General features: G+C 48.9%; 109 protein-coding genes (1 of these 109 running past the window's edge). 28 read left to right on the plus strand and 81 right to left on the minus strand.

Translation table 11 applies throughout. The annotated features are described in order from the left end of the window. Nucleotides 1-154: 154 nt before the first annotated feature. The 10 genes from ACJJI1_RS01840 to ACJJI1_RS01885 form a co-directional block, all read right to left on the minus strand. Nucleotides 155-1,387 carry an aspartate kinase gene (locus ACJJI1_RS01840; RefSeq protein WP_413662880.1) on the minus strand — a complete coding sequence of 411 codons (1,233 nt, stop codon included), beginning with the start codon at nucleotides 1,385-1,387 and terminating at the stop codon, nucleotides 155-157. 132 nt (nucleotides 1,388-1,519) lie between these two features. Next, nucleotides 1,520-4,129: an alanine--tRNA ligase gene (gene alaS / locus ACJJI1_RS01845; RefSeq protein WP_444958373.1), complete on the minus strand. Its 2,610-nt coding sequence runs from the start codon at nucleotides 4,127-4,129 to the stop codon at nucleotides 1,520-1,522. Nucleotides 4,130-4,201: 72 nt separating this feature from the next. Further along, the gene (locus tag ACJJI1_RS01850; RefSeq protein ID WP_413662882.1) at nucleotides 4,202-4,549 is read right to left on the minus strand and encodes a histidine triad nucleotide-binding protein; all 348 of its coding nucleotides are present in this window, start codon (nucleotides 4,547-4,549) and stop codon (nucleotides 4,202-4,204) included. 4 nt (nucleotides 4,550-4,553) lie between these two features. Next, nucleotides 4,554-4,739: a Trm112 family protein gene (locus ACJJI1_RS01855; protein ID WP_108734085.1), complete on the minus strand. Its 186-nt coding sequence runs from the start codon at nucleotides 4,737-4,739 to the stop codon at nucleotides 4,554-4,556. A 139-nt stretch (nucleotides 4,740-4,878) separates the two neighbouring features. After that, on the minus strand, nucleotides 4,879-5,712 hold the full coding sequence (locus tag ACJJI1_RS01860) for an alpha/beta hydrolase (protein WP_444917871.1): 834 nt from the start codon (nucleotides 5,710-5,712) through the stop codon (nucleotides 4,879-4,881). A 39-nt stretch (nucleotides 5,713-5,751) separates the two neighbouring features. Then, nucleotides 5,752-6,762 (minus strand): class I fructose-bisphosphate aldolase, encoded by a 1,011-nt coding sequence (locus ACJJI1_RS01865; RefSeq protein WP_444958374.1) that lies wholly within the window; start codon nucleotides 6,760-6,762, stop codon nucleotides 5,752-5,754. 48 nt (nucleotides 6,763-6,810) lie between these two features. Beyond that, nucleotides 6,811-8,289 carry a glycerol kinase GlpK gene (glpK, locus tag ACJJI1_RS01870; protein WP_444958375.1) on the minus strand — a complete coding sequence of 493 codons (1,479 nt, stop codon included), beginning with the start codon at nucleotides 8,287-8,289 and terminating at the stop codon, nucleotides 6,811-6,813. Between the two features lie 99 nt (nucleotides 8,290-8,388). Continuing rightward, entirely contained in the window at nucleotides 8,389-8,874 is a 486-nt protein-coding gene (locus tag ACJJI1_RS01875; protein WP_444958376.1) for a regulatory protein RecX, read from the minus strand. Further along, nucleotides 8,875-9,909, minus strand: coding sequence for a recombinase RecA (recA, locus tag ACJJI1_RS01880; protein ID WP_282933754.1), 1,035 nt, complete (start codon nucleotides 9,907-9,909; stop codon nucleotides 8,875-8,877). It abuts the gene before it with no gap. A 174-nt stretch (nucleotides 9,910-10,083) separates the two neighbouring features. Then, nucleotides 10,084-10,596 carry a CinA family protein gene (locus ACJJI1_RS01885; protein ID WP_444911309.1) on the minus strand — a complete coding sequence of 171 codons (513 nt, stop codon included), beginning with the start codon at nucleotides 10,594-10,596 and terminating at the stop codon, nucleotides 10,084-10,086. A 709-nt stretch (nucleotides 10,597-11,305) separates the two neighbouring features. Here ACJJI1_RS01885 and ACJJI1_RS01890 point away from each other — a divergent pair. Further along, a complete protein-coding gene (locus ACJJI1_RS01890; protein ID WP_444958377.1) occupies nucleotides 11,306-13,339 on the plus strand; it encodes a glycoside hydrolase family 16 protein in 2,034 nt (677 codons plus the stop codon). Between the two features lie 517 nt (nucleotides 13,340-13,856). After that, a complete protein-coding gene (locus ACJJI1_RS01895) occupies nucleotides 13,857-16,589 on the plus strand; it encodes a discoidin domain-containing protein (protein WP_444958378.1) in 2,733 nt (910 codons plus the stop codon). A gap of 162 nt (nucleotides 16,590-16,751) precedes the next feature. Here the strand turns inward: ACJJI1_RS01895 and ACJJI1_RS01900 are convergent, their stop codons facing one another. Beyond that, nucleotides 16,752-17,186 (minus strand): GNAT family N-acetyltransferase, encoded by a 435-nt coding sequence (locus ACJJI1_RS01900; protein ID WP_444958379.1) that lies wholly within the window; start codon nucleotides 17,184-17,186, stop codon nucleotides 16,752-16,754. Between the two features lie 31 nt (nucleotides 17,187-17,217). Here ACJJI1_RS01900 and ACJJI1_RS01905 point away from each other — a divergent pair, with 31 nt between their 5' ends. Beyond that, nucleotides 17,218-17,823 (plus strand): tRNA-uridine aminocarboxypropyltransferase, encoded by a 606-nt coding sequence (locus tag ACJJI1_RS01905; protein WP_444958380.1) that lies wholly within the window; start codon nucleotides 17,218-17,220, stop codon nucleotides 17,821-17,823. 42 nt (nucleotides 17,824-17,865) lie between these two features. Here ACJJI1_RS01905 and ACJJI1_RS01910 read toward each other — a convergent pair whose 3' ends face one another. Further along, a complete protein-coding gene (locus ACJJI1_RS01910; RefSeq protein ID WP_444958381.1) occupies nucleotides 17,866-18,636 on the minus strand; it encodes a sulfite exporter TauE/SafE family protein in 771 nt (256 codons plus the stop codon). Between the two features lie 3 nt (nucleotides 18,637-18,639). Continuing rightward, on the minus strand, nucleotides 18,640-19,428 hold the full coding sequence (locus tag ACJJI1_RS01915; RefSeq protein WP_282933761.1) for a TauD/TfdA family dioxygenase: 789 nt from the start codon (nucleotides 19,426-19,428) through the stop codon (nucleotides 18,640-18,642). Nucleotides 19,429-19,978: 550 nt separating this feature from the next. On the opposite strand from ACJJI1_RS01915, the gene ACJJI1_RS01920 reads away from it, so the two are divergent. Further along, nucleotides 19,979-20,647, plus strand: a complete 669-nt coding sequence (locus ACJJI1_RS01920) for a FecR family protein (protein WP_444958382.1) — start codon at nucleotides 19,979-19,981, stop codon at nucleotides 20,645-20,647. A 270-nt stretch (nucleotides 20,648-20,917) separates the two neighbouring features. Here ACJJI1_RS01920 and ACJJI1_RS01925 read toward each other — a convergent pair whose 3' ends face one another. The 12 genes from ACJJI1_RS01925 to ACJJI1_RS01980 form a co-directional block, all read right to left on the minus strand. Further along, the gene (locus ACJJI1_RS01925; RefSeq protein WP_444933892.1) at nucleotides 20,918-22,858 is read right to left on the minus strand and encodes a hypothetical protein; all 1,941 of its coding nucleotides are present in this window, start codon (nucleotides 22,856-22,858) and stop codon (nucleotides 20,918-20,920) included. 225 nt (nucleotides 22,859-23,083) lie between these two features. Next, nucleotides 23,084-23,464 carry a macro domain-containing protein gene (locus ACJJI1_RS01930; RefSeq protein ID WP_444959355.1) on the minus strand — a complete coding sequence of 127 codons (381 nt, stop codon included), beginning with the start codon at nucleotides 23,462-23,464 and terminating at the stop codon, nucleotides 23,084-23,086. 192 nt (nucleotides 23,465-23,656) lie between these two features. After that, on the minus strand, nucleotides 23,657-24,496 hold the full coding sequence (locus tag ACJJI1_RS01935; protein WP_444958383.1) for a GH12 family glycosyl hydrolase domain-containing protein: 840 nt from the start codon (nucleotides 24,494-24,496) through the stop codon (nucleotides 23,657-23,659). Nucleotides 24,497-25,472: 976 nt separating this feature from the next. After that, the gene (locus ACJJI1_RS01940; protein WP_444958384.1) at nucleotides 25,473-26,060 is read right to left on the minus strand and encodes a hypothetical protein; all 588 of its coding nucleotides are present in this window, start codon (nucleotides 26,058-26,060) and stop codon (nucleotides 25,473-25,475) included. A 144-nt stretch (nucleotides 26,061-26,204) separates the two neighbouring features. Next, on the minus strand, nucleotides 26,205-26,600 hold the full coding sequence (locus ACJJI1_RS01945; protein WP_444958385.1) for a hypothetical protein: 396 nt from the start codon (nucleotides 26,598-26,600) through the stop codon (nucleotides 26,205-26,207). 97 nt (nucleotides 26,601-26,697) lie between these two features. Continuing rightward, a complete protein-coding gene (locus tag ACJJI1_RS01950) occupies nucleotides 26,698-26,967 on the minus strand; it encodes a hypothetical protein (RefSeq protein WP_444958386.1) in 270 nt (89 codons plus the stop codon). 117 nt (nucleotides 26,968-27,084) lie between these two features. Beyond that, nucleotides 27,085-27,441 (minus strand): hypothetical protein, encoded by a 357-nt coding sequence (locus ACJJI1_RS01955; RefSeq protein ID WP_444958387.1) that lies wholly within the window; start codon nucleotides 27,439-27,441, stop codon nucleotides 27,085-27,087. 124 nt (nucleotides 27,442-27,565) lie between these two features. After that, nucleotides 27,566-28,102 (minus strand): hypothetical protein, encoded by a 537-nt coding sequence (locus ACJJI1_RS01960; RefSeq protein ID WP_444958388.1) that lies wholly within the window; start codon nucleotides 28,100-28,102, stop codon nucleotides 27,566-27,568. A gap of 129 nt (nucleotides 28,103-28,231) precedes the next feature. Next, complete coding sequence (locus tag ACJJI1_RS01965; protein WP_444958389.1) at nucleotides 28,232-28,774, minus strand: hypothetical protein; 543 nt, start codon at nucleotides 28,772-28,774, stop codon at nucleotides 28,232-28,234. Next, nucleotides 28,758-29,267, minus strand: a complete 510-nt coding sequence (locus tag ACJJI1_RS01970) for a hypothetical protein (protein ID WP_444896920.1) — start codon at nucleotides 29,265-29,267, stop codon at nucleotides 28,758-28,760. Before ACJJI1_RS01970 ends, ACJJI1_RS01965 begins: the two co-directional genes overlap by 17 nt. A gap of 37 nt (nucleotides 29,268-29,304) precedes the next feature. Then, nucleotides 29,305-30,597, minus strand: a complete 1,293-nt coding sequence (ltrA, locus tag ACJJI1_RS01975; RefSeq protein WP_444942540.1) for a group II intron reverse transcriptase/maturase — start codon at nucleotides 30,595-30,597, stop codon at nucleotides 29,305-29,307. Between the two features lie 220 nt (nucleotides 30,598-30,817). Further along, nucleotides 30,818-31,039 carry a hypothetical protein gene (locus tag ACJJI1_RS01980; protein ID WP_444941031.1) on the minus strand — a complete coding sequence of 74 codons (222 nt, stop codon included), beginning with the start codon at nucleotides 31,037-31,039 and terminating at the stop codon, nucleotides 30,818-30,820. 725 nt (nucleotides 31,040-31,764) lie between these two features. Here ACJJI1_RS01980 and ltrA (ACJJI1_RS01985) point away from each other — a divergent pair. Further along, a complete protein-coding gene (ltrA, locus tag ACJJI1_RS01985) occupies nucleotides 31,765-33,036 on the plus strand; it encodes a group II intron reverse transcriptase/maturase (protein ID WP_444958390.1) in 1,272 nt (423 codons plus the stop codon). A gap of 72 nt (nucleotides 33,037-33,108) precedes the next feature. Here the strand turns inward: ltrA (ACJJI1_RS01985) and ACJJI1_RS01990 are convergent, their stop codons facing one another. The 17 genes from ACJJI1_RS01990 to ACJJI1_RS02070 form a co-directional block, all read right to left on the minus strand. Next, nucleotides 33,109-33,360: a hypothetical protein gene (locus tag ACJJI1_RS01990; RefSeq protein WP_444958391.1), complete on the minus strand. Its 252-nt coding sequence runs from the start codon at nucleotides 33,358-33,360 to the stop codon at nucleotides 33,109-33,111. A 157-nt stretch (nucleotides 33,361-33,517) separates the two neighbouring features. Next, nucleotides 33,518-33,949 carry a hypothetical protein gene (locus ACJJI1_RS01995; protein WP_444958392.1) on the minus strand — a complete coding sequence of 144 codons (432 nt, stop codon included), beginning with the start codon at nucleotides 33,947-33,949 and terminating at the stop codon, nucleotides 33,518-33,520. A gap of 140 nt (nucleotides 33,950-34,089) precedes the next feature. Then, nucleotides 34,090-34,407, minus strand: a complete 318-nt coding sequence (locus tag ACJJI1_RS02000) for a DUF4288 domain-containing protein (RefSeq protein WP_444958393.1) — start codon at nucleotides 34,405-34,407, stop codon at nucleotides 34,090-34,092. Nucleotides 34,408-34,518: 111 nt separating this feature from the next. Continuing rightward, a complete protein-coding gene (locus ACJJI1_RS02005; protein WP_444958394.1) occupies nucleotides 34,519-35,277 on the minus strand; it encodes a tetratricopeptide repeat protein in 759 nt (252 codons plus the stop codon). Between the two features lie 107 nt (nucleotides 35,278-35,384). Then, a complete protein-coding gene (locus ACJJI1_RS02010) occupies nucleotides 35,385-35,891 on the minus strand; it encodes a hypothetical protein (protein ID WP_444958395.1) in 507 nt (168 codons plus the stop codon). 107 nt (nucleotides 35,892-35,998) lie between these two features. Further along, nucleotides 35,999-36,268, minus strand: coding sequence for a hypothetical protein (locus tag ACJJI1_RS02015; RefSeq protein WP_444958396.1), 270 nt, complete (start codon nucleotides 36,266-36,268; stop codon nucleotides 35,999-36,001). A 96-nt stretch (nucleotides 36,269-36,364) separates the two neighbouring features. Next, entirely contained in the window at nucleotides 36,365-36,703 is a 339-nt protein-coding gene (locus tag ACJJI1_RS02020) for a hypothetical protein (RefSeq protein ID WP_444958397.1), read from the minus strand. 445 nt (nucleotides 36,704-37,148) lie between these two features. Continuing rightward, complete coding sequence (locus ACJJI1_RS02025; RefSeq protein WP_444958398.1) at nucleotides 37,149-37,484, minus strand: hypothetical protein; 336 nt, start codon at nucleotides 37,482-37,484, stop codon at nucleotides 37,149-37,151. A gap of 145 nt (nucleotides 37,485-37,629) precedes the next feature. Further along, on the minus strand, nucleotides 37,630-37,986 hold the full coding sequence (locus tag ACJJI1_RS02030; RefSeq protein WP_444958399.1) for a hypothetical protein: 357 nt from the start codon (nucleotides 37,984-37,986) through the stop codon (nucleotides 37,630-37,632). A 116-nt stretch (nucleotides 37,987-38,102) separates the two neighbouring features. Beyond that, nucleotides 38,103-38,465: a hypothetical protein gene (locus ACJJI1_RS02035; protein ID WP_444958400.1), complete on the minus strand. Its 363-nt coding sequence runs from the start codon at nucleotides 38,463-38,465 to the stop codon at nucleotides 38,103-38,105. 18 nt (nucleotides 38,466-38,483) lie between these two features. Continuing rightward, nucleotides 38,484-39,329, minus strand: a complete 846-nt coding sequence (locus ACJJI1_RS02040; RefSeq protein WP_444957380.1) for an IS3 family transposase — start codon at nucleotides 39,327-39,329, stop codon at nucleotides 38,484-38,486. 8 nt (nucleotides 39,330-39,337) lie between these two features. After that, the gene (locus ACJJI1_RS02045; RefSeq protein WP_444895975.1) at nucleotides 39,338-39,646 is read right to left on the minus strand and encodes a transposase; all 309 of its coding nucleotides are present in this window, start codon (nucleotides 39,644-39,646) and stop codon (nucleotides 39,338-39,340) included. A 162-nt stretch (nucleotides 39,647-39,808) separates the two neighbouring features. Next, entirely contained in the window at nucleotides 39,809-40,060 is a 252-nt protein-coding gene (locus tag ACJJI1_RS02050) for a hypothetical protein (RefSeq protein WP_444958401.1), read from the minus strand. A 106-nt stretch (nucleotides 40,061-40,166) separates the two neighbouring features. Continuing rightward, nucleotides 40,167-40,427 (minus strand): hypothetical protein, encoded by a 261-nt coding sequence (locus ACJJI1_RS02055; protein ID WP_444958402.1) that lies wholly within the window; start codon nucleotides 40,425-40,427, stop codon nucleotides 40,167-40,169. Between the two features lie 129 nt (nucleotides 40,428-40,556). After that, entirely contained in the window at nucleotides 40,557-40,763 is a 207-nt protein-coding gene (locus ACJJI1_RS02060) for a hypothetical protein (RefSeq protein ID WP_444958403.1), read from the minus strand. Nucleotides 40,764-41,321: 558 nt separating this feature from the next. Further along, a complete protein-coding gene (locus tag ACJJI1_RS02065; protein WP_444958404.1) occupies nucleotides 41,322-41,711 on the minus strand; it encodes a hypothetical protein in 390 nt (129 codons plus the stop codon). Between the two features lie 68 nt (nucleotides 41,712-41,779). Beyond that, complete coding sequence (locus tag ACJJI1_RS02070; protein ID WP_444958405.1) at nucleotides 41,780-42,088, minus strand: hypothetical protein; 309 nt, start codon at nucleotides 42,086-42,088, stop codon at nucleotides 41,780-41,782. A gap of 321 nt (nucleotides 42,089-42,409) precedes the next feature. Here ACJJI1_RS02070 and ACJJI1_RS02075 point away from each other — a divergent pair, with 321 nt between their 5' ends. After that, a complete protein-coding gene (locus ACJJI1_RS02075) occupies nucleotides 42,410-43,489 on the plus strand; it encodes an integron integrase (protein ID WP_444958406.1) in 1,080 nt (359 codons plus the stop codon). Between the two features lie 59 nt (nucleotides 43,490-43,548). Here the strand turns inward: ACJJI1_RS02075 and aroC are convergent, their stop codons facing one another. Both aroC and prmB read right to left on the minus strand, forming a co-directional pair. Beyond that, nucleotides 43,549-44,625 (minus strand): chorismate synthase, encoded by a 1,077-nt coding sequence (aroC, locus tag ACJJI1_RS02080; protein ID WP_108734111.1) that lies wholly within the window; start codon nucleotides 44,623-44,625, stop codon nucleotides 43,549-43,551. 173 nt (nucleotides 44,626-44,798) lie between these two features. After that, nucleotides 44,799-45,722, minus strand: coding sequence for a 50S ribosomal protein L3 N(5)-glutamine methyltransferase (gene prmB / locus ACJJI1_RS02085; RefSeq protein WP_444958407.1), 924 nt, complete (start codon nucleotides 45,720-45,722; stop codon nucleotides 44,799-44,801). A gap of 342 nt (nucleotides 45,723-46,064) precedes the next feature. On the opposite strand from prmB, the gene folE reads away from it, so the two are divergent. Both folE and ACJJI1_RS02095 read left to right on the plus strand, forming a co-directional pair. Further along, nucleotides 46,065-46,607 (plus strand): GTP cyclohydrolase I FolE, encoded by a 543-nt coding sequence (gene folE / locus ACJJI1_RS02090; RefSeq protein WP_282933775.1) that lies wholly within the window; start codon nucleotides 46,065-46,067, stop codon nucleotides 46,605-46,607. 54 nt (nucleotides 46,608-46,661) lie between these two features. After that, the gene (locus tag ACJJI1_RS02095) at nucleotides 46,662-47,006 is read left to right on the plus strand and encodes a 5-carboxymethyl-2-hydroxymuconate Delta-isomerase (protein WP_282933776.1); all 345 of its coding nucleotides are present in this window, start codon (nucleotides 46,662-46,664) and stop codon (nucleotides 47,004-47,006) included. Here ACJJI1_RS02095 and ACJJI1_RS02100 read toward each other — a convergent pair. The 7 genes from ACJJI1_RS02100 to ACJJI1_RS02130 form a co-directional block, all read right to left on the minus strand. Then, nucleotides 47,003-47,881, minus strand: coding sequence for an alpha/beta fold hydrolase (locus ACJJI1_RS02100; RefSeq protein WP_444907555.1), 879 nt, complete (start codon nucleotides 47,879-47,881; stop codon nucleotides 47,003-47,005). The two genes, ACJJI1_RS02095 and ACJJI1_RS02100, sit on opposite strands and share 4 nt — an antisense overlap. A 121-nt stretch (nucleotides 47,882-48,002) precedes the next feature. After that, nucleotides 48,003-48,455, minus strand: coding sequence for a phosphohistidine phosphatase SixA (sixA, locus tag ACJJI1_RS02105; protein WP_444958408.1), 453 nt, complete (start codon nucleotides 48,453-48,455; stop codon nucleotides 48,003-48,005). Between the two features lie 125 nt (nucleotides 48,456-48,580). After that, the gene (locus ACJJI1_RS02110) at nucleotides 48,581-49,063 is read right to left on the minus strand and encodes a DUF4389 domain-containing protein (protein ID WP_444893086.1); all 483 of its coding nucleotides are present in this window, start codon (nucleotides 49,061-49,063) and stop codon (nucleotides 48,581-48,583) included. A gap of 13 nt (nucleotides 49,064-49,076) precedes the next feature. Then, the gene (locus ACJJI1_RS02115) at nucleotides 49,077-50,108 is read right to left on the minus strand and encodes an NAD(P)H-dependent glycerol-3-phosphate dehydrogenase (RefSeq protein WP_444958409.1); all 1,032 of its coding nucleotides are present in this window, start codon (nucleotides 50,106-50,108) and stop codon (nucleotides 49,077-49,079) included. Nucleotides 50,109-50,354: 246 nt separating this feature from the next. After that, nucleotides 50,355-52,274, minus strand: a complete 1,920-nt coding sequence (gene htpG, locus ACJJI1_RS02120) for a molecular chaperone HtpG (RefSeq protein WP_444958410.1) — start codon at nucleotides 52,272-52,274, stop codon at nucleotides 50,355-50,357. A gap of 101 nt (nucleotides 52,275-52,375) precedes the next feature. Beyond that, nucleotides 52,376-53,578: a serine hydrolase domain-containing protein gene (locus ACJJI1_RS02125; RefSeq protein WP_444958411.1), complete on the minus strand. Its 1,203-nt coding sequence runs from the start codon at nucleotides 53,576-53,578 to the stop codon at nucleotides 52,376-52,378. A 241-nt stretch (nucleotides 53,579-53,819) separates the two neighbouring features. Further along, a complete protein-coding gene (locus ACJJI1_RS02130; RefSeq protein ID WP_143730920.1) occupies nucleotides 53,820-54,422 on the minus strand; it encodes a peroxiredoxin in 603 nt (200 codons plus the stop codon). 314 nt (nucleotides 54,423-54,736) lie between these two features. Between ACJJI1_RS02130 and ACJJI1_RS02135 the strand changes: the two genes are divergently transcribed. Together ACJJI1_RS02135 and bfr are read left to right on the plus strand one after the other, a co-directional pair. Further along, nucleotides 54,737-54,967 (plus strand): bacterioferritin-associated ferredoxin, encoded by a 231-nt coding sequence (locus ACJJI1_RS02135; RefSeq protein WP_413662956.1) that lies wholly within the window; start codon nucleotides 54,737-54,739, stop codon nucleotides 54,965-54,967. A 1,148-nt stretch (nucleotides 54,968-56,115) separates the two neighbouring features. Next, entirely contained in the window at nucleotides 56,116-56,607 is a 492-nt protein-coding gene (gene bfr, locus ACJJI1_RS02140) for a bacterioferritin (protein WP_020412720.1), read from the plus strand. Between the two features lie 110 nt (nucleotides 56,608-56,717). On the opposite strand, the gene grxD is transcribed toward bfr, so the two are convergent. Then, nucleotides 56,718-57,050, minus strand: coding sequence for a Grx4 family monothiol glutaredoxin (gene grxD, locus ACJJI1_RS02145; protein WP_282933784.1), 333 nt, complete (start codon nucleotides 57,048-57,050; stop codon nucleotides 56,718-56,720). Between the two features lie 317 nt (nucleotides 57,051-57,367). Between grxD and ACJJI1_RS02150 the strand changes: the two genes are divergently transcribed. The 5 genes from ACJJI1_RS02150 (at nucleotide 57,368) to ACJJI1_RS02170 (ending at nucleotide 64,891) form a co-directional block, all read left to right on the plus strand. Further along, complete coding sequence (locus ACJJI1_RS02150; protein WP_444958412.1) at nucleotides 57,368-58,552, plus strand: acetylornithine transaminase; 1,185 nt, start codon at nucleotides 57,368-57,370, stop codon at nucleotides 58,550-58,552. Nucleotides 58,553-58,574: 22 nt separating this feature from the next. Further along, on the plus strand, nucleotides 58,575-59,489 hold the full coding sequence (argF, locus tag ACJJI1_RS02155) for an ornithine carbamoyltransferase (RefSeq protein ID WP_444958413.1): 915 nt from the start codon (nucleotides 58,575-58,577) through the stop codon (nucleotides 59,487-59,489). Between the two features lie 805 nt (nucleotides 59,490-60,294). Further along, a complete protein-coding gene (locus ACJJI1_RS02160; protein WP_444893081.1) occupies nucleotides 60,295-63,234 on the plus strand; it encodes a ribonucleoside-diphosphate reductase subunit alpha in 2,940 nt (979 codons plus the stop codon). A gap of 203 nt (nucleotides 63,235-63,437) precedes the next feature. Continuing rightward, complete coding sequence (locus ACJJI1_RS02165) at nucleotides 63,438-63,572, plus strand: hypothetical protein (RefSeq protein ID WP_444958414.1); 135 nt, start codon at nucleotides 63,438-63,440, stop codon at nucleotides 63,570-63,572. A gap of 74 nt (nucleotides 63,573-63,646) precedes the next feature. Beyond that, complete coding sequence (locus tag ACJJI1_RS02170; RefSeq protein WP_444958415.1) at nucleotides 63,647-64,891, plus strand: ribonucleotide-diphosphate reductase subunit beta; 1,245 nt, start codon at nucleotides 63,647-63,649, stop codon at nucleotides 64,889-64,891. Between the two features lie 155 nt (nucleotides 64,892-65,046). Here ACJJI1_RS02170 and ACJJI1_RS02175 read toward each other — a convergent pair whose 3' ends face one another. The 3 genes from ACJJI1_RS02175 to ACJJI1_RS02185 are packed head-to-tail and all read right to left on the minus strand — an operon-like array spanning nucleotide 65,047 to nucleotide 67,557. Further along, nucleotides 65,047-65,793: a LytR/AlgR family response regulator transcription factor gene (locus ACJJI1_RS02175; RefSeq protein ID WP_444958416.1), complete on the minus strand. Its 747-nt coding sequence runs from the start codon at nucleotides 65,791-65,793 to the stop codon at nucleotides 65,047-65,049. Nucleotides 65,794-65,805: 12 nt separating this feature from the next. After that, nucleotides 65,806-66,819: a sensor histidine kinase gene (locus tag ACJJI1_RS02180; protein WP_444958417.1), complete on the minus strand. Its 1,014-nt coding sequence runs from the start codon at nucleotides 66,817-66,819 to the stop codon at nucleotides 65,806-65,808. Between the two features lie 21 nt (nucleotides 66,820-66,840). Beyond that, nucleotides 66,841-67,557 carry a hypothetical protein gene (locus ACJJI1_RS02185; protein WP_444958418.1) on the minus strand — a complete coding sequence of 239 codons (717 nt, stop codon included), beginning with the start codon at nucleotides 67,555-67,557 and terminating at the stop codon, nucleotides 66,841-66,843. Nucleotides 67,558-67,994: 437 nt separating this feature from the next. On the opposite strand from ACJJI1_RS02185, the gene ACJJI1_RS02190 reads away from it, so the two are divergent. Then, nucleotides 67,995-68,381, plus strand: coding sequence for a DUF2750 domain-containing protein (locus ACJJI1_RS02190; protein ID WP_444958419.1), 387 nt, complete (start codon nucleotides 67,995-67,997; stop codon nucleotides 68,379-68,381). Nucleotides 68,382-68,533: 152 nt separating this feature from the next. Here ACJJI1_RS02190 and ACJJI1_RS02195 read toward each other — a convergent pair whose 3' ends face one another. Together ACJJI1_RS02195 and ACJJI1_RS02200 are read right to left on the minus strand one after the other, a co-directional pair. Beyond that, nucleotides 68,534-68,977 (minus strand): hypothetical protein, encoded by a 444-nt coding sequence (locus ACJJI1_RS02195; protein WP_444896442.1) that lies wholly within the window; start codon nucleotides 68,975-68,977, stop codon nucleotides 68,534-68,536. A gap of 93 nt (nucleotides 68,978-69,070) precedes the next feature. Beyond that, complete coding sequence (locus ACJJI1_RS02200) at nucleotides 69,071-69,601, minus strand: redoxin domain-containing protein (RefSeq protein WP_444958420.1); 531 nt, start codon at nucleotides 69,599-69,601, stop codon at nucleotides 69,071-69,073. Nucleotides 69,602-69,673: 72 nt separating this feature from the next. Between ACJJI1_RS02200 and ACJJI1_RS02205 the strand changes: the two genes are divergently transcribed. After that, a complete protein-coding gene (locus tag ACJJI1_RS02205; protein WP_444914450.1) occupies nucleotides 69,674-70,588 on the plus strand; it encodes an alpha/beta hydrolase in 915 nt (304 codons plus the stop codon). Between the two features lie 86 nt (nucleotides 70,589-70,674). Here ACJJI1_RS02205 and ACJJI1_RS02210 read toward each other — a convergent pair whose 3' ends face one another. Beyond that, entirely contained in the window at nucleotides 70,675-71,892 is a 1,218-nt protein-coding gene (locus ACJJI1_RS02210; protein WP_444958421.1) for a hypothetical protein, read from the minus strand. A 637-nt stretch (nucleotides 71,893-72,529) separates the two neighbouring features. Between ACJJI1_RS02210 and ACJJI1_RS02215 the strand changes: the two genes are divergently transcribed. After that, nucleotides 72,530-73,138, plus strand: coding sequence for a class I SAM-dependent methyltransferase (locus ACJJI1_RS02215; protein WP_444958422.1), 609 nt, complete (start codon nucleotides 72,530-72,532; stop codon nucleotides 73,136-73,138). Nucleotides 73,139-73,266: 128 nt separating this feature from the next. On the opposite strand, the gene ACJJI1_RS02220 is transcribed toward ACJJI1_RS02215, so the two are convergent. Beyond that, nucleotides 73,267-75,465 carry a hypothetical protein gene (locus tag ACJJI1_RS02220; RefSeq protein ID WP_444958423.1) on the minus strand — a complete coding sequence of 733 codons (2,199 nt, stop codon included), beginning with the start codon at nucleotides 75,463-75,465 and terminating at the stop codon, nucleotides 73,267-73,269. 373 nt (nucleotides 75,466-75,838) lie between these two features. Between ACJJI1_RS02220 and ACJJI1_RS02225 the strand changes: the two genes are divergently transcribed. After that, nucleotides 75,839-76,627: an SIMPL domain-containing protein gene (locus ACJJI1_RS02225; RefSeq protein WP_444958424.1), complete on the plus strand. Its 789-nt coding sequence runs from the start codon at nucleotides 75,839-75,841 to the stop codon at nucleotides 76,625-76,627. Nucleotides 76,628-76,718: 91 nt separating this feature from the next. Here the strand turns inward: ACJJI1_RS02225 and ACJJI1_RS02230 are convergent, their stop codons facing one another. The 3 genes from ACJJI1_RS02230 to ACJJI1_RS02240 form a co-directional block, all read right to left on the minus strand. Beyond that, nucleotides 76,719-77,387, minus strand: coding sequence for a DNA-3-methyladenine glycosylase I (locus tag ACJJI1_RS02230; RefSeq protein ID WP_444958425.1), 669 nt, complete (start codon nucleotides 77,385-77,387; stop codon nucleotides 76,719-76,721). A 305-nt stretch (nucleotides 77,388-77,692) separates the two neighbouring features. After that, nucleotides 77,693-79,876, minus strand: a complete 2,184-nt coding sequence (locus ACJJI1_RS02235) for a S9 family peptidase (protein ID WP_444958426.1) — start codon at nucleotides 79,874-79,876, stop codon at nucleotides 77,693-77,695. A gap of 160 nt (nucleotides 79,877-80,036) precedes the next feature. Beyond that, entirely contained in the window at nucleotides 80,037-81,416 is a 1,380-nt protein-coding gene (locus tag ACJJI1_RS02240) for an SLC13 family permease (RefSeq protein WP_413662969.1), read from the minus strand. Between the two features lie 365 nt (nucleotides 81,417-81,781). On the opposite strand from ACJJI1_RS02240, the gene ACJJI1_RS02245 reads away from it, so the two are divergent. The 3 genes from ACJJI1_RS02245 to ACJJI1_RS02255 all read left to right on the plus strand — a co-directional run bounded on the left by ACJJI1_RS02245 (nucleotide 81,782) and on the right by ACJJI1_RS02255 (nucleotide 83,829). Continuing rightward, nucleotides 81,782-82,477, plus strand: coding sequence for an outer membrane beta-barrel protein (locus ACJJI1_RS02245; RefSeq protein ID WP_444933935.1), 696 nt, complete (start codon nucleotides 81,782-81,784; stop codon nucleotides 82,475-82,477). 180 nt (nucleotides 82,478-82,657) lie between these two features. Continuing rightward, nucleotides 82,658-83,254, plus strand: a complete 597-nt coding sequence (locus ACJJI1_RS02250) for an SLATT domain-containing protein (RefSeq protein WP_413662971.1) — start codon at nucleotides 82,658-82,660, stop codon at nucleotides 83,252-83,254. A 38-nt stretch (nucleotides 83,255-83,292) separates the two neighbouring features. Next, nucleotides 83,293-83,829 carry a TrmH family RNA methyltransferase gene (locus ACJJI1_RS02255; RefSeq protein ID WP_444958427.1) on the plus strand — a complete coding sequence of 179 codons (537 nt, stop codon included), beginning with the start codon at nucleotides 83,293-83,295 and terminating at the stop codon, nucleotides 83,827-83,829. Here the strand turns inward: ACJJI1_RS02255 and ACJJI1_RS02260 are convergent. The 3 genes from ACJJI1_RS02260 to purL form a co-directional block, all read right to left on the minus strand. Beyond that, entirely contained in the window at nucleotides 83,826-84,710 is an 885-nt protein-coding gene (locus ACJJI1_RS02260; protein WP_444917952.1) for an aldo/keto reductase, read from the minus strand. The two genes, ACJJI1_RS02255 and ACJJI1_RS02260, sit on opposite strands and share 4 nt — an antisense overlap. 203 nt (nucleotides 84,711-84,913) lie before the next feature. Then, a complete protein-coding gene (locus ACJJI1_RS02265) occupies nucleotides 84,914-85,237 on the minus strand; it encodes a TfoX/Sxy family protein (protein ID WP_282933807.1) in 324 nt (107 codons plus the stop codon). 394 nt (nucleotides 85,238-85,631) lie between these two features. Beyond that, on the minus strand, nucleotides 85,632-89,498 hold the full coding sequence (gene purL, locus ACJJI1_RS02270; RefSeq protein ID WP_444958428.1) for a phosphoribosylformylglycinamidine synthase: 3,867 nt from the start codon (nucleotides 89,496-89,498) through the stop codon (nucleotides 85,632-85,634). Between the two features lie 413 nt (nucleotides 89,499-89,911). Here purL and mltF point away from each other — a divergent pair, with 413 nt between their 5' ends. Both mltF and ACJJI1_RS02280 read left to right on the plus strand, forming a co-directional pair. Beyond that, entirely contained in the window at nucleotides 89,912-91,390 is a 1,479-nt protein-coding gene (mltF, locus tag ACJJI1_RS02275; RefSeq protein ID WP_413662975.1) for a membrane-bound lytic murein transglycosylase MltF, read from the plus strand. Between the two features lie 94 nt (nucleotides 91,391-91,484). After that, nucleotides 91,485-91,889: a hypothetical protein gene (locus ACJJI1_RS02280; RefSeq protein ID WP_444958429.1), complete on the plus strand. Its 405-nt coding sequence runs from the start codon at nucleotides 91,485-91,487 to the stop codon at nucleotides 91,887-91,889. Nucleotides 91,890-91,914: 25 nt separating this feature from the next. On the opposite strand, the gene ACJJI1_RS02285 is transcribed toward ACJJI1_RS02280, so the two are convergent. From ACJJI1_RS02285 to sdhC, 16 genes are all read right to left on the minus strand, one after another. Then, the gene (locus ACJJI1_RS02285; protein WP_444958430.1) at nucleotides 91,915-92,568 is read right to left on the minus strand and encodes a TIGR04282 family arsenosugar biosynthesis glycosyltransferase; all 654 of its coding nucleotides are present in this window, start codon (nucleotides 92,566-92,568) and stop codon (nucleotides 91,915-91,917) included. Next, complete coding sequence (locus tag ACJJI1_RS02290) at nucleotides 92,561-93,235, minus strand: TIGR04283 family arsenosugar biosynthesis glycosyltransferase (RefSeq protein ID WP_444958431.1); 675 nt, start codon at nucleotides 93,233-93,235, stop codon at nucleotides 92,561-92,563. The genes ACJJI1_RS02285 and ACJJI1_RS02290 overlap by 8 nt, the downstream gene beginning before the upstream one ends. Further along, nucleotides 93,235-94,710 carry a dihydrolipoyl dehydrogenase family protein gene (locus tag ACJJI1_RS02295; protein ID WP_444958432.1) on the minus strand — a complete coding sequence of 492 codons (1,476 nt, stop codon included), beginning with the start codon at nucleotides 94,708-94,710 and terminating at the stop codon, nucleotides 93,235-93,237. Before ACJJI1_RS02295 ends, ACJJI1_RS02290 begins: the two co-directional genes overlap by 1 nt. Nucleotides 94,711-94,717: 7 nt before the next feature. Beyond that, complete coding sequence (locus tag ACJJI1_RS02300; protein WP_444958433.1) at nucleotides 94,718-95,401, minus strand: TVP38/TMEM64 family protein; 684 nt, start codon at nucleotides 95,399-95,401, stop codon at nucleotides 94,718-94,720. Between the two features lie 32 nt (nucleotides 95,402-95,433). Continuing rightward, entirely contained in the window at nucleotides 95,434-96,381 is a 948-nt protein-coding gene (gene arsS / locus ACJJI1_RS02305) for an arsenosugar biosynthesis radical SAM (seleno)protein ArsS (protein ID WP_444958434.1), read from the minus strand. 5 nt (nucleotides 96,382-96,386) lie between these two features. After that, a complete protein-coding gene (gene mtnP, locus ACJJI1_RS02310) occupies nucleotides 96,387-97,286 on the minus strand; it encodes an S-methyl-5'-thioadenosine phosphorylase (protein ID WP_444958435.1) in 900 nt (299 codons plus the stop codon). Between the two features lie 436 nt (nucleotides 97,287-97,722). Beyond that, nucleotides 97,723-98,442 (minus strand): M12 family metallopeptidase, encoded by a 720-nt coding sequence (locus tag ACJJI1_RS02315; RefSeq protein ID WP_444917962.1) that lies wholly within the window; start codon nucleotides 98,440-98,442, stop codon nucleotides 97,723-97,725. Between the two features lie 479 nt (nucleotides 98,443-98,921). Then, a complete protein-coding gene (gene sucD / locus ACJJI1_RS02320) occupies nucleotides 98,922-99,794 on the minus strand; it encodes a succinate--CoA ligase subunit alpha (protein ID WP_108734154.1) in 873 nt (290 codons plus the stop codon). 2 nt (nucleotides 99,795-99,796) lie between these two features. Beyond that, nucleotides 99,797-100,963, minus strand: a complete 1,167-nt coding sequence (gene sucC / locus ACJJI1_RS02325) for an ADP-forming succinate--CoA ligase subunit beta (RefSeq protein ID WP_282933818.1) — start codon at nucleotides 100,961-100,963, stop codon at nucleotides 99,797-99,799. A gap of 161 nt (nucleotides 100,964-101,124) precedes the next feature. After that, the gene (gene lpdA / locus ACJJI1_RS02330; protein WP_444958436.1) at nucleotides 101,125-102,567 is read right to left on the minus strand and encodes a dihydrolipoyl dehydrogenase; all 1,443 of its coding nucleotides are present in this window, start codon (nucleotides 102,565-102,567) and stop codon (nucleotides 101,125-101,127) included. 65 nt (nucleotides 102,568-102,632) lie between these two features. Beyond that, nucleotides 102,633-103,832 (minus strand): 2-oxoglutarate dehydrogenase complex dihydrolipoyllysine-residue succinyltransferase, encoded by a 1,200-nt coding sequence (odhB, locus tag ACJJI1_RS02335; protein ID WP_282933820.1) that lies wholly within the window; start codon nucleotides 103,830-103,832, stop codon nucleotides 102,633-102,635. Between the two features lie 46 nt (nucleotides 103,833-103,878). Next, entirely contained in the window at nucleotides 103,879-106,710 is a 2,832-nt protein-coding gene (locus tag ACJJI1_RS02340) for a 2-oxoglutarate dehydrogenase E1 component (protein ID WP_444958437.1), read from the minus strand. Nucleotides 106,711-106,921: 211 nt separating this feature from the next. After that, a complete protein-coding gene (locus ACJJI1_RS02345) occupies nucleotides 106,922-107,626 on the minus strand; it encodes a succinate dehydrogenase iron-sulfur subunit (protein ID WP_282933822.1) in 705 nt (234 codons plus the stop codon). A 19-nt stretch (nucleotides 107,627-107,645) separates the two neighbouring features. Further along, nucleotides 107,646-109,418 carry a succinate dehydrogenase flavoprotein subunit gene (gene sdhA, locus ACJJI1_RS02350; protein WP_282933823.1) on the minus strand — a complete coding sequence of 591 codons (1,773 nt, stop codon included), beginning with the start codon at nucleotides 109,416-109,418 and terminating at the stop codon, nucleotides 107,646-107,648. A gap of 3 nt (nucleotides 109,419-109,421) precedes the next feature. Beyond that, a complete protein-coding gene (gene sdhD, locus ACJJI1_RS02355) occupies nucleotides 109,422-109,790 on the minus strand; it encodes a succinate dehydrogenase, hydrophobic membrane anchor protein (RefSeq protein WP_282933824.1) in 369 nt (122 codons plus the stop codon). Then, entirely contained in the window at nucleotides 109,784-110,158 is a 375-nt protein-coding gene (gene sdhC / locus ACJJI1_RS02360; RefSeq protein WP_282933825.1) for a succinate dehydrogenase, cytochrome b556 subunit, read from the minus strand. The genes sdhD and sdhC overlap by 7 nt, the downstream gene beginning before the upstream one ends. A 439-nt stretch (nucleotides 110,159-110,597) precedes the next feature. Here sdhC and gltA point away from each other — a divergent pair, with 439 nt between their 5' ends. The 4 genes from gltA to ACJJI1_RS02380 all read left to right on the plus strand — a co-directional run. Then, a complete protein-coding gene (gltA, locus tag ACJJI1_RS02365; protein WP_413662987.1) occupies nucleotides 110,598-111,887 on the plus strand; it encodes a citrate synthase in 1,290 nt (429 codons plus the stop codon). Nucleotides 111,888-112,203: 316 nt separating this feature from the next. Then, the gene (locus ACJJI1_RS02370; RefSeq protein WP_413662988.1) at nucleotides 112,204-112,740 is read left to right on the plus strand and encodes a hemerythrin domain-containing protein; all 537 of its coding nucleotides are present in this window, start codon (nucleotides 112,204-112,206) and stop codon (nucleotides 112,738-112,740) included. Nucleotides 112,741-113,229: 489 nt separating this feature from the next. Next, nucleotides 113,230-115,257, plus strand: a complete 2,028-nt coding sequence (locus ACJJI1_RS02375; RefSeq protein WP_444958438.1) for an FAD-dependent oxidoreductase — start codon at nucleotides 113,230-113,232, stop codon at nucleotides 115,255-115,257. Further along, nucleotides 115,258-115,343: the 5' end (the start) of a cytochrome c3 family protein gene (locus tag ACJJI1_RS02380; protein WP_444958439.1), read on the plus strand. Its footprint extends 1,267 nt past the window's final position; 86 of the gene's 1,353 nt are visible here — the first part of the coding sequence; its start codon is at nucleotides 115,258-115,260; its stop codon lies beyond the right edge, outside the window.

Genomic DNA, 115,343 nt, shown 5'->3' on the forward strand with positions numbered 1-115,343 from the left:
TAACCGGATGGCGGTGCACAAAAGGCTAAAAACTAACCTTCACACTCTTCAGTATTGACCAGTCGAACAAAATCTCAACAGGTTGCATGCTACGTCGAGCCACTGAATTGCAATTGGTTGTTTTTTCCGCCTGCAGGCCGGCTATAAAATCTCGTTACCTTTCTTTGTCTGAAAGCTCAAATTCGCTATGCAGCGCCCGAACAGCCAACTCTAAATAACGCTCGTCAATAATCACTGAGATCTTAATTTCAGAAGTAGTGATCATTTGGATATTGATATTGTCTTCACCCAGGGCACTAAACATACGACTTGCCACATTTGCATGTGAACGCATACCTACGCCAACAATAGAAACCTTGGCGATCTTGTCGTCTGTGATCACCTCTCGCGCACCAAGTTCCGCAGAAACTCGCTCTAAAACATCACGAGCCTTACCTAAATCATTGCGGTGAACAGTGAAGGTGAAATCAGTCGTGCCATCGACAGCACTGATATTTTGAACAATAACGTCGACTTCGATATTTTCAGCGCCGACCGGTGCCAGGATTCGGCATGCAACCCCAGGGGTATCCGGCACTCCACGAATTGTCAGTTTTGCTTCATCGCGATTAAACGCGATACCGGATACAACTGGCTGTTCCATATCGTTATCTTCCTCATCCAGGCTAATCAGGGTTCCGTTACCCTCTTCAAAAGTTGAGAGTACGCGCAGGGGAACCTTGTATTTACCGGCGAACTCTACGGCGCGGATCTGCAGAACCTTGGAGCCAAGACTGGCCATTTCCAACATTTCTTCAAATGTGATTCGATCGAGTCTGCGTGCACTGTCGACCACTCGAGGGTCAGTGGTATAGACCCCGTCCACGTCGGTATAAATCTGGCACTCGGTAGCATCTAACGCCGCAGCTAACGCCACACCCGTCGTGTCAGACCCGCCGCGCCCAAGTGTGGTGATATTGCCGTCGTCATCCACCCCCTGAAAACCAGCCACAACTATGACTTTGCCTTCATCGAGATCGGTGCGCATTCGCTCCACATCGATACTTTGAATGCGAGCTTTGGTATGAGCATTATCCGTAAGAATTTTTACCTGCCCACCCGTGTAGGAACAGGCGTCATAACCACGCTTCTTCAGAGCCATGCTCAAAAGGGCAATTGTGACCTGCTCTCCTGTGGAAACCAGAACATCCAATTCTCTGGGATCTGGTTTTTCCTGGATTTGATAAGCGAGATCAATCAGGCGATTAGTTTCACCACTCATGGCAGACAAAACGACAACCATGTCATGTCCCTGAGCGCGAAACGCGGCGACTTTATCGGCCACAGCTTCAATTCGCTCAATTGAGCCAACTGAAGTCCCGCCATACTTCTGCACGAACAAACTCATAACTTACTGTGTTTCCTTAGCTCCACAATAAGTACGCTTCCTGCCCAACTCGTGCAGGCGCGCACTTAATCACCAAACCTCTGCGAAATCAACTCAACTACGAATTCAGACCACGAATTTGACAAAACTTAACTAGTTTAAGGATTGCTCAATCCAATTTGGCACTTCTTTCAGCATATTAGGGAGCGCGGACACATCGGTTCCACCACCCTGGGCCATGTCTTTTCGACCGCCACCCTTGCCGCCCAGTTTCCCGGCAGCAAAGCGCATAAGGTCACCCGCAGAAAGACGATCTGTCAGGTCTTGGGTCACTGCGGCAACCAAAGCCACCTTTTCGTCTCCCGGAGCCGCCAGCAGCACCACGCCACTGCCCAGCTTATTCTTCATTTGATCCGCCAGATCTCTCAGTGATTTGGGGTCAGCTCCATCAATAGAGGTTGCCAGCAACTTAAAGCCCGCCAACTCAATGGCCTGAGCGGAAAGGTCTCCGCCAGCACCACTGGCCAACTTGGTTTTTAACTGGGCAATCTCTTTTTCCAGTTTTCGATTGTTAAGCAGCAACTGTTCAACTTTGTCAGCCAAGGAGTCCGGACGCGCCTTAAGCAGAGTCGCTACATGCTCCAGACGCTGCTGCGCCTGATCAAACAAAGACATTGCGTGAGCGCCAGTAACCGCTTCGATTCGGCGCTGGCCGGAAGCAATACCGCTTTCCCCAACAATGCGAATCAAACCAATATCACCGGTGCGCTTCACGTGAGTACCGCCACACAACTCAACGGAAAAAGCCTTGTCATCGGTTTTGCCCATGGAAAGTACACGCACAGTATCGCCGTACTTTTCGCCAAACAGAGCCATAGCGCCCATCGCTTTTGCAGACTCAATATCGGTTTCGTGAGTTTCAACTGGGGTATTTGCGCGAATTTGACTATTAACCAGGAATTCAATCGCGTGCAGCTGCTTTGCCGTTACAGCTTCGGGGTGGGAGAAGTCAAAGCGCAGGCGCTCCGAGTCCACCAGGGAGCCCTTCTGGGTGACATGCTCGCCCAGCACTTTGCGCAAGGCGGCATGTAATAGATGGGTTGCAGAGTGATTCAGGGCGGTGGATTGACGAACATCTGCAGATACGACTGCCTCAAGGGTTTCGCCCACAGCGATGCCCCCCTTCAACACCTTACCAGTATGCAAATGGTGCGCGCTCTGCTTGGTGCAATCACGCACTTCAAAGCGGGCATCACCGGAACTCAAATAGCCACTATCACCTACTTGACCACCGGACTCTGCGTAGAAGGGGGTCCTATCCAGAACAATTGCACCCTCTTCACCGTCTTCCAGGCGCTCAACCTGCTCACCACCTTTGACGATGGCCAACACTTTGCCTGTTGCCTCGGTCGCGTTGTAACCGAGAAACTCTGTAGCCCCTTCCAGTTCGAGGACGTCGGTATAGTCCTGTTTAAATTTACCGGCAGCGCGAGCTCTCTGGCGCTGGGCTTCCATAGCAGCTTCATACCCATCCATATCCAGGGATAGATCGCGCTCACGGGCAATATCCTGGGTTAAGTCTGTCGGGAAGCCGTAAGTATCATGCAGAGTAAATACCAACTCACCGGGGATCTCACTGCTTTCGAGGGAAGCCAGGGCATCCTCTAGCAGCGCCATTCCCTTATCCAGAGTCTTCGCAAACTGCTCTTCCTCTTTGCGCAGCGCATTCTCAATCAGCTGCTGCTTTTCACGCAGCTCCGGGTATGCGTCACCCATCTGCTCGGCAAGCGCTTCTACCAGCTTGTAGAAGAAGATATCTTTGTGCCCAAGTTTGTGGCCATGGCGCACTGCGCGGCGAATAATGCGGCGAAGTACAAATCCACGGCCTTCGTTGGAAGGCATTACGCCATCGGCAATCAGGAATGAACAAGAGCGAATATGGTCGGCGATCACTCGCAGGGATTTCTCTTCCAGGTCGCTGCAGCCAACCACTTCTCCCGCCGCTTTCAGCAGCGCTTGGAACAAGTCAATTTCATAATTGGAGTGTACTCCCTGCATTACGGCGGCAATACGCTCCAGCCCCATGCCGGTATCCACTGAGGGCTTGGGCAGTGGGTGCAGTTCACCATCAGCGGTGCGCTCATACTGCATAAATACCAGGTTCCAGATCTCGATATAGCGATCGAGGTCGTCATTATCGGAACCGGGAGGGCCGCCGGGCACATCGGCACCGTGATCGTAGAAAATCTCAGAACTTGGACCGCAGGGACCAGTGTCACCCATCTGCCAGAAGTTATCCTCGTCGAGACGGGAGAAGCGCTCGGCACTCACTCCCATTTCCTTCAGCCAAATATCAGCGGCTTCATCATCGCTGATATGTACGGTTACCCAGAGACGCTCTTCCGGCAAGTTCAATACTTTGGTCAGGAACTCCCAGGCAAAGCGAATCGCTTCGCGCTTGAAGTAGTCGCCGAAGCTAAAGTTACCGAGCATTTCAAAAAACGTGTGGTGCCGTGCGGTGTAACCGACATTTTCAAGGTCGTTATGCTTGCCTCCTGCACGTACACAGCGCTGTGAACTGGTGGCGCGATTGTAGGAACGCTTTTCCTGCCCCAGGAAGGTGTCCTTAAACTGCACCATGCCGGCATTGGTGAATAACAGCGTCGGGTCATTGCCCGGAACCAGGGAGCTGGAGGGCACAATGGCATGGCCCTGCTCAGCAAAATAATTCAGAAAGGCGTCGCGAATCTGTGCGCTTTTCATCCGGCGTAATTCCACTTCGTTAGTTGAGTTTTATTTGATTGGCGTCAGTGACACGGTGTCACTTCTGTTCCACTACTGTGCCAGCCCCTGTTCGGGCATTCTTTTTTGGGCAAGCAGGTGAACATGCAGGTGAAAAACGGTTTGACCTGCGCTTCGACCGTTATTAACTACCAGTCGATAGCCCTCGAGCCCCAGCTTGCGCCCCAGTTCTGCCGCCAGCCACATAAGGTGGCCGAGCAGGGATTTATCTTCAGCCTGAGCAGCGGATAAATTCACTAGGGGTTTGCGTGGGATAATGAGGAGATGGGTCGGCGCTTGTGGCGCGCGATCCTCAATAACGACACATTGGTCGTCCTCGTAGATCATCTCAGCAGGGATATCTCCCGAGATAATTTGACTGAAAACGCTGGGTTCACCCATTGGTTTACTTTTCCAGCTTTTCCTCGGCTGTCAGCTGCCGCGCTTCAGATTCCAGCATTACCGGTATACCGTCCCGCACCGGATAGGCTAGACCGCTGGCCTTGCAGACCAACTCCTGAGTGTCCTCCCGGTATTCAAGCGGCGCTTTACTCACCGGACATACCAACAGGCTCAGCAACTTTTTATCCATGTTCCACCCCACTATTTTCCCTCGGTAATACTTCCGAGGGGCAAAAATGACCGCGTATCATACAATGCTTCATACGCTTTTACACGGTATTCGCCATAGCTTCTGCTGCGCCACCTGTTAGCTTTGCGCTTTTTTACCCTTATATGACAGAAGCAGTCTCTACTGAAACAGAATTGAGATGGCTAAGTAGCAGCTCCCGAGCTAAACGTCCCTCCTCTATTTCATTAAATACCTCGTGGTAAGACCTTGAGAAACAGTGCAACTGCTTGTTTTTTGACCCCACCTGACCAAACCACTTGCGACTGAGTTCCACATCGACAATATGGTCTGATTCCGGCAATAACAGAAGGCAAGGCATGGATATCCCATCCAACCGGCCAGATAAAAACTCCCGCTCCTGCAAAAAAGTCTTAAACCAGCGCAGAGAGATACTGTGATGTACAAGTTCATCACTGACATACTGCTTGACCACATCTGGACTACGAGATATCCACTGACTATTTATCTGGCTGGAAAGAGCCAACCCCGGAAGCCAGCGAGCCAAAAATAGCGCGAGCCATAGCAGAAGGCCTTTCGGCTCACTTTTACCGCGAAAACCCGGTGCGGAAAGATTTAAACTGTCGACAGATTTATATCGAATAGCACAGCCACAAGCGATAACAGCTCCCATACTGTGGCCAAGAAGGTGCATCCCAAGTCCGGGGTTTCCACTTTTTACCAAAGAGATAAATTCATTTAGATCCTCACTATAAAGTGCAAAATCCTCAATATCCCCGCGCTTCCCATCCGACAATCCATGGCCATAATGATCTAGGGCATAGACACTGTACCCTGCTCGATTGAGATCTTCTGCCAGCTCAATGTAACGCCCACTGTGCTCTCCCAACCCGTGGGATATAACCACCACACCCACAGCTTCTTCTACCCACCAGCGCCGGTAATACAGCGTCACTCCCCTGGTGACAAACTCCATTGCAATCTCCTTATTGATTATTATTTTGCTAGCTATTTGCTATTCCAGGGTTTCGCGGTACCTGCCCAGCATGGCCAAATGATTCATACGGGACCGTTTAAGTAGCGCTTCCTGGGCTGCTTCAACATTCTCCGGGCGCCCTTGCCAAGCAGCGAGTGCTGGCTCTTGAAGTGCGCGCCCATAGGAAAAGCTCAGCTGCCAGGGGCCACCACCTTGCTGATTCATTGCATTAAGATTGGCTGTGGCCTCTTCTGCCCCCTGCCCCCCGGAAAGAAAGTTAATTCCCGGCACTGCTGCGGGGACCGTTCGCCGCAAGCTGCGCAGGGTATATTCGGCCACCTGCTCAGGATCAGCCGTTTCCGCCTCCGCACCAGGGGTTACCATACTGGGCTTGAGCAACATCAGTTCCAGTATTACCCCGTGCTGGTGGAGAGCGTGGAACACAGAGTGCCAAACCCGCTCATTTACCGCCGCACTGCGCTCTATATCGTGCTCACCGTCCATCAGAACCTCTGGCTCGACAATAGGAACCACCCCTTCGGCCTGGCATACCGCTGCATAGCGGGCCAACATCTCAGCATTTGCGGTAAGCCCCAGGCCCGTGGGGTTGTGATGGCCTATAGGATAGATTTCACGCCACTTGGCGAAGCGAGCTCCTTGCTTTTTATATTGCTGCAATCGCTCAGATAATCCGTCCAGCCCGTAGGTGATCATATCCCCAGGCGCTCCAGGCAGAGGGCCCTTGCCCTTATCCACCTTAATGCCCGGCACTATCCCCTGTGACGCAGCGACTTGGGGCAAGGGCTGGCCCTCAGTATCTTTTTGCCCCAGAGTTTCCTCGAACAAAATAACGCCACTGATACATTCACCCAACCCCTTACAGGACAGCAGCGCAGCACGGTAGTCGCGCCGGTTTTTCTCAGTGGAATCCACTCCAATCGTGGCAAAGCGCTTGGCAATAGTGCCGCCACTCTCATCGGCAGCCAGGATGCCTCTTTGACCATCGACCAAAGTTGCTACAGTTTCCTCCAGCATATCGATATGTGACATCTCTACCCCTCCCTTAGGTTATTACGCTAAGAGGATAGGCGGTCCAGCCTAAAAAGCTTTACAGGCTTTTACCGCCCTCCGCCAACCAGTCAACAACTGCTCCCTCTCCGCCTGAGTCATTGCCGGCATAAAGTCCCGTTCAATTTCCTGCAAACACTCCGGTAATTCCTTTGGTCGCCAGGTTCCACTTCCAATACCAGCCAGCAACGCAGCACCAATAGCTGTGGACTCAATCTGCCGGGGCCGTTCAACACGCAAAGAGGAAACATCCGCCTGGAATTGCATTAGGAAATTATTCGCGCAAGCACCCCCATCCACACGCATATGGGTAATCGGCAAGCCCAAGGCCTGCTCCATCAAACGAGCCAGCTCATCACTCTGGTAAGCTATAGATTCCAAAGTGGCACGCACCACCTCAGCTCGACCAGCCCCCCGACTCAAGCCGCAAATAGTCCCCCGTGCCGATGGGTCCCAGTGCGGCGCACCCAGTCCACTAAATGCAGGCACAAGATAAACGCCGCGGGTATGAGGAATACTCTGGGCGATGATTTCGGTATCCACCGCCTGCTGGATCATTCCCATCTCGTCCCGCAGCCACTGTATAGCGGAGCCCGCTGTGAAAACTGAACCCTCTACGGCATAGGCCGGATTACCCTGGGCATTACAGGCCACTGTAGCCAGCAACCCCTGGGGTAGCTCCGGGCGATCCTCGCCGGCAAAAGCCAGCATAAAGCAACCAGTTCCGTAGGTGTTTTTTATACTACCGGGCTCGGTACAACCCTGGCCAAACAGTGCTGCCTGCTGATCCCCGGCAACACCACAAATCGGAGCCGATGTGCCGAGAAAAGCGTGGGGGTCTGTATCGGTAAAGTGGCCAGCCGACGGTAAAATTCTGGGGAGAATAGATTCCGGGCACTGGAAAAAATTCAGCAGCTCACTATCCCAGGCTTTATCTTTTATGTTGTACAGGAGGGTACGGCTGGCATTGGTGTGATCGGTGAGATGGGCTTTGCCACCGCTCATTTTCCAGATCAACCAGCTATCTACGGTGCCGAAACACAAGTCGCCATTTTGAGCTCGGGTTAGTAGATCCGGGTTGCGGCGGAACAGCCAGGTCAACTTGCTCGCGGAAAAGTAGGCATCCAGCAATAGGCCACTGCGCTCTCGCAACCAATCAGATCTGCCGAGTTCCCCCAACTCCCGGCATACCTCTGCCGAGCGCCGGCACTGCCACACAATCGCAGGAAAAACCGGCTCGCCGGTATACCTATCCCAGACGATCGTGGTCTCGCGCTGGTTGGTAATTCCCACTGCGGTGATATCCGACGCGCGAACACCAGCGCGCTGGAGTGCTGCGGCACAAACCCGGAGAGTTACCGACCAAATCTCTTCCGCATCCTGCTCAACCCAGCCAGGCTGGGGATAACGATTGGGAATTTCCGAGTAACTGCGACCAATCAGGTGGCCTTTACTATCGAAGATAAAGGCCGTGGTACCAGTGGTGCCCTGGTCAATAGACAGGATCATAGGGTTCTCGCGCTTATTCTTTTAGTCTCTTTCTGTACCTGAAAAATGGCCGAAACCTATCGACCAGTCATTCAGGTAGTAGTCAGAGTATAAGCCCGATCAATTGCCGTCCAGCGCCCAGCTAATCGCATCTGTGGGGAAGCCCCGGTAAGCCAGGTATCGCTGGCGCCGCGCTCGCTCCTTCATCCACTGATCCCGTGGAAGCTCTGCGCTCATAGGGGCCCGGTATTTTCTCTGAAGCATTTCCGCAGCTAACTCAAACCAATCCACTTCCAACTGGTCCAGCGCCTGGGCAATTAGTTCACCGCGCACGCCACGCTGCTGTAGCTCCTGGCGAATACGCATCGGCCCCTGACCGCGCTGGACACGGGAGCAGGCAAAAACTTCGGCAAAGCGTTGATCGGATTGATAGTTGAGTTCGTGTAGTCGCTCAAAAAGCGTGTCGAAATCGGCGCTGGGGAATTTTGCCGCGAGCTTTTGCCTCAATTCATGGCGGGAGTGCTCGCGGCGGGTCAACAGCTCAAGCGCCGCGCTGAAAAGCGCTTGAGCTGGATCAACGGAAAAATCCGCTTTTGAGTACGGCATTTACTCTTCCGGTAATTCCGCAGCCTCTTCAGGGGTCGCAGGCACTAAATCACCGAGCAGCTGCGCACGCAACTGGCCTTCAATCTCGTTGCGAATATCGGGGTTATCGCGCAGGAACTTGGTAGCGTTCGCCTTGCCCTGGCCAATTTTGTCACCCTTGTAGCTGTACCAGGCTCCGGCTTTATCCACCAGCCCCATTTTCACGCCGTAATCGACGACCTCACCAATCATGTTAATGCCTTCGCCATACATGATCTGGAACTCGGTCTGCTTAAACGGAGGAGCGACCTTGTTCTTAACCACCTTCACTCGGGTTTCGTTACCCACCACCTCATCGCCATCTTTAACGGAACCGATACGACGGATATCCAAACGCACAGAAGAGTAGAACTTGAGGGCATTACCACCAGTAGTGGTTTCAGGGCTGCCGAACATAACACCGATCTTCATGCGAATCTGGTTAATGAAGATCGCCAGGGTGTTGGTGTTCTTGATATTACCAGTGAGCTTACGCAGAGCCTGGGACATCAAACGAGCCTGCAAGCCCACGTGGGAATCACCCATCTCACCTTCGATCTCAGCGCGCGGGGTCAGGGCCGCAACGGAGTCTACTACCAGCACATCAACGGCACCGGAGCGCACTAGCATATCGGCAACTTCCAGCGCCTGCTCACCGGTATCCGGCTGGGATACGATCAGCTCATCGACGTTAACACCCAGTTTTTCAGCGTAGATAGGGTCGAGGGCGTGCTCTGCATCCACGAAAGCACAAGTGCCACCCTTGCGCTGGGCCTCGGCAATCACCTGCAAGGTGAGGGTGGTCTTACCGGAAGATTCTGGTCCATAGATTTCAACGATACGGCCACGCGGCAAGCCGCCTATACCCAGGGCCACATCCAAGCCGAGGGAGCCGGTGGAGATCGCAGGAATACGCTCGCGCTCCTTGTCTCCCATACGCATCACAGTGCCTTTACCGAACTGACGTTCAATCTGAGATAGCGCCGCCTTTAATGCCTTGTCTTTATTGGAATCCATGACCATTCCCGTATTTCTGAGCTGAATTGAGTGGTGGCAAGCTTAACGAAGGATTACTGTATAGGCAACCAGTAATTCCATATACTGAGTACCAGCTTCAGACTGAGTGAGCCTCACTTCAAAAAGAAGTCTGAAGCCGGGGCAAACGAACAAAGATTGACCCAGCGGACAAGTTCAAACCGGGTGCTCACGAACAATCCTTAACATTCCCTTCATCGCCTCAACGACCGTCTGCGATTGCACCTCTGCCCGGTTACCACTGAACAGAAAACACTTCGCATCAATCTGCACTGGCTCTTGCCCCTCCGCATGGGCCCAGGCAATCCAAACCGTACCTACCGGCTTCTCGGCAGTGCCACCATCAGGCCCCGCGATACCACTGACCGCAACGGCGAGATTGGCATCCATCATCGCCAGAACCCCACAAGCCATCTGCCGGGCGACCGGTTCACTCACTGCCCCAAACTGCTTGAGATCATCGTTGTCGACACCCAGAACACCGTTCTTGATGCGATTCGCATAGCTCACGATCGATCCATCAAACCAATTCGAAGCACCTGCTATAGAGGTAATAGCCGCCGCAATCGCACCACCGGTGCAAGATTCTGCCGACGTCACACGCCAATCTCTCTTTTCCAGCTCCCCGCCCAACTCTCCGGCAAGCTCAGTTATCTCTCTGTATTCCACCGTTTCTTCCTATTCAACCGCTCCAGGGCCACAACCGAATATTACAGCACAGAAGCGGGCTCTTATTCTGGGTGCCGACCTGCGGCAATCTTGCAAATTCCATTCTAAGTAAGCTGCCCCATACCGAATATACAACCGCCCCTCAGTGGTGAAGCCGCAACCCCTTTAAAAACTCAATCCACGCCGGCTGCACACCGGCGCCGACACCAAAAGATAAACCTCACGCTGTCGAAGCGCTCGCAAGCGGCGGCAGCACTCTAGAAAATAAAACTACCTATGGGAGCCAAATTGCCAATTCTAATTTCCGCCGCCGGCCCACCTTCAAATTAGAATTTAAATTTTAAAAGGGGTCTTAAATCAGCAAATAATTTCAAGCGGGCAACCCAATAAGCAACAACAAATTTAAAAATAAAAACGTAAACAATGTAAAAACACATTAATACGCACTGGCTGATTCTAATTTTAAAGCAGAAAAATTTTGTATATGCGATAAGCTGGACCAGTCTCACGATAAAGGGCCCGGGCTTTCCCTATGCAACAATCGGCTTTTTGTTAGTCTGTTACTGCTGTACTGAATATATAAATATCACAATAAAAAAGCAGATAAATCCCCAAGCCCAACAAGCATTAATCATCGTGGCAGATCACCGCCATTATAAAAATACAATGAAGTTGGCACCCCCATAGATAATTAAAGAAAGACAAAATCATGAATTTAAAAAAATCAGCGATCGCGGCTGCTATTGTAGGCGCCTGTGTGTCCTCACTTGCCAATTCAAAAACTTTGGTCTGGGAAGATAATTTCGACGGCGACAGTATTGATAAGTCCGTTTGGACTTACGATGTGGGCAACTCAGGCTGGGGTAACAATGAGCTTCAAACCTACACCGATGATAGCGCCAATGCCTATGTTGAAGATGGCAACCTTATTATTCAAGCACTGCAAAACGACGACGGCAGTTTTACTTCCGCCCGCCTGAAATCCCTGGGTCGTATGACTTATAAATATGGCACCATTGAAGCCCGCATTAAATTACCTGACCTGGATGCCGGATTGTGGCCTGCCTTCTGGCAGCTGGGTGGCGACTACGGCCAAGTGGGCTGGCCCGCTTGCGGCGAACTGGATATTCTCGAGGCGGGCATGGCCGACGCTCTCAGTGCCGGCACGGTCAACTCAGAAGTTTCCGGCGCTTTCCATTGGTGGCATGAATCCGATGACTACACCGGCCAGGCGGACTACGGTCAATCGAAAAACCTTGTTGATGACTTTGGCTCCAGCACTGACCTCACTGAGGACTACCATATTTTCGGTATGACCTGGACACCGGACAGCATCGTCATGTGGGTCGACGACGAAGCCAATGAAATTATTAGCATCGGCAGTGAAGACCCCGCATTTGACGAGTTCCGTCAACACCACTTCCTGATCCTGAACTTAGCGGTAGGTGGCGTCTTCCCAGAGATTTACGCTAACAGTGAAATCACCGCACCGATGCCCGCCAAAATGTATGTGGACTATGTTCGCATCTACGATAACGACGACAGCAGCTACAGCACAGAAATCTCCCTGGCAGAAGACACTGCCAAAACAGGTGATATCGGCGTATTTTCCGAGGGCAGTAACCTCTCCGAATCCCTGGAGCTCGGCACCGATACCGAGCTGTATGTCTGGAACCAGAACAGCATGTCAGCTACTGTCAGCGCCGAAGCTGCCGAGGGTGATGAAGCCCTCGAGTTTGATATTACCGCTGGTGAATGGTTCGGTATGGGTTTCTGGATGCATTATGACCTAAACCTAATGAACTACGAAAACGGTCATCTCAATTTCAAAATGAAAACCACCAGCAGCCAAACTATCGGTATTGGTATTTCCAGTACTGGTGGCGGAGATGCCTGGGTAGACCTGGTGGATGGTGATGGTACCTACGGCCTGGAGCGCGATGGCGAATGGCATCAGGTAAGTATCCCCCTGAGTAAATTGGGAGTGGACTTCAACACTATCAGTCAGGCATTTATGATTCGAGGTGATGCCGCCTCTGAAGATTTTGTCCTATCCATTGACGATATCTACTTTAGCGAAAGTGTGGAAAAAACAGCCCCAACCGGTGTCTTTTCTCTCTACACCGAAACTACAGAGGCCAATTCAACTTTCATACTGGGAACTGATGGCAACCTGTATATTTGGGGCGATACCCTGCTGGAGGCCACTCAAACCCCATTCGAAGGTGAAGAATCCCTCTCCTATTACTCCTCCGGGGCCGGCTGGTTTGGAATGGCATTTACTGCCGACAGCTACTACGATCTATCCGCCTTCGATAATGATACTGCAACGCTGAATTTCGCCCTGAAAACCAGCTCAGAAACCACCTTTAAGATTGGCATGAAGAGCGGTAGCGTCAGCGATATTGGCCAGCAGTGGATTGAATTTTCCAGCGGCTCCGATCCTTATGAATTCGCGCGGGATGGCGAGTGGCATCAGGTATCAATCCCCGTTTCTGATTTCAGTAATGAAGTAGATATGTCAAATGTTATCCAACTATTTGAGCTACTGGGCGTTGATGGAGATATCAGCGATATTGAAATTGACGATATCTATTTCTCCGGCGGAAGCTCAGACAGCGATAGTAATGACAACTGTCGTCCACACTCCCACAAGTGCCGCCCTCATCATAAAAGGCACAAGCATCGCCATGGGAACTGCATCCCGCCTGCACGATGCGCACAGGGACCCCGTAGACATTAAAAAACAAGGGCGCCGCTAAATAGCAGCGCCCTTTTCTTTTTTACGCCACCCAATTTTTTCACCAGCATCAAAACCCGCCCTGTCTGCCGTCAGATATTATCTTTTAAAGATATGATCCTGTGTGAGGGAAAGCGCAACAACAATAAATCCAGATTAAATTTGCTTGCACTTTTGCCCAACACAGAAAGACCAAAAACAGAATTCCCGCACAAAACACTTGCAAACAAAAACACAAAAAGGAATTTATTTTCTTGTAAAAAAATTACAAGAAAATAATTTTTCAAGTGTATGCGATAAGCAGGACTACAACTGCGATAAGGGGTCCAGATTCGCTTTCCTGTGGAACAATCGTTTTGCTAGGCTTTGCCCGTGACCAGCGCCTGTTTTTCGCGTGAATTTTAGGCAATTACAATTTAAGTAATCTGCATTCATTAAATCCACAAGTAACATTTGACTGAGTCACACCATTCCTATCAGGCATTTTATTCTTATAAATAATTAACAACGAAAGAAAATTATGATTATTAAAAAATCAGCGATAGCCGCAGCTATTGTCGGCACCTTTGTGTCCTCAATAGCCAATGCAAAAACTTTGGTCTGGGAAGATAATTTTGACGGAGACACTATCGACACCTCCGTCTGGACCTACGATGTTGGCAACTCCGGCTGGGGTAACAACGAGTTACAAAATTATACCGATGACAGCGACAACGCTTATGTCGAAGACGGCAACCTGATTATTCAGGCCGTACAGGAAAGTGACGGCAGTTTTACTTCTGCTCGCCTAAAGTCTCTCGGGCGTCTGTCCTACAAATACGGAACCATTGAAGCTCGAATTAAATTGCCGGATTTGGATGCGGGACTATGGCCAGCATTCTGGCAACTGGGCAGCGACTACGGTCAAGCCGGCTGGCCAGCCTGTGGCGAACTGGATATTCTCGAAGCGGGTATGGCCGAGGCGCTAGAAGCCGGCGTCGTAAATTCTGAAATTTCCGGAGCCTTCCACTGGTGGCACGAGTCCGACGACTACACCGGGCAAGCAGATTATGGTGTATCGCAAAACCTGGTTGAGGACTTCGGTTCCAGCTCCGACCTCACTGAGGATTACCATATCTTCGGCATGACCTGGACGCCCGATAGCATCGTTATGTGGGTGGACGACGAATCCAACCAAATCGCAGCTTTGACGGATACCAGTGATTCCGCATTCGATGAATTTCGCCAGCATAACTTTTTAATTCTCAACCTGGCAGTAGGCGGCATCTTCCCGCAGATCTATGACAACAGCGAGATCACTGCCCCAATGCCCGCAAAGATGTATGTTGACTACGTACGTATCTACGACAACGATGACAGCAGCTACAGTACCGAGCTCTCCCTGGCTACCGATACTGCAAAAAGCGGCAATCTGGGCGTGTTCGGGGACAGCAGCGATATTTCCGAATCCCTGACGTTTGGAACTGATATCGAGCTCTACGTCTGGAACAATATGGAAAGCCAATCCAGCGTCGATGAGAGTGATGCCCTGGAGTTCCAAATCGATACCGGCGAATGGTATGGCATGGGTGTATGGATGCACTACGACCTGAATTTGATGAACTATCAAAATGGTCACCTAAACTTCCGCATGAAAACCACTAGCGAAGAGACAATCGGCATCGGTATCAACAGTACCAGCGGTAGTGATTCCTGGGTGGACCTGAGCGTAGAAGGCGATACTTTTGGCCTGGAACGGGATGGGCAATGGCACGAGGTGAGTATCCCCCTGAGCAAATTTGGGGTGGACTACAACACCATTAGCCAGGCATTTATGGTACGCGGCGATGGACCGTCAGAAGCCTTCACCCTGTCCATTGACGATATATACTTTAGTGAGAGCGTCGAAAAAAACACACCAAGCGGCACCTTCTCCCTATACAGTGAAAACACCGAAGCCGACTCCAGTTTCGAACTGGGCACTGATGGCAATCTGTATATCTGGGGCGAAACCCTGATCGAAACTTCTCCTTCTCCCTACGAAGGTTCTGAATCCCTGTCCTACACCTCCGCAGGTGCTGGCTGGTTTGGTATGGCTTTCACTGCTGACTATTACTACGACATGTCAGCCTTCGACAACGATACCGCCACGCTCAATTTTGCTTTGAAAAGCAGCTCCACCACGACCTTTAAGATCGGCATGAAGAGCGGCAGCATTGACGATGTAGAACAAAAGTGGATTGACTTTGCCAATGGCGCCGACCCCTACGGTTTCGCACGGGATGGCCAGTGGCACCAGATCTCTATCCCCGTAAGCGACTTCAGTGACGAAGTAGACATGTCTAACGTAGTTCAACTATTCGAGCTTCTAGGCGTAGATGGAGAAATCAGCGATATCGAGATCGACAATATCTACTTCTCTGGCGGTACTGGCGGCAACGATGACTCCGGTGACGATTCCGATAGTGGAGGCGACGAGGACGACGGCGAAGGCTCTGGCGATAGCGGTGAAGCTGGCAGCCAGGACCTGATTGCACAGGCTACCGTCACCGCCAGCAACGAAATCCAGCCCATCGCAAATGCAGTTGATGATAACAGCAGCACCCGCTGGGAAAGCGCCCATGGCGGTGACTCAGTATGGGTGCTACTGGACCTGGGTGAGGCAGAAGCTCTGAACACCCTGACAATCGACTGGGAAACCGCCAACGCTGCGACCTATACGGTACAAGGCAGTAACGACACTATTTCCTGGACCACACTGGCCAGCTTTAGTGGCGGCAGCGCCGGAGAGAGAACCGATGAGCACTCCCTGAGTGGAAGCTATCGATATGTGCGCCTGTACTTCACTGAGCGCAGCACAAGCTATGGCTACTCCATCTGGGAGCTGGGCTTAACTGGTGGCGACGGTCAGGCTTCAAGTATCTCTGCAACCTCTGAACTGCAAAGTGCTGAACTGGCAATCGACGGAGATAGCAATACCCGCTGGGAGAGCGCCCACGGTGTAGACAATGTCAGCCTGACTTATGACTTGGGCTCTGTACAGTCCATTGGCACCCTCAATATCGACTGGGAAACTGCCAATGCGGCTGCCTACACTCTGCTCGGCAGTACCGATGGTAGCAACTGGACAACTGTTGAGTCATTTTCTGGAATGGGAACCGGTGAACGCACCGACGCAATCACCGTAGAGGGAAACTACCGTTACCTGAAGATTGACTGCACCGAACGCAATACCGTGTACGGCTACTCCATTTGGGAAATTAGCACTTACTAATAGCAGCTGGTAGTAGCAACTCGGGCAGCACTTTTACAGTGCTGCCCTACCTATAAACTGCCACCGAAAGAACTAAAATTCCAAAGCTAGAGGTACTACACACCTTTTCACAGTAATTCTTTCTAATTCAAAGCCAACCTGAAAATAATAACCTTCCCAAGGCTAACGGTAGACCATCGCCAGAATCGAGCGCCCCTGCTTCACGTAACCGCGGAATAAATCCCCAACAGGGCCACTTAACTCATTCACTTCAACCCTCTCAAACCCCAAAGAGGAGTAAAAAGGCTCTAGGTGGTCGTAGGGAAATGTATAGGTGTCACTATCAAAACGTTCAGCAAGGAGCATCAACAGCTGCCTTGCAACACCCTGCCCTTGATGATCTGGTGCAACAGCAACTCCGGCCAGGAGCTTAAAGGTCTCATAGCGCCGCAAATAACCGCAGGCAATCACCTCCCCCCGTTCGCCGCGTACTATCCCGCAGTCCTCATGGCGTTTGGCTTTGCCACGAAATCCATACATGCGATAAAATTTGTTCGCTAGCGGAATCTCTATATCTGCCAGCCACTGAACACTATTAGAAGGCTGCGTTTTCGCCATAAACCTGCCCCTGTACCCCTGAAGTAGAAAAATGCCCAGAGAGACCTGTAGCACCTGCCTGCGCCCGCCCAATGTCTGCTACTGCAGTGCGTTGGTGAGCCTGGCTAATACCATAAAAGTGGTGATCATACAGCACCCACATGAAGAGAAGCACCCGTTCAATACCGGGCGTATGGCGAACCTGTGTTTAAATAACAGTGAAATGCTTATTTCTGAAACTCTTCCTAATCAACAGTTGGAAAGGCTACTCGATACACCCAGCGCTCTACTCTATCCGTCACTATCATGGCTACCCCAAACACCCCGATTAGCTGAAGGGAATAATATCCCTAGCCACCAGAATCAGCTGGAAAAGATTGAACAGCTAATTGTTATTGATGCGACTTGGAAAAAATCTAAAAAGATTCTTCACCTGAATCCCAAGCTACAACAGCTTCCAAGAGTCAATCTCAGTGGGGACTTGAAATCCAACTACGCTATTCGGAAAACCACCGTTGCGGATGGTCTGTCAACCATTGAAAGTATTGCCTTGGCTATGGCTCAACTTGAAGATAAAAATGAGTATTCCAAGCTTCTGAAACCATTTGAAAAGATGATTAGCCTGCAACAGCAGAGCTATTCAGTAGAGCCAGCTTAGGGCGTTTGATAATCACAGTCAGTGAGGCCTCAAGTAGAGAACCTAAACAATCGCACCATCAGGAAATACCAAATTAGAAATTCCCTGATAAGTCAGCACACACATAAAAATTGATAAGGCATACCGAATAATCGAACGATATCGTTCTTCATCAATCTTCGATTGAAGCTTAAATCCGATAATTAGTCCAAAATATGCAAATACGGTAATTGCAGATAGCGACATCAACTCCAAATCATCAAAACTCAAGTAAACTGAAAGCACAGAAAGCTGTATCAGCTTACCAATCAAGAAACAAATATTGGAAATAAGGATTACCTCCTTTGAAGACTTGGCAACTTCCAATAAGTAAATCATCAGTAGAGGCGCAATCGCATTAGTCGCGCCGCCAATCACCCCCGCCAAGCCGCCCATAATGACAGGAAAAAGTACTGGCCGACTGGAGAATTTGGACAGATAACCCCTTAAACGATTGGAAAACAGGTAAATTAAGATTGATACCGCCAGTAGCAACTTGAGAATATCCGGATTTGCCCAGGTTAACAGCCATGTTCCGGTAAGGCTTCCAAGAGACACCAATAATATTACTAAACTATATTTAGAAAAATTAGTCCTATAATCTCGGCACTTATAAAGACTGGATATAATTACAAAAAGCGACGGCAAGATGGTTAACACCACTGCCGTTTTCAAATCATAAGCAAGTGCCAGAATAGGCGTCGCAAGCATTGGGAAACCAAACCCCAATGCTCCGTGAGCCATACCTGCTATCAAAATAAGCAACAACCCAACTATAATTGTCTCTATGACCACCCGTTAAGCAACCCTCGATATAGCAGGCATATTAAAACGTATTCGTTTAAGGTGCCTTTTCCTATCCTTTATTCCAGTTCTTGCGTGAAGGTATCGTCGATTATCCAACAACAATATCTGATTATTATTCAACCTAACCTTAAACATATTATGTGGCAACGATATTTTTAGCTCCAGCTCACGTAAAGCATCAAGCTCATCTGAAGAGCAATACTCACGCTCGATAATATCATACCTGTATCTGAAACCATGGCTCTCATCAATTAAGGATGCCTCTATAAACTCAGACGACTTGCGAAACTCTTCAGGAACACGCAGTTTAAACTTACTACTTGAAAGCACCTGGAAAGTTTTATCGGAGAGGCTCTCGATTATCCTGTCGGCACAGACAAGAATATTTTCTCCACCTCCATGCATATCAGCGTGCACAACGAAGAGACCAAAGTAGCCAGGCATCTCCGATTCAAAAGCACCGTCATTGTGCAAGAAGAATTCTCTATCACTATGAGATATAGCCAATGCCTCATCGCCTGTCTCACCACCAATCCTCACATCCCAAACCGTTCGCCCCATAGAATCATGCTCATGTACCAACCCAATGGTATTGACAATATCCTCCATCACTTCAGCAGAATCATCAGAAAATTTTAGATGGATAAGCGCAATCCCCTTTTTAAACAAGGCTATCTTATAACTTTCATACTCTATGTCCGAACAGGACCCAAGTTCAAAGCAGCAGTAACTTGGGACTCTAAGTGGCATGGCATGCGATGAAAAATAGAGTGACGACATTTTCAGCTCCCTTGATGAACAATTCCTTTACGATTCCCACAATATGAACTTCTACCCACAAGATAAAAGGAGCAATCTTTATGCCAAATATCACACATGTACCAAACTCATACGCCTCCAACTTTAGTCCCTGATGGCGTTTAAAGCTCTTTTACATCGAAATAGTAAGTGTCCCCGTGGAAACTCTCTGAATCGCCTATCACAAAGTAACCCAGGCCCCCTAATAAGCCCCCTGTTTTTTTCACAAAACAGCAACAATCCCCGGTTCAGGCCAAGATAACCTACCTCCAAACAGATAAAATTTATCGTAGTACGGAAAAACCACAGTGAAATATCTTTACCATTTAATAAAATCACAACAAATCCCCCTTAAAAAAGAAAAGAAAGCGTCGCAAGATAAGAGCCAGTATCGGAGATAAGCATGCCCTATTAATTCTCCAATTAGGTGGAATAATAAAAAGTCAGGCGCTAACAATAAAATATATAAAGCGAACTAAGGTCCCAGTTATAAGGACCAATTCTGCTTTCGAGCCAAGCCGAGGGGAAAAGTATGGAAGATTTAAAGACACGGGAGCCATTTAAATGCCGTTACCAAACAGCTCCCAAGGAAATATCTAAACAAACCCTCCCCGATGGCAGCCATATAAAGTTGAGCGCCACAACTAAAGTACTCGTCAATTATTCAGAGACACGCAGACGCATACGTCTATTAAATGGGGAGGCCCAAATAAGTATTTGTAAAGAGGTAACCTGGCCATTTATAGTAGAATCACGACAAGCATTGATCCGTACACATAAAGCCACTTTCAATATTGACCAGCGATATGGAGTAACAGAAGTCACTGTTCTCGAAGGGAATATCACTGTCAGCCCGATAAAACAAAATAAAAATCGCGCCGAAATAAAGAAAGGGGAGATGCTCAAAGTAACTGAGCACAACACCGGTGCAATCAAAGATTTTGAGGTTTCCAGCTATAAGGATTGGGGAAGTGGATTTACAAAGGCTGATAACATCAGATTAACAGAACTCCTAATATCGCTAAATCGCTTTACAAATACCCCACTTGTGACGAGAGACCAGAACACTAGTAGACTACTTGTTAGTGGAGTTTATGACCTGAATCATATAGAAGATACCGTCCTCTGTCTGAGCAAATTTTATAACCTGAAAGTCACAAAAGAAGAGTCTCACACAGTGCTAGAGTTGCTTCCAGAATAATAACCTAGCTTGTTAAATACCAACAAAAGTGGTCCTGTGTACCTAACAATAAAGATAAAACAGTACTTTTCTGTAATTCTACCAGCAAATACGGTCAATCTTAGGGGCTCAGTATTACTAAAAATACGTAATTTGCTAGCCTAGTACCCTCAGCTGGCAAGGGGTACCAGGAATTCTCTTTCTGGTCCAGAGACTCCGAACCTTGCCAGCTTTTTTTATCACTTTCACTCAAAGTAAGTGACAGTAGAGCCAAAGAAAAGGCTGTAAATCCTACTCAACCGTGTCCTTATCTTCTTGCCTCAAATAACCAGCCGCATTTTCATCCTGAGCTAATTGTCCCTGTTCTGTCATTGGCAGAGCGCGACTTTGCTGATTAATAGCATGAATATTCGAAGTGTTTTCCAAGTCTCTGCTGCTTGTAATGGAGGCAATAGACTCTCTATCTTTCAAGAAACTAATTACGTCATCCCTGATTTCAGATAAGTCGCGTTCAGACTTGTGCATTTCAAGTATATGCCTTGGATACTCCAAGTTTCTCATGCCAGATGCGGCAAATGTACTTGAGACAACCCTGGTTACTATCACCCAAGGCGTAATCGAGCTTCTGACTAGTACATTTTCAGAACGAGTACTGTCGTGTATTCCAGTGCCCGTTGAGATCTTAGATTCAGTGAATGTCCCTTCGCATTTAAAATACACCAATAGTGATTCAAACTGCATCTCAGCAAAGAAGATATGTGCCGCATTGACCAACAAGCGAGCAAATGTATTAAGAATAAATCCTATCAATAGCAGGTGAATTAGCGTCATACAGAGAGCGCCGCCTGCTGAAATATACTGTTCTAGCAGAGCTAAGCGGCCAGCTTCCTCATCTAAGGCGCCAAACTCCTGTTTAATGGCTGTAAGAGATTCCGGCTGAAAGAAGTGAATAACATCAATCAAAGAGTATGCCAGCCAAATAGCTAGCGCAGTAACAACGATATAGAGCCCATTACCTGCGAAAAGACTAATATCGCGAATCAGCTTGAATTTATCACCCAAATTAACAGGACGAACGGTAGGTTGTACTTCCTGTATCATTTCCCCATTGAATGAACCTTTACCATCCACTTGCTCTTCAAGTTTAGGGTCAAGCTCTCTGTAAATACGATTGGGCACTTCCTTATAACGACGATTTGCCATCACAAGGTTATCCAAGTTTATAAAGATTTCCTTCGGGTGAACCGATTCCTGCCAGTTATCCCTTAATTCAGAAACCTCAGTGACCGGGTTTGCAATTTCGCTTCTAAAGCGCAGCATATAGACAACAGCGAAACTACAAGCAGCGCCTACAAATATAACCCCAAGAATATACAAGAACGGGCTAAAGCTCGGTAAAGCCTCAGTCAATACACTGGACACACTGATTATTTCATCTAGGGAAGTAGTACCTTCTCCCTTAAAAGCCTCAACGCCTAAGCTTAACCCCAATCCCAGTAACAGGGGCACCACAATCGAAAATAATATCGTTTTTGCAATACTTCCCCCCGTAAGACTCGCTACACTTTTCTGGGCTTCCCGCGAAATACCTTTACTCGCAGAGTGCCATACAATCAATGTATAAAGTAAAGCGATGGCAGAGTACATCGGGAATAGCTTTTCCCCCATATCACCAGCAAAACCACTGAGACAAATAAAAGCGACAATGACATAAGAGAGCAAGACAGTTAACGTACTTACCCATGCGCCAAACTGTGCCTGAGCCATATTTCGAATGGGGTATGGCATATAAAGCAATTTAGGGAAGATACTGTGTAATACCCGAGCCAAAAAGCCCTTAGGCTCTAGAAAGGTTGGATTCTTACGGCCAACTAACATCTCTTCTAAGCCGGAAGCGGTATAAGCCACTTCATTTTTCTCTTCTGATGCCGTACTCGTTTCAGATTTAGAATGGTTAAAAGCTAATGATACCGGATGATTTCGACCAACAAAGAAGCGCAATAAGGCCAAAATGCCGCCTGATAGAGCCCTGATACCGCCGACCAGCAGGATTGCCCCCATTACGACAAGCACCCAACCACTTACGGGGTCCGACTTTACTTGGCCAGCAGCGGTAAACAGCAAGGTTAGGGCAACAAGAAACTGAACTCCCCCCCTAATTGCGGTAACCCGGCCTTCTTTCTTAAAAGGGTTCTTCAGGCCCAAATCAATCGAGCCGTAATCAAACGCCATAGAGTATCCCCTTAGTACTGGTACTTATGCCTAAAGCCTTAATCTGCTAAAAGAAGATGTACTTCTCAACTCAACGCAGCTTAAGGCTTTCCTGACTATTTTTCACTCACTTTCTATAAAGATACTTGCTATGCACTAGTAAGCTAATTGCAGCCCTCTATGTATTGCATGAATTTCTGTATAATTGGATATTCTTGAAGGCTTGGATAAGGAGTTGTAGGCTGCTCACATATGGCCTGTACAACGCCTAGCCGATAAGTTACCTATACCTGTTCCCAGGCCAGGACATAGAATCGAGTTAATTCTCTCCGGGGAGTTTGATCGATTAAATAGCTGCACAGAGTTTAAGATTGCTCGAAAAGCATAATATGCATTTAGCGTACTGGAAACATCTTCCGGCACGCGCATAGTTGGAGCTGATATTAAATATGGCCAATTTTCATGAGAGGTAGGTACTAATACAGCTGATCCTATCGGGAGTTCTCCATGAAAGTCAGATTCAATCCGCTCTTCCACCCGATCCTCTACTTGAAAACCGAGCCTATCCTTAACTGACAGATCCAACCCTCCATCCACAATTCCGAAGCTATTGAGAGGGCTAACCATAGCATCAGCTGACTCGGAAAAAATCACCCTCGAAAACGCCTACAATTTCAACATCTTCAAATACTTGAATCCAAGCTTTCACAAGCTGCTTGGATTTATCAAAAAAATAGATTTTTTTCTGGCAGAATAGGTATCTCGACCTTCAAAAGAAAAGAAACTTGTAGCAATATATAATCAACAGTATCTACAAATTCACAATTCTCTCACCTGATAATCAACTGTAAAATCCTTTACCCATGTAATTCCGGAGCCACTCATAACTTCATTCCCAAGCTCTATATCGGCAATAAATAGACCCTGGGGGATTAAACCATTTCGAACTGCGTAATTCAGTAATTCCAAACCAGGAATAGTGGCAATCATGGAAGGTTGCTTGGCCCTAAATGATACATACACCCAATTATTATCATTTACTCCCGACATATCCTTCCAATTCTTATGGTACCAAACCTCCCATACTGAATCATTAATTGATACCTCACTATGTTTTATCCCTGCAGGATTGAAATGTCCGTCAGTAAAATATGTCCAGATCATAATTTCAGCAGCTATTACTGAACGATTTGGTTCACGCCCCCTATAAGCTTCAGAAATTAACCACATCGTCGTAGCCGTATTATAATCTCCACTCGACTTACTTTCTGTATGATGTGAAATATCAAGATTCGCCAGACTGGATATCTTTAAGGGGAATGCATCATCAAACTTAGGCTCCGGCGCCCAGGGGGAAGATCCTATTTTTATTTGTGGCTGGGAGTAAATTACCCGTCGATCCAAAGGCCAAGACCATGACCAACCAAATTGTAACTCCCCCTCTACCAGTCGCTTCTCCAAGCATTGGAACCAAGGGTCATCTTCTGCAGCATATTTATTCCAAACGTTATTAGTCACGATACCCAGCTTGGTAGGTACATTGTGAAAGTCTTCACAGCTGATAGTTGTAGTTTCTGGCTTTACCCATCCCGAACCATTACTAACTTTAGTAGCACAAGAAGCAGTCAAAATAATAAAAAAATACAATAAAAATCTCAAAACTTCACTTCCCAGTAATTTACAAAATAGCATTTTAACTCTTAAACTACTCAATTCTTTATTATTGGTAAAAAATAAGATATTTATCTTCCAATATTAGCTCCAACATTCATATTTGCGGCAACTGGTACATAACATATATTGCCCAGCTGCAATAGAGGAAAACAATATACGTTTATATATTTATTCTTGCCTAACTCTAATTTTGAAAACCCGTTCCACTCATGGATAAATTGAGCCGTATCTTCGGCGGCCACCGAAGGCCTTGTATGCCAAATTTCGCTGCTGAGCCGGCTTATAAAGATCGTAAACAAGTATGAATGTGACAGACACTCACTAGGCATAACCCGAATAGAAAAGCACAGAAGGTGGCAACCGCCCCCGCCATCGATAATAACCCGATCTTGAAACTTTTAAACACCGACACATCAAGCTAACCGGGAATGCCCCTAAATGCTCTTGTATCAGTGCGTACTTTACTCTTGGTGGTTCGCAAAGTACGCAGCAACCTTTTCAAGAAACTCAACCTCTTGTCGAGCTTCATGCAGCTCCTTCTTGCGCTTGCGAACTTCAGCGCGTTCCTGTTTGGAATAGTCGACACCGTCTCAACTATTGAACTGCTTATCAGACAGTCGATTAAATTGACGACGCCAGTTGTAGATCTGCTGTGCGCTGACGCCTAGCTCTCACGCCACAGAAGCCGTTATTGCTCCAGGCTTTTCCGCTCCCTTAACTGCTTCTCTGCGGAACTCCTCCGTATACGCCTGAGTTCTTTTCTTACCCATGATACACCTCCGTGTTAGGCCTAAACCTAACTATACAGGGTGTCTACTAAACGTGGGTAAGTCTTAAACTTAACGTCGCAATCAGGCGCGGCTTTCTTTGTGTGCTTTTTGCACGAAAATGAGAGTATAGCGACTGTGCAAAAAGTGCATAAAGTAAGACGTCGGCTGCATTGCCTAGTTAGGCCGGCAGACTATATGCGAAGTGTATGCGCCTCGATTACTTTGCGAATAGCCTCTCCGTCATTTAGCACAGCTTTATAAATCCATTTGTAAAAATACTCGGAGTTCTTAGAGATGATCTCTGTTGCTCTTTCATCTCCTATATTTTGACGCAACCCATCATACTCTAAGTAGCATACTATCAAGTGCAAATAGGTAGAGTACTCATCTCTTGCTCCGTCTGGACGCTTTTTAGGAACATTTGGATATATTTTCTTCAAGTCTTCAATGGCCGCACTTACTTGTGTTTTGTTTTTTTCTTCAAACCAATGAATTTGCTCATGCAAAAAGCTAGCAAGAAAGGATTCATCACTTCCGATGCGCTTAACATTGAAAGTTAAAACGGGGTGACTTGAAGGGCGAATTGCGTTTTCATCAACTACAACTCGGCTGGTAAAAATCCATTTCTCCAGATCATACGTGTCTAAAATTCTCTCTATCTGCGCCTTCCTTAGCCCCTCTCTTTCTGTTGCATTTTTGAGTAAAATATCAATGTCTTCGCTACTTGCTTCAGCATTTCCATAAAACAAAGAAAGCAAGATATAAATGACCTTCTTCACCTCAGTATCTCCTTATGTGGCCTAACGCCGCAATCAGCCGCATTTAAAGCGGAGCGGCTTTTGCGTATAAAATGTGAGCACGTCGAGCATACACAAAAGGTGCATAGCTTTGAATGTCGCGCTGTATTGCTTTGTTAGCATTTTCTATTCAACTGGAACGTAGATTTTACTCGCCTCACAAATAGCCAGACCGCTATCAAACTCAACCTTGCAAATACTTGTGTGGCTGTAGCGGCCAGATTTCTGGATATTACAACTGCTATAAATACCTGCTTTAGTTCCGAATTCTGGCATGTTTGGCATCACCCATATCAGATCATTTTTTAATGGCTCCGGATAAGCATTTTCATATTTTCCTACGAAACTCTCCAAGTAAAATTTTTCTTCATTTTCAGAGCGAAAAACCGATTCATGTAAATCTACAAGCGACCTCAGAGCATCTAATCGATCATCTTCTGATGCGCCGCATGGGCCATCTGTGGATGCCTCTAAATAGCATGACAAGCCCCATATTAAAGGAATTAATAAATAACTTTTCATAAAATTCTAACGCCATGCTAAACGGCGCACGTTTTTTGCGCGTCCAGTGGAGGCCGCTTTCGGCCGGAACGGTTTTTGAGCACCTTGTTATAGGCCTTCACTCTGCAGCCCTACCTACAATTTTAAGCTGTATACCACTAGCTATGTCTATGATTGAAGAAAGACTTACTTGAAACCAATACTCATCTCCAGCTTGTTCATAAAAGCAAAAGCAGAACTTCTGTTCATCTGCATCAAAGCCGCCACGAAAAGAACCTGAGTGAAACGTATCATCGGATTCGATTTCGGACCACTGGGAGATTGTATACGATTTGGTTTTGATTTCCTTACAGATTTTTACGAATTCTTGGGATATAGGTACTTCCATTACTCGAACCCTGCTACTCTATAACGCCCAGCACACAGGCTGACGAACTGCGAAGCAGTTTGGCAGTCCGGCACAACGAAGTTGTGCTTAACGTGCTACTGCTTGTTAACTATGAATTTAGAAGTCACCAGCCATTACCCCGTTGTGCCAAGCGATAATATTTGGTTGTGTTAAACGCTTGCCCCAGTCTACTTTTTTAAGGGAATTGTTGCCTATAACAATATAAACTTTCCCATTTTTATCAAAGCAAGCTACAGCGTTTGTTTCACTACTTTTTGCGAATGGGAAGAACTCAATACTTGAATTAAGCTCTTTGTTAAAAAGTTCGTATGCTATGGAAAACAGGCCACTAGATGAACCGATAAACCACCATTTTAGTTCTCCAAATTCTCCAGTATTAGATATGAGCTCGTTATATTCTTTGGGATAAGAAAAGCCGTACTCTTCTGCTTTAAAATATTCTGAGTTATTCATACTTGCAGTTAACGCCGCGCTCAGAGGCGGCTTACTTTGGGCGCTTTATGCGCGAAAATAGGAGCAAAGCGACTGCGTATAAAGTGCACAAAGTAAGACGTCGCCTTGCAGCGCTTTGTTAGGGCTAACCCCGGGCACTGCCTCTATGCTTAAGCCAAAACCCAGAATGATGCTGTGCAACCGACAGCCCTAAGTAGAAACGCTCGATGTTCAGCTGTGATTTTGGAAACGTGAATTCACGCACGAACATCGATTGCAAGAGTACTAGTGCCGCCCCTATCTGGGTAGAAGACTCCGGCCCATGCCCGCCATTTATATAGCTGGGAAAAAAGTCCATCATTTCCCTGAAATGAAGGCGAGCCATTGCAACAGCAATTTGTGGGCTAACCATACTACCATTTTTGAAGCGGTTCTTTAGCTCTTCCAGGTGCGACTTATTCTCCGAGACAATGAGGCACATACATGCAATTAAGTGCGAACGCCAATTCACATCAAGTAGCAGAGTTTCATAACCTGCATGTTCGGTTTCAAGCTCAGTAGCTAGAGCACTAAAGATAGAAAGATCACTTTCTACTTCAAATGGTTGAAAACTCAAATCAAAGCCCTTCAGGTAGAAGCTACCATCATTACTGAGTTCTTCTAACCTCTTAAATACGTTCATCTACCAATTGCCCTAACGCCTAGGTCACCTACGCTGACCTGATGATTTTTGTTGTGTAAGAATGGAGCGTAGCGTAATGCACAAAAAAAAGCAGCAGGTTAGCGTCAAGTGCACTGCCTTGTTATAGCTTCACGGCCATTTAACCGTCTCATTATCAGTTTCAAATAGATAACTACACTGCATTTCTGATAGATCTCCCGAATCAAACCAAAATATAATGCCTAAACTATTGTGATCTAGGCATTCATGCGGATCACTATCAAATGAATGATCTTCAAACTTTGGAATTTCATTTGTAACTTTAGCTATAAAGTCTCTCACAGTATTTTTAGGTAAGTTAAAAAGATCTTTCCCAAACAGAGGATAGCCAGAGCCCATAACCGTAATAACGCCAAGTCGATAATCGTCTTCCTTATCAAAGGTAAAACTTAGATTTTTGTGGGAATACCACAAAACCCTATGCCAATCACCACTGCCTTCGACATACTCGCCTTTCTCTATCCTATCGGGATTACCGAGGATGCGGATCAAATCTTTTTCAAAGATTCCGTATTTAATTTCACCTATGCCGACACCTGGTTCTATGTTCATATCTCGATTGCTATAACGCTTCAAGATGGGGCGCTGGTTACGGCGTCCCGCTTGCTTGGCCTTGTTAAACGATTTCTTCATGCTCAATCACCGGCCCCTTTCCTTTATAGCTCTTGGAGTGATAGGCGAATACAACTATGAATATTAGAGCGATAAACACGTAAATAGACTCTTTGGAAAGCTGCGAATAAGAACTGGCAACGCCAAAGCATGCGCCTAAAAGAATGAAGAACGAAAGCCTAATAATAAAAGGCAGTCCTTTCCTCGATGGTTCGGCCTTGGGAAAAACTAGCTTTTGCCTCTTATACTCCTTGCCGTTTTTACTTAGTGTGCATACAAACGGACCCTTCAATAAGCTCACCACGTTGAGATTTGTCGAATATTCATTTTCTCCAATAGAAAAGTTATTGGTTGAATCAGTTGATAAGTTTCTTTGAGAAGATACTAACTCGCCATTTACAAATACTTTCTCAAGTCCAGAGAGAGCACTGAACCAAGCCTCAACTACGGCTCCGTCTTCTTCGAATATAAACGTATAACCCTTCGTGAAGCTAAATGCCTTTCTCTTACTCATATCTACGATTACCGTTTAATCGGGATAGGGAGGCACCTCACGATGCCCCTCCTCCCACACCACCAGGCATACGGGTCACGTACCATGGCGGTTCAATTCTATTCCCCTTCCTATCTGCCAATTCCGGCAGCCCCAAGTTCCTAAAGTATCTATTTGGCAATGCTCTGTAAAGGGCAGGACTTTTGCTTAGCCTCCATGGTCCATGTGCTGATTTGGCCGTGTTCCACGCTAAAAAACGATCAACGCCCAGCCTTCTTAATCTGCGGTAACCACTACGTCCCCATTGCTTCCATAAATAACATCGCAACTTCCGCCTTATCCACTTGTCCAGATCTTTCAGAGGGCTCAGTACTTCACTGATGTCAAAGTACGCTTTCCAACCAAGCAGGGACTTCTTTAACTCTTCTATGATCTCAGTAAACTTACGGCCTCGTGTTCGGCGGGTGATCATTCTGATCTTTGCCTTCAATTTATTAATCGATGATTCTGATACCTTTATCCGGGCATCCTTCTTCAGCAATCTAAATCCTAGAAAGCTCCGCTTCCAGAAGTGATCCTCTGCACTCTTCTCAGTATTTACTGTGAGCTTCAGCTTACATTTGATGAAGTGCGTAAGGCTTACTTTTATCCGCTCTGCAGACCGATGACTTCCCACCAGTATTTGGAAATCATCGGCATATCGTACAAAACTGAGTTGCCGCTTGTGCAGCTCCCAGTCCAGTTCATTAAGCACAATATTCGCTAGAAGCGGAGATAACGGCCCACCTTGCGGGACGCCTTTTGTTGTAGCTATTACCTTGCCATCGACTACCGTTGGCGCTTTTAGGTATCGGTTTATCAACCCCAGCACATCAGCCGGTATTCCGCTTTGCTTCAGTGTTAGCATGAGCCTGTCATGATTCACTTCATCAAAGAAGGATTTCAAGTCCATATCGATCGTCCAGCGCTTTCCTTGCCGGACAAAGTTTTGGACCTGTCTAATCGCCTGGTGTGCCGATCGATTTGGTCTAAAACCAAAACTAAGAGCATGAAACTTCGGCTCCCATTGCTCACTGAGTATCTGTGCGATAGCTTGTTGGATCAACCTATCTTGCACAGTGGGTATACCCAATGGACGCAGGCCTCCATTGCCTTTTGGTATAAAGACGCGTTTCACCGGTTGAGGACGATAGATACTACTTAACACCTTTTGTCGGGTAGCAATCCAAGTCTGCTTAAGATGTTCCGGCAACTGTTTTACCGTCATACCATCGAGACCTGGCGCACCCTGGTTACGAGAAACTTGTTGTAATGCTCGAAACAGATTATTCCTATCTAGAATTCGCTGCATTAAAAGAGATGGGAAATTGGACAATGTATGATTAAGTTTCCAGTTTGATGTTCACCCAGAAAAAAAATATTTTTTTTTCCTGGCAACTCAGTTACTTGTCAGATGCAGTCATCAAGCTCTGCATTAATAATACTGTCCAGAATTGTTCAGGCCTTCAGTAGCACGAAATCTACCTACTATGCCCTCTGCTGACTTCTATGGGTCGGTCAAAACCAATCTCTCAGTTTTCAGTTACTCCATTAACAACCCATAGACCTCCCAGGGTAAGACATTTAACTTTCTTCACGTAGATGCTGGATTTATAAAACGTAGGCCAATTGTGGATGGAGAGCTTTATGGTCACGTGCCCACTGGCTCCGCCTACGTCACACCTCATATCCAGTTCTTGTTCATCACCCCGTGAATTTGCGTTGAGCTTCCTCCAGCCAATACCTCGCGACATTAACCTTGCCCTTTCGCTAACCTTCGGCTCCACGAATACCTGGTAAGAGGACTTTCACCTCTCTAGTTAAATGCCATGCCTGGCACACACGCTTGGCGCAAAGGCGCACCGTCAGGTGCGTCCAGCCCGCAGGGCGATTTTGCCGCCACTTGGTACGCCCAGCATGGGCGTGAACTAATGGGGTGAAAGTCCCCTGTAGGAAGATCACCGTTTAATGGACTTCATTAAATGCTAACTACTAGCGAATGGCAACTGCAATACCGTGAGGTCTTGTGGGGAGGAAGCCGCTAGCAAAACTACGAGCTGACGGACAGAAACATCATATAAGGCTTAGCCTGGAGGCGAGGTGGCCAAGGACACCGAAGCCATGTGATCTAACGGGTAGAGTAAATGATGCAGTTATGTAGTGAAAGTTCACGTTCTTATATGGGGAGATCTGTTTAACTTGCCGCTGTGAAGCTGTCAGCGTGGCCGCTGACTCATAAATAGGCCCAACTCGCTAGCCGCCATCGCGGGGATAGAAAAAAATGGTGGAACACAGCAGCGCTCCGCTCAGTAATGAGTAGGGTGATTAAACAGAAGTCAGCAGACGGCATAGTAGCCAAATGCCAAGATTAATACTTTGGACAGGGTGAAGGCCTGAACCCAAAATCCACGAGTTAAAAGACAGGGCTAGCCTACCGATATGTTGCCAGCCGGATATAAAATTGACGTAGCGCACAGCCATGACACTCAACTCAAATGAAAATCTACTCGACGCTATCCTCAGCAAAGAAAACCTCAATGCTGCATGGAAGCACGTTCGAGCCAATAAAGGTGCCGCAGGTATCGATGAGATTTCCGTTGATGATTTTGTGCAGCACTTCAAGGCAGTTGGGGATGAAATTATCGAAGCCATTCGGCAAGGTCATTACCAGCCGCTGCCTGTTAGACGCGTCTACATTCGTAAGTCAGACGGTGGTCAGCGAGGCCTTGGGATACCTACGATCTTTGATCGTGTTATTCAGCAAGCTATCGCGCAAATCACCAACCCCATCTTCGATGTGACTTTTTCAGAGTTTAGCTATGGCTTCCGGCCAAAGCGATCACAGCATCATGCGGTGAAAAAGCTACAGAAGTATATCGAAGGCGGGAAGCGAATAGCCGTAGATGTCGATTTATCTAAGTTCTTCGACCGGGTCAACCATGACTTCCTCATGAGTTTACTCAGCCAAAGAATCAGCGATAAGCGTTTACTCAAACTGATTGCAAGCTACTTGCGTGCAGGCTGGGTGGAAGATGGATGTTGGCAAGCGTGTTATGAGGGGGTGCCACAAGGTGGCCCTTTATCGCCGCTGCTGTCTAATATTGTACTCGACCTGCTCGACAAAGAGCTGGAAAAACGCCAACACAATTTCGTCCGCTATGCGGACGATTTTGTGATTGTCGTTTCCTCTAAACGCGCGGGTGAGCGGGTTATGACGAGCATTAAACGCTTTGTTGAGCGCAAGCTTAAACTCAAAGTTAACGATGCTAAAAGCCAAGTAGCCCCCGTTAGTCGTTGTAAGTTTCTGGGTTTTTCTTTCCGTGGGGCAAAGCTTGTCTGGCATGATAAGTCCCTGCTCCAATTTAAATACTGCGTCCGCCAGATTACAGGGCGATCTCGTGGTATCTCTATGGAAAAGAAACTGAAAGAACTTACCGTATACCTCCGTGGTTGGATCAACTATTTTGGAATAGCGCAAGGCTATCAAAAATGTATAGATCTAGACTGCTGGATACGGCGGCGATTAAGAATGAGCTATTGGAAGAATTGGCGCAGAGTGAGAACGAAAGTTCGAAATTTACTGCGTATGGGTGTGAGTGAGTCGCTGGCAGTTACCTGCGGCTCGTCCGGTAAAAGTTACTGGCGAAGCGCAAAAACTGAGGGTATTCATATTGCGCTCAATAATGAGTTCTTCGAAGAGATGGGTTTGATTTCATTGCGAGATCGTTGGGTAGAGATTCATTACGGATAGGGAACCGCCCATTGCGGACCCGCACGATGGGTGGTGTGGGGGCCGGTAGCTAGAAACTACCGGCTACCCGATTTAACTGCTACCCTCACGGACAGCCCCATTTTTATCAGTTTGTACGATAGACCCGCCGTATATATCCTCAACTTCTTCACTGTCAAAATTACAGTGATGCCAGATCCAGACGCCTTTGTACCCCATAGCTATATGGGTAACTCGCAGATATGTCTTAATGGTATCCTCTATCGCTTTCTTATCATGATTTTCTAATGCTTCAGCTTCACGCAACACTTTATGAAGCGCGTCTATTTCACTGGAACACTCCACTTGCTTAATTGCCCTAGTGCGATCTTCAAAATCTATCGTAACAGTATAAAGATTCATAATTTCCGAAGGCAGTTAACGTCTCAATAACCCGCAGCTGGAGTGCAGCGAAGCGGAGTGTAAGCTGTCGGGCGCCGAAGGCGCGTAGTTCATTGACTTGTTATGCATTTGTTGGACTAAGTGCTGAGATTGCCTTTGATATAGCGTGACCATGCTCTTCGGATAGATACTCCAGGGTACTTTCTAGGCATTGGCGCTGAACAGCAGACAACCACGAATACCGTGACCCTGCTTGCTTCTCTCCTTCAGCGGCAAGCTCAAGATCGTAGATTATTGTATCCGTAATCGTATCAAAACGATTGGTGCAAATTACGGCCTTTCTTAGCAAGTTGGGCAAAAGCCAATTCATACCACGAGCAGACAGATTTGGTAATTCGGAGTGGAGATATCGAATACCATCCATAGGAATTTCAGCTTCAGAGTAGCGCTCCATATGCTCAACAATATACCTACAGATACAATCTTCTGCTCCTTGATTCGTTAGCCTATAGCCCTCGGGTTTACTCTGGAATGGAAACGAATCTTTCACCATTTCATAAACTTCTTCCCGAGATTTGTATCCTTGGTATATCGTGTCTTCCTATGCATAACGCCGCTAGCAAGGGCAGCCGAAGCGGAGCGTAGGCTGTCCAGCCCAGCCCCGAAGGGGTTGGGCGAGCTTGCCTAGCCTGGTTATGGTTGTTCTGGGACATATAAATAGTTTAAATATCGCTCTTGATAAAAAAATTCAAGACTCAGTTTTGACTGAAATAACTCGGACCAAACTTCGTAATTTTTAATAAGCTTATCGCCATCCTGTTTGTAACAAACTTGCTCCGGATGCATATCAAAGCCGTTACTTTCAGCGTATTCCTCAGCTTCTTTTCTCGCTTTACTATGTGCTTCCTTGAAAGATTCAGCCCTAATGCAAACTACCCTTTCTTCAAATATATTCAAGCCCTCAGAATTGACTCCGAAGTGGTAAACACTTCTAGCACCATACCAGTTCAACTACCCCTCCTCCAAAGAGCATAACGCTTGCCGCACAGGCGAGCAACTTGTTGCGAGTCCAGCGCACTACGTGCGCGCTTGTGCCGGCTCTTGTTAAATTCCGTAGCTTGGTTATAAGTACTTAGATCTGGCAATTGCCTGGTTCTTTTGAACCATGTCTATGCATTGCTTTGCGAAAACATGGATCTGTTGACCTTCTGAGCTCGACAAACCGAATTCATTAAATAACTCAGTACTTGACAACCCTTGATTAGCACCTAACTCCAGTCCAGCGACCATCCAAACTATGCCATCGGAGTCCTTTTCGCCATATGCTCCTTCAATCATTGCATAGCCGTAATTGTACATGGACTGTCCATCGCCAATGTAGGCAGCTTGCTTCAAGTAAGCCAGAGCTTTTTGCTCGTTCACTTCTACCCCTACACCGCTCTTATATCTGACCGACAGATCTGCAAGGGCTACCTCGTAATTTTTTTCACTCGCTTTTCCTACAAGAGCAAATGCCTTCTGGCTCGATTGTTCCACTATGAGGCCTTGTTGATAGAAAGCGGCCAGGTTATATTGACTCGGTGCATGTCCCTTATCTGAGGCTTTCTTATAAAAGGTATATGCTGCTTCTTTACTCTCTTTACCACCCAAACCATTAGAATACATTGTTCCTAACGCATACATAGAGTAAGCACTACCCTGATTTGCACTGGCCTCGCAAGCCCCCCTTGCTTCCAAGTAGTTTTCTTTCTTGACCAACTGCCTACATTGAGCCTCTCCTTCTCTCTGGCCGATATCCTCAGAGCCAACGCCTACCTTCACCCCACACCCTAGTGTTTGCGACACGGCAAATACTAAAACAGAAAGAGAAACTATTTTCATATTTTTGTCCTGATACTTCGTGATTCAGAATTTAACGCCCGCAGTTGCGGACGACTTGTAGCGACGAAGGAGCGGAAAGGCGTTCCGACAACCTGCGCTTGTTATGTTTAATCGATGGTATATACAAGACCGCACCCTTTTGATTTTGCGTAATCTCTCGCTGACGTTAACAATTGTAAAAAATCGCTCGCACCAGATATTTTTAAATCTCTTAATTCAGAATTTGATAAATACCCTATTTTTGTCGATGTATTTCCCGTATCAAAATCAGCACCATAACCAGCAAATATGCGCCTGCCTGTTATGGAAAAAATATGCTCTATCTCTGATTCAGTGCACCACACATTTCCCAAACTTTCTGGGAACTCATGATGTTCACCATAAAAGTCAAATACATACTCAATAAACTTGTCGATATATCTAGCTTGCGTTACATCCATAGGTTCTAATTCTGAACCAAAGTTTAAAGAGTCTACATAGTTCAACACTTCTTCAGACAGGCCATACCATAAGCTATCCCTGTAAAATTGGAGTAACTTACTGAGATTACCTTGTATCAGGCATTTCAAACCATCTGGAGAGCCAAGGTATATTTCAAGATATCTATTGACCATTCACTACCCAAGAAACATAACGCCGTGCTAAACGGCGCGCGCTTTTTGCGCGTCCAGTGGAGGCCGCTTTCGGCCGGAACGGTGTTTGAGCACCTTGTTATAGGCCTTCACTCTGCAGCCCTACCTACAATTTTAAGCTGTATACCACTAGCTATTTCTATGATTAAAGAAAGACTTACTTGAAACCAATACTCATCTCCAGCTTGGTCATAAAAGCTAAAGCAGAACTGCTGTTCATCTGCATCAAAACCACCACGAAAAGAATCTGAGTGAAACATATCATCGGATTCGATTTTGGACCACCGGGAGATTGAATGCGATTTGGCTTTAATTTGCTTACAGATTTTTACGAATTCTTGGGATATAGATACTTCCATTACTCGAACCCTGCTGCTCTGTAACGCCGTGCATACGGGCAAGCGAAACGCAGTGCAGCTTGTCCGAGCGGCTCAGCCGCGCTGTGCTGCACCATGTTATGTGTTGACTGAGTTATCATTTAAATACGCTTCTACTTCTAGACTGATTAGCCCCGGACATCCAGTTTTTAACCAATTCTCGAACTCTTGGTAGCGTGGTGCGTATATTTTACCATTATCATTTACCACGCTTTGTACGAAACCATAGCTGATGACAAATCGCAAATGATCGATAGCACACCCACGCAACTCTTTTTCTTCTAACGTCAGCCTTGTTTCATCACCATCATAATCCCCCAAAGGAATCGTGTATTGGGATTCCTCTAGCAATAGATCAAGAAGGTCCTGTCTTCTTTCACTTTCGTACAAGGCTTTAATTTGGTTCGAATCGATCATGGGTAAGTCTTACACATAACGCCCACAGCACGGGCGGCTGGAGCGGAGCGTAGGCCGTCCCGCGTAGGCCCGAAGGGCCGTAGCAGCGTGCCTGTGATTGTTATGAGTTGCCACCGGATCTCCGTACCAATCTATAAAAAATTCGAATTAACCAGATAATACCGTATACCGAAAGCGAGCCGACAATAAACCAAGACAAACCTATTTGCAGCCACGCCCCCCAATAAATTGTACCCTCACAATGAAACTCACATTGCGGATTATGCTGCCAAGCAACATATAAGCTAAGTACCGCAATAAATAAACCAAAAATGAGTGCTGAAATAAGATTGAATTTCATTATCTAACCGATGACTCATAACGCCGCAAACACGGGCCGAAATGTAGCAGCGAAGCTGCGGAATGTAGGTCCAGCCAGCTATGCTGGCGAACGTGCTTTGCTTTGTTAGGCACCGGGGAATGACTCGCTAGCTGCCGACAGGAGCACTGTCCAGAGCTTGCTACGCAGATCGTCTAATGACAGTGATTGTGAATAAACCACGAAGATTTCTCGATCCGCGTGCTCAGCACCGGATACGCCATCAATTGCGGAAAACCTTTCTTCTAGTCCATCAAATGACTCAGAGCCAAGATAATATTCAAGACCTTCATAAACAGAAAGGATGTAGACACCTTCTTCTCCTGCACCCTGCAAATTAAAGTGCAAGCTTTCTATAGAGGGTGGGTGACCGATTTCAGATCGGACGTCCAGATCTGCGCCCTCGGGTATTGACTCTGCCATAACTGTACTCGACACAAAAACCAATATTAAGATTAATACTTCTTTCACGCTTTATTCTGACTAACGACTACAACAGGGGTGGCCGGAGCGTAGCGTAGGCTGTCCCGCGAAGGGCCAAAGGCCCGCAGTAACCTGCTTGTACTTGTTAAGCATTTGCTAACACCCCAGCTAACCAAAAAATAGTGATGTACATTAAAGCGGTAAAGCTGATTATAAATATAACTTGCAAAATGGATAGTTTGGAATGGATACCAAAATCAATGAGCTCATAAAGTTTTTTGGGGAAGTTCTTTTTTATACTTAGTATAACCATAATTAATGCTATACCTACATAAAGCAACACGATACCCCAAAATCTCTCTGGTTCAATATCAATACTGATTGTTTCTGAGAGCCCAGCTCGTTTATAACCAATTACTTTACCGATCACAACAGCAAACACGCAGTAAGCTAACGTGAAAATGGCAAACAGTAGATGAATTAATCCAACTTTCTGCAGCATTGCTGCTCCATACTTTAGGTGTTTAACGCCGGCCACACAGGCGAGCGAAACGCAGTGTAGCGAGTCCAGCCAAATGCGCTTTTTGCATTTGGCGATTGTGCTGGCCCTTGTTAGGTTTATAGCTTTGCAAACTTTCGCAACCCGAATGGCAATGAGAACTTTGTAAAATTTAGCACTTTAAACTCACCTCTTGGCAGTGCCTCTATTCTCAACGTTGCACCTGATTCCATCAGCTTTCTTTTACCCCACGGCTCGCCATCAGGGGTAGTGTTATTCCCGATAAGGATATCGGCACCGTCTTCTGAAATACCCCACTCATAATTAAGGACGATTTCGTCTCCACCAACTACACACCCAGTGCCATTTTCATGGAAATGCAGCTGTTTATCATTCGAGAGATCTTCTTCAAAAGCTGTATTGAAGCTCCACTTTCCGATTATTTCTGCTCTATCCATACTGGGGAAACTGGTCTTGCCCACAAAAAGTAGACACTCTAACTATGCGTATTTTCGCTCATACTCTGCTGGACTTACATAGCCCAATGCAGAGTGCCTACGAACCCTATTGTAGAAAATCTCAATGTATTCAAACACCTCAGATTTTGCTTGCTCTTCGCTTTCGAATGTTCCGGCATAGACCAGCTCGACTTTTAGCCTGCTAAAGAATGATTCCATTGCCGCATTATCCCAACAGTTAGCCTGGCGACTCATACTCGGCTTGCACTTGCTTTCGGACAAGAGATCCTGGTATTTCTGCGATCGATATTGCACACCCCTGTCAGAGTGAACTAGCAGTCCAGGCTTTATTGGTCGTCGCTCTAGGGCCATTTTCAATGCTCGACGTGTCAATTCATCGGTCATCTGCGAGTCGAATGCCCAACCTACAATACGTCGAGAGTACAGATCCATAACTACCGCGAGGTATAGCCACCTATCCAGAACCCAGATATACGTAATGTCACTGGTCCAGCGGCAATTTGGTCGATCCACATCAAAGCAACGCTTAAGTAAGTTGGCGGAGACGTTAATGCTCCCCTCCACGGGCTGACTATATCGAAAGCCTTTGCCGTTTCTCGCTTTAATATGTTCCTGTTGCATAAGCTTAGCGACGTAGTTCCGCGAGCATGGCTCACCTAACCCTTGAAGCTCGCAAGCAATTCTAGGCGCGCCATAACGACCTTTAAACTCAGCAAACGTCTCTCGGATTTTCTCGATTGTTCGTATCTCTCTAATCGTGCGAGCAGATGGCAATCGCCCCCGCCATCGATAATAACCCGATCTTGAGACTTCTAAACACCGACACATCAAGCTAACCGGGAATGACCCTACATGCTCTTGTATCAATGCGTACTTTACTCTTGGTGGTTCGCAAAGTACGCAGCTGCCTTTTTTAGAAACTCAACCTCCTGACGAGCTTCATGCAGCTCCTTCTTGAGTTTGCGAACTTCAGCGCTTTCCTGTTTGGAATAGTCGACACCGTCTAAACTATTGAACTGCTTATCAGACAGTCGATTAAATTGACGACGCCAGTTGTAGATCTGCTGTGCGCTGACGCCTAGCTCTCGCGCCACAGAAGCCGTTGTTGCTCCAGGCTTTTCCGCTCTCTTAACTGCTTCTCTGCGGAACTCCTCCGTATACGCCTGAGTTCTTTTCTTACCCATGATACACCTCCGTGTTAGGCCTAAACCTAACTATACAGGGTGTCTACTAAACGTGGGTAAGTCTTAAACCTAACGCCTCAATAACCGGCAGCTGGAACGAAGCGAAGCGCAGTGTAAGCTGTCCGGCGCCGAAGGCGCGAAGTTCATTGACTTGTTATGTGTCTACTGCCTAATAAGAAAGCCATAAGTCTCAATGCTATGATCAATTTCTTCTTGAACCTCTGGATGTATATCAGTGATTTTTTTGTTGAAATTGTATCCGATATCGGCAATAACCTGGGCCAGAGATGACTTTAGAGATTCTTTTAGAGCCTCATCAACGCAGTGCTCGTTTATGAAAGCATAGAGATTGGTAAGTTCTGACGAGCTTCTAAAGGCGGTTTTTACTACGTGTCTTGCGACTTCAATATCCATCTTTATCTCTAATTTTGGTTTTGCACATAACGTCCGGCGCACAGGCGAAGTACGCAGTACTGAGTCCAGGCCGAAGGCCGATTGTGCCGCCGCTGGTTATATTTCATTACGCGATTGGCTCCAAATCAGCGGGAAAATAACGAAACTCCTCCCATTGAGATTCACTCATTTCACCTTTGAAATCACGGGAATTCCACGCTCGATTTAAGTGCGCATATATATGGGCTATATCTATAGAATAGCCCTCGATATCGAGGCTCCCCTTAGATCCCATTTCTTTAATGAGATCACCTAGATGCTCATGTGCATCTTCTAGCTCACTCATTAATTGACTCCATTCAACTGGATTTTCCTTGCTATTTATCATGATTTCTCTGAAATATAACGCCCAGCACACGGGCGGCCGAAACAGAGCGAAGCGGCGTGTAGGCCGTCCAGCCCGGCGCTTTTTGCCGGGCGTTCGTGCTGCTGCTTGTTAGAGTTTGTGGCACTCATGTTAATTTTTAAATGACAATATTTTGAGACCAAGACAAACCAGCGCTCCAATTAACACGCCTTGCCCAGCAGCTATGATCGGAACTAATGGTACGGCTAAAAGCATATTACCAGGGGCGTCAGGTTGTACCAAAGCAGCAATTAAGAACAGCGGCGTAAAGACAACGGAAACACCCGTAGTCCAACCTTTCCATATTTGTGTGAACATTAATTACACTCGATTTTATTGGTAGCTCTAACGCCGCGCTCAGGGACGGCTTGGTTTGTGTGACTTTTGCGCGAACATGGAGCGCAGCGACTGCGCAAAAGATACACAAACTAAGACGTCCCCTGCAGTGCCTTGTTAGGGTTGACCCTCAGACAAACGATTTATGCCAAAAACTACTGAAGGAATGCCAATTAATGCACAAAGAAATGACATTCCGAGATAAGGCAGAACCTCAATAGTAAACTCCATGTCTTCATAGTCGAAACCCCTTACGAATTCATGGAGCAGGAATACAAATGCAACTGTAAAAAATATGCCTACAGTAAACGGTAAGCACTTAAGGAAAAACTTGCTCATGATCTGGGAGCTCCTCTATAAAAACGCCCTGACAAACCCCAATGCTTCGACTCAATATCTCTACAGACACCGCGAAGCATATAATTGACGAAAACAAGATATATAATTGCTTTCTTGGCATAAATTCTACTTAAACCCTAACGCCCGCAGCTGCGGACGGCTTGGAGCGCAACGGAAAGACGTTCCGACAGCCTGCGCTTGTTAAATTTCAACTCTCAACTCCTTACCAGGACCTCTCAGCAATATCTCGAGCACCTTAATAATATCCGAAAGCATCTCCTCATCGACTTGATGATGTATTACGACCTGCTCTATTCCGTCAAACTCATTTTTGCAGGAGGGAGAGATTTCAATCAATATTATACGATTACCTACTGATACAGAAAGATTTGAAATTCTTGCAGCGTGTGTAAAATCGCCGTTTAAAAGATAGACACAATCATCATCTTCAGATGGGTCGTCATCCAATATTCTTTGAAATTCAAAGAAGTCATCTGAAACTCGATTCGAACCAAAATACACAATGGCTAAACCATCGTCATCAATATAACAATTTCCAGTACTTACACTTTTTATCTCTAGCTTGCTCATAGATTTAACGCCCGCAGTTGCGGCTGGTTTGGAGCGCAGCGAAAAGCCAGTCCGACAACCTGCGCTTGTTAAATGTTTTTCTTCATGTACTGCTTAAGGTCGTCAATGCTATCGGCGATCTTATCAGCATACTGTGATTCCATACCGATGGATGGAATTGTAAATACTTCCCCTTTTGCATTTACTGCCAATATTTCGTTGCTTCCGCTGTCCCCGAAGCCAGTGAATTCTGGAGCATATTCTGAGAATTGATACTCTTTATTGAACTGATCAATTTCTTCAGGCTTCCAGATAATGTACCAAAGCGGATCAATCTCAAGTTCGCCTTCTACGTAACCTTCATTGATTAATTCTTTAACTTTTTGCTTGATATCCATGATGACATTTAACAGTTAATTCAAAAGAAGCGTCTTTATATCACCCTACTATATAATTCTACCCACTTCTTTCAAGATAACCTCAAAAATCCAATAATATCAAAAAGTTAAGAACTTTGGCATATTTCTCAACAGGTAGATATATAGCAGGCGCTATATATCTACCTGCTTTTTCTGCTCTTTATAACATTACCAACCCTATAAAAATCAAAGAGATAGATCGTCACCTCCAGAAATAGGAGAAGCTTCTCTTGAATTCTGATATTGACAGCAGGACAAAAGAGCAAATACTGTATATAAAAACAGTCTAAGGGCAATATCATGGACGACATTCGCCACAAAATCCCAGGTAAGCCTGAACGATTTATGGACAATCTGCGATTTCATATTCGAAAGCAGGGACTATCGTACCGAACAGAGCAAGCTTACACGCATTGGGTTAAACGTTTCATTCATTTCAATAAAAAGAAGCACCCTGACGATATGGGAGCTGTTGAGATTGAGACATTTCTCTCTCACCTTGCAGTTCAGGGCCTTTGCTCAGCAAATACACAGCGAATAGCCCTGAACGCTTTGATATATCTGTACAAGAGATTCTTAGGTAGGGATATTCAGGCTCTGGACTTTAAACTGGCAAAACAACAAAAGTACTTGCCCGTGGTTTATAGCCGTAGAGAAATATCAGCAATTTTGGATCACCTTGAAGGCACCTACAGATTACAGGTTGAGCTAATGTACGGTAGCGGCCTTCGCAGCGCCGAACTGCTTTCTTTGCGTATAAAGGATATAGACTTCGATAGCAATAATATTTTTGTTCGAGGTGGTAAGGGGGATAAGGATCGCACTACGATATTACCTAATGGGTTAATTGTGCAGTTACATAGGCAGGTAGAGACTGTTTCCCTATTACACCAACAAGATCTTTTGGCTGGTTTTGGTTCGGTTTATTTACCTAACGCTTTGGAAAGAAAGTATCCAAGTGCAAGCCGACAACTGGCTTGGCAATACCTTTTCCCTTCCAGCACCATCGGCCAATGTCCTCGCTCCGGTGAAAACAGAAGGCACCATATGCACGCAACAACTTTAGCGCGCCAGGTTCGTATAGCTGTCAAGCTAGCGGGAGTCAACAAACCGGCTCGTTGCCATGCATTTCGCCATAGCTTTGCGACTCACTTGCTCGAAGCGGGTTATGACTTGCGTACGATTCAGGAACTGCTAGGGCATTCGGATGTTAGTACTACTGAAATTTATACCCATGTCGTAAATCGGGGAAATAAAGGCGTTTTAAGCCCCTCAGATCGACTGCGCAACATTAATAAAATTGAGGAGGCTGGAGCTAACTATTTTGTTGGGAGCAAGGTAGGGGAAGTACAGGGGCTTGGCTTATCGGCTGCATCTTAGTAGCGCGGAGACCGGATACCGGCTTTCGCCGGTATCGCAATAGAAAAGGGCCGATCAAATTATCCCGGTGTTACATCGCCGTTTTGCGCGCGGTGGCGCAGTGCGTGATCGATCAGAACCAGGGCCATCATGGCTTCGGCGATAGGCGTTGCTCGAATACCAACACAGGGGTCGTGGCGGCCTTTGGTAACGACTTCAATGGGATTGCCGGAGCGGTCAACGCTGCGGCCGGGAATACGCAAACTGGAAGTCGGCTTCAGGGCGATATGAGCAATGATATCCTGGCCACTGGAAATACCACCCAACACACCACCGGCATTATTCGACAGGAACCCCTCTTCCGGAGTGATTTCATCTCGGTGCTCAGTGCCCTTTTGCTCCACGCTGTCAAAGCCAGCTCCAATTTCCACGCCTTTTACCGCGTTAATGCTCATTAAGCCGTGGGCCAGATCTGCATCCAGGCGATCAAAAATAGGTTCACCCAGTCCGGCTGGGACGCCGCTGGCATGTACTGAGATACGCGCACCAATGGAGTTCCCCTCTTTGATCAGCTCCTGCATATAGGTCTCCATTTCGGGGACCCGATCGGCATCCGGGCAAAAGAAGGGGTTTTGTTCTACCTGATCCCAATCCAGTTTTTGTACTTTGATCGGGCCCAATTGTGAAAGATAACCGCGCACTTCAATGCCGTATTTTTGTTTCAGCCATTTTTTGGCGATGGCCCCAGCGGCAACCCGCATCGCAGTTTCACGGGCGGAGGATCGACCACCCCCACGGTAGTCGCGAATGCCGTATTTTTGCCAATAGGTGAAATCGGCATGGGCTGGCCTTACCTGTTCGGCAATATTGCTATAGTCCTTGGAGCGCTGGTCGGTATTTTCAATTAACAGACCAATGGGTGTGCCGGTGGTTTTTCCCTCGAAAACACCGGAAAGGATTTTTACCTGGTCGGGTTCGCGGCGCTGGGTGGTATAGCGGGAAGTGCCCGGCTTGCGGCGGTCCAGCTCTCGCTGAATTTCTTCTTCACTAATCTCCAGACCCGGAGGGCATCCATCGACGATACAACCGAGTGCGGGGCCGTGGCTTTCGCCAAAGGTGGTGACACAAAACAGCTTGCCAAAGGTATTGCCCGACATAGACGACTTTTCCAGCTAGTAGGTGGTAAAACAGGATGGCCCACAATAGGGGCGCGCATTATAAATGATCTGCCCGCCCCAGTGCGCAGACTGGGGCAAAAAGCACAAGTGTCCGCAGAACCGGGCTTGTACCCATAACCCGGCAACCGAGATTGCCGGGGAGGCAAAAGGAATTATTCCTTTTCGAAGTAGGGTTGATAGGCGAGTAGTTCTTCCCGGCTGATTGCAAAGACACCGTGGCCACCATCCTCAAACTCGGGCCACATAAACGGCACCTCCGGGAAGGCTTTTTCCAGGGCTTCCCAGCTATTGCCCACTTCGCAGATCAACAGGCCGTCGGGCTGTAAGTGGTTGGCAGCCTCGCGCAGCAAGCGGCGGGTAAAATCGAGACCGTCATCGCCAGAGCCCAGGGCTATATCCGGCTCAGCCTGGTATTCCTTGGGCATTTCAGCCAGATCGCGGGCATCCACATAGGGCGGGTTGCACACGATCAACTCGTAACTCATTCCGTGCAGGCCGGAAAATAGGTCCGACTGAACTGCGCGCACGCGTTCGTTCAACTCGTGACGATTGATATTGATCTGTGCAACTTCGATCGCATCCTCGGAAATATCGCTCACATCGACACGCGCTTCCGGGAAGGCCTCGGCACAGGCGATACCGATACAACCGCTACCACAACAGAGGTCCAGAATCGCCAGGGGCTCAACATTGAGCCAGGGCTGGAAGTTGTGGCGAATCATCTCGCCAATCGGTGAACGGGGTACCAGTACCCGCTCGTCCACATAAAATGTCATATCGCAGAAATGCGCTTCCTTCGTCAGGTAGGCCGCCGGTACCCGCTCGCTAAAGCGCCGCTCCAGGATAGTGAGTACGTCACGGCGCTCCTCCATGGTCAAACGGGCCTGGAGTATCTCCGGCTTACTGTAAGGGGGGAGATGCAGGGCGTGGGTTACCAGTAAAACGGCCTCGTCCCAGGCATTGTCGGTGCCATGGCCGTAGTAGAGGTCGGCCTCATTGAATCGGCTGGTCCCCCAGCGGATATAGTCCAAAACCGTGGTCAGTTCGTGGAGGCTTGTTTCACGCCTTTCTATCATCAATCTATCCTTAAGTGCTTTGTATCTCGTCGGGGCCCACTGTCACTAGCGGGTGCCCTCTGTTGCTGCTGCAGAGGGGCCAATCAATGCCCGGGGAGTGTAGTTTGCTCACACCAAATAAGCGACGAGTAAGGTTAAGTGGCCATTTTACAGCGGCTACCTAAAGACCCTAAGCCATTTTTCCGCCCAACTTCGCTCCGCCCTGCTAACAAAATAGCCTTCGCCAGTGGTCGTCAAATAACAGCTAACAAGCTCCTGGGGCCGCGAGGATCTTTACTCTCGGGTTACAAACGCTTAGGGTAGCGCACCCGCCCTTCGGGCTGAGATGTTGGAAAGAGCAGCATGAACGAACATTACGCGCGAATTATTGAAGCAATCGGCGAAGATCCGCAACGCCCTGGGCTCAAAGACACCCCGGAGCGCGCCGCCAAAGCCATGGAATACCTGACACGCGGCTATAAACAGACCGTGGAAGATGTAGTCAACGACGCGCTCTTCCCGTCCGACTGCAGCGAAATGGTGCTGGTTAAGGATATCGAGCTCTACTCCCTGTGTGAGCACCACCTGCTGCCGTTTATCGGCCGCGCCCACGTAGCCTATATTCCCAATGGCAAGGTCGTTGGCCTGTCCAAGGTAGCACGCATTGTGGATATGTTTGCGCGCCGCCTGCAGATCCAGGAGCAGCTGACCGTAGAGATCGCCGAGACCCTGCAAAACGTTACCGGTGCTGCCGGTGTCGGCGTGATCATCGAAGCCAAGCACATGTGCATGATGATGCGCGGTGTGGAAAAACAGAACTCTGTGATGAAGACTTCGGCTATGCTCGGTACTTTCCGCAGCAACCAGGCTACCCGCAACGAGTTCCTCTCCCTGCTGCGCCAGTAAACGCCACAGGTACCCAGCGGCCGCCAGGGCCGCTTTGACCGAGGAGTGACCGCTATGCCTCACCTGATCATAGAGTATGCGAAAAATCTGGAAGAGAAGATTTCTGTCGCTGCACTGGTCAGCTCGGCTCAGGAGGCGATGCACCGTTCCGGTTTGTTCGCCTCCCACAATATCAAGACCCGCGCCAAGTCCTACGATCAGTTTATTGCTGGGGACAATGGCAACAGCTTTATCCACGCAGAGATCCGCTTGCTTGAAGGGCGCTCTACGCGGGAAAGGGAGGCATTAAGCTCGGCGGTTTTTAACAGCCTGTGCCAATTTGCCGAGGGAGTTCCCGCAGTCTCGGTAGAGGTGCGGGAGATGGATGCCAGCTGCTATTCCAAGCGGGTTCCCTTCTAAGCGGTCTCACCGCGCAAAAAAGGCCCAAACCACTCTGCAATCGCCCGGGCACCACTCTCCTCCAGATGTAAGTGGTGGCTTCCTGGAATCTCACGTGCCTCGATACCCGGAAACTCTTGCAGTACAGGGCGCAGGCGCTTGAGCATATCTGCAATACCATCTTCAGCGAGAACCAGCTGCACCGGCATCTTCAATCGGGATAAGTAAGCTTTAATCTGTGGCTCATTGAGCTTGGCTGTGGAAGCCGCCATCAGCCGGGGGTCATTACTCCACATATAACCCCCCTCCACTTCCCGGGTGCCCCGCTCGGTCAATACCTGCGCTGCCCACTCAGTTAGCGGGAACATGCCATTTTTGCGCGCTTCGACCGCCTCTTCGAAGGTACCGTAAACCCGCAGCTTGCGCGTGCCGTAACGGGCTCTCTGGGCAATGGCCTTGGCCAGGTTCTCCGGAGCTTTTTCATCTTCGGTGGAGGGAGGTACCAGGCCATCGATCAGTGCCAGGCGCTTTACCCGATCGGGAAAAGCACCTGCGGTTATCACCCCGGCGATAGCACCTCGGGAGTGCGCCACAATGGAGAACTTGCGCCAGCCGAGCGCGTGCACCGCCCCCAAAATATCTTCCGCCTCTTCCCAGATGTTGTAGTTGGCATCGAGTGAGCGGTGATAGCTGCGTCCGTGGCCCGGCATATCTATCGCTACCAGATTAATTCCGCTCAGTAGGGGAGCCAGCCGACTGAAGGTGGCACAGTTATCCAACCAGCCGTGAAGAGCAATTACCGGCTCTCCCTCCGGGTCGCCCCACTGGCGTGCGGCAATCGACTTGTGATCAAACTCAAGGGTGATTTCACGGGGAGTGAATTGATTTATCGCCAAAGTGATATCCACCGGATAGTGACTAAAACAGGTGGTGAAATGGTGCGGCCCACCAACAACATCCGCAATGACAGTTGTGATCAGCGCAATAGGGATTTACTGGCAGACACGACCAGAAAAATTACTCTGCGTGCTGCAACCACTCCAAGTCAGCGCAGCCATTAGCCCATACATCCGCACTGACACAGGCGAGGCTGGAAGTGCCCATCGGGTGTTCGTTACCGCTGCCACAGAGGCCATTGAGCAGACTGCCCACCAGAGGCTGGTGACTAACCAGCAGAAGCGGGAAGGTATCCTGGGTTTGCAAATGGTCGAGCAGTTGCTGTGGATAGGTATTGCCGATCAGTAGCGACTCGGTAATAACGGGCAACCCCAACTGGGCGGCAGCAATCTCAGCGGTTTCCTGGGTGCGTACAAATGGGCTGGCCCAAATTGCCTTTACCGCCGCCAGTTCCTCGGCGCGCTTTTTACAAACCTGTGCAACCTGCCTGCGCCCGCGCTCTGTCAGGGCTCTCTCTGCATCATTGGCGAGCATGGGCTCGGCTTTACCGTGACGCAAAATAAACAGCTGCATGGGGCTTCCTCAAGGGTGGGTTGTTACTTTATCGATATCTGCGGGAATATTCGTAGGGAGGGCAGCGGATATTTATCCGGCGCCCTCGGATAAGGCACCGGATAAATTAGCGATAGGAAAAGCGATCAATTCTTGTCGACAGGTTTGTCGGCGTCGTCGGCACTTTCCTCAACCAGCTCGGGCTTTTCACTGCTCTCGGGCTCGGAGCTACCCAGGATAATCGCATCCTCAGCTTCGTCTTCAGCCTTGTCCTTTTCACGCTTTACTTCCGTAGAAACCACTTCTGCAGAAACATCTTCGGCGCCCTCGTAACCGGACAAATCCTCTACTTCAGATTCAGGCCACTCGGAAAACGGGAAAGGTTTTTCGTCGGAGTTGTAGATCAGGAACTGGATCGCCTGGTAAACATAGGAGGCGAGCTGATCGCCAAAGCGACGCAGATTATCGTTGGATTTCCCGCTGATAATCGAAAACAGGAATTGCAGTATCACTACCGCCATCAGTAACCACGCGGCAACCTGAAGGCACACTGCAAACAGCACCATATAGATAAGGCGCACCCACTGGTTGCCGGAAGTAAGATTGCGCTTTAGATCGTCATTTTTCATATGAGGCTTCCATTTAAGGCTTGGCCGAGTAGGCCACATCAAAAGTTTGTGCGCCCGACATCAAATTGCGAATCACCTCAGGAATCGGCCGCTGTTCAAATAATATGGCGTGAATCGCGGAAACCAAGGGCATGTAGACACCCATTTCGTCCGCTTTCTGTTTAATCAGACGAACCGTATTCACACCTTCGGCCACCTGACCAATTTCTGCGACAGCCTGATCGAGCGGCTTGCCCTTACCGACCATATACCCCACCCGGTAATTTCGGCTGAGATCTGAGGAACAGGTCAAAATCAAGTCGCCAACACCAGCGAGGCCGATAAACGTCATGGGATCGGCACCCATCGCTTCGGCAAAACGCATCATTTCTGCCAGGGAGCGGGTGATCAATAAACTGATGGTATTTTGCCCGCGCTCCAGTGCCGCAGCCATACCAGTGATGATCGCGTAAATATTTTTTAGCGCACCGGCAAGCTCTACTCCAAACACATCACTACTGGAATAAACCCGGAAAGTCTCCGAGTGCAGTGCCGATTGAATCGCTTTGCAAAGTGCCTCGTCTTCACTGGCCACCACCGTTGCAGTGTAGTGCCCCGCAACAATTTCTTTTGCAAAATTTGGTCCGCTCAAGACCCCGACACGCATGTCGGTGGTTTCCTCGCGCAGGATATCGCTCATTAAGTGGAAGTTGTCGTGCTCGATTCCCTTAGTAGTGGAGATCAGCATGGTGCCCGGCGCCAACAGCGGGGCCGCTTTTTTTACCACCTCGCGAAAGGATTTACTGGGTATCGCGACAAAAACGATACTGCAACCATCGACCGCTTGCTCCAGGTCGCTGGTAAGTTGTAATTCCGGGTGCAGGGGCACGCCGGGCAGGTATTTATGGTTTTCTCGAGTGTCGCGACACTCAGCCGCCGTCTCCGCGTTGCGCATCCACTGGCGGGTGTCGTGGCCGTTGCCCGCCACAATGTTAGCAATCGCGGTTCCGAAACTGCCGCCGCCCAATACGGCAATAGCGAGGGGGTTGGAAGTTTCTTTTTGCATTGTCACACCGATAAAGCTTCTTATAAGACTTGCGGATTATAGAGGCATGACCCGCTGAGCCCAATGGGGTCAATTTGTTTTAAACTTCTGCCAATTGTGCGAAACGGCACAGTAAATAGCAAAAACGGCCCTCTGCCTTGACCAACCGATAAAACACCGCTCGATCCGACAGGGGCCGCTTCTGAGACCAGCAAAGTCTAAAACAACTCCACTGGCTATCGCTTAGCACCAATCAATAGCGCTGACTTAGCCGTGCATTTCCAGCAACAGCGTGTTCAGGCGGCGCACATAATCCGCCGGGTCCGCCAGCTGGTTACCGGCAGCCAGGTTAGCCTGGTCCATCAGGATATTGGTGAGATCCGCAAAGCGATCTTCATCCGCCTCCTGGTCCAGACGCTGTACCAGCGGGTGGGACGGATTGATTTCAAAGATCGGCTTGGCATCTGGCAGGGCCTGGCCGGCCTGTTCCAGGATGCGGCGCATTTGCGGGCCCATATCCTGTTCGCTCACCACCAGACACGCAGGGGAATCCACCAAACGAGTGGTGGCGCGTACGGATTCAACGCGACCTTCCAGAACTTCCTGTACCCGCTCAACCAGGGCACCGGACTCCTGCTCAACTTTTTCGCGTTCAGCTTTGTCTTCGTCGCTCTCGGCTTCACCCAGATCCAGCGCACCTTTGGCCACGTCCTGGAACTGCTTGCCGTCGAACTCGTTCATGTGGCCCACGAACCACTCGTCCACCTGATCGGTGAGCAGCAGCACTTCGATACCCTTCTTGCGGAATACTTCCAGGTAGGGGCTGGACTTGGCCGTAGCGAAGTTGTCGGCACACACATAGTAGATCGCCTTTTGGCCATCCTTCATGCGACCCACATAGTCTTCCAGGGATTGATCCTGCTTTTCGGTATCGGTATGGGTGCTGGCAAAGCGCAACAGCTTGGCAATTTTCTCTTTGTTGGAGAAATCTTCAGCCGGGCCTTCTTTCAGCACGTTGCCAAACAGCTCCCAGACTTTCTGGTACTCGTCGCCATCTTTTTTCGCGAGTTTGTCCAGCATATCCAATACACGCTTGGTTAACGCGCTCTTGATCGCATCGGTATTGCGATCTTTTTGCAGGATTTCACGGGATACGTTCAGCGGCAGATCGTTGGAGTCCAGAACACCTTTCACGAAACGCAGGTACAGCGGCAGGAACTGCTCGGCGTCGTCCATGATAAAGGTGCGCTGTACATACAGCTTGAGGCCGCGAGCGGCATCACGCTGGTACAGATCAAACGGTGCGCGCGCAGGGATGTATAGCAGGCTGGTGTAATCCTGTTTACCCTCTACGCGGTTGTGGCTCCAGGTTAAGGGATCGTCGAAATCGTGGGAGATATGCTTGTAGAACTCCTTGTACTCCTCAGATTTCACATCGGAGCGGGGACGAGTCCACAGGGCCTGGGCAGCGTTTACTGCTTCAAACTCAGGCGCCTTTTCTTCTTTCGGCTCTTCGCCCTCTTCCGCCGCCGGCATTTCCTCTTTCAGCATTTCCACCGGAATGGCGATGTGATCGGAGTACTTTTTAATGATGGAGCGCAGGCGCCAGCTATCGGCAAACTCTTTCGCTTCTTCTTTCAGGTGCAGAACCACCCGGGTACCGCGCTGGGGCCATTCAACAGTCTCTACGGAGTATTCCGCTTCACCGTGACACTCCCAGTGCACACCCTGATCGGAATTCAAACCGGCGCGACGGGTGAATACGTCCACTTTGTCAGCGACGATAAAGGCGGAGTAAAAGCCCACACCGAACTGGCCGATCAGGTGCGCATCTTTCTTCTGGTCTCCGGTCAGCTGCTGCATAAATGCAGAGGTGCCGGAGCGAGCGATAGTACCGAGGTTTTCGATAACTTCATCGCGGCTCATACCAATACCGTTATCGGTAATGGTGAGCGTGCCCTCTTCCTTGTCAAACTCGATGCGAATGCGCAGGTCTGCATCTTCACCCAGTAATTCGGGCTTGGACAGCGATTCAAAACGCAGCTTGTCGGCGGCATCAGAAGCGTTGGATACCAGCTCGCGCAGGAAAATCTCCTTATTGGAGTAGAGCGAGTGGATCATCAGGTGCAGTAGCTGCTTGGCTTCCGTCTGGAATCCATGGCTCTCTTTTTGGGCCTCAACGGTCATCTATTCGGTCTCCCCGTAAACGTCAATCGGAACAGGGAGCAAATATTGGGATCAGCCAGCAGGTTTCAAGGGGGGGAGGGACAATCACTTACCAGTGGAGATCAGCGATCTCCACTGGTTTGAGCGGTAGCGATATTACCTTTGCCAGTAATATCGATCACGAAATTGGCAGTGAGATCTGAGATCACACGGGACTCCGCATTCATCAGGATGGCAATACCCACTTTCAACTTTTCCGAGTAGGCCACCGCCGCACGGAAGCCCGCAACCCAACCGCCGTGGTAAATAATGCGGTCATCACCGATGGTGTAGAGGCGCCAGCCCAAGCCGTAGCCCGCATGAGACAGGTAATCTCTCCAGATACGATGGCGCATATGGCGCTGGGTAGCGACTCGTTCAGTTGTCATATCGGCGATCACTTCCGGTGACAGCACCTTCGGGTAGTAGCCCATCTGCGCTTTCAACCACTGGGCCATATCGGAGATACTGGCATTCACTCCCGCCGCCGGTGCAGCAAAGTAGTATTCCTTCTCCACTTTCACTGGGCGCCAACCACTACCAGTCTGGATATGGGGTGCCGCACGGTTGTCGGAGGCCATAAAGCTCTCCCAGCCAACCGATGCATTCTGCATTTTCAGCGGGACAAAAATTCTCTTCTTAAGCTGGCTGGCAAAGGAAACCCCGGTCGCCTCAAAAATCACATCCTCAATAAGGCTGAACAACACATTCTGGTAGCCGTAGCATTTTCCCGGCGTGCAGCGCGGATCGATATTGGCAAACTTGGGCAATATCTTGCTGAGAGGCTTGTTGTCCTCAAGGTAGTTGTCGTAAGCGTTGGGGGTCAGGCCCGAGGAATGGCTGAGCAGGTGCTCCACCTGAAGCTGGCGAGACAGTGAAGGCGTCTTAAAGCTCAGGTCCGGCACATAGTTGACCACCTTGTCATCCCATTTGAAGCGATCTTCATGCTCCAACATAGTGGCCATACTGGCAGCGAAGGTCTTGGATACCGAGGCCAGACGGAACACCGTGTCCTGATCCACCTTGCCGGATTTACCCCTGACCCTGACGCCATAGGTATCCATCGCGACCACCCGGTTGCCATCCACGATGACATAGGCGCCGCCGGGTATAGATTTACCCGCCATCATCTGTTTGAAGTATCGGCCAAACTGTTTGGCCCTGTCGTCTATATCAGCCGCTTGCGCAGGCAGGGACAGACTCCCCAGAATCACCAGGAAGAGAAAAAAACGTGCCATAGAGGCGCGCATGACGTAGACGATATTTGAAAGAATTGCAGGTCTCATAAGCAAATCGAGCCGCCAAAGCAATCCGGTAGTTGCAGATAAGACTAGCAGCCAGCGGGCAAAAACTCTATTTAGGCGCCACGCAGGACTGACTGCTGAATTCTAGTCTGCACTTTTCTCCGGCGCGGGGACGGCCATGCCAATCAGCGCAGGTCAGCGCAACAAGGCTTGTACAAACAAAAAAACCGCCTTGCGGCGGTTCTTCTTTTTGGGGTCCGGAGACCCCAGCGCAAAAAGCGTCTTACAGCTTCTCAGCGTTCTCGCTCAGGTAAGCCGCTACACCTTCCGGAGAAGCGTTCATACCTTTGTCGCCTTCCTGCCAGCCGGCGGGGCAAACTTCACCGTGCTCCTGGTGGAACGCCAGAGCGTCAACCATGCGCAGCATTTCGTCAACGTTACGGCCCAGCGGCAGATCGTTAACTACCTGGTGACGTACATTGCCTTCTTCGTCGATCAGGAAGGAACCGCGGAAAGCAACACCAGCGTCAGCTTCTACGTCGTACGCCTGGCAGATTTCGTGCTTAACGTCCGCAACCAGGGTGTACTTAACCGGGCCGATACCACCGTCGTTGACGGAGGTGTTACGCCATGCGTTGTGAGAGAACTGGGAATCGATGGATACACCGATTACCTCAACACCGCGCTTTTCAAACTCAGCGAAACGATGGTCGAAAGCGATCAGCTCAGAAGGACATACGAAGGTGAAGTCCAGCGGGTAGAAGAAAACTACAGCCTTCTTACCTTTGATTGCTTCTTTCAGGTTAAAAGTATCGACGATCTCGCCGTTACCCAATACCGCTGCAGCGGTGAAATCCGGAGCCGGCTTGCCTACCAGAACTGCCATGAAAACCTCCTCAATCCAATGATGGGTTGTTGATGATACGTAGAGTGTTCAATTTATGAGCAACAGCTATAAATCGAATGGGAATTAATAGTGGGCCGCTATGATACACACCCACTTATTTCAGGCCCATAAATTTTTTAAATCAGGCTGATAGCAGAACGGCTATGCGTGAACTAACGCCCAAAATAGGATGACCTACCCGCAAAAATGTACAAATAGCAAACAAAGAGGGCGAAATGCGACCATTCCGGAATCTTATTGACACTCATTCTCAATTGCAATAGGATTCCTACCTGACTACTATTGAGTAAGAGTTGAACAGAGCCACCGCCATGTATGTATGTATTTGTAAGGGCATAACTGACCGCCAGATTAAAGAGGCGATCTATGATGGCTCCACTTCGGTGAAGGCGTTGAGACGCCAGCTGGGCGTTTCTTCTCAATGTGGACGCTGTGCCGAGCAGACCAAGGAGATCATCGACGAGACCATGAGCGGTGGGATGGTGTCCTCTGCCAACAACGGCCTCTTCTACTCCGCCAGCTGACAGTCCAATATGGCCACCCTCCTCTGGTGGCCTCTATACCACTTTTATCTACCCAGCCCTCCAGCTCTTCGTAAAACCTTAAAAACCTGTATAAGACTCCCATCCAAGTCGAACTAGCGTGCCTCCACTGTCTTTATCTCCGCTCTCAACCTGAACACATATCGGCCAACCTTGGGCAGCTATAAATCTCAACCTGTAAACGCGTCTCCCAGCTTTACATACCGGCCAAACTCTAGCCCTCCGATTTACTTACCTCTCCAATCTCACTGCAATACCCCTTGGATCGGAAAAGTTGGATATTGAGAAAATCTGTTTTAGAAAGCCCCAAAACAACTCCGTGATGTTTTTGGTTTTTACAGCTCAGAGCGTGAATCTGCCATGAAAGCCTGTAGGGTCGGTCCTGTTAGACAAGGCACTCGCAGCGACGCACCTAAAATCTGCTGACTTCAGGAGCCCGAAAATATTACGGATTTATTCAGACACCGCTTTGTTAACCCCTCCGTAATCCTCGTGACATTCGACAGTGGTCAACATCAATTCAGGGCATGAGTCCATCAACAAAATATCAACTCAATCGCGTTTATATTCCAGGTAACCATTCAATGAGTCGGTCAGATGGCAAACTATCAAAAGGTGGGATCATTTAATTTAGAAAAAAGTTAATTATTCAAGCGCCATTCGAATACTAGAAAAGGTTTTGGCTCATCTTATAACTGCAAGCGTTTCACCCGTATATATAAATAAGAAGCATTATTAATACCAAACATGAAAACATTAACCTCAACTGAAATGCAAAACCCACCAATAACAAGGGTTAATATTCGAAATAAATGACTTATTGTTGTATTGCTCACACAACCTAAATGATAATTATTTTCGTTGCCATTTTCGGCTAAATTTGCGTTAAAACCCTTGTTTTTCCTGCATTCCGCAAGAAAAATTATTCCTTGACTTGCCGCAAATCGCAACGCAAACTCAGCCCCGATTGCAGCTTAAACCCTAAAATAAAATTAGGTAAATCAGGCAGCCGCAGACTTTAGTGACTAATAAACTTTAGTAGCTAAAAATATCAACTAATCTCTAGCGACTAACAAATAGGAACTCTCTGCAAACCTAATTAAGTTGGCAGGGCTTCAGGAGCACAGGCTATGAAAGGCGACCCCAAGGTAATTGAGCATTTAAATAAAGTACTGGGTAATGAACTGGTAGCTATTAACCAGTATTTCCTACACGCCCGCATGTACGACAACTGGGGTTTAAAAGAGCTGGGCAAGCAGGAGTATCACGAATCTATCGATGAGATGAAACACGCCGATTGGCTGATTGAGCGTATTCTCTTCCTCGAGGGTATTCCCAATCTGCAACACCTGGGTAAACTTCTTATCGGCGAAAATACCGAAGAGATGCTCAAGTGCGACCTGAAAATTGAATCCAAGGCCATTCCCGACTTACGTGAAGCCATCGCCTATTGCGAGTCCGTTCGGGATTACGGCAGTCGTGAATTGCTGGAGAAAATCCTCGAGTCTGAGGAAGAGCATGTAGATTGGCTGGAAACCCAGCTGGAGCTGATCGACAAAGTTGGCATTCAAAACTACCTGCAAACTCAAATGGAAACTGCAGCCGGCCACTCTGGCAAGTAGCTTAAGTCCTCTCACAGGCATAAAAAAACCGCAGCTTCCGCTGCGGTTTTTTTGTTTCTACAGTATGCCTACCATCTATAGCAGCAGACATATTGGAGCAAAAGCGGAAATTAATCCTCGCCTTCGCTCTCCGCTGATGCCTCATCAATCAAGGTTTTCAGCTCACCGTTCTCATGCATTTCCATAATGATGTCACAGCCACCGATCAGCTCGCCCTTAACCCACAGCTGGGGGAAGGTCGGCCAGTTCGCATACTTAGGCAGCTCAGCGCGGATGTCCGGGTTAGCCAGAATATCAACGTAGGCAAAGCGCTTACCGCAAGCCATCATCGCCTGGGAGGCCCGCATGGAAAAGCCGCACTGGGGGGCATTAGGGCTACCTTTCATATAAAGCAGAATGGTGTTATCAGCGATCTGCTGCTTGATGTTCTCCAGTGTATCCATAAGCGTGAAAAACCTCAGGTGGTCGAAGCAAAAAGTAAGTGTACAGGCACCATACCATCATCTGGTATAGCGCGCCGGCATCCATTGTACCCCAGTGGGGCCGGCAATAAGTACACCATCCCCTCGATGAAAGCAAAAGCCGCAGATCTGCAACACCGGATACCATGTTGAAAATTCAGCCAGCCAGATAGCACACAGCTTATAAAGGCTGTGTTACCATTGCTCTAATCGATATAAAGTGCAGATTAGAAAGCTTAAACAGAATTTTCTGCGGAAAATAGATAGTTCAAATAGTCAATATTTAAGGAGATGCCCCGGTGGCCACCCCGACACTCATGCAAAACTATGGCGATCGAACCCTCACACTGGTGCGGGGTGAAGGCAATTATGTATGGGATGATCAGGGCCGACGATACCTGGATGCAATCTCTGGAATCGCCGTCTGCGGCCTTGGCCACTGCCACCCCAAAGTGACCCTGGCCCTGCACGAGCAGATTCGGACCCTGTTACATGTATCCAATCTCTACAATATCCCTGCGCAGGAGAAACTGGCAGACAAGCTGGTACAGCTATCCGGTATGGACAATGTGTTTTTCTCCAATTCTGGAGCTGAGGCCAATGAAGCAGCGATTAAATTAGCGCGGCGGCTAGGCAATAGCCGCAACATTGAGATCCCTCAAATCCTGGTAATGGAAAGCGCTTTCCACGGCCGCACCCTGGCTACCCTGACAGCAACCGGCAATGAAAAAATCCAAGAGGGCTTCGGCCCTCTGCCCGAGGGTTTTTTGCGTGTGCCGTTTAACGATACCGCAGCCATCGAAAAGCTTGCAGGTGAGCGCAACGATATTGTCGCAGTGCTGGTTGAGCCGGTTCAGGGAGAGGGCGGTGTACGCGTGCCCACTTCCAACTACCTGGGGCAATTGCGCGAACTCTGCGATCAACATAACTGGCTCCTGATGCTGGATGAGGTGCAAACCGGAAACGGCCGCAGCGGCAAAATGTTTGCCTACCAGCATGCGGACATATTGCCCGACGTGGTGACCACTGCCAAAGGACTGGGTAACGGTGTCCCTATCGGAGCCTGCCTGGCCAGGGGAATTGCCGCACAATTATTTTCTGCGGGCACCCACGGCTCCACTTTCGGCGGCAACCCTCTAGCCTGCAGTGCCGCACTGGCAGTGATCGATACGCTGGAAAGTGAATGGTTGTTAGAGCGCGCCGAGGCATTGGGACAACGCCTGCTGCATCAACTCAAACAACAGTTATCCGATTGCGATCAGGTCAAAGAGGTACGGGGCTTGGGGCTGATGATCGGAATAGAATTGCAGCAGCCCTGTGCCAAACTGGTGGACATAGCCCGCGAGCGCGGATTGCTGATTAATGTTACCGCCGGCAATGTAGTGCGCCTGCTCCCCCCACTCACACTCAGCGACGACGAGTGCCATCAATTGGCAAACGATGTCAGCTCACTGATTCACCAGTTTGCACTGCAAGCAGTCTGATGCAAAAAAAGGAGAACAGCTTATGGCGATCAGACATTTTCTCACCCTGACAGACTTGTCTTCGGAAGAGCTCAAGCAAATTATTGAGCGCGCGATCGAACTCAAAACACTGCGCACTCAAGGAATAAATACTGACCTTTTTCGCGGCAAAGTGCTGGGGATGATTTTTGAAAAATCCTCTACTCGTACCCGTGTTTCATTTGAGGCCGGTATGGCACAGATGGGAGGCAGCGCCCTCTTCCTATCTCCCCGCGATACTCAGTTAGGCCGCGGGGAGCCCGTTGAAGACAGCGCCCGAGTAATTTCCAGCATGGTGGATATGGTGATGATTCGCACCTTTGGCCACCAGGTACTGGAGCGCTTCTCAGAATATTCAAAGGTACCGGTGATTAATGCCCTCTCCGATAGCTACCACCCCTGCCAGCTACTCGCAGATATCCAAACCTTTGTGGAGCACCGCGGCAGTCCTGAGGGCAAGGTGGTCGCCTGGGTCGGCGACGGCAACAATATGTGCCACTCCTATATTAATGCTGCCCGCCTGTGCAATTTTGAGCTGCGTATAGCCTGCCCGCCCGGCTACGAGCCCAACGCCAATATCCTCGCTTCGGCAAGTGATCGGGTCACCGTAGTACACGATCCGGTGGAGGCTGTTAAAGGGGCCGATTGGGTGGCCACCGATGTGTGGGCTTCCATGGGACAGGAAACTGAACAACAGATCCGCCTGAAAGCCTTCGAGAGCCTCCTGGTGGACCATGAGCTGATGAGCCACGCCAATAGCGATGCCATCTTTATGCACTGCTTGCCCGCCCACCGTGGAGAGGAGGTGAGTGCCGAACTTTTAGAGGATGGCAACATCTCGGTGGTATGGGATGAGGCTGAAAACCGCCTTCATGCGCAAAAAGCCCTGATGGAATTCCTCCAAGACCACAGTCGATAAACCCTAAAAGGGTACAGCCACTCCTGCGGTTGTACCCTGCTACCTGTACTCACTCCCCTGCGCCTCTCCCCGACAATGTATAAAAGATGCGATTGGCGACAAAAAATCCAAGAGATCGCTAAATTTAGCAATCGGCGCCAACGACTAATTTACAGCCAGCCAAGATGTCAGAATTAAATAAGCGTCAGTAAATTGAGCAATTGAGTACCACTTTGCTCAAAGAGCAGCCATTTGCAAATGGTTATTGCCGTTGTTAATTTACAGCGCTCTAGCTATTAAAAAAAATTGTAAGACACTGTACCCAGCGTTCTTTCCCGGCACCCACTCCTTTGCAGCCCAGGGCTGGCGGGCTCTGCCGCGAAAGTGGCTACTGACTCAGCACCTCTACCCACAATTTATCCACAAACAACTACATAGTTATTCGCCTTGAACTGACCCGCCTACCGCATTATCTTGTAGCGCACTCGAGGCCGACCCCCTATATATTGGGGTAGAGGCTCAAGAGCACCCCCATTATGTGGGGCAAATTCCGGCGCACCACCACACTTTTTGGCGGTGGGCGTCAGGCGCTGCTTTTTTCAAAGCAGAATCAGAGGTAAGCGGGCGGAATGGAATTTCCGCCACAGGCAGCAGCTGGCAAACCTTTTCAGATAGCCGGTGACAAGCCGCCTGTTTCCAGTGTCCACAGCTGTGGATAAACACTGGCAAAGCGAAGGACACGCTCCGCCATGCCACACAGTCATGTGGCCGCCGTTCTTTTGAACGCACGCGGACAGACAACAGAACAAACCTTTCGGAGATTTACATGCACACAGAGACAGGGCGCTCTCAAGCCGTGCCTGCGGAAAAATCAGGCACCTCCAGCGACCAGGCGACTGGCGGCACGACTCTGGCCGCTACTGCACCGGGCCAGATCCGCGTAATCAAGCGCAATGGCACCGTTGTACCCTACGACGACAGCAAAATTGCCGTCGCCGTCACTAAAGCCTTCCTCGCTGTTGAAGGCGGCACCGCCGCTGCTTCCAGCCGTGTCCACGAACAAGTTGAAGAACTGGTCGGCCAGATCAGTGCCACTTTCAAACGCCGCATGCCCTCTGGCGGCACTATCCACATTGAAGAGATCCAGGACCAGGTAGAACTGGCCCTGATGCGCGCCGGTGAACAAAAGGTTGCCCGCGACTACGTACTCTACCGCGAAGAACACGCCCGCCTGCGCGCAGAGAAAGAAAAAACTGCTCAAATTGCCGAGCAAGCCGTCGATGCCCACCCCAGCATCCGTGTAAAGCAGGACGATGACAGCCTTGCACCTCTGGATATGGAGCGCCTGCGCACCGTTGTCAAAGAAGCCTGTGAAGGCCTCAAAGATGTCGACAGCGCGGCAATTCTTAACGAAGCCCTGAAAAACCTGTACGACGGTGTTTCCGAAAACGATATCAACACCGCGCTGGTAATCACTGCGCGCACCTTGGTTGAGCAGGAGCCCAATTACACCTTCGCCACTGCCAGCCTGCTACTGGACAAGCTGCGCTCCGAAGCGCTGCGCTTCCTCGGTGTTGCCGAGCGCGCCACCCAGCACGAGATGGAAAAGCTGTACGCCTCTACCCTGCCCACTTACGTGAAAAAGGGTATCGAGCTGGACCTGCTGGACCCTGCACTGGCCACCTTCGACCTGGAAAAACTCGGCGAAGCTCTAAAAGGCGAGCGCGATCACCAGTTCACTTATCTGGGCCTGCAGACTCTGTACGACCGCTACTTCCTGCACAGCGACGATATTCGTTTCGAGCTGCCGCAGATCTTCTTTATGCGCGTCGCCATGGGCCTCAGCATTAATGAAGAGAACAAAAACGAGCGCGCGGTAGAGTTCTACAACCTGTTGAGCTCTTTCGACTACATGAGTTCCACCCCGACCCTGTTCAACGCCGGCACCCTGCGCCCGCAGCTGTCCTCCTGCTACCTGACCACGGTACCGGACGACCTGCATGGCATTTACGGCGCGATCCGCGATAACGCCATGCTGTCCAAGTGGGCAGGCGGTCTCGGCAATGACTGGACGCCGGTGCGCTCGCTGGGTTCCTATATCAAAGGCACCAACGGCAAGTCCCAAGGTGTTGTGCCCTTCCTGAAAGTGGCCAACGACACCGCAGTAGCCGTCAACCAGGGCGGTAAGCGCAAAGGTGCTGTCTGTGCCTACCTGGAAACCTGGCACCTGGATATCGAGGAATTCCTCGAGCTGCGCAAAAACACTGGTGACGACCGCCGCCGCACCCACGATATGAACACCGCCAACTGGGTCCCCGACCTGTTTATGAAGCGCGTGTTCGAAGACAAAGAGTGGACCCTGTTCTCCCCGGCCGATTGCCCGGACCTGCACGACCTGTTCGGCACAGCCTTCGAAGAGCGCTACAACCACTACGAGCAACTGGCTGCCGAAGGCAAGCTGCGTCTGTTCAAGAAGATCCGCGCACTAGACCTGTGGCGCAAGATGCTGGGCATGCTGTTCGAAACCGGCCACCCCTGGATCACCTTTAAAGACAGCTGCAACCTGCGCAGCCCGCAGCAACACGCCGGTGTGGTTCACAGCTCCAACCTGTGCACCGAGATCACTCTCAACACCAAGGCCGACGACGAAATCGCCGTGTGTAACCTGGGCTCCGTGAACCTGGCTCAACACATTGGTGAGAACGGTGAACTCGACCGCACCAAGCTGGCCAATACCGTAAAAACCGCGGTGCGTATGCTCGATAACGTTATCGACATCAACTACTACGCAGTTGAAAGTGCACGCCAGTCCAACATGCGTCACCGCCCGGTGGGCATGGGCCTGATGGGCTTCCAGGACGCGCTGTACAAAGCCGGCATCGCCTACGCTAGCGATGAAGCCGTCGCCTTTGCCGACAACACCATGGAAGCGATCAGCTTCGAAGCCATCTCCGCTTCCAGCGACCTGGCTGCCGAGCGCGGCAAGTACCAGACCTACGAAGGCTCCCTGTGGAGCAAAGGTGTTCTGCCGCTGGATTCCATCCAGATCCTGGCTGAGCAGCGCGGACAGCAGTTTATCGAACAGGACACCAGCTCCACTCTGGACTGGGATGGCCTGCGCGAGAAAGTAAAAGCCCAAGGTATGCGCAACTCCAACGTGATGGCGATCGCTCCTACTGCAACCATTGCCAATATCACCGGAGTTTCCCAGTCGATCGAACCGACCTACCAAAACCTGTATGTGAAATCGAACCTGTCCGGCGAATTCACCGTAGTAAACCCCTATCTGGTACACGATCTGAAAGATCGCGGCCTGTGGGATCAGGTCATGGTTAACGACCTGAAATACTATGAAGGTTCTGTACAGAAAATCGATCGCGTACCGGAAGACCTGAAAGCGAAATACCGCACCGCGTTTGAAGTGGAGCCGCGCTGGATCGTGGATGCTGCCAGCCGTCGCCAGAAGTGGATCGACCAGGCCCAGTCCCTGAACCTGTATATTGCCGGCGCCGACGGCAAGAAGCTGGACCTGACCTATCGCATGGCTTGGTTCCGCGGCCTGAAAACCACTTACTACTTGCGCGCACTGGCTGCCACTACCACAGAGAAATCTACGGTAAATAGCGGCACCCTGAACGCGGTAAGTGCACACGGCGGTAGCAACGGAGTGGCTGCGGCAGCACCTGCTGAACAAGCTGCACCCGCACCGGCCGCAGTGCCTCAAGCCTGCTCACTGGACGACCCAGATTGCGAGGCCTGCCAGTAAAATTTAAGCCCCTTTTTTATAGGGGCTGCACTGACTCTCGGGGGAGAGCGTCGTAACCGCAAGTGCGGGCATGACCATGCGCAGCGACCCCGGTCCACCCATTATTTTAATAGTGGGTAATACCATAGGGACCGGGGATCGGCTGCGGCTTATTTTCCCGAGAAAACCCAGTGCAATTGCCAGCGAAAATTCAGTGCAAATAAATGCACAAAAGCGCAGCAAAAATTGATCTGGCACAGGATTTTCTGTGCCCAGGCGAGTTAAAAATACGAGCCTGTAATGAATTAATACCGGTAAAAAATATCACCGGTATGTCATCCCTGGTTGCACCCAATTAGTGAGTAATACACCAGGAAGATTTAAGAATTTTTTATCGAACTTTCGATAGTGAGACCGATCAAAAGGGCCAACTATGCTGAGCTGGGACGACATCGACACCAAGCCCCAACAACCTGAAAAAGCAACCGAACCGCGACCGACGCCGGAGACCCAGGCAAAGTCCGTGCAGGAGCCCAGCGCTTCCTACACAGCCGCTCCGGCGTCGCCTGCGGCCCAAAGCGGCTCCACTGCCGTTGATGCCGCCCGTGCCGCAGTTGCTAATATGGACCCGGCTCCCGGCCTGGAAGAACTGGAAATGGGTGCGGCCCGTATCCAGGTAGATGAAAAGCGCATTATTAATTGCCGCGCTGACCTCAACCAGTTGGTTCCCTTTAAATACGACTGGGCCTGGCAAAAATACCTGGACGGCTGCGCCAACCACTGGATGCCCCAGGAAATCAACATGAACAAAGACGTGTCCATGTGGAAAGACCCCAACGGTCTGACCGAGGACGAGCGTCGCATCGTGGAATACTCCCTGGGCTATTTCTCCACCGCAGACTCCCTGGTTGCTAACAACCTGGTATTGGCGATCTACCGCCATATCACCAACCCGGAGTGCCGCCAGTACCTGCTGCGTCAGTCTTTTGAAGAAGCCATTCACACCCACGCCTACCAGTACTGTGTAGAATCCCTGGGTATGGACGAAGGTGAAGTCTTCAATATGTACCGCGAAGTGCCTGCGGTTGCCAAAAAAGCGGCCTGGAGCCTATCTCACACGCAGGCCATCGGTGATCCCAACTTCAAAACCGGCACCGTTGAATCCGACCAGGAGCTGCTGCGCAACCTGATCGCCTTCTACGCTGTCACTGAAGGTATCTTCTTCTACTGTGGCTTCAGCCAGATCCTGTCCATGGGTCGCCGTAACAAAATGACCGGTGTTGCCGAGCAGTTCCAGTACATCCTGCGCGACGAGTCTATGCACCTGAACTTCGGCATCGACGTCATCAACCAGATTAAGCTGGAAAACCCACACCTGTGGACAGCAGAATTCCAGCAGGAAGTCACCCAGATGATTCTCGAGGGTATGGAGCTTGAAGTAGCTTATGCCCGCGACACTATGCCCCGCGGCGTACTCGGCATGAATGCGAATATGATGGAGGAGTACCTCCAGTTTATCGCCAACCGCCGCCTTAGCCAGCTGGGCCTGAAAGAGCAGTTCCCTGGCGCTCAGAACCCATTCCCGTGGATGTCTGAAATTATGGACCTGCGCAAAGAGAAAAACTTCTTTGAAACCCGCGTTATCGAATACCAAACCGGCGGCGCACTGCAGTGGTAAGCGCTTCCTGGTTAGCGAATTACTAAAAAGGAGAAAGTAGTCGCTCACAGGAAGAGAAGTATTGAAAACGGGCTTAATGCCCGTTTTTTTTATCCTAATAATAGCTTGCTAAAGGTTCTCCTTAGTATTCACCCCACAAATACTACTGCCTAACTTTAACTATCAAGCCAGCGCCGAAAAGCAGAACTTCTTGTCTTGCTAGTTATAAGAGGTTCGTTCAAACCTGAGAGATGAATTGCGAGAGTGTCTTTACCATAAGCCTCAAAGCGCTGCACATACTGAATATTGACAATATCACTACGATTGATTCGAATAAATTTTTGAGGGTTCAGCTGGGACTCAAGATCAGTCACCGACTGTTGCACTAACGAGTGAGTCATCCCTTTTTTATCGTGAGCAACAATAATTCCTTGCTCAGCTCTTAGGCAAATAATATCTTCTACCCATAAAACCTCTACACATCCGCCCTTTCTCAATAGAAATCTATATCTAAATCCAGCGCCGACAGCCGGTTCTTCCTTGGCATAAGTTTTATTCGAAAAACTACTCTTTAACTGCTCGAAAGACAGCATAGCACCGGTAAAACGCTTGTAAGAATATGGCTTAAGTAAATATTCAATTCCCATATTTTGAAAAGCATTCATCCAATAGGAGTCATGGGCGGTGGTATATATAATCGGGCAGGGTAAATCAATCTCATTCAACACGTGAAACACCGGCCCATCGAGTAGCTCTATATCTGAGAATATAAGATCTAATTCGATTTCTTCCAGGAAAAATCTCCGAACCTTTTCAACTTTATCCAACGGACCCAAGATTTTGGCTTGAGAGTTATACTTCAGTATATAGTTCTTTAGCTTCCCGGCCGTTAACGGCTCATCCTCAATCAACAGAATATTCATTGAATGATTACATTAGTTACAGATTAGTGGAAGGCGCAACATGAATTCACCATCCTTTTGCGTGACTTCTATTGACCTACCTAAGATCATCTCCGATCTTTCCCTCAGGTTTACTAGCCCTAACTTTCCCGAAGGAACCGTTGTAACTTTTGGCCTTATTTTATTTCTCACCTCAAGCCAGTGATCAGTCACTATTACTTTAACCCACAAAGGATTCTCCCTATCCCCCTGGTTATGCTTGATTACATTTTCCAACGCCAACTGAAGAGAGCAAGGTAAAGTTACATGTTGATATAAAGTATTTCTTCTACATTCAACATCTAATTTGTACGCATGAGAAAACCTTTGCTCCACCAATGACATGTAATCCATTGCAAAATTAATTTCACGTTCAAGACTTGTCGTTTTAAAATCTTGACATTCTAAGACATATCGATAGATATTTGTAAACTTATCTAGAAACTCATCAGCCACCTCAGGATTGGAACCTATAAGTGCCGACAGAACATTTAGATTATTAAACAAGAAATGAGGATCCAGCTTCTGCTGCATAGCTTCAAGCTGTTTCTCCAAAAGTAACTTTTGTACTCTCTCCAAATCTAGACGCTGCTCATTAACCCCTTTAATTAGCCTGAAGGAAATAACTGCACCACAGTTTAAAACATGTAAAAAAATCAAGCTCAATGCAAGTAAGGACACATGTCTTCTATCTATCTTCTGGATACCAAAGAACAGTTCCAAAGACAAAGTAAGAAATATTGCTAGGAAAAAGTAGATAAAGCCGCTAATTAAAAAAACTGCAAGGAAAGATTGGATAGATATATTTTCCTCTTTTTTACTTGGTATTAACGTGCCATATACTTTCAGCGACAACCATTGAGAGAGAAAGCACTGTAATACAATCCAAATTGGTGCATCATAATGTATAACGATGGCACTTCCCGGAGTAGCTTTTATTGTAGCAGAGTACAAGACAACCAAAATTGAGAAACATGTCGTCAAAAAAATAATGGCTACCTTGCTCATCTTTATATTTTACTTATTTATTTACTGCGGAAGGCGCATAATAACCTGACCATTGACATCGAGAAACTCTAATTTTGCCTCACCATCTTTGGTAACCATTAGCTGAATACGTTTGTTTCCATCAATATCATTTAGCTGAAGCTTCGAATCACCATTTAGGGTACCGTAAAAAGCCCTTCTAGTCCCACCAAGCTTTTCTTCTTTATACAGCTTTGCTAGCCGTTCTATTCGCTCTTTATCGCCAAGCCTTTTAGCCTCACTAAACTCCTTAGACAGATCAAAATCCATATCCTGATCAGGACGGTCCATTACTGTAAGGCCCGTGACCATATAATCAGAACTTTCAATGTGTTGCACCATTAGAGTTTGATCTTGATTATATCTATCAAAAGATAGATGCAACCCATGGTTAGTTATACCACCGTCCTGACTTCCTCGAAATATAAATCCCCCATTTTCAGTCCCCTCATCATTGTAAAAAATCATCCCAGGCCTAGATGAATCTGATCGAAATACCTCTCGCCCATACCTTTCGACCCCTGGCGCCTTATCTGAGTTTGCTAGAACCATACGGTTCAAGCCGTTCTTTTCTACAATATTGATTCGCTCGACAAAAATTTCTTCAAACTCAACGGTGTCTCTCTTAAGCCCCATTAAGCCGCACAAAAAAAATACGCTCAATGCTAGTAGTACATTAATTTTGCTTTGACGACTTGATACTTGTCTTTGATTTTCCATGTTAGCTTCCTTACCTAAATAGAACCTCAAAGTTAGGAGGTAGAAGGAAAGTGTTCTAGAAGAAAGCTGTGAACAGGGGGAGAACCCAAATAAACAGGGGGAAAAGCCAAATAAGATATGCTCACGAGACCTTTATGCAACATCCAGAGAGTTGCTTTTGAGATATGTACAGTCAGCTAACAATAGCAATCATCGTATATAGATAGTGACTTTGGGAGTACAGCATATAATGAGCCCCTATACTTGCTACCTCCCTCAAACTAGACTTATGTTCCACTAAAGCCCTTATAGATCACCATTGACGCCTATCAGTAGGTTAAACAGTTTGGACAAGATTCAGAATTGGCGCATAATAACTCATATTAGCTACACTCGACCCCCAAGAAAGCGTTGTCTGTCGTAGCCGACCGTCTTAAATTTATGATTGTGAATTCTCTATGAACACCCCTGATTTGAATGATATTGCCACCTTGAGCTGTGAAGATCGCTACGAGTATTTTCTGAGCATAGCCGGAGAAGAGCGGGAGATCTGGATACTGATCGATAGCCAAAATTGCTTTCTTAAAATACACACCGATGAAGATGGTGGCTTTGAATATCTGCCAGTATGGCCAAGCGCTGAATTTGCCCAAGCCTATGCCGAGAATGAAACGGGCCTCACCCCTAAAAGCATTCCCTTACCACAGTTTTTAAAGAAGTGGCTTTCTGGCTTAAAAGGTGACGACATTGAAATAGGTGTGTTTCCTGCGCCGGATAAAAGCGTATGGATTACTAGCTCAGAGGAACTAGAGATCGATCTACGGGAAGAGCTGAACAACTTCTAAATAGGCTATTCACGTTGAAGCTATCGCTTCAAAAATCCGACAAAGAAAGTTCAGCTCTATTGAATAAAAGTAAGATAACAGGGTAAACACCTGTTATCTTACTTGGGTAATATACAATTACAGATTCGCCGCCTGATATTTATATATACTATTCACTTGAGGCGCTGCAATGAAAACCAGGAATAAAATAAGTTTCGACGCCACCAAAAACTATAAGGAAGGGAAAGATATAAAGCCGGCCTTGCCCGCTTATAGCAGCGCAGTCGCCAGTGCAAAGCATTCGGAAAAGAAAAGCAAATAGTATCCGGTTGGATAACTTTCACGTCATCTAAATCTCCCCATAAGTCGATATCCGAACTCAAAGCAAAATCCAAAACTCTTCCTCTAGAGAGTAGGTAGATATTAACTCCCTGATCCAGAGACCACCAATCATGTAGGATAACTAACACTTTATCGAGAAATTGGTATTGAGCAACAATCTCTCTACCATAAACGGGTATAGCTCTTTGGTTGGGGCCATCAATTAATACGACTTTACTATTATCAATTGGATTAAGCTTGAAGTGATTCACCTCAGAGAGAAAAGCGTTCGTCACTATCCTACCCCCTTAAATTCCAGACCTCTAACTTTACTACAAACTTTTAATCCAAAATATAGCTCCCTGAATTAGCAGGGTATTTAAAAAATCTTAATATGTTCCCCTAATTGGGTAATGGTTATCAGGATTTCGGATAAACTCGATACCCACCAATAGCGTTTGCAAGTCAGGCCTCGCAAAAGGTGCATTGGAAATGTCGGCTATTTGCAGCCTTCCAGATTCGTTGATGACAAAAACACCCGGTTCAGCAAAGGGCCTATCTGTTTCTTCAGGGGAGCGGGGTTTTGAAATATAGAGCCCAAGCTGCTGCATTTGGGGTATTGATAAACCGTAACCGACAGTAAATCCCGGCTGAATTGCTTCCATATGCAGAGAAGCTTTTTCCTCCGTATCGGCAGAGACAACAGCCACGTCAATACCCTCCGCATGATAGCGGGGTAGTAGTACACTCAAGACACGCAAATACTTGGTACATAGTGGGCAGTGCTTACCTCGGTAAACGACTACCATTTGCCAAGGGAAACTACCTTCAAGCTTCCCCAGTACCAACTCACCTCCACCAAGTCGCTTTACTTCTATTGCAGGAAAATCGATACCAGCAGCAAGCTTTATATTGCTCATTAGCACCCCACTTGAGAATATAAGAAGAGACTTAGTCAACCAATGAATCCCACCGTTAGTATAGGAGACTCGATGAAAAAGCCCCTTATTCGTTTTCTATCAACGCTATTAGCAGCCGGACTGCTAAGTGGCTGCCCTGCTAACCACCAAAGTAACTCTTCTCCTGAAAGTCATTCCCAGCCTCTTGAGTTCTTACCTGCCCTGAAAGGGGACTACTTTAAGCTGGATTCAGCGATTATTGGGCGCCCCTACCATATCTATACTCGCCTGCCTGAGGGCTATAATCCAAACGAGGATACAACCTACCCGGTCATTTATCTCCTCGATGGGGATTCACTGTTCCCAATTTTGGCTACTAATCACCTGTTTATGCATTACGATGATTACGCCCCCGAGGCGATTATCGTAGGTATTGCTTACGGCTCATTTAAACCCGAGATCAATCATCGCAGTTTTGACTTTTCACTACCCGGTGACAGTGACACACTTACGTATGGCGGTGCAGCACAGTTTCTCAACTTTCTAGAGCGGGAGCTCTTGCCAACAGTTGAAAGCCGCTACTCGGTAGACCCTCATCAACGAGTTCTCTTCGGTCAAAGTCGAGGGGGATATTTTGTGCTTTACACAGCATTTTCTAAGCCCGACTTGTTTAAAGGATTGATAGCCAGCAATGCCACCTTCCTACCACAACAGGAATTTTTCTACAGGGAACCTGTACAAGCGACAAGAGAGGATCTGACTCTGGTAGTAACAAGTGGCTCCAAAGACATGCCAAACCTGCGCAAAGATGCACTCTCCTGGCATAAGCACTGGAAAGAACAAGAGACCACTCCCTGGCGCATTGCATTTACAACGATTCCAGGCGGTACCCATGCGGCAAATAGTACTGACAGTTACCGTTTCGGCATCCACGAGATTTTTGCAGAAGAGATCGAAATATCTCGTATGAAAGCAGAGAACAATTTGCAAGTGGTAGAGGATCACTAGAGCTAAAAACTAATAGAAGTAAATATGTGATTCCCGCAAACTAAAAAGCCCGCTTTTAAGCGGGCTTTTTTAAAACGATGAGCTAATTACTCTGTACAGGCAGCAATACGACCAGCCGTATTTTTACCGGCACCACAGTTCAGGCCATCGGGGATACCAGTGTAGTCTGGGGCCATAATACCGCCGTTACGCTGAGCGTCATGATCGGTATAAATACTCGCCAGGTTATAGGAACGCGCTGTCCCCTTGTTGTCATTATCGCAGGAGAAGATAGCGCTACCGTAAGCGATACCCAGGAAAGTCTTGTATTCCTTCAGATTTGACCACAAGTTGCGCTTAGCAGAACCAGAGCAGTTCATCTGGGAAGCCAGATTGATATAACCATCGTCCTCACCGCCCAACAGCAAAGAGCTAGCACTCTCAATACCTGGGAAACCGGCGTAGCCTCCAATGGTATACACCGGTGCAGCCAGGTTGGTGCCGACATAGTTGCGTACAGCATAGACATCATTGGTTTGCAGGTAACGTACTGCTGCGCACTCACGACCGATAAACCAATCGTTGATCAAATCTTCGATCCAGCTACCGTTACACAGTCGATCAACCCCTTCAGTACCAGTGATTGCACCACCAGTAGTAAAGATTGCCGCGATACCGCTAATGGCAGTGTCAAAGTCCACTTCAACCGCATAACTATCATTCAGGCCTGCGACATTAACGGTTTCGGTTTTCTTCTTACAGCTTTTCCAGAACCAGGAGCCAGTACAAACCTTCGAGGTTTCGGTCACAGTATTGGAATCCAGCTGGTTGTAAGCACGGTTATAGTAAGGGGACCCCGGTACGGCATTGCCTGCGAGGTACATCATCTGGGTGGCGCCCTGACTGTGGGCGATCACGTAGAAAGTGTCATCGGCAGCGCACTGGTTTTCATGCTCATAATCATCGCCTTCGCCATTGCGAATAGCGATTATCTGCCGAGCGATTTCACCCGCTGTGCCGTCATGCCAGTAGGGCATCTCGCCCTCATCGGTGGAGTTGTAGCCAACCACACCGTAATTGCCGCCGTTTACACGTAACTGTTCAATAAAGTCACTACCCGCGTATTCATCGAAGTAGGCCTCACTCCAATAATCTAAAGCCGGCTGCTCAAGATTACCCTGGGAGTTAGTACGCTGCTTGATATGGCCCTCAGTACCATGGCCATGAACCAGGATGTAGCAGTTATCCGCACTTGCTGAGGCTGATCCCAAAAGCCCCGCTATTACTAGGGAGAAGCTCGCACCCAATCGCTGATAAAGTGTCATTTTGATGTCCTTTTATTTTTGCTCGGGCTTGATCCCAATTTTATAAATTGTCTTTTTATGTTGCCGAGACTGTTTTATGGCTTGCGAAAGGTATCCGGTTAAGAAGTGCCAAGAATATGACTATTAGCGCCAAACAGAATCTTAGGGCGACAAGCAATATGACTCTGCAGTCATAAAGAGAAAGAGGCTTAGCTGAATGTGACAAAGTTCGCAAAAACTAAGAACCGCGACCACGCTCTAGGTCACAGTATTGATGAAACTAAAGGTGAGTGAGCACTTCCACAAAAAATTTTGGAGCAAGCTATCTTTTCGAAAAAATGATTTATGTAAAGAAAAGGCTGGATCGTTTAAATTTCAACCACCCCTATCGTAGCACACAAGTATCGCAGCCACTTTTCTATCGATATACCTGTGACACGTTATGCACCCTTCCCATAAAAATTGTGGCACTAAATTAAAACATACAGCAAGAATTACAAGGTATAAATATATGAGCATATCTACGGAGATAATTTTTAGAGGCTAACTACTCGGGAAATATACTACATACACTTAAAATCAAAAGATAATCATCTAGTAGTAGGTTATCCGCCGATCGAATGCATACTCATTGAACATCTACGGTAGGAAGGGAAAAATGATAGAGCCAAAAAGGTTTTGGGATAAAACTGCAGCGCGCTATGCCAAAAGCCCTATAAAAGATTTAAAAAGTTACAAGAGAAAACTGGCTATAACACAAGAATATTTTCAGGCAGACTGGTCTGTATTGGAATTCGGATGCGGCACGGGTAGCACCGCCATTCATCACTCATCCTATGTAAACAGTATAACTGCCACTGATATTTCCGAGAAGATGCTGGATATTGCCAAGCAAAAAGTAAAAAGTGCCTCTATTAAAAATATAAATTTTCAACAAGGCACCTTAGGTTCACTAAAATTCGAACCAGATAGTTTTAACGCCATCTTAGGGCTAAATATATTACATCTTCTGGAGGATATAGATGGTGCTATCGCGCGGGTTTACAATTTATTAAAACCGGGGGGCATATTTGTATCAAGTACTGCATTAATTAAGAAAAGCAATTGGCGATTCTTGATCCCAGTGATGCAACGCATAAACCTGGCCCCTTATGTCCACAAAATTGACAGACAGGAGCTTTTAGACAAGCTTACACGAGTTGGTTTTCTTATTGACCAGGAATGGCAGCCTAGTAAGGAATCAATTTTTTTGATAGCAAAAAAGTAAGTTCTTCATTCCCCATATACGCGGCCATATTTCACGAATTCCAGTAGAAAAAAGCAGGAGGGCGGTAAGGGGGAGCCCCCTTACCAAATTTATCTCCCAGTATCATTACAACAGTTCAGGAGAAAAAATTAATTAACGCTATTTGAGTGGTAAATCATCGCCTGCCAAACATTTTGCTGACCATTCACATAGTTATCGTAGGTGGGGTTTTTAATATAAGTCCAAGCTACTTTTCCATCACCTAAGTACATAGGCTCATCCAAACCACCCCATCCATAATTAGGTAACTCGATTGGCCCTTCAAGTACGTTTAGATCTGCATCGACTTCCATTACATAATAAGCTTTTGGCACTAATAACCTTTTAGAGCCGCTGTCGGCATAAATACGGTTATAGGACAAGTTATCAGAAATACACTGGAATTTTGCATACCCAAATAAGTAGCGTCCATTCTTTAAATCAATAAGTTGTGGATCACTAATTTGGCAATCATCATCCTCAACCAACCAATTAAAACCCTGGCCTTCCATACTACCGGTAGAGCTGACTTTGGCGATGCCAATACGGGTTAAAGAGCTGGAATCTAGTGCATCACCGGAATAAAGTCCCTGCCTTGTTATTGTGGAGAAACTATCATCATCTTCCCAGTAGTTATAACTCATATAAGACAGGAAACAGTTGGTAGTGTCATAGCCTGCACAATCTTCATCAAACGGACCAGCATCAGAAGAATCAACTCCAACTTCATCCTGCAGGAACCGGTCCATATCTGCATCTTCAATATATTTGGGAGAAACAATAAGTGAAAGATTTGTATCAGCATCTACAGGCACAACCGTATGTCCCCCACCATTAGATACCATCGCCGACGTTGAAGGAACAAAGTGATTGAAGCGCCCTTCTGTAGATGAGCTGGATGTTTCCATCTTTACTGCAATGGTACCCAGTTGCCCGTGTGTACTACCTATCCAGTCGTTCCAATCACTGGTGCAAATTGCTCCATAAAGCTCACTGTCCGGATTATAAAATGAGCGAATATTAACCACATGTCCATCGCCACAAGCCCAGTACCAACCACGGTTATCTGAGCTGGTCATATCGAGGGACCAATTGTCACGGTCTATCACCGTTAACCCCGCCGAGTAGTGAGAGCTCCCATTACCATCAAATACTCGTGCCGACACAGAGAAACCATAGCTGCTGCGGCCTTGGCTATCATCTTCAACACGAATCAGCTCTTGCGCACCAAGGTGGGTGCCACCATGCATCTTATTCACTACGTAGGCATCAGGAACTTCATCCAGCGATTGGCTTTCCCACTCCAATAGCCAGATTTGTTCGTTATATTTGTAACTGGCATCGCGAATATGCTGCAACAAATCGTCATAGTCACCAGAAGAGAGACTGGTAATAATGTATTCCATCTCCTCCTGCATATCAGACCCTTTAATCGTGCTGAACGAGGGAGAATCTCCAAAGTCAGTATCGGGGAAGTTTGCTTCCAGCCCGGCAAAAAAATCATCGAATGTCAGAGTCGGGTGCTCTGTAAAAAAGTCGATATACTTACCGTGATTGGTTGCCACCATAAGACCAATTTCATTGGCTATACGGGATTCAATCAAGTCAATATTGTCTTCCATTTTCATCCAGCTTGAGCCGTATTGCTCAACTAGATCTGCCTCCACATCATAGCGTTCACTGGCTTGATATTCTGTATTACACAGTACCGCCACTGTGGAACAGTTAGCGCTGACGGCTATACCGTGGGATTCGTAGCATTGATTTAAAATCGTGGCATTACCCGTTGGCTCAAAACTGGAGGTATCTGGATCATACTGCAACTCATATACAGAACCGTAAGTGGTATCCGCAGCACTGCTCCCCTCTGACAAAGTAGTAGAAACAAACATCCTGGGAGTATCGGTATCTGTAGCGCAGGTCGCCGTATAGTTCCGAATTGGAATATCAATATCCTCTTCGTCCTGCTCGCCATCAGTGCGCGCAATATAGTGGGCCATCTGGTAGACCTCACGAGCGTTGTTCATACCTTCTGGTAAAGTCACATCAATCGCAGTCAGTGAAGCAAAACCCAAGTCACTGACTTCTACATCCCCCACCACAACCGTGGTCCCTACATTATCTGAGATCGGGGTATCATCATCACCGGAAGTCCCCTGACCGCCACTTCCACTACCGCCCTGGCCACTGCCGCCATCTGTTGACGATCTGTCTGAATCCGAGGAGGAGCTGCCTCCACCACCGCCACATGCAGCCAGCAGCGCCGTCAAAGCAAGCGCTATTAATTTCTTATTAACTAGTAAACCCATCAGTTCTGCCCAACTTGTATGCCGCTAAAATTTTTAGTTATTACTTGCTGCCATTAACTAAGTTTGTATACCCAATGTGACAGCGGGCGTGAACTTTAAAGGAATGCAATCGATTGTCTGTGAGCTGGTTTTCGAAATATCCGGAGGGCGATAAGCGGTAATCCTTCGCCGATAAACGGTGCCGGGCCACCAAATGGTTGAGATATCACTGCCCAGACAGGAACTGGGCAATAGTTTGAGCACAAAGGTACTGGCTAGCTATTACAGCTGTAACAATTAGCTCCAAATTTGTAAAACCGATATAGTCTCGGTGAAATACACTGGACCAGTGCTGCACTGGAAGATCAACTCCTCCCTACATGGAAGTGTCAATATGAAAAGACTAGCCTTATTTGCTGCACTAATCATTCCCGCCCTGTCACAGGCCGCTCCTGAAATTACGGGTACTCCACAAGACTTACGCGGTCTGATATATCCGGAGTCCAGAATTGTTACCCTGCATGGCAACGCAAAAGAGACCGCTTACTCTGATCAGGCCATTGTGAATGTGATTGTCACGACTGAGGAGCCATTGTTATCAGACGCCATTGCCAGCAACAGCTCCCTGCGAAAAAACTTAACCCAAAGCTTAATCAAGGCTGGAATAGACGGATCCAAGATCAAGAATTCCAAATTCTCATCTTCTCCTCAATTTGGATGGCTGGGCAAAAACCCATCCAGCTATAAAGTGATAAATAGAGTAGCGGTAACAATAGACCAGGAAAACCATTTACAGGCAATCGCAGAACTAACTGACCAAAATAAAGAAGTAGATATAGTAAGTACCTCTTTTGAACATTCAGAAACCTCTGAATACACAAAAAAAGTACAATCCAAGGCACTGGCAAAAATTATGGCGCAAAAAGCGGATTATGAGGAGACTCTCGGTATTCAACTAATTCCAGTTAATATCCGTACAAAGAATATCGGCTTTTATGGGACGGCGGGTGCTGGTGCGGTGGAAGAGGTTGTCGTTACCGCTGCCAGGGGTAGAGCTGGAAAACTAAAAGATAGTTTTTCGGACTCCTATATCGAAACAGAAACTAGCTCATTCGACGAGGTCCAGTATGAAGCTTCACTGTCGGTGGAGTTCCAGGTTAGACCGGTACACATAACTGAGTAAACTTCGATCAAGCAGCGAGGCCGGCAGAAGCCGTGAATAGTGGTTCCTGCCAAACTGATACCCCACTTACCGACCCTGGATCCAAGCATGTCTACCCAACAGAGAAGGACAATATCTGGCTAATCTCATTCAAACTACGATTTGACTGGGACTGCCAAGTTTCAATAGCTTCCTTTAATGCTGCCCAGTCTTTCTTAGAGGAGGGAGACTTGTCGACAACCCCTTCTCGGATAAGGGCTCGAATGGTATCACTTGCAAAAACCAAAGTATCAACTCCCATTCGTCTTAAAAATACTTGGGCAGTCTTTCCGCCGAGTCGATCGCCACCTTTACGCAAGTACAGAAGATTCTCAATATAGTTGGCTGTATTCCAGCTGGAAAAATATTCTCCCAAACTTCCATGCTCATTAGATAAATACCAAAAGAAGTCTGCATTTCTCTGAATGGAGCGAGTTTTAGTCCAGTGCTTGATCATACCTTCCTGCCGCATTAGGTCATCTAATGCCTCTTCCGGCAAGTAACGACAGAACGAAACATCAAAGCCATAAAAGATTTTCTCTATATCCGGCCACTTTTTTTCAACAACCTTCCAGCTAAAACCGGCTTGGAAAACAGCCCGGGATGCCGATGACAACCACTGACTATCATGTATATCTCTCAGGAACTGCGCAGGCTTGGGCTTAACCAGCTTCGACTGAAGTCCGCCTAACCCTCCAAATCGATCAATCACAGGTGCCTCAATGGCAGCGAACTCACGCATAATTCAGACCTTCCAGTAAATCTATCTCCATTCTACGCCTATAAATAGAAATTCAAAGCATTTGGAGTTTTAGCGGAATACTAAAAAGGTGGTGCGCGTTTATCCTGCTCAAACAACACGAAAAGCCAACTGGCTCTTGAAGTTAATATTTCAGGAGGCTGAAAAAGAAAAGGACACTTCAACTGCCACAATAAATAAAGGGGAGCTAGCTCCCCTTTATTTACATGACACTTAAGTAGAGATATAAAAAATAATTAGCCGCCCATAATCAGGCCTATATCTTTAAAATAAGCATAACCTATTTATTACTTAACCTTCTTATCAGACTCTCCATTTTTATACCCAAGTAAATCGAGGTAAAATGCATACTGTAAAGCGGTCTCCTTATAACGACGGAAACGACCCGAAGAGCCACCGTGACCTGCTTTCATATTGGTATTGAATAACAACTGATTTTCATCGGTCTTCAATTCGCGTAACTTTGCCACCCATTTCATTGGCTCAAAGTATTGCACCTGGGAGTCATGTAGCCCAGTGGTTACCAACATATTTGGGTAATCCTGAGCTTTCACCTGGTCATAGGGAGAATAGGAAAGCATATATTCATAACTATCCTTATTATTAGGATTGCCCCACTCGTCATACTCATTAACAGTCAGGGGAATTGACTCATCCAGCATGGTAGTTACCACATCAACAAATGGCACCGCCGCAGTAACACCCCGGTACAAACCCGGTTCCATATTGACTACCGCGCCCATCAACAGCCCCCCGGCACTACCACCTGAAGCAAAGATCTTATCAGAGGCGCCATATTTTAATTTCCCCAACGCCTTGGTAACGTCGATAAAATCAGTGAAAGTATTCTTTTTATTGAACATCTTTCCATCTTCGTACCAGGCACGCCCCAACTTTTGGCCGCCACGAATATGGGCAATAGCAAATACAAAACCTCGGTCAAGCAAGGATACCACTGAAGAGCGGAACCAGGGGTCAACGGTACTACCGTATGAGCCATAGGCATATTGCAGTAATGGATTAGAGCCGTCTTTCTTAAATTTATCCTTACGATAAACCAAAGATACCGGCACCTTAACACCATCTCGTGCCGCTACCAGGATACCCTCGCTCTGATAGTGCTCTGGGTCAAAACCACCCAGAACTTTGTCTTGCTTAAGCAATTCCAATTCGCCACTATCCAGCTTGGCTTCATAAACACTATTTGGTGTCGTTAAACTCGAATAAGATACTCGAACACTCTCTGAGTCCAAGTTTGGATTTGAACTCAAGCCCAGTCTGTATACTGGATCATTAAAACCGACTTGAAGGTCCTTATTATTCTCTAAATTGATAATTCGGAGGCCCGTTTGCCCCGCTTTTCGTTCTATTACTGCTAGATGATGATCAAATAAAGTGAAATCTTCCAACAAAACTTTACTACTATGAGGTATGACTTCCTGCCAATTAGATTTATCCGCTGCATCCTCCATGGCAACCTTCATAAGGCGGAAGTTTTCAGCTTGCCAGTTAGTCATGATATAAAAATCATTCCCTAACTTTAGCGCTGAATACTCATGATCCTCTTCCCGGGGGTATAAGGGAGCAAAATCCGCGAGAGGGGTGTTTGCATCCAGAATTGACTGGCCACTGCTAGTTGTAGAACTGTGGTGAATACGTATCAGCTCTCCATCCCGGGATTTGGAAATCCACGTATAGAAAGCCTTATCCATTTCTTCGTAAACAACAACATCTTCACTCTGTGGCGTGCCCAACTTATGGCGCATTACCTGATAGCCGAGCAGAGTTTGATGGTCTTTATTGATATAGAAGACAGTTTGGTTATCGTTTGCCCAAACCGCAACTGGTGAAGCATTTTCCAATTTATCTGGCAGCATCTCACCGGTCTTTAAGTTCTTGAAGCGAATCGTGTAAACACGGCGCCCAACGCTATCTTCAGGATATGCTACCAATTGATTACTGGGAGAAACGGCTAGGCGCCCTACACTAAAGTAGCCGTGGCCTTCAGCCAGTGCATTCACATCCAGCATAACCTCTTCATCTGCTTCCTGGGTACCTTTACGTCGCGCGTGGATCGCGTATTCTTTCTCGGGAAGATAGCGGCTGTAATACCAATAACCATTATAATAAACAGGGACCGTTGATTTATCTTTCTCCAGACGGCCAGTCATTTCCTCAAAGAGTAATTCCTGTAACTCTTTGGTGTGGTGCATTACCGAATCGGTATAAGCATTTTCTGCTTCCAGATGAGCAATAACATCTGGCGCCTTACGTTCATCGTCGCGCATCCAGTAGTAATTATCGATACGCTCATGGCCATGCATAACCATTTTATGAGGTACTTTCTTGGCTACAGGGGCGGAAGCCTGTTCGCTAAACAAGGTTTTGTCCTCTGCTACTTGGTTATTTTCTGTCTCGCCACACCCTACTAAACCAAGGGTGAGCAACAGTGTTGCTGTGGTTTTATTCATAGAACCCTATCTCTCCTACCTATTTTTCTTTGTTCCATTGATATTTTATTGTCTGAATTTGATCCTCAGAGACTCAATCAGCGTGGGAATTCCAAAGCCCAACCTTTAAATACATATTCTAACAACTATTTAAGCCCTACTTTTATGGCCTTGGCGAACACTAACCAGCCAGGATCAACCAACTCATCCCCGCTATTATCAGCGATGCCGTCACACTAAGTATTGCGCCCTCTCGAACCATATCCTGTATACGTACTTTACCGGTTCCATACGCAATCGCATTAGGCGCCGTAGCTACAGGCAGCATAAATGCGCAACTGGCACTCATCGCCGCAGGTATCATCAGCACCATGGGCTCAAAACCCGCCGAAGTGGCGGCTACAGCTAAAATTGGCATAAGTAGAGTTGCCGTAGCTGTATTGCTGGTTATCTCTGTCAAGAAGGTCACACTAAGGCATAGAATGACCAACAACAACCACAGTGGCATCGCCGTCAGGAAAGAAAGACCGTTGCCGAGCATATCGCTCAGTCCGGAACTGGAGAAACCTTTTGCTAGTGCTATACCTCCGGCAAAAAGTAACAACATTCCCCAGGGGATCGTCTCTGCCGTCTGCCAATCGAGCAGACGGCCTCCCTTACCGTTAGGTACTAGAAACATAGCGACAACGGCTGCTAGAGCCACGGTTCCATCACCGGCAGCATCAATACCTATCAATTCGCTCCAACCGCCAAACGGTGCATTGCGAGTAACCCATAGGAGAATTGCCACACCGAAAACCATTAAGGTTCGCTTTTCCTCTTGCCTCCACTCTCCCACTTGAGGGGGCTCAATGTCATTTTTCAGATGCACATGACGGGTCAGCCAGAGGGCCATTATAGGCAGTGTCACCAAAGCAACTGGGACTCCTATTTTCATCCAGCCCAGGAAGCTAAACTCTCGTCCGGTTACTTCCTCGTATATTCCCATAAAAATCACATTGGGCGGCGTGCCCAAAGGAGTACCTACCCCACCCAGACTTGCGGCATAGGCAATACCCAGGATCAGGGCAATACTTAAGCGTTCGTTGTCGATCTTACTGAGAATCGCCAGGGCTATAGGCAGCATCATCAATGTGGTAGCGGTATTGGAAATCCACATGCTCAGGAAGCCTGCCGCCAACATAAATCCGAGCACCAGCCTGCGGCCGCTGGAGACCCCCACAATACGCAACATGTACAGGGCAAGACGCTCGTGAGCCCCACTTTTCTCCAGGGCCTTGGACAAAATAAAGGCCCCCATCAGTAACAGAATGACATGACTTCCCAAGGAAGCTGCCACCTCCCGATGATCCGCTACTCCAAATAGAGGCAAGAGGACAAAAGGCACCAGTGACGTTGCGGGGATTGGAAGTGCTTCCGTTATCCACCAGATCACTGTTAACAAGGTAATTGCAGCAGTTACTGCCGGTAGATACTGCATTCCCAGCGCTGATAAAAAGAAATAGAAGGCCACAGCAAAAAGAGGCCCCAAAACTATAAAGCGCTGTCGCGCGATTGACATACCTGCCCCCAACTACTCAAGGGTTTATTTTTTTAGTTTGAATCTTAGGAAGGGTGTAAACCCCTCGGTCAAGATGGACAATAAAAATACAAGAAACTTACCCTTTTGCGCAGACCTATAACCAAGAAATTATTCAAAATTCAAAGCACCCACATCTTCTCTTATCCTTACCACCATCCAAAGTTGGCGCTCACTTACTAGTAGATCCTTACTAAAACAAGGTTAATAACTTTCAGCTGAGGCGGTACAAGTGTAAAATAAGCAGATTGGTACAAACTACTTAAACTCTGCTGTATGTCCCATTTGAATGCAGAGATATCGCGAATCTATGACCAATCGTTAGTTTTCTTTTATAGAGGTACCCCTTGAGACGCATCACTCCCCTATCCCTGTCCATTCTCGCATTGGCATCAGGTGCCAACACTTACGCTTCAGAAAAACCCTTTTATGCCAAAGCTACACTGGGCTATATGAGCTTTGATACCAGAGCCCGCTATACAGAGAGTGAAGACCTTAATTCAACTGGATATAGCTTTACTCTTGGCTATCGCATAAATAACTATTTAGCTGTCGAAGGTGGGATGGTGGATTTGGGAGAGATTCGCCAGGAGTATAAAGGTGATGGGGAGTTCTATTATTCGGACTATTACCAAGGCCAGGATGTAAATGTAGTTGATAGCTATACTTACGATTCGAACATTAAAACTGACTATAAATCCTACAGCCTGGGACTTGCTCTCACCCAAAAATTCCAGCAAAACTTCAATGCAATTGTTCGCTTAGGTGTACACCAGTGGTGCGCGAATAAAAGCGGGCAAAGACAAATTACAGGCACTCGTAGCTACTACGAAAACGGCGGTATTTATGATGTCTATATGACGTCGGAACCCTACGAAATCAGCTACAACCCAGATAGCGCCACAGACGGCTCAGACCTCTACTATGGTGCTGAGATATCCTGGTCTACCGGCACTTGGGATATTGGCCTTGAACACACCATCTATGAAGTCGAGGATGAAAAGGCCGACTTTACTGCACTGGGAGTAACTTACAACTTCTAGCCCGGGTTGTAAGGCCCTAGCTGTAGGTAATCACTTACATTTAGGGCCTGCTTTGGAACATCTAGAGCCACCCCCGTAGTCCAAACTTTCGAATCTGGTCATCTCCCCTGTACATCTCGCTGGCATCCGTCAAACTATCGCCCACAATAGCTAGAAGTAGAATGAGGGCGGAAAGGAATCATGAGCACTATACCCAATACCGTGGAAGTCCTGGAGAAGCTCCGCTGGAATGCTCACCTGTGCAAACACAGCCACTTTCGAGCCTCTATGAAGGGGCGCAATTTGCATGTGCTTTGCGGGGTGCCCATCGTTGTCGTCAACTTATTCCTCGGTTCGCTTTTCTTCTCCTTGATCAATGCGGAGCTGCCTGATTGGACCAAGTGGAGTGGTGCGGCGCTGGCCCTGCTGGCCGCGCTATTGGGCGGTGTGCAAACTTTCTTCAATTTTAAAAAGAACTATGAGGGACACCGGCAGGTAGGCAACGAGTACCTTGCAATCGCCAGGGAGTGCGAGCGGCTGATCGCCCTTTACTTCGACGATATCCTGGATCTTGAACATCTATCCAAGAAGATCTCAGAACTGAATACACGCTACAGCGAAATCAACCAGCGAGCGGAAGAGTTTATTGTGTCAGATAAGGTATACAGGCAAGCGGTGCATATCCAGAATCAAAAGGCCAACCGAGAACCCTCTCTGGTAGAGCAGATGCGTAATCGCCAGGCTGCTGCGCAAAGAGTCGCCGAGGAGGCTCTCGAAATCGCAGAGAGCAGCCACTAACTCCCCCATCAATACCGCAGTACTTTCCTGGGGAAGTTGTGACTTCCCCACTTCCTATAGTAACAAACCGAAAAATGCAGACAGATCACAGTAGTCATCAACCCAGCACAGACACTTACCCATTATGCTATTTAGCCACCGATATTGGTACACCGAGCAATGTCGGCGGCCTATTTCGTATCGCCGATGCACTCGGCGTAGAGAAAATTTATTTAACTGGTGAAAGCCTGGTTCCACCTAATTCCAAAATTCGGAAAGTTTCCCGGTCTACAGAAAAGTACGTTCCCTACGAATATCACTCATCTGCAGTCAATATCGCGCAAACCTTAAAAAATAAGGGCTATCGATTAATTTGCCTGGAGATTGCCTCAAATAGCGTCGAACTCAAAGATACCCCCATTTCCAAAGGGAATAAAATATGTTTGGTATTGGGTTCTGAAAAGGATGGGGTCAACCCCGAACTTCTGGAGCTGGCAGATGCTGTGGTACACATACCTATGCAGGGTATCAATTCCTCAATGAATGTTACTTCCGCCTGTGCTATAGCGACCTATGCTTTGCTGGAAAAAATTTAGTCGGGCACTTTGACCATTATGTTTTTCTGATTAACATAGTCGGGATCACCGCCCAACCTTTTATTGCAGTTCAATCCATTAATTGCCTGGATCTCCGCATTGCTCAAATTAAAATCAGATAATAAGAAGTTATTGCGAATGTGATCCAGGCTTTCCGCCTTGGGAATAACTATGCGATGCTGCTGGATATTCCACTTAAGGATAACCTGCCCCGAAGTCACCCCGTGATTTTTCGCAATATCCACAATTACTGGATCTATGAGAGGTTTTTCATGAGCCTCGACACCGCTCCATGTAGATCCCGACCCCAAAGGAGACCAGCTGCAAATCGCAATTTTATGGAACTGGCAATAATCTACTAAAGGCTGCTGAGTGAAATAGGGATGCAGTTCAATTTGATTACAAACAGGGCGCACTTCCGAGAAAGTCGCCAGTTGTTCAATATCAGATTTACGAAAGTTTGACACCCCCAGGGCCCGCACTTTTTTCTGCTGGTAAAGCGCCTCCATTGCACCCCAGGTCTCCCGGGTATAGGCCGGCATGGGCCAATGGATCAGATATAGGTCCAGGTATTCCAGCTGCAAACGCTCCAGGCTACGGGCAAATGCATCGTGAGTTTTATTGGTTCCCTGCTCCGTATCCCAAACTTTACTGGTAATAAAAAGCTCTTCCCTCGCTAGTCCGGACTCTTTGATCGCTCTTCCCAGCGCTCGCTCATTTCCGTAGACCGATCCTGTGTCAAAATGACGATATCCCACAGACATGGCTTTCAAAATAACTTCTGTTACATACTCATCATCCTGCTGCCAGCTGCCAATCGCAGCCATTCCCATGCCGAGCTGAGGTATCTCAACACCGTTATTCAATTCGAGAAAATACATAATCAATATCCTTTCAGACTACTGAGCGGTAAATCAGCAAGGACCAAGAGAGAATATAACCGGAGTCACATTTATTTCGCTGAGTGTAGGCCGAACAGAAGTCAACGCGTAGAAAACAGCGAACACACGCCAACTCCTGACTGCTAATCACTCACCACGCAATAAAAAGAAACTAATTTTCTAAGTTCAGTGAATATAAGCGATTATTTTGGAGGAAGTGAACCCGCAAATACCGCTCCACGACTGACCCAGTTATCCAAATCCTCTGCGACAGCATCTTCTTCCACATACACCATGCCTTTTAAGGGGCGCCCGGTGTAATCCATAGGCCGGGTATAGCGTTCGGCCAACGCAGTTTGATACTCATCAGGCCCAACCCGGACCATCAACTCCTCTCCAACAACCCCACAGGCCATATTGCCATTCAACATAAAAGCGAGACCTCCAAACATCTGCTTTTCACTGAGGCCTTCATTTCCCTGAAGTAATTTGCGCACTTTTTCAGCCAGAGTTTCGCTGTACGCCATAGTTTTCTCCTTAATCACTTTTACCAGGCAGGAATACCCCCTCAGAAACTGCTTTTTTCTGAAAAGGTTAAAAACGATGAAATTTGAAAAGAATCGAACGGAATTAAATGTGAACCCTAATCCCAGCAAGACATTGGATGGAGCAATGAGCAAGTAAACTGCAAATACAACAGATAACTGCACCATAGCGAAAACGTTATTTCGAATAATCGTTTAAGTATAGCAGTAGCTGAAGTTTCTACTTTAAGGAAGGGAAAAAATACGCCAAGAAATGAAAGGGCTGAAAAATATTACAGAAATATTTCTATTTTTACTAAAGATTGTGGTGACCTGAAACGGCCACCACAATCTTTACGCGTACCTCGGCAGGCAAAAACCGAGGGAATGACTTGTCTTAGTCGACAAACACCCGCGCGTTGCGGAACAAGCGCATCCAGCCGGAATCTTCTTTCCACTCATCTGGATGCCAGCTATTGCTGACAGCCCGAGCAACACGCTCAGGATGCGGCATCATAATAGTCACGCGGCCATCCTCAGAACTCAGGGAGGTAATACCATTTACCGAGCCGTTGGGGTTGGCCGGATAAGTTTGGGTAATTTCCCCTTTGTTATTCAGGTAGCGCATCGCGATAGTGCCGGAAGCTTCACACTTCTCCAGCGCCTGCTGGTCAGCAAACTCTACGCGCCCCTCACCATGAGCAACGGCAACCGGCATGTAAGTACCCGCCATACCTTTAAACAACACGGAAGGTGAGTCTTCAATGCCTACCAGTGCGAAGCGCGCTTCATATTGCTCAGAGAGGTTGCGTACAAAGCGCGGCCAGTGATCCGCACCTGGAATCAGCTCTTTGATCACAGAGAACATCTGGCAACCGTTACACACCCCCAAGCCGAAGGTATCGTTGCGATTGAAGAAGCCCTCAAACTGATCGCGGGCACGATCGTTAAACAGGATGGTTTTAGCCCACCCCTCACCGGCACCCAGTACGTCGCCGTAAGAGAAGCCACCACAGCCCACCAAACCTTTGAATTCATCCAACGCTACACGGCCAGATAGGATGTCACTCATATGTACGTCGACAGCGTTAAAGCCAGCTCGGTGGAAAGAGTGCGCCATTTCCACTTGGCTATTCACACCCTGCTCTCGCAGTACAGCAACTTTCGGGCGAACATCTTTAGCGATATAGGGTGCGCTGATATCGTCGTTGATATCGAAAGTGAGGTTTACTGTCAGGCCCGGGTCTTCTTTGGCAATTGCAGCAAATTCCTGCTCGGCGCACTCGGCGTTATCGCGCAGGGATTGGATACGGAAGCTGGTTTCCGACCAGATCTGCTGCAATTCAGCACGGGAGCGCTTGAAGATTTCAACACCGTTATTGGTGATGCACAGGTGTTCGTTATTGTTCAGGTAACCGATCTTGTGGGTGGGTACACCCACAGCGGCAAAGCGCTGTACCAGCATATCCGCTTCACAGGCGGGAACCTGCAATACCGCACCCAGCTCTTCACTGAACAGCGCCGCAATCGGGTCTTCACCCAGTTCGTAGATTTCCACATCCATACCCACGCGGCCGGCAAAGCCCATTTCCGCCAGGGTTGTAAATAGACCGCCGTCAGCGCGGTCGTGGTAGGCCATGATCAGGTCTTCATTCAGAGCCTGCTGTACCACCTCGAAGAAACCTTTCAGCTTCTTGGCATCGTCCAGGTCTGCGGGCTTGTCACCCAGCTCGTTGTATACCTGCGCCAGACAGGAGCCGCCCAAGCGATTTTTGCCGGCACCCAGATCGATAAACAGTAACTCACTCTCACCTTTATCGGTGCGCAGCTGCGGTGTCACTGTCTTGCGGACATCAGTTACCGGAGTAAAGGCAGAAATTACCAGAGACAGCGGTGCAGTAACCGATTTCTGCTCGCCCTCTTCCTCCCAGGCAGTGCGCATAGACATGGAGTCTTTGCCCACCGGGATGGTAATGCCCAATTCAGGACACAACTCCATACCCACCGCTTCTACGGTTCGATAAAGTTTTTCCTCTTCACCCGGATGGCCCGCTGCACACATCCAGTTAGCGGAGAGTTTGATATCGGACAGTTGCTTCACTGGGGTACAGGCGATATTGGTAATTGCCTCACCCACTGCCAGGCGGCCCGAGGCCGGTGCATCCAGCAATGCCACCGGGGTGCGCTCACCCATAGACATGGCTTCGCCGGCGTAGCTGTCATAGGCAACGGTAGTTACCGCGCAATCGGCCACCGGCACCTGCCAGGGACCGACCATCTGATCGCGGGAAACCTGACCGGTTACAGTGCGGTCACCGATAGTGATCAGGAAGCTCTTGCTAGCAACTGTGGGCAGGCGCAGCACCCGCTCAGCCGCTTCATTCAGGTCGATATCTACTGTGGAAAATGCCTTACTTTCCACCTGGCGAGTTTCTGCTTCACGGTGCATGCGCGGCGGCTTGCCGAACAACACCGACATCGGCAGGTCTACAGGCTTGGATTCAAACTTCTTGTCATTTAACAGCAAGTGCTTGTCTTCGGTAGCTTCACCGACAACGGCGTAAGGCGCGCGCTCACGCTCACAGATTTGCTCGAAGCGCTCCAGGTCTTCCGGCATAACCGCCAATACATAGCGTTCCTGGGATTCGTTACACCAGATTTCCAGCGGGCTCATACCCGGCTCATCACAGGGCACATTGCGCAGTTCAAAATTACCGCCGGTACCGCCATCTTTCACCAACTCGGGGAAAGCATTGGACAAACCGCCCGCACCCACATCGTGGATAAAGGCAATGGGGTTGCTCTCACCCAACTGCCAGCACTGGTCGATCACCTCTTGGCAGCGACGCTCGATTTCCGGGTTTTGGCGCTGTACTGAAGCGAAATCCAGATCTTCAGAGCTGGAGCCGCTGGCCATACTGGAGGCTGCACCACCACCGAGGCCAATCAACATCGCCGGGCCACCCAGCACTACCAGTTTGGCGCCAGGGGAAAACTCGGGCTTGTCTACATGCTCTTCGCGGATATTGCCGTAACCACCAGCCAACATGATCGGCTTGTGATAGCCGCGGCGCTCGCCATCGAAATTTTCTTCAAAGGTACGGAAGTAACCGCAGATATTCGGGCGGCCAAACTCATTGTTAAATGCTGCACCACCGATCGGGCCTTCGATCATAATATCCAGAGCGGTAACAATACGCTCAGGCTTGCCATAGTTGGCTTCCCAAGGCTGCTCCCAGCCGGGAATACGCAAGTTGGAAACCGTAAAACCGGTCAGGCCCACTTTTGGTTTGGAGCCACGGCCAACTGCACCTTCATCACGAATTTCACCACCGGCCCCGGTACCAGCACCGGAGAAAGGAGCAATCGCGGTAGGGTGATTGTGGGTTTCCACTTTCATCAGCAGATGAATGGCTTCAGTGCTGAAACCGTATTCCTTGCTGTCAGGATCCGGGTAGAAACGCCCCGCTTCGCTACCAGTAACGACGGCTGCATTATCCGCATAGGCGGACAACACATTGCCCCCCCCCTTCTGGTAGGTATTCTTGATCATGCCGAACAGGGAGTGCGGCATTTCTTCGCCGTCGATGGTCCAGGAGGCATTGAAGATCTTGTGGCGGCAGTGCTCGGAGTTTGCCTGGGCAAACATCATCAGCTCTACATCTGTGGGATTGCGCTCCAGCTCTTGAAAGCTGGTGAGCAGGTAATCAATCTCATCTTCGGCCAAGGCCAAGCCCAAGGTAACATTGGCATCTTCCAGAGCTTCGCGACCGCCCTCGAGAATATCCACACCGCGCAACGGGCGCGGCGCTTCTTCCACAAATAATTGCTCAGCTTGAGCAAAATCGGTGAATACCGCTTCAACCATACGATCGTGTAAGCGGGAGGCCAGCACAAGGCGTTCAGCTTCGGTTAACTCGACACCAGTAACGTAGTAGGCGATGCCACGCTCCAGGCGATGAACTTTGTTCAGGCCAGTGTTATGCGCAATATCAGTAGCCTTGGAAGACCAGGGAGAAATTGTGCCCGGACGCGGCACTACCAGGATCAACTCGCCTTTCGGCTCGTGTTTTTCCTCGGTTGGGCCGTATTGGAGCAACCGCTCCAGCAGGGCCATCTCCTGGTTATCCAGTGAGTCGCTGTCTGCAAAGTGAACGAACTCAGCGTAGAGATCGTCGATGGTTGGTTGCAGCGCGCGCAGTTGATTGAGCAGGTTTTTATGGCGGAATTTCGACAGTGCAGGAGCACCACGCAGAACTAACATTGCGGGAGATAGCCTCTTGTCTAAATGAGAAAGATTGCGCGAATGGGATTTCGCACAAGGCCCCGGAAATTTGAGAGGCGCAATTGTACCTGAAGCATCGCTACTCCAACACACCCGCCCGACACTTGGGTACACATGAACTAATTAGTAACCTGAATGTTCAAAAGACCAGCAAGCTTGGCTGTAAATAAACCAACTTTGTATCAAAGTCAGGTTCACCTACCTAAGTCTGTAATGCTTTGCAAGCGCGCAGATCACAGTGTTCAAAAGACAAACTGGGCAGATTGTCGTCAAATAATGTAAAATTGGCGGACTGCGTCAAATTTTGCCCTCGTATTTGAGAGCGAAATCGACATACAGGGCCTTAGGCACAACAGCAAAAAAACCAACGGACTAGCTAAAGGGGACAGCCTATGATGATGAAAAGCCGTATGCTGCGCTACGTCCGCCGTGTGTGCAAAGGGATCGCCCTGTCCTGCTGCGCCTCCCTGCTGGTTGCCAGTAAAGCACCGAATACGCTCGAGCGTGTCAAAGCCACCGGTGAATTGGTTGTCCTGTCACAAAACGGCCCCACCACTTATTACGAAGACGCCTCCGGCAACCCGACCGGCTTTGAATACGGCATGCTGCGTGCATTTGCTGAAGAGCTGGGGGTGAAATTGGTAATTCGCGACGTGCACGATCTGGACGAAATGTTCGATCAGCTGCGCGACCCAGAGGGTGGCGCGCACTTCGCAGCTGCCGGCCTCACGGTAACTCCAGAGCGTCGCGAACAAGTCCGCTTTACCCCATCCTATTTTGAAATTCGCCAGCAGGTTATCTACCGAGTTGGCGAACAGCGGCCGCGCAAAACTAGCGATCTCGAAGGAAAAAAGGTCGCCGTCATCGCGGGCAGCGCTCACGCAGAAGAAATGAAGAAACTCTCCACCCGCTATACTGAGTTGGATTGGGAGGAAGTCTCCGACGTGGACGCCATGGAATTGGTAGAGATGGTGCAGGAAGGAAAATACAATTATGCAATTGTCGATTCCAACGCCTATGCAGTTCACCGCGGCCTTTACCCAAACACTGCGGTTGCGTTCAACCTCACCCAGTTCCAGCCGGTTTCCTGGGCCTTCCCACAAAGTGATGACGACAGCCTCTATCGCAGTGCACGCCGCTTTATGTTGCGCGCCAATACCAATGGCATGATTGCCCAGTTGCGGGAAGAATTTTTCGGCCACGTCAGCGACCTAAATGTGGGCGGCGCCAAGGCCTTTGCCAAGCGCAGCCGCGAGCGCCTGCCCCAGTGGCGCGGCACCATGCAAAAGGTTGCCGACCAATATGACCTCGACTGGCACTTACTCGCGGCCCTCAGCTACCAGGAATCCTATTGGAATCCGCGTGCCCGCTCTCGCACCGGTGTACGCGGCCTGATGATGCTGACTCTGAACACCGCAAAAGATCTCGGTGTAAACCGCCTAAACCCCGAAGAGAGCATTGAGGGTGGTGCCCGCTATATCGTACAAATCCGCAACAAACTGCCGGATCGCATTCGCGAGCCCGACAGAACCTGGATGGCCCTGGCTGCCTACAACGTAGGCTATGGCCACCTTGAGGATGCCCGGGTACTGACAGAACGAATGGGCGGCAATCCAGATCTTTGGCCCGATGTGCGCGAACACCTGCCCCTTCTGGCCAAGCGTCAGTATTACAAGACCACCAAACACGGCTATGCCCGAGGCTGGGAACCGGTGACTTATGTACAGAATATCCGCCACTATCAAGCCCTTCTGAGCTGGAGTAGCCGCATTGAGGAACAACGACTGGCCGCAGCCAATGATGAAAACGGCGGGATCCTTGCTGAGAACAGCGCAGTGAATTCCGAAGCCAGCGCCGCCCCCGCTCTCTAATCCCCCTCTAGGCCAGCTTAGCCTGGCCGAAGAAAGCCCCAAATATCTCCACCTTAATCTATATTCATCTGGTCCCGATTGGAGTGCCTGAGCGATGGATAATCCAGATACGGTAAGAGAGATCGAGCAGTTTATTGACTACCTCGTGCAGGCCGGGGTGTACTGCAGAGAAGACGAACTGGAAAGTGTCTACCACCGGGAAATGCAGGTCTTCATACTAGACCCTTCGGACCGGGTCACGGTGGCAGACAAAACGGCCTTCATCAATATGTTTAAAGCCAAGCGTGACGCGGGTGAACTACCTCTCAACGACTGGAAAAAAATTCACCGCATAGTGGCAAATGAAAACAGTGCTTTAGTAATCTTCTCGCGAAAAAACAATTTGGCTGGCCAGGAGCAACTGTTAAAACTGGCGATCGATTTGGTGTATGAAGATGGGCGCTGGCAGGTCACGCGGGAAGTTATATTCCTAGAGCCAGCACTTCCTGGTTCAAGCTAGAAATACTCCTTACTCTCAATTGCTTTTAATCTGCTTCCCGAAAATCTGCCAGATTCCTCGAAAGAGCTCTAGGTAAAAACTGCAAATCCTCAGGTTCATCAATATCCGCAAGCACATCCAATTGCTGACAGCGCATATCACATTCCAGTAATCGCTCCAGGGTTTGCTGGGCAACGACTTCAGTACTCCAACATATATCTTCAAACAAGCGAGAATGCAGGTACTTCAAGCCCAACAGGGTGTAGCCACCATCATTTGCGGGATACATAACAGAGTCCGTGTGCACTAGCGCCACAGCTGCGGCTCTGAGCCTTTCTGCATTTAATGTCGGGCAATCTGTCCCCATCAAAAAGAGCCCCTGGCCAGCGGCGTAGGAACTTTTTGCAGCCCGCCACAAGCGCTGACCGAGATCACCATCTGACTGGCCGTAAAGCTTTACCCCCTGAGGCAATTTAAACTCCTGCCAGAAAGGATGCCGGGAGTTAGGCGCAACATGCAGCTCGACAGGGCCCAGATCCGCCTTCACCGCTTCTGCCAATGTATCCTGCAATAACTGTAATGCGAGAGCCGCTGCGCCCTTCTCTCCCAAAGTAGGAATTAGCCGAGTTTTTGCATACCCTGGCAACGGAACCTTAGCCATCACTACAAGACGCATGGGCGGCAATAGAAAACTACTCATAACGCTTTGCCAAACTCTCTGCTGATACGCCCCGCCAGTAATCAAAACGCAATCGCCACATCAATAAAATAGTTCTCAATACGCCGTACTTTTCCCAGCGACGCCCTGAGGTTTCTACTTTTTCCCGAGAACAATAGGGCCAGTAATAACTGCGCAAACGACGACTCAGTTCAATATCTTCCATCAACGGCTGCGCAGGGAATCCACCGATAGCTTCGAACAAACCACGGCGCACAAAAATAGCCTGATCCCCTGTAGCAATACCACTAAATCGAGAGCGTAAATTAACTAGAGTCGCAATCAAGGGAAACCAAAAACTGTGTCCGACAATTTGAATATTAAAACGCCCCCAGTGGGCATTCTCCTTTTCGAGGTTTGTGATGGACTTGAGGGCATCTGCGGGTAGACGGCTATCGGCATGCAAAAACACTAACCACTGACCTTTAGCCATTAACGCACCGGTATTCATCTGAACCGCCCTACCCCGAGTGGCGTGGACCAACTGCAAACCAGACTGCTCTAGGATCTCAACACTACCATCGGTACTGCCGCCGTCTACGACAATAACCTCACAATCTTCCTGCACGTTCAATTGCTGCAAGTGCTCCAGTAAAGAGGCTATTTGTTCCTTTTCATTTAATAGAGGGACTATCACACTGAATTGCATTAGTTGCGCCTCCAGCGGTTAAAAACCTCTAAGAAACGTAAAATAGCTGCTGGTGCGTGAGCACGTTTCCAATTGCCCGCGACAAATTTATTGGCTTCACTCATGGTCGGATAGATATGGATGGTTGAGAGAATTTTATTCAACCCCAATCCATGCTTCATCGCTAAAATAAACTCCGCAATTAGTTCTGCAGCATTTTCCCCAACAATAGAAACACCTAGTATTTTATCTTTTCCCGGCACCGTAAGGACTTTGACAAATCCTCGCCGCGCACCATCGACTATAGCTCGGTCCAAATGCTCGATATCATAGCGGGTTATCTCGTAATTCACTCCCTGCTCACTAGCAGTTTTTTCAGAAAGGCCTACAGTCGCCACTTCCGGATCGACAAATACAGCACTGGGAACCAGAGAGTAGTCTACGGCAAATTTTTTAATGTCACCGAAAAGGGCATTTACCGCTGCATACCAAGCTTGGTGTGAGGCCATATGGGTAAATTGGTATGGCCCTGCCACATCCCCAGCTGCAAGGATATGTGGATAGCGAGTTCGCAGGTAGCCATCAAGTTTCAACCTGCCATTATCCAGCAAGTCCAGGTTCTCGAGACCTTCGTCGGTTACTTTCGCCTTTCTGCCGAGAGCTAGTATCACCTCATCAAACTCGAGCTTAACCCTATCGCCCTTATTTTCTACAATGAGTATGCCTCCTTCTCGATCAGGAACACCTTCAAACTCAACAGCTTCGTGGTCTGTCAAAATTTTAACGCCATCCATAGTAAGCGCCTCAGCGACGGCCGCAGATACGTCAGCATCCAACTCCAATAATATAGTGTCGGACCTCTCCACCAGAACCACTTCCGAACCCAACCTGGCCATGGCTTGTGCCAGCTCACAACCAATAGCTCCCCCACCCAGTAATACCAGCCTGTGGGGAGGGGTTTTTAACTGAGAAAACCGCTCCCATAAAGTATCACTGGTGAGGTAATTCACTTGATCGAGCCCAGGAAAAGGCGGAACACTCGGCTCGGCGCCAGTGGCTAGTACAATAGCCCTTGCCGTTAGGGTTTTCTCCCCTCCACTATTTAATTGGGTTTTAACTGTCCAAGGATCGATAAGCTCTGCAGTTCCCTTGAGCACTTCAACCCCCAGCTCGTTATAGCGCTCCACACTATCATTGGGTTCAATAGTTTTAATCGACTCCCTGATATGTTGCATAACCCGGGGAAAATTAATTGTTGGCTCATGGAGTACAACCCCAAACTCGCCCGCACATCTTGCCCTATGGGCCTGTCGCGCACACATAATCAATGCTTTACTGGGTACACAGCCGGTATTGAGACAATCTCCCCCCATTTTACCTGATTCGATCAAAGTGACTTTTGCTTTTATCGCCGCAGAGATGTAAGCCGTAACCAGGCCCGCCGCACCACCACCAACGACAATTAAGTTACGATCAAACTTCTTAGGTTTCTGCATAATTAGATCATCCAGCCTGACGCCTGCGCTTAAGCCAGTTGAGCGCATATTTTGCAATTAAGGGAAATACACCCAAGAGAACAAAAGATAACAACAGCGGTAAAGATAAAATATCCTTGAGATTTTCCACTCTCATCAATTGAGTTCCCGCGTTTACGTAAACTATCGTACCCGCCAGCATCCCAAGCTGGCTAACCCAATAGAAAGTCCAGACTTTAATATGGGTGAGCCCCATCAGGATATTAATTAGGAAAAAAGGGAAAGCCGGCACCAATCGCAGCGCAAAAAGGTAAAATGCCCCCTCCCGCTCAATTCCCTTATTGACGACTTGAAGCCGCTCTGAGAAACGCCCCTGAATATAGTCCCGGAATAAATATCGAGCCATTAAAAAGGCCAGGGAGGCACCGATACTGGAAGCAAAAGAAACGATTACAGTACCCCAGAAAAGACCGAACAATGCGCCGGCTGCAATAGTTAGAATTGCTGCCCCGGGAAGTGATAAGCCAGTCACCAAAATATAGAAGACCAGAAACAAAAATCCGACTAAAAGCGGCGACGACATCTGCCAGCGCTTAAAGTCCTCCGCTCCATCCTTTAACTTTTCCAGGCTCAACCAGTGGTGCAGATCAAACACGTAGAAAGCCACCACCAATACAACAATGGCGGCTACCAGCAGGATTTTTTTACTCATCGTTTTCAGGTTCCATCCGCCATAACAAAAAGCTAGAGAGCCCCACCACAACTACTTCCCTGCCCGGCTGTACAACCGTAACAGTGATCTGCAACGCAAATTGCCGATCCCTTCAGATCCATCTCGATTAAATCTCGCAAATGTAATCGGCCGGGAATAGGCATATTGAGTTGTTGGTTAAAATCGCAATCAAATAGGTTTCCCTGCCAATCGACGCTAACCAAGCTACGACACATAACATCAGCGAGATTATCCTCACTGTAACTGTCTTTAAGTAGCGCCATATAATCGTGAAACTGCCCCTTGGAAACCAACATGGAACCAAAACGCTTGATTGGCATATTGGCGAGAGCGAACAAATGATTAAATTTAATGGAGAAGTGGTTTGCCAACTCTCTTCGATAGTCCGCCTCCAAAGCACTTTGCTCCGGGGGTAAAAAGGGTCCCTGGGGGTTATAAACCAAGTTAAGCTCTAAGCCACTGCCGGGCTTGCCGTAGCCCAATGCATTTAATTTTTGTAGCGCGGCAATACTCTTATCGAATACCCCTTTACCTCGTTGCTTATCAACATTATCGATTGAGTAACACGGCAGGGAGGCAACGACCTCAACCTGGTTTTCAGCGAGGAATTCTGCGGTATCTTCCTGGCCCGGCTCAAAAAGAACTGTCAGGTTGCAGCGATCTATTACATGTACTCCTCGCTCACGCGCCCCTCTTACAAGGGATCGAAAGCCCCAGTGCAATTCCGGGGCCCCACCAGTCACATCCAGCACACGGGGTTTACGGACCGTGAGAACCTCCAATAACAGCGCCAAATTTTCGTCCGACATCATCTCGGTTCGATTAGGCCCAGCATTGACGTGGCAGTGTAAACAGCGCTGATTACAACGGTAGCCAATATTGACCTGCAAGGTCTCAATGGCCCCTCGGTGCAGAGAGGGAAAGTCCGATAGCTCCAGCAGGGGTAAGGTCTCACGCATCGATATCACTGCTCCATTTCTTCAAGCTCTGGTTCTGTCGGAGCAAGCAGTGGTTTTATTACAGCTTGTGTCTCCTCAGGCATAGCTTCGAGGGGAGTCACCAGACCGCTCAACAGTGCTGTATGAGCGGAGGACTCCGGTTGCTCAGCGCCTAAAATACGTATAGCTTCCATCGCAATCTGCTGCGCGCGCGCGGCATTTTGCTGAAGATTAGCAATCGCTATCTCTGCGGTTACCGCCTCCTCACGAGGGTGCCAACAATCGTAGTCAGTAGCCATGGCCAGCGTGGCATAGGCAATTTGTGCCTCCCGGGCCAACTTGGCCTCAGGCATATTGGTCATACCGATGACCGACGCCCCCATACTGCGATACCAGTGGGACTCGGCACGGGTGGAAAACTGGGGGCCCTCGATACAGATATAACTGCCGCCCCGGTGTAACTCAATTGGCTGCTCTGCCTGGGTCAGCGTGAAAGCACGCGCCAAACTATCAGCGACAGCAGGGCATACAGGATCGGCCATGGACACATGGGCAACCGCACCATCTCCAAAAAAGGTACTTTGCCGCCGGCGAGTCATATCAATGAACTGATCGGGGATTAACATATCCAGCGGCCGTACCTCTTCCTGTAGGGAGCCCACAGCTGAGAGAGACAGGATGTAGCGCACGCCGAGCTGGCGCAGGGCATGGATATTTGCCCGATAAGGCACTTGGGAGGGGATCAGGTGATGATTGCGACCATGACGGGCCAGGAAAGCTACTGGTACACCTGCGAGCTTACCGCAGACAATGGCGTCCGAAGTCCTGCCAAAGGGAGTGTCGATATGGACCTCCTCCACCTCAGTCAGCCCCGGCATATCGTAAAGGCCACTTCCTCCAATCACCCCAATCAATGCCCTGGTCATATTCGCTCCTAAACAATTGGTTTTCGGCAGTATAGGAGTGGGGGCAAGTCGTGTATATCACCAGCTACGAGAAAGGAAAATTAGAAAAGCAGTGGCATCTATATTACCTATACCCCTGGCCGCTAAAATTTGACAGGTAAGCTAGAGTTACTCTTCAGAATTTAGATCAATAGGACGCCACGATTTACAGCTTACGATAATGAATTTTTATTCGCCACATTAAGAGCTGACAGTTAATAATCATCGACACAGAAAAGGCAATATTCTCCTAGCAAAACCCAGAAAATCCTTTTCTTAATTGATAGATATGAAATTGAATTTTAAAGAGGCCACTACAGCTCAGCCCGACACTATGTAGCAACATAAATAAGGGAGTAAAAAACTCCCTTATTTTTACTCCAATAAAAATAACCGCATCGCACCCTAGTTCTTTTGGCTACATCAAAGGCCCAGCAAAAGATCTCGGCAGCGTCTGACGATTGCCATCATAGAGATATGAAAGCATATCCAGATCCCCAGCACTGGGATTCCAGGTAGAACTATTCACCTGATTGGCCGATATTTTACAGCCTCCCTCACGAGTGTTTTTAACAATCCCCAGTGCCCTTGCCTGGTCGTCATACATCATGATGGAGTTTCCATCAAAAGCAGAATTGTGTGTTAAAAACCTGGTGAGGGTTTGCACCCGAGTTTGCTGCTGCAGGGAGTCCAGTGTGTTCTTCACTGACAGAGGGGCGTCGGCACGCATGTGTTCGTGGGCCAAACCCAGTGTATGACCGATTTCATGGGGAAGGGAGGCAATCGCTGCTCTATTAGTTTTCCAATCTACACCACAATATTGATCGGTTTTATTGGTAAACCCTACCGTCGCACTACTGCGGTCGTCCTTAATTGTAACCACTCCACGGCCTGCCGCTCCAACCTGCAGGAACTTAATCGCTGCAAATCTGAACTTTCGATAAATGCAAATTTCCCAATGAGACATAGCCTTTTTTACCGAATTAACATAACCGGAATCTAAATTGGAGGGCACATAATATTTCACCACACCATTCGGCCAAACCCCACCTACCTCTTCATTCCTATCCAAAGAAAATCCACCAAAGTCTATCTTATAGGATATTTTTCGAATATTTTTATCTATAGCTAGCCCCATGCTGACGCACCTCCTGAAAAGCTATTTTCGCTGCCATAACGAGAACCAACACTGCCGCACCAAATTCGGCAAGTCAAAATTCACCCGACAGAAATAGAAAACAAAAAGAGGGAAGAGATCACAAAAAACCTTTTCCAAACACCAAAACCAAAATCGACTCCTGCAATAAAAAATATTCAAATATTTTCAGCAAGCAACCAAAAGAACCAGGAACCACAAGAAAAGCCTTACAAAACGCAGACTTACGTGACCTATAGATAGATGTACAAAAATGAAGAGAGAATGAAAATCAACTTTCAGCGAAAAAAAGAAAACTTAACAACAGATAAAACTGTAAACACCATGAAAATGTAAAGATAGGTAAAACTATTTACTGGGGGAGCCCAGCGCAACCCTGCCTAATCTGACCCGACTTTATACAGCCATAAAAAAAGCCACCCAATGGGTGGCTTTTTTGAAAACTAAAAGTTGGCAATTACTTACCAGCCAGTAATTTCCTTCAGAGCATCGCCGATCTGAGCCAGGGAGCGCACGGTTTTAACACCAGCATCTTCCAGAGCAGCAAATTTCTCATCGGCAGTGCCTTTACCACCAGAGATGATCGCGCCCGCGTGACCCATACGCTTGCCGGGAGGAGCAGTTACACCAGCGATGTAGGAAACTACAGGCTTGGTAACATTTTCCTTGATGTAAGCAGCTGCTTCTTCTTCAGCAGTGCCACCGATCTCACCGATCATAACGATTGCTTCGGTCTGCGGATCGTTCTGGAACATTTCCAGGATATCGATGAAGTTGGAACCCGGGATGGGGTCACCACCGATGCCCACGCAGGTGGACTGGCCAAAGCCGTAGTCGGTGGTTTGCTTAACCGCTTCATAGGTCAGGGTACCGGAACGGGAAACGATGCCCACTTTACCCGGCTTGTGGATGTGACCTGGCATAATACCGATCTTGCACTCACCCGGAGTGATAACACCCGGGCAGTTCGGGCCGATCAGGCGCACGCCCAGCTCGTCGCACTTCACTTTAGCGTCGAGCATATCCAGAGTCGGAATACCTTCGGTGATACAAACAATCAGCTTGATACCAGCGTTGGCCGCTTCCAGGATGGAATCCTTACAGAAAGGCGCAGGTACGTAGATTACGGAAGCTTCAGCGCCGGTCTTCTCTACCGCTTCTTTAACGGTGTCGAATACTGGCAGGCCCAGGTGAGTCTGGCCGCCTTTACCCGGAGTTACACCACCAACCATCTTGGTGCCGTAAGCAATCGCTTGCTCGGAGTGGAAAGTACCCTGGGAGCCGGTGAAGCCCTGGCAGATTACTTTAGTGTCTTTGTTAATCAATACTGACATGATTATTTACCCTCCGCAGCTTTAACCACTTGCTGAGCCGCATCGGTCAGACTGGTAGCCGCGATAATGTTCAGGCCACTGTCGCTCAGAACCTTGGCGCCCAGATCTGCGTTGTTACCTTCCAGGCGAACAACAACCGGTACTTTAACGCCAACTTCTTTTACTGCGCCCACAACGCCTTCGGCGATCATGTCACAGCGAACGATACCACCGAAGATGTTGATCAGTACGGCTTTTACGTTCTCGTCAGACAGGATGATCTTGAACGCTTCAACAACGCGCTCTTTGGTCGCGCCGCCGCCAACGTCCAGGAAGTTAGCTGGCTTGCCGCCGTGCAGGTTTACGATGTCCATGGTACCCATGGCCAGACCAGCACCGTTTACCATGCAGCCGATGTTGCCATCGAGAGCTACGTAGTTCAGGTCGAACTTGGCAGCGTGCGCTTCACGGGAATCTTCCTGGGAAGGATCGTGCATTTCGCGCAGGTCAGCGTGGCGGTATAGCGCGTTGCTGTCGATTACCACTTTGGCGTCCAAGCAGTGCAGGTTGCCTTCGGTGGTGATTACCAGCGGGTTGATTTCCAGCAGGGCCAGATCTTTTTCCTGGAACATTTTTGCCAGGCCGAGGAAGATCTTGGTGAACTGCTTAACCTGAGTCGGGTTCAGGCCCAGTTTGAAAGCCAGCTCGCGCGCTTGGTAAGGCTGAGCGCCTACCAGCGGATCGATAGTGGCTTTCAGGATTTTTTCTGGAGTCTCTTCCGCTACTTTCTCGATCTCAACGCCGCCTTCGGTGGAAGCCATGAAAACGATACGACGGGTGGAGCGGTCAACAACAGCGCCAAGGTACAGTTCTTGGTCGATGTCAGTGCAGCTTTCAACCAGGATACGGGAAACCGGCTGGCCATTTTCGTCTGTTTGATAAGTTACCAGACGCTCGCCCAGCCACTTCTTGGCAAACTCTTCAATCTCTGCCTTGGAATCTACCAGCTTTACACCGCCAGCCTTACCGCGGCCACCAGCGTGTACCTGGGCCTTTACTACCCACTTATCACCGCCAATTTCGTCAGCCGCTGCTGCTGCCGCTGCCGGGGTTTCCGCTGCAATGCCTTTGGAAACCGGCAATCCGTATTCCGCAAACAGTTGTTTGCCCTGATACTCATGCAAGTTCATAGTCAATACCAATTCACATATAAAATGTGTTTACTAATTGCAGATCACTCTGCACCTGAAAGAGAAATTTAAAATTTCCGTCGTTGCAAATTTCAAATTCCACAAATGAAACCGGGGCGCTAATTAATCAATAATTAGTGCCCCGAAATCGAAAAATATTCTTACTTGCGCTTCTTGCGATTTACGGTGTGAATCGCATGGCCGTTCACGCCCAGCGCCGCTTCTTTCACGGCCTCGGACAGAGTCGGGTGCGCAAATACCGTCATACCGATGTCTTCAGCACTGGAGCCGAATTCCATCGCGATCGCCACTTGCTGAACCAGGTCTGCGGCAGACGGGCCAACAATATGGGCACCCAGTACGCGGTCAGTTTCCGCGTGAGCAATGATTTTCACAAAGCCCTGGGTATCGTTGGCGGCCATAGCGCGGCCGTTGATAGCAAACGGGAAGCTGCCTACGTTGTAGGGCTCGCCATCGGCCTTCACCTGCTCTTCTGTGCGGCCGACCGCAGCAATTTCCGGGTGAGTGTAAATAACGTTGGGAATAACGTCGTAGTTCATCATCGGCTTTTGGCCGGCAATGCGCTCGGCAACCACAACACCTTCTTCTGAGGCCTTGTGTGCCAGCATTGGGCCACGTACCACGTCACCAATCGCCCATACGCCCGGTGCAGAAGTCATGCACAAGTCGTTGACATAGATGAATCCACGCTCGTCCATCTTCACACCAGCATCTTCAGACAGAAGGCCTTCGGTGTAAGGGCGACGACCAACGCAAACGATCAGCTTGTCGAAAGTTTCCTGGTGCTCTTTACCATCTTTGTCCTGGTAAGTAACAACCACTTCTTCGCCTTTCACTTCGGAGCCGGTTACGCGGCAAGCGAGGCGGATATCCAGGCCCTGCTTCTTGAAGATTTTCTGGGATTCCTTGGCAACCTGTTGGTCCATGATCGCCAGGAACTTGTCCATCGCTTCAAGAACAACCACTTCGGAGCCCAGGCGGTTCCATACAGAGCCCAGCTCCAGACCGATAACACCGGCACCGATAACACCCAAACGCTTTGGAGTTTCAGCGAATTCCAGTGCACCGGTGGAATCGACAATAATTTTGTTGTCTACCGGAGCGGGCGGAATATTTACCGGTACAGAACCGGAAGCCAGAATGACATTTTCAGCTTCGTAGACGGTGCTGTTGCCTTCGTCGTCGGTTACTTCCACTTTCTTGTTCGCCAGCAGTTTGCCGGTGCCGAAAATGGAGGTCACTTTATTGGCGGTGAACAGACCTGCTACACCACCGGTCAGTTTCTTAACGATCTCGCCTTTGCGCTCGATCATCTTGCTCACATCCATCTTGACCTTGCCGACTTCAATGCCGTGCACGTCGAGAGCATCTTTGGCTTCGTGGTATTTCCAGGAGCTGTCCAGCAGTGCCTTGGAAGGAATACAGCCAACGTTCAGGCAGGTACCGCCATTTACGTATTTACCTTCCTTGTTTTTCCACTTTTCGATACAAGCCGTTTTCAAGCCCAACTGAGCGGCACGGATGGCAGCGACATAACCACCAGGACCGGAGCCAATTACGATTACGTCAAATTTTTCGGACATGATCAGTTCCAGATATTTCTAATGCAGTGTGATCGAGGGGGCCCGCAGGCCCCAAGATTTATTGTTTAAACTTCGAGCAAGATACGCGCTGGATCTTCGATCATTTCCTTGATCGCTACCAGGAAGCCAACCGCTTCCTTACCATCGATCAGACGGTGGTCATAGGACAGCGCCAGGTACATCATCGGCAGGATTTCCACCTTGCCATTTACCGCCATCGGGCGCTCCTGGATTTTGTGCATACCCAGAATTGCAGTTTGCGGTGGGTTCAGAATCGGAGTGGACAGCAGGGAACCGAATACACCACCGTTGGTGATGGTGAAGGTACCGCCAGTCATCTCTTCGATAGACAGTTTGCCATCGCGGGCGCGAACACCCAGATCGCGGATATTGTTTTCCATATCCGCCAGGCCCATGTTCTCCGCATTGCGCAGAATCGGCACAACCAGGCCTTTCGGAGAGGAAACCGCTACACCGATATCCTGGTAACCGTGGTAAACGATATCGTTGCCGTCGATAGACGCATTCACTGCGGTGTAACGCTTCAGCGCTTCTACTGCAGCTTTTACGAAGAAGCCCATAAAGCCCAGGCGAGTGCCGTTGTGGGTCTTCTCAAACAGGTCTTTGTAGTTCTTACGCAGGTCCATAATCGGCTTCATGTTCACCTCGTTAAAGGTGGTGAGCATGGCGGTGGACTGGGAAGCATCCAGCAGGCGCTCAGCGATACGCTTGCGCATACGGGTCATGGGAACACGCTTCTCTACGCGCTCACCCGGAGCAACCGCAACTTCAGCAACAGCGGCGGCAGGTGCAGCAGCGGCAGCCGGCGCAGTGCCCGCTTTCATTACGTCTTCCTTAAGAACGCGGCCACCCTTGCCAGTGCCTTCAACACCGGCCAGGTCTACGCCTTTCTCAGCAGCCATTTTCTTGGCAGATGGCATGGCAATTTTGTCGCCAGCCGCAGGAGCTGCGGCTTCGGCAGCCGGAGCTTCTGCTTTTTCTTCCGCCGGGGCAGCAGCTGCGCCAGCGCCCGCTTCAAACTTGGCAATCACTTCATTGGAGAGAACGGTATCGCCCTCACCCTTGATGATTTCAGTCAGGGCACCATCGGCAGGTGCAACAACTTCCAGCACAACTTTATCGGTTTCGATATCCACGATCAGTTCATCGCGGGACACAGCTTCACCAGGTTGTTTATGCCAGGTGGCGACAGTTCCGTCCTGAACTGATTCAGGGAAAGTTGGCGCTTTAATCTCGATCGTCATTTTTTCTGTTTCCTGAGATTGACTCTTCACTTATTACTGCCGCCGGTTATTTGACGGTCAGCGCCTCGTTGATGAACTTATTCTGTTCTTCAAGGTGCGTGGACATATAGCCCGCCGCAGGTGCTGCGGATGGGGCGCGGCCCACATATTCCAGATCCAGCTTCGGATGGGTTTCCGACAACAGGCGACGCAAGTGGTGCTGACTGGAGTACCAGGCGCCCTGGTTCATGGGCTCTTCCTGACACCAGGCAACACTCTTGATCTTCTTGAATGCGGAAACCGCTTCCACAAACTCTTCGTCCGGGAATGGGTACAGCTGCTCGATTCGTACGAACGCCACATCTTCCTGTTCGCGCTCCATACGGGCTTCCAGCAGGTGGTAGTAAACCTTGCCGGAACACAGAACCACACGCTTCACTTTGTCTGGATCTACGCCCTGGTCCTGGATCACGTTGTGGAAGCGACCTTCCGCCAGCTCTTCCAGGCTGGACGTGGCCAGCTTGTGACGCAGAATCCACTTTGGACTCATAATCACCAGAGGACGGCGCATTGGGCGCACCGCCTGGCGACGCAGCAGGTGGAAGATCTGTGCCGGGGTAGTGGCGTTACACACCTGGATATTGTGCTCCGCACACAGCTGCATAAAGCGCTCAAGACGCGCAGAGGAGTGCTCTGGGCCCTGGCCTTCGTAACCGTGCGGCAACAGCATTACCAGGCCGCACATACGGCCCCACTTGTGCTCACCGGAAGTGATGAACTGGTCGATTACAACCTGGGCACCGTTGGCGAAGTCACCAAACTGGGCTTCCCACACCACTAGGGACTTTGGTGTTGTGGTGGCGTAGCCGTATTCAAACGCCAACACCGCCTCTTCGGACAGCAGCGAGTCGTAGATATAGAAAGGCGGCTGGTCTTCAAACATATGCTGCAAAGGCACATAGCTCTGACCGTCTTTCTGGCTGTGAACCACCGCGTGGCGGTGGGAGAAGGTACCGCGACCCACATCTTCACCGGTAAAGCGGACCATAAAGCCCTCTTCCAGCAGAGTGCCGTAAGCCAGGGTTTCCGCCATGCCCCAGTTCAGAGGCAGGGCGCCACCGGCCATTTTGCGGCGGTCTTCATAAATTTTGGAGACCTGGCGCTGCATTACCACGCCGTCGGGCACGTTGGTCATGCGAGTGGCGACATCCTGCAGCTTCGGCAGCGCATAGCCGGTATCTGCAGGCACCTGCCAGTCGTGGCCCAGATAGGGGCTCCAGTCCACAAACATGGAGGAGTCCGGCTTCTTCACAAGACCGGTAGCAACGTCTTCACCGGCATCCAGCTTATCGCGGTAATCGTTGGCCAGCTTGTCTGCGGCAACCTTGTCCAGGATGCCCTCGCCCACCAGCTTCTCGGAATAGAGCGTGCGGGTAGTCTTGTGCTTGCGGATAGTCTGGTACATCAGCGGCTGGGTACCAGAGGGGTCATCGGTCTCGTTGTGGCCGCGACGACGGTAGCAGACCAGGTCGATAACGATATCTTTCTTAAATTCGTAGCGGTAGTCCACCGCCAGCAGCGCGGCCAATACGACCATTTCCGGATCGTCGCCATTTACGTGCAGCACCGGCGCATCGATCATCTTAGCGGGATCGGTGGAGTACTCGGTGGAGCGGGCATCTTCACGCTTGCTGGTGGTAAAGCCCACCTGGTTGTTCAGTACGATGTGCACAGTACCGCCGGTGTAGTAACCGCGGGTCTGGGACATCTGCAGGGTTTCCTGCACCACACCCTGGCCGGCAAAAGCTGCGTCGCCATGGATGTTGATCGGCATTACTTTCTCACCGGTCACATCTTTGCGGCGATCCTGGCGGGCGCGTACGGAACCCACTACCACGGGCGCACTGATTTCCAGGTGCGACGGGTTAAAGGCCAGGGCCAAGTGCACTTCCCCACCGGGAGTCATCACGTTGGAAGAGAAGCCCTGGTGGTACTTCACGTCACCGGAAGTATCGAGGGTCTTCTTGCCTTCAAACTCCTGGAACAGATCCGCAGGGTTTTTACCGAGGATATTGACCAGGGTATTCAGGCGGCCGCGGTGGGCCATACCGATCACCACTTCCTTCACCCCGTAGGTGCCGGAGCGACGGATCAGAGCGTCCATCATCGGGATCAGGCTCTCACCACCCTCTACACCGAAGCGCTTGGTGCCGGGGTACTTGGAGTCCAGGTGGCGCTCCAGGCCTTCAGCGGCGGAAAGGCGCTGCAGGATTTCAATCTGGATGTCGGTGCCGAAGTTGGCTTTAGACTGGCTGCGCTCAAGGCGCTGCTGGAACCACTGCTGCTCTTCCAGGTTGGAGAGATGCATGATCTCCGCACCCAGATTGCCACAGTAGGTATTCTCCAAACCCTCGACGATTTCACGCAGGGTCGCCTCTTCTTTACCGAGGAACAGGCTACCGGTATTGAAGGTGGTATCGAAATCACCCTCAGTCAGGCCGTGGTAGCTCAGTTGCAGGTCGGGCACTTGTTCGCGAGCCATCAAGCCCAGGGGGTCGAGGGTCGCTTTTTTATGGCCGCGATGGCGGTAGGAATCGATCAGTTGCAGAACTTTAATCTGCTTGCGCTCGTGCTCAATATTGGCAGAGCCGGCCGCACCGGGAGCGGCCACCGGACGCGCGCGGTGTTTGCTGAGCAGCTCAAAGTGCTGGCGAACAGCGGCGTGGGAAACATCGCTGCTGCCCTCAACGCGGGGGAGGCTATCGAAATAATTGCGCCACTCCTCGGGGACACCGTTGGGGTCGTGCAGATAGGTCTCGTAAAGCTCCTCCACGTAGGCAGCATTGCCCCCGGAGATATGGGAGCTACGCCACAGCTGCTCCATGGTACTTTCGTGCATGTTGATGCCTACCTCAATTGCAGTGTGCTTATCTTCTCTTGAGCCACTGCGCTTTCCTTTCACTCACAAAAGGGGAGGCGCACAAAGCCACCTCCCCTTTTCAGTTTTTTACCGGTTAGAACCGGCTTTTTGTCGTTTGCTTGGTACCCTACCTGGCACCGGGTTCGCAGAGCGCGAACCCCAGCGGGCCGATAACCGGCCGCAGCATCCCCTACACGGCGCGGGTCAGCAGCATATTGCGGATATGGCCGATCGCGCGCGTCGGATTCAGTCCTTTCGGGCAAACATTGACACAGTTTTGAATACCGTGACAACGGAATACGCTGAAGGGGTCATCCAGATTTGACAGGCGCTCATCAGTAGCCAGGTCGCGGCTATCTGCCAGGAAGCGGTAAGCCTGCAACAAACCAGCTGGGCCGATAAACTTGTCCGGATTCCACCAGAAAGACGGACAGGAAGTGGAACAGCAGGCGCACAGGATACACTCGTACAGACCGTCGAGCTTTTCGCGATCTTCCGGAGACTGCAGACGCTCAATGGCCGGAGCCGGGGTATCGTTTTGCAGGTACGGTTCAATCTTCTTGTACTGCTCGTAGAACTGCTCCATATCCACAACCAGGTCGCGGATAACAGGCAGGCCCGGCAGCGGACGCAGAACCAGTTTACCCTTGGGGGCAGCTTCAGACAGTGGCGTAGTGCACGCCAGACCATTGCGACCGGAAATGTTCATACCGTCGGAGCCACAAACGCCCTCACGGCAGGAACGACGGAAAGACAAGGTCTGATCTTCGGCTTTCAGCAGTTCCAGAACGTCCAACACCATCAGGTCCTTGCCCTTGGTGTCCAGTTCATAGTCCTGCATATAAGGCGCTTTGTCGGTTTCCGGGTTGTAACGGTAAATGCTTACTTTCAACATACTCTATTCCGCTCCCGAATCAGTAAGTCCGAGCTTTCGGTTCAAAGGCTTCCATAGTGTTAGGCGCGAAGTTTACTGCACGCTTGCCAACACGTTTTTCCGTGGGGAAATACATAGAGTGGCACAGCCAGTTTTCATCATCGCGCTCCTGGAAGTCCTCACGGGCGTGAGCACCGCGGCTCTCAGTGCGGGTCTCTGCAGCAACTGCAGTGGCCTCGGCAACTTCCAGTAAGTTTTGCAGCTCCAGCGCTTCAACACGGGCGGTGTTAAACGCGCGGCTCTTGTCTTCGAGGCGCACATTTTCAATACGCTCGCGCAGATCTGCAAGCTTCTTCACACCTTCGGCCATAAAGTCGCCGCGACGGAATACGCCGAAGTGGTTCTGCATCACGCCCTGCAGCTCTTTGCGCAGGTCGGCAGCCTTCTCACCCTTCTCATTGGTTTCCAGGTGATTCAAGCGAGCCATAGCGGCTTCGAGATCAGACTCGGAAGCTTCGCGGTGCTCGATACCTTCGCGCAGGGACTTCTCAATAAACAGGCCGGAAGCGCGACCGAATACCACCAGGTCCAGCAGGGAGTTACCGCCTAAGCGGTTGGCTCCGTGTACGGACACACAGGCAACTTCGCCACAGGCGTAGAAGCCATCAACAATCTGATCGTTACCCGCAGCGTCCTGGGTCAGAGCCTGACCGTGAACGTTGGTGGGAATACCACCCATCATATAGTGACAGGTAGGTACTACCGGGATCGGCACCTTAACCGGGTCGGCGTGGGCGAAGGTCTTGGACAGCTCACAGATACCGGGCAGACGGCTGTTGAGCAGCTCTTCACCCAGGTGATCAAGCTTCAGAAATACGTGATCGCCTTCCGGGCCACAGCCGCGGCCGTCGAGAATCTCGAGAACCATAGAGCGAGCCACAACGTCGCGGGAAGCGAGGTCTTTGGCGTTGGGCGCATAGCGCTCCATAAAACGCTCACCATCTTTATTGATCAGGTAGCCACCCTCACCGCGACAACCTTCGGTCACGAGTACACCGGCACCGTAAATGCCAGTGGGGTGGAACTGCCACATCTCAATATCCTGGACCGGCATGCCAGCACGCAGGGCCATACCGACACCGTCACCGGTATTGATGTGTGCGTTGGTGGTGGAAGCGAAGATACGACCGGCACCGCCGGTAGCGAATACAGTCGCTTTGGATTTGATATAAACCACTTCGCCATCTTCGATGCACATGGCGATCACACCCACAACAGCACCGTCCTGGTTCTTCACCAGGTCAATCGCAAACCATTCATTCAGGAATTCGGTTTTGTGCTTAACGTTGTTTTGATAGAGGGTGTGTAGCAGTGCATGGCCGGTACGGTCAGCAGCAGCACAAGTACGTGCAGCCTGGCCACCGCGGCCGAAATCTTTAGACTGACCGCCAAAGGGGCGCTGATAAATACGACCTTCCTCAGTACGGGAGAAAGGCAGGCCCATGTGCTCCAACTCAAATACCGCTTCGGGACCTACGGAACACATATATTCAATAGCGTCCTGGTCACCGATATAGTCGGAACCCTTAACGGTATCGTACATGTGCCAGCGCCAATCGTCGTTGGGATCTGAACTGGCAATTGCACAGGTAATGCCACCCTGGGCAGATACTGTGTGAGAACGAGTCGGGAATACCTTGGTAATAACCGCAGTTTTATAGCCGGACTGGGCCATCTGCAGGGCAGCGCGCATACCGGCACCGCCTCCACCAATTACAATCCCGTCAAATGAAATAGTACGCATGTTCGCCATTGCTTATACACCCCAAAGAATTTCAATGCCCCACACCGCGTACAACACGGCAACGGCAGCCAGAATCACTTCTACGAACAAGCGCAGAACAGTGGCTTTACCGCCCATCATCCGGTTGGTGATGTAGTCAGTTACCACGGACCAGAGGCCAATCCAGGCGTGAATAATGGTGGACAGCAAGGCAACCAGGCTGAAAACACGCATCCAGCGCTGGGCGAACAGTTCGGACCAGGCCTGGTAGCCGAAGTCTTTACTAAAAAAGATAAAACCCACTATAAAGAGGGTATAGGCGAGCAATATTACCGCAGTGACTCTCTGGTAGAGCCAATCGAAAGTACCGCTACGGCCAAAGCTTGTTACTGTTTTTACCACAACCATACTCCCGCCAGAAGAATAAGGATTACAGCCAGCACCAGCACTGACACAGCGCTGCGACGGCCGCCTTCGAGACTTTCACCTACTCCCATATCCATAAACAGATGACGAACACCTGCCAGAATGTGGTAAATAAGTGCCGCCAGCGATGCCCAGAGAATGAGCTTGGCAGGGATACTGTTAAATACCGCTGCAATTTCGGCGAATCCCTGCTCGGATTCCAAACTGACATCGAGCATCCACAGTAGTAGTGCAACAACAACGAAGAGCACTACACCGGAAATACGATGCAAAATGGAAACCACAGCGGTAGCGGGAAGCTTTATAGTGGAAATGTCTAAATTGACAGGTCTGTTTTTGTTCACAGGAAAAACACCTTGTTGCCCTGAACGACCGGGCGCCCGTTAGCTTTTCAATGGAGGGACGAGCTGCTTGCTGATTACTTTGCACTCGACCTGATGAAGCCTTATACAAAGTAGCCGTACCATGGCGCAAGCCGCGCGGATTATAGGCATTCACTAGTCAAAACACAACGAACGCCTGCGATTACGCCGGGTTCCCACCAGTATCGCGCAGTAAATCGGGAATCGCGGGATTTCCTCAGACTTTCCTGTGCATTATCTAGACAAATACTCTACGAGTATGGAGCGGAACCGGATATCCTGTCGCCAATAGACTGGTCGTCCATTCCTTTTGGTTTGACAATTTGCGGCGCGGCACTTAAGTTTGGCCCCGCTCAAAAGGCCGCTAGCTCCCGAAAACAGCGGGAAAAGGCCGGCATAAGAACATTTTTAGGAGTCCGCAATGTCCGATAAAAAAGCGCACCTCACAGTCGATGGTATCGACGGCGCCCTTGAGATGCCAGTTCGCTCCGGCACCCTCGGCCCCGATGTTATTGATGTCGGCGGTCTGACCAGTAAAGGCTTATTTACTTACGACCCGGGCTTCGTATCTACCGCCTCATGTGATTCCAAGATCACCTTTATTGATGGCGGCAAGGGCCAACTGCTGCACCGCGGCTACCCCATCGAGCAACTGGCAGAAAAATCCGATTACCTGGAAACCTGCTACCTGCTGATGAATGGCGAACTGCCCAACGCAGAAGAAAAGAAGAAGTATGTAGACACCATTATGTCTCACACCATGGTTCACGAATCCCTGGTGAGCTTCTTTAAAGGCTTCCGTTACGATGCCCACCCAATGGCGATGATGTGTGGCGTAGTCGGTGCCCTCGCTTCCTTCTATCACGACTCCCTGGATATCACTAATCCGGAGCACCGCGAGATTTCCGCCCACCGCCTGATTGCCAAGATGCCAACCCTGGCAGCGATGTGCTACAAGCACTCCCAGGGCATGCCCTTCATGTACCCGGACAATAGCCGCAGCTATTCCGAGAACTTCCTGCACATGATGTTTGGCAACCCCTGCGAGCCCAGCAAGATAGACCCGGTTGTCGCCAAGGCAATGGACATCATCTTCCTGCTACACGCAGACCACGAGCAGAATGCGTCCACCTCCACTGTTCGCCTGGCTGGCTCTTCTGGTGCCAATCCGTTCGCCTGTATTTCTTCCGGCATTGCCACTTTGTGGGGACCCGCTCACGGCGGTGCCAATGAAGCGGTATTGAACATGCTGCAGGAAATTGGCGACGAAAGCCGTATCGACGAATTCGTGAAGCGCGCCAAAGATAAGAATGACCCCTTCCGCCTGATGGGCTTTGGTCACCGCGTCTACAAGAACTTCGATCCACGCTCCCGCGTAATGCAGGGCATCTGTGATGAAGTTCTGGGTGCCATGGGAGCAGAAAATGATCCTCTGCTGAAGATCGCCAAGAAGCTGGAGAAAATCGCCCTTGAGGACGATTACTTCGTAGAGAAGAAGCTCTACCCGAACGTAGATTTCTACTCCGGCATTATTATGAAGGCTATCGGTATCCCCACCGATATGTTCACCGTAATTTTCGCCACCGGCCGTACTTCAGGCTGGATTGCACACTGGAATGAAATGATTTCCAATCCGTACAAAATTGGTCGTCCTCGCCAGCTGTATACCGGCTACCCGCAGCGCGATTATGTACCGCTCGAGCAGCGCTAAGCTCAAGCAATCAAAAAAACCCGGCTATGCCGGGTTTTTTATTAATTGAATATTTGAATTTATTTTGATTCCACTGGCGATAATCAACTACATTTCGATAAAAATTAAAAAGCAAAGGTCTGAAATGTGACACAAGTCCCACTTTGGAAATTTTGCTTTACTCGCCCCTTCCATAACAGTTAAACCAACTGTCATCCAATGTAAAATCCGCCACGCCCGCCGGGACCCAAACAGCTTTGCTTTCTTTAAGTTACCCCCAACTTCGCGGCGCTATCAGACCTAATAACAAACCTTTAAATTTACTGAGACTAAATTCATGCTTAGTTTTATTTCTGGAATGTTCCGAAGTAACAAAACAGAAGACGCGGCGGATCTTGAGGAAAAATATACTCGCAGCTCTTATGCAGGAGCTAAAGGTGCCCGCACAATCTCTTACGATCCCACTCTAATCAAAGCCCTTGAAGACGATCACCGCACTCTGATCAGTATTTTTCAGCGCATGTGGTCAGAGGGTTATGAGAAGCAGAACTACCGCCAGTTGTCGCAGCTACTGACTCAATTTAAATCTGGCTTCCAGGCCCATCTAATCAAAGAAAATGTACGTTTTTACGTATACCTGGAGCAAGCACTGGCTGGCGATGCCCACACACTGCAAGTAGTTAAAGATTTCCGCACCGATATGAATGAAATTGCAAATGCTGTTGTGCAATTTTGCAAACGCTATAACCACGAAGCCTTCACTCCTGAAATGGTTCGCGATTTCAAAATGGATTATCAGAAAATCGGTGAAGCGCTAACTCGCCGTACTGCCCTAGAAGAAAAAGAACTCTACGTCCTTTACCAACCCTCCTAAAAGCAACGTTTAGTTTTTTTATCAGGAGTAGTGAGATATTTAACCTAGGAATGCCGACAAGAAACAAATCTTTACAATAGGCATACTATTTTACAGTCCGCAGCCCACAAGGACGGGGCCGCATATTTTTTGGCCGCTCAGCGGTCACAGAGTAACTGGAAAGCACTCCCCTCCCCCCGCCAATTTTTCACAATCAAATTAAATATAAGCACCGAATTTGGGCAAGATACATTTAGCCCTCAGAAAAAACTGTGCACGCCAGTTAAATCCAGCCTTATTTTCCGACCTGACCTTACTTTACACCCAATTCTCTATCGTCATGCTCTAATCGGCACTAGACGTTTATTTAATTTTGTTTAAACATATAGGGATTAGAATTCAAAAAAACACTAAAGAGTGGGATATTAGTCTAAGAAAATTAGCAAGCCATCTGGCAGACAAATTAAAAATACAAAGACTAATAGAAAATCAAAGCAGTCGGGGGGAGGTATGACTGAGCTAGACGACACACTTGTCGAGCAATTACCAAGCGGCATCCACACTAATGATAACAGCTACCCAATTTATGTAATTATCGGTACTGGTCCGGTGGGCGTGCGTTGCGCACAAAAATTATTAGAATTCTGTGATGAAGCTCAAATTGTTATCTATGGGGCAGAAACAGAGTCTCCCTACAACCGGGTTAAACTTTCTCAATATCTATCAAGCCATGTAGAGTTGGAGGAGCTTGATAACCCTATTCTCAGTCAAAGTGACCACCGCCTGGCAGAATATATTGACCGTGAAATAGTCTCTATCGATCGCTCCCAAAAAACAGTCACCGATGCTGCAGGGAATATACAGCCTTATTCCAAACTAATAATAGCGACTGGATCAAATCCTATTATTCCGAAGATTCCGGGTGCGGACCTGCCTGGTGTTTACCCTTTTCGAAGTCTGCGTAACACCAATGATTTACTTGAGCTAAGGGAGCAGAATGCAGACATCTGTGTTATCGGTGCTGGTGCTCTGGGCCTTGAAGCTGCAACCGCGTTAAAAACACCTAAAAACAACATCACTTTACAATCCAGAGGACACTTACTCAGCGGGCTCCTGGGTGAAGAAGGAGAGGAGTTCCTAAAGTCCGCACTCACTGCACTGGGTGTAGAGTTAAAAATTTCGGACTCCCTAACATCCATTGAAGAGAGCGATAGCAAGCGCCTACTCACTTTTGAAAGTGGCGAAAAAATTCCCGTCGACGCTATCGTGTTGTGCACAGGGATTAAGCCGGAAATTAGCCTGGCCGAACAGAGCGGACTTTCAACTAAACGCGGAATCGTAGTCAATGAATGGATGCAAACTTCCGACCCGGATATTTACGCCGTAGGCGAGTGCGCTGAGTTTGACAAGAAAGTCTACCAATTGGTCCGACCGGGCTATGAACAAGCTGAAAGCTGCTGCTCACATATTCGTCGCAACCATAGCGGTAAATCTCTCTCGCAGCCCTACTCCGGCACTTATACCGATATTCAGCTGAAAATTGCCCATATTCCCTGCGGAATAATGGGAGAGGTAACCCCGGAAAACCTCAATCAGCAAGAGGGCGTTGAGAGCCATGTCTATCGCAATCGCTTTAAGGGGATCTATAGACGCTTATTTATCAAAGGCGAATACATCGTTGGGGCCATTTATATTGGCAGCTGGGATGAAGCCAATGAATTACGCCAGACCGTAGCACAGGAGCAAAAAATCTCTCTGCGCACACTGAAAGACTTTGAAAGCGAAGGGCGAGTTTTTGCCAAAAAAAGCGGCAATAGCATTAAAGATTTTCCCGATAGTTATCTGGTCTGCCAGTGCAACTCTGTCACCAAAGGGGAATTATGCAAAGCTATTTCCGCTGGGAAGCGCAATTTAAACGAATTGCAACAAGCGACAACAGCCGGGTCTGTTTGCGGTAGTTGCCGCCCGCTAATGGCTGAGCTTCTGGATGTGCCAGCTCCCAACTTGGTAATGCGACACTCCAAGGGGATATTGATAACTTCTGTTCTGTCATTAATCCTGATAGCCCTGGCTTTCCTGATGCCGCCAGCTCCAGTTTCCTCCTCAGTGCAGACTGCACTTTTTTGGGAAAAGCTCTGGTACGACAATTTTTGGAAGCAGGTTACGGGCTATACCATTCTCGCTATGTGCCTGTTTACTGCCGCTCTCAGTATCAGGAAACGTTGGAATAAACTTAGCCTTGGGCATGTCGATCACTGGCGCTATGCACACAGCGTTACAGGTTTAATCGCTCTACTTGCACTCGCTGTACATTCAGGCTTCCGCCTTGGTGAAAACCTGAATTTAGCATTGATGCTGGTATTTCTAACTGCAACCGCAACTGGTTCTCTCGTCGGCGTTTTTATGGCGCGCAACCACCATTGGACTGACCTGAAACTTCGCGAACACCGAAAATGGTGGTCCCGAGTTCACTATGCCCTGCTCTGGGCCTTACCGGTCCTTCTCGCCTACCATATTTTTGCGGTTTATTACTTCTAGATGAAATCATATCAATTTAAATTCTGGCATTACGGTGTATTGCTAACGCTGGCTATCGGCTCTGCGGTGGCATACAACCTTAACGT

It is taken from the genome of Microbulbifer maximicatervae (SeqCode), assembly GCF_052467065.1.

Coding starts and splice junctions, on each gene's coding strand:
- ACJJI1_RS01840 (WP_413662880.1), bottom strand. CDS start 1,387: ATGAGTTTGTTCGTGCAGAAGTATGGCGGGACTTCAGTTGGCTCAATT.
- alaS (WP_444958373.1), bottom strand. CDS start 4,129: ATGAAAAGCGCACAGATTCGCGACGCCTTTCTGAATTATTTTGCTGAG.
- ACJJI1_RS01850 (WP_413662882.1), bottom strand. CDS start 4,549: ATGGGTGAACCCAGCGTTTTCAGTCAAATTATCTCGGGAGATATCCCT.
- ACJJI1_RS01855 (WP_108734085.1), bottom strand. CDS start 4,739: ATGGATAAAAAGTTGCTGAGCCTGTTGGTATGTCCGGTGAGTAAAGCG.
- ACJJI1_RS01860 (WP_444917871.1), bottom strand. CDS start 5,712: ATGGAGTTTGTCACCAGGGGAGTGACGCTGTATTACCGGCGCTGGTGG.
- ACJJI1_RS01865 (WP_444958374.1), bottom strand. CDS start 6,762: ATGTCACATATCGATATGCTGGAGGAAACTGTAGCAACTTTGGTCGAT.
- glpK (WP_444958375.1), bottom strand. CDS start 8,289: ATGATCCTGTCTATTGACCAGGGCACCACTGGTACCACGGCCTTTATC.
- ACJJI1_RS01875 (WP_444958376.1), bottom strand. CDS start 8,874: ATGCCGTACTCAAAAGCGGATTTTTCCGTTGATCCAGCTCAAGCGCTT.
- recA (WP_282933754.1), bottom strand. CDS start 9,909: ATGGATTCCAATAAAGACAAGGCATTAAAGGCGGCGCTATCTCAGATT.
- ACJJI1_RS01890 (WP_444958377.1), top strand. CDS start 11,306: ATGAATTTAAAAAAATCAGCGATCGCGGCTGCTATTGTAGGCGCCTGT.
- ACJJI1_RS01895 (WP_444958378.1), top strand. CDS start 13,857: ATGATTATTAAAAAATCAGCGATAGCCGCAGCTATTGTCGGCACCTTT.
- ACJJI1_RS01900 (WP_444958379.1), bottom strand. CDS start 17,186: ATGGCGAAAACGCAGCCTTCTAATAGTGTTCAGTGGCTGGCAGATATA.
- ACJJI1_RS01905 (WP_444958380.1), top strand. CDS start 17,218: ATGCCCAGAGAGACCTGTAGCACCTGCCTGCGCCCGCCCAATGTCTGC.
- ACJJI1_RS01915 (WP_282933761.1), bottom strand. CDS start 19,428: ATGTCGTCACTCTATTTTTCATCGCATGCCATGCCACTTAGAGTCCCA.
- ACJJI1_RS01920 (WP_444958382.1), top strand. CDS start 19,979: ATGGAAGATTTAAAGACACGGGAGCCATTTAAATGCCGTTACCAAACA.
- ACJJI1_RS01925 (WP_444933892.1), bottom strand. CDS start 22,858: ATGGCGTTTGATTACGGCTCGATTGATTTGGGCCTGAAGAACCCTTTT.
- ACJJI1_RS01930 (WP_444959355.1), bottom strand. CDS start 23,464: ATGGTTAGCCCTCTCAATAGCTTCGGAATTGTGGATGGAGGGTTGGAT.
- ACJJI1_RS01945 (WP_444958385.1), bottom strand. CDS start 26,600: ATGAAAAGTTATTTATTAATTCCTTTAATATGGGGCTTGTCATGCTAT.
- ACJJI1_RS01950 (WP_444958386.1), bottom strand. CDS start 26,967: ATGGAAGTACCTATATCCCAAGAATTCGTAAAAATCTGTAAGGAAATC.
- ACJJI1_RS01955 (WP_444958387.1), bottom strand. CDS start 27,441: ATGAATAACTCAGAATATTTTAAAGCAGAAGAGTACGGCTTTTCTTAT.
- ACJJI1_RS01960 (WP_444958388.1), bottom strand. CDS start 28,102: ATGAACGTATTTAAGAGGTTAGAAGAACTCAGTAATGATGGTAGCTTC.
- ACJJI1_RS01965 (WP_444958389.1), bottom strand. CDS start 28,774: ATGAAGAAATCGTTTAACAAGGCCAAGCAAGCGGGACGCCGTAACCAG.
- ACJJI1_RS01970 (WP_444896920.1), bottom strand. CDS start 29,267: ATGAGTAAGAGAAAGGCATTTAGCTTCACGAAGGGTTATACGTTTATA.
- ltrA (WP_444942540.1), bottom strand. CDS start 30,597: ATGCAGCGAATTCTAGATAGGAATAATCTGTTTCGAGCATTACAACAA.
- ACJJI1_RS01980 (WP_444941031.1), bottom strand. CDS start 31,039: ATGTCGCGAGGTATTGGCTGGAGGAAGCTCAACGCAAATTCACGGGGT.
- ltrA (WP_444958390.1), top strand. CDS start 31,765: ATGACACTCAACTCAAATGAAAATCTACTCGACGCTATCCTCAGCAAA.
- ACJJI1_RS01995 (WP_444958392.1), bottom strand. CDS start 33,949: ATGGTGAAAGATTCGTTTCCATTCCAGAGTAAACCCGAGGGCTATAGG.
- ACJJI1_RS02005 (WP_444958394.1), bottom strand. CDS start 35,277: ATGAAAATAGTTTCTCTTTCTGTTTTAGTATTTGCCGTGTCGCAAACA.
- ACJJI1_RS02010 (WP_444958395.1), bottom strand. CDS start 35,891: ATGGTCAATAGATATCTTGAAATATACCTTGGCTCTCCAGATGGTTTG.
- ACJJI1_RS02015 (WP_444958396.1), bottom strand. CDS start 36,268: ATGGAAGTATCTATATCCCAAGAATTCGTAAAAATCTGTAAGCAAATT.
- ACJJI1_RS02020 (WP_444958397.1), bottom strand. CDS start 36,703: ATGATCGATTCGAACCAAATTAAAGCCTTGTACGAAAGTGAAAGAAGA.
- ACJJI1_RS02025 (WP_444958398.1), bottom strand. CDS start 37,484: ATGGCAGAGTCAATACCCGAGGGCGCAGATCTGGACGTCCGATCTGAA.
- ACJJI1_RS02030 (WP_444958399.1), bottom strand. CDS start 37,986: ATGCTGCAGAAAGTTGGATTAATTCATCTACTGTTTGCCATTTTCACG.
- ACJJI1_RS02045 (WP_444895975.1), bottom strand. CDS start 39,646: ATGGGTAAGAAAAGAACTCAGGCGTATACGGAGGAGTTCCGCAGAGAA.
- ACJJI1_RS02050 (WP_444958401.1), bottom strand. CDS start 40,060: ATGGATATTGAAGTCGCAAGACACGTAGTAAAAACCGCCTTTAGAAGC.
- ACJJI1_RS02055 (WP_444958402.1), bottom strand. CDS start 40,427: ATGATAAATAGCAAGGAAAATCCAGTTGAATGGAGTCAATTAATGAGT.
- ACJJI1_RS02060 (WP_444958403.1), bottom strand. CDS start 40,763: ATGTTCACACAAATATGGAAAGGTTGGACTACGGGTGTTTCCGTTGTC.
- ACJJI1_RS02065 (WP_444958404.1), bottom strand. CDS start 41,711: ATGAGCAAGCTAGAGATAAAAAGTGTAAGTACTGGAAATTGTTATATT.
- ACJJI1_RS02070 (WP_444958405.1), bottom strand. CDS start 42,088: ATGGATATCAAGCAAAAAGTTAAAGAATTAATCAATGAAGGTTACGTA.
- ACJJI1_RS02075 (WP_444958406.1), top strand. CDS start 42,410: ATGGACGACATTCGCCACAAAATCCCAGGTAAGCCTGAACGATTTATG.
- aroC (WP_108734111.1), bottom strand. CDS start 44,625: ATGTCGGGCAATACCTTTGGCAAGCTGTTTTGTGTCACCACCTTTGGC.
- prmB (WP_444958407.1), bottom strand. CDS start 45,722: ATGATAGAAAGGCGTGAAACAAGCCTCCACGAACTGACCACGGTTTTG.
- folE (WP_282933775.1), top strand. CDS start 46,065: ATGAACGAACATTACGCGCGAATTATTGAAGCAATCGGCGAAGATCCG.
- ACJJI1_RS02095 (WP_282933776.1), top strand. CDS start 46,662: ATGCCTCACCTGATCATAGAGTATGCGAAAAATCTGGAAGAGAAGATT.
- sixA (WP_444958408.1), bottom strand. CDS start 48,455: ATGCAGCTGTTTATTTTGCGTCACGGTAAAGCCGAGCCCATGCTCGCC.
- ACJJI1_RS02110 (WP_444893086.1), bottom strand. CDS start 49,063: ATGAAAAATGACGATCTAAAGCGCAATCTTACTTCCGGCAACCAGTGG.
- ACJJI1_RS02115 (WP_444958409.1), bottom strand. CDS start 50,108: ATGCAAAAAGAAACTTCCAACCCCCTCGCTATTGCCGTATTGGGCGGC.
- htpG (WP_444958410.1), bottom strand. CDS start 52,274: ATGACCGTTGAGGCCCAAAAAGAGAGCCATGGATTCCAGACGGAAGCC.
- ACJJI1_RS02125 (WP_444958411.1), bottom strand. CDS start 53,578: ATGAGACCTGCAATTCTTTCAAATATCGTCTACGTCATGCGCGCCTCT.
- ACJJI1_RS02130 (WP_143730920.1), bottom strand. CDS start 54,422: ATGGCAGTTCTGGTAGGCAAGCCGGCTCCGGATTTCACCGCTGCAGCG.
- bfr (WP_020412720.1), top strand. CDS start 56,116: ATGAAAGGCGACCCCAAGGTAATTGAGCATTTAAATAAAGTACTGGGT.
- grxD (WP_282933784.1), bottom strand. CDS start 57,050: ATGGATACACTGGAGAACATCAAGCAGCAGATCGCTGATAACACCATT.
- argF (WP_444958413.1), top strand. CDS start 58,575: ATGGCGATCAGACATTTTCTCACCCTGACAGACTTGTCTTCGGAAGAG.
- ACJJI1_RS02160 (WP_444893081.1), top strand. CDS start 60,295: ATGCACACAGAGACAGGGCGCTCTCAAGCCGTGCCTGCGGAAAAATCA.
- ACJJI1_RS02165 (WP_444958414.1), top strand. CDS start 63,438: ATGCACAAAAGCGCAGCAAAAATTGATCTGGCACAGGATTTTCTGTGC.
- ACJJI1_RS02170 (WP_444958415.1), top strand. CDS start 63,647: ATGCTGAGCTGGGACGACATCGACACCAAGCCCCAACAACCTGAAAAA.
- ACJJI1_RS02175 (WP_444958416.1), bottom strand. CDS start 65,793: ATGAATATTCTGTTGATTGAGGATGAGCCGTTAACGGCCGGGAAGCTA.
- ACJJI1_RS02180 (WP_444958417.1), bottom strand. CDS start 66,819: ATGAGCAAGGTAGCCATTATTTTTTTGACGACATGTTTCTCAATTTTG.
- ACJJI1_RS02185 (WP_444958418.1), bottom strand. CDS start 67,557: ATGGAAAATCAAAGACAAGTATCAAGTCGTCAAAGCAAAATTAATGTA.
- ACJJI1_RS02190 (WP_444958419.1), top strand. CDS start 67,995: ATGAACACCCCTGATTTGAATGATATTGCCACCTTGAGCTGTGAAGAT.
- ACJJI1_RS02200 (WP_444958420.1), bottom strand. CDS start 69,601: ATGAGCAATATAAAGCTTGCTGCTGGTATCGATTTTCCTGCAATAGAA.
- ACJJI1_RS02205 (WP_444914450.1), top strand. CDS start 69,674: ATGAAAAAGCCCCTTATTCGTTTTCTATCAACGCTATTAGCAGCCGGA.
- ACJJI1_RS02210 (WP_444958421.1), bottom strand. CDS start 71,892: ATGACACTTTATCAGCGATTGGGTGCGAGCTTCTCCCTAGTAATAGCG.
- ACJJI1_RS02215 (WP_444958422.1), top strand. CDS start 72,530: ATGATAGAGCCAAAAAGGTTTTGGGATAAAACTGCAGCGCGCTATGCC.
- ACJJI1_RS02220 (WP_444958423.1), bottom strand. CDS start 75,465: ATGGGTTTACTAGTTAATAAGAAATTAATAGCGCTTGCTTTGACGGCG.
- ACJJI1_RS02225 (WP_444958424.1), top strand. CDS start 75,839: ATGAAAAGACTAGCCTTATTTGCTGCACTAATCATTCCCGCCCTGTCA.
- ACJJI1_RS02230 (WP_444958425.1), bottom strand. CDS start 77,387: ATGCGTGAGTTCGCTGCCATTGAGGCACCTGTGATTGATCGATTTGGA.
- ACJJI1_RS02235 (WP_444958426.1), bottom strand. CDS start 79,876: ATGAATAAAACCACAGCAACACTGTTGCTCACCCTTGGTTTAGTAGGG.
- ACJJI1_RS02240 (WP_413662969.1), bottom strand. CDS start 81,416: ATGTCAATCGCGCGACAGCGCTTTATAGTTTTGGGGCCTCTTTTTGCT.
- ACJJI1_RS02250 (WP_413662971.1), top strand. CDS start 82,658: ATGAGCACTATACCCAATACCGTGGAAGTCCTGGAGAAGCTCCGCTGG.
- ACJJI1_RS02260 (WP_444917952.1), bottom strand. CDS start 84,710: ATGTATTTTCTCGAATTGAATAACGGTGTTGAGATACCTCAGCTCGGC.
- ACJJI1_RS02265 (WP_282933807.1), bottom strand. CDS start 85,237: ATGGCGTACAGCGAAACTCTGGCTGAAAAAGTGCGCAAATTACTTCAG.
- purL (WP_444958428.1), bottom strand. CDS start 89,498: ATGTTAGTTCTGCGTGGTGCTCCTGCACTGTCGAAATTCCGCCATAAA.
- mltF (WP_413662975.1), top strand. CDS start 89,912: ATGATGATGAAAAGCCGTATGCTGCGCTACGTCCGCCGTGTGTGCAAA.
- ACJJI1_RS02280 (WP_444958429.1), top strand. CDS start 91,485: ATGGATAATCCAGATACGGTAAGAGAGATCGAGCAGTTTATTGACTAC.
- ACJJI1_RS02285 (WP_444958430.1), bottom strand. CDS start 92,568: ATGAGTAGTTTTCTATTGCCGCCCATGCGTCTTGTAGTGATGGCTAAG.
- ACJJI1_RS02290 (WP_444958431.1), bottom strand. CDS start 93,235: ATGCAATTCAGTGTGATAGTCCCTCTATTAAATGAAAAGGAACAAATA.
- ACJJI1_RS02295 (WP_444958432.1), bottom strand. CDS start 94,710: ATGCAGAAACCTAAGAAGTTTGATCGTAACTTAATTGTCGTTGGTGGT.
- ACJJI1_RS02300 (WP_444958433.1), bottom strand. CDS start 95,401: ATGAGTAAAAAAATCCTGCTGGTAGCCGCCATTGTTGTATTGGTGGTG.
- arsS (WP_444958434.1), bottom strand. CDS start 96,381: ATGCGTGAGACCTTACCCCTGCTGGAGCTATCGGACTTTCCCTCTCTG.
- mtnP (WP_444958435.1), bottom strand. CDS start 97,286: ATGACCAGGGCATTGATTGGGGTGATTGGAGGAAGTGGCCTTTACGAT.
- ACJJI1_RS02315 (WP_444917962.1), bottom strand. CDS start 98,442: ATGGGGCTAGCTATAGATAAAAATATTCGAAAAATATCCTATAAGATA.
- sucD (WP_108734154.1), bottom strand. CDS start 99,794: ATGTCAGTATTGATTAACAAAGACACTAAAGTAATCTGCCAGGGCTTC.
- sucC (WP_282933818.1), bottom strand. CDS start 100,963: ATGAACTTGCATGAGTATCAGGGCAAACAACTGTTTGCGGAATACGGA.
- lpdA (WP_444958436.1), bottom strand. CDS start 102,567: ATGTCCGAAAAATTTGACGTAATCGTAATTGGCTCCGGTCCTGGTGGT.
- odhB (WP_282933820.1), bottom strand. CDS start 103,832: ATGACGATCGAGATTAAAGCGCCAACTTTCCCTGAATCAGTTCAGGAC.
- ACJJI1_RS02340 (WP_444958437.1), bottom strand. CDS start 106,710: ATGCACGAAAGTACCATGGAGCAGCTGTGGCGTAGCTCCCATATCTCC.
- ACJJI1_RS02345 (WP_282933822.1), bottom strand. CDS start 107,626: ATGTTGAAAGTAAGCATTTACCGTTACAACCCGGAAACCGACAAAGCG.
- sdhA (WP_282933823.1), bottom strand. CDS start 109,418: ATGGCGAACATGCGTACTATTTCATTTGACGGGATTGTAATTGGTGGA.
- gltA (WP_413662987.1), top strand. CDS start 110,598: ATGTCCGATAAAAAAGCGCACCTCACAGTCGATGGTATCGACGGCGCC.
- ACJJI1_RS02370 (WP_413662988.1), top strand. CDS start 112,204: ATGCTTAGTTTTATTTCTGGAATGTTCCGAAGTAACAAAACAGAAGAC.
- ACJJI1_RS02375 (WP_444958438.1), top strand. CDS start 113,230: ATGACTGAGCTAGACGACACACTTGTCGAGCAATTACCAAGCGGCATC.